Annotated in this window: 105 protein-coding genes, 2 tRNA genes and 2 other annotated features (1 of these 109 running past the window's edge); of the genes, 13 read left to right on the forward strand and 94 right to left on the reverse strand. The window is 51.1% G+C overall.

Annotation, left to right across the window (positions count from 1 at the left end):
• Positions 1-351: 351 nt before the first annotated feature.
• The 32 genes from G5B47_RS14040 to G5B47_RS26040 all read right to left on the reverse strand — a co-directional run bounded on the left by G5B47_RS14040 (position 352) and on the right by G5B47_RS26040 (position 34,406).
• Positions 352-1,869: a LysM peptidoglycan-binding domain-containing protein gene (locus tag G5B47_RS14040; RefSeq protein WP_165099144.1), complete on the reverse strand. Its 1,518-nt coding sequence runs from the start codon at positions 1,867-1,869 to the stop codon at positions 352-354.
• A 286-nt stretch (positions 1,870-2,155) separates the two neighbouring features.
• Positions 2,156-3,040 carry a branched-chain-amino-acid transaminase gene (gene ilvE, locus G5B47_RS14045; RefSeq protein ID WP_165099146.1) on the reverse strand — a complete coding sequence of 295 codons (885 nt, stop codon included), beginning with the start codon at positions 3,038-3,040 and terminating at the stop codon, positions 2,156-2,158.
• A gap of 4 nt (positions 3,041-3,044) precedes the next feature.
• A complete protein-coding gene (gene pheA / locus G5B47_RS14050) occupies positions 3,045-3,932 on the reverse strand; it encodes a prephenate dehydratase (protein WP_165099148.1) in 888 nt (295 codons plus the stop codon).
• A complete protein-coding gene (gene thrB, locus G5B47_RS14055) occupies positions 3,929-4,909 on the reverse strand; it encodes a homoserine kinase (protein WP_165099150.1) in 981 nt (326 codons plus the stop codon). Before thrB ends, pheA begins: the two co-directional genes overlap by 4 nt.
• Positions 4,910-5,046: 137 nt before the next feature.
• Positions 5,047-6,333, reverse strand: coding sequence for a homoserine dehydrogenase (locus tag G5B47_RS14060; RefSeq protein WP_165099152.1), 1,287 nt, complete (start codon positions 6,331-6,333; stop codon positions 5,047-5,049).
• A gap of 35 nt (positions 6,334-6,368) precedes the next feature.
• On the reverse strand, positions 6,369-6,806 hold the full coding sequence (locus G5B47_RS14065) for an ACT domain-containing protein (protein ID WP_025336025.1): 438 nt from the start codon (positions 6,804-6,806) through the stop codon (positions 6,369-6,371).
• Positions 6,807-7,046: 240 nt separating this feature from the next.
• On the reverse strand, positions 7,047-8,357 hold the full coding sequence (gene obgE, locus G5B47_RS14070) for a GTPase ObgE (protein ID WP_165099154.1): 1,311 nt from the start codon (positions 8,355-8,357) through the stop codon (positions 7,047-7,049).
• A gap of 17 nt (positions 8,358-8,374) precedes the next feature.
• Positions 8,375-9,115: a Spo0B domain-containing protein gene (locus tag G5B47_RS14075; RefSeq protein ID WP_165099156.1), complete on the reverse strand. Its 741-nt coding sequence runs from the start codon at positions 9,113-9,115 to the stop codon at positions 8,375-8,377.
• Positions 9,116-9,346: 231 nt separating this feature from the next.
• Positions 9,347-9,658, reverse strand: a complete 312-nt coding sequence (gene rpmA / locus G5B47_RS14080; RefSeq protein WP_025336028.1) for a 50S ribosomal protein L27 — start codon at positions 9,656-9,658, stop codon at positions 9,347-9,349.
• A 17-nt stretch (positions 9,659-9,675) separates the two neighbouring features.
• Complete coding sequence (locus G5B47_RS14085) at positions 9,676-10,011, reverse strand: ribosomal-processing cysteine protease Prp (protein WP_165099158.1); 336 nt, start codon at positions 10,009-10,011, stop codon at positions 9,676-9,678.
• A 12-nt stretch (positions 10,012-10,023) separates the two neighbouring features.
• Entirely contained in the window at positions 10,024-10,335 is a 312-nt protein-coding gene (gene rplU, locus G5B47_RS14090; protein WP_025336030.1) for a 50S ribosomal protein L21, read from the reverse strand.
• 176 nt (positions 10,336-10,511) lie between these two features.
• Positions 10,512-11,762: an Rne/Rng family ribonuclease gene (locus tag G5B47_RS14095; protein WP_165099160.1), complete on the reverse strand. Its 1,251-nt coding sequence runs from the start codon at positions 11,760-11,762 to the stop codon at positions 10,512-10,514.
• A 121-nt stretch (positions 11,763-11,883) separates the two neighbouring features.
• A complete protein-coding gene (locus tag G5B47_RS14100) occupies positions 11,884-12,726 on the reverse strand; it encodes a M50 family metallopeptidase (protein WP_165099162.1) in 843 nt (280 codons plus the stop codon).
• Entirely contained in the window at positions 12,719-13,561 is an 843-nt protein-coding gene (locus tag G5B47_RS14105; protein ID WP_165099164.1) for a peptidoglycan DD-metalloendopeptidase family protein, read from the reverse strand. The genes G5B47_RS14100 and G5B47_RS14105 overlap by 8 nt, the downstream gene beginning before the upstream one ends.
• A gap of 178 nt (positions 13,562-13,739) precedes the next feature.
• Complete coding sequence (gene minD, locus G5B47_RS14110) at positions 13,740-14,534, reverse strand: septum site-determining protein MinD (RefSeq protein ID WP_165099166.1); 795 nt, start codon at positions 14,532-14,534, stop codon at positions 13,740-13,742.
• 4 nt (positions 14,535-14,538) lie between these two features.
• Entirely contained in the window at positions 14,539-15,198 is a 660-nt protein-coding gene (locus G5B47_RS14115; protein ID WP_165099168.1) for a septum site-determining protein MinC, read from the reverse strand.
• 79 nt (positions 15,199-15,277) lie between these two features.
• The gene (gene mreD, locus G5B47_RS14120; RefSeq protein WP_165099170.1) at positions 15,278-15,808 is read right to left on the reverse strand and encodes a rod shape-determining protein MreD; all 531 of its coding nucleotides are present in this window, start codon (positions 15,806-15,808) and stop codon (positions 15,278-15,280) included.
• Positions 15,805-16,683, reverse strand: coding sequence for a rod shape-determining protein MreC (gene mreC / locus G5B47_RS14125; RefSeq protein ID WP_165099173.1), 879 nt, complete (start codon positions 16,681-16,683; stop codon positions 15,805-15,807). Before mreC ends, mreD begins: the two co-directional genes overlap by 4 nt.
• A gap of 64 nt (positions 16,684-16,747) precedes the next feature.
• Positions 16,748-17,782 (reverse strand): rod shape-determining protein, encoded by a 1,035-nt coding sequence (locus G5B47_RS14130; RefSeq protein ID WP_165099176.1) that lies wholly within the window; start codon positions 17,780-17,782, stop codon positions 16,748-16,750.
• A 41-nt stretch (positions 17,783-17,823) separates the two neighbouring features.
• On the reverse strand, positions 17,824-18,513 hold the full coding sequence (gene radC, locus G5B47_RS14135; RefSeq protein ID WP_025336039.1) for a RadC family protein: 690 nt from the start codon (positions 18,511-18,513) through the stop codon (positions 17,824-17,826).
• Positions 18,514-18,856: 343 nt separating this feature from the next.
• Positions 18,857-19,576, reverse strand: a complete 720-nt coding sequence (locus tag G5B47_RS14140) for a Maf family protein (RefSeq protein ID WP_165099179.1) — start codon at positions 19,574-19,576, stop codon at positions 18,857-18,859.
• Between the two features lie 31 nt (positions 19,577-19,607).
• Entirely contained in the window at positions 19,608-19,853 is a 246-nt protein-coding gene (locus G5B47_RS14145; RefSeq protein WP_025336041.1) for a DUF4321 domain-containing protein, read from the reverse strand.
• 131 nt (positions 19,854-19,984) lie between these two features.
• The gene (locus G5B47_RS14150) at positions 19,985-21,334 is read right to left on the reverse strand and encodes an SPOR domain-containing protein (protein WP_165099182.1); all 1,350 of its coding nucleotides are present in this window, start codon (positions 21,332-21,334) and stop codon (positions 19,985-19,987) included.
• A gap of 88 nt (positions 21,335-21,422) precedes the next feature.
• On the reverse strand, positions 21,423-22,205 hold the full coding sequence (locus G5B47_RS14155; protein ID WP_165099185.1) for a (S)-acetoin forming diacetyl reductase: 783 nt from the start codon (positions 22,203-22,205) through the stop codon (positions 21,423-21,425).
• Positions 22,206-22,623: 418 nt separating this feature from the next.
• Positions 22,624-23,805, reverse strand: coding sequence for a GGDEF domain-containing protein (locus tag G5B47_RS14160; RefSeq protein WP_165099188.1), 1,182 nt, complete (start codon positions 23,803-23,805; stop codon positions 22,624-22,626).
• 165 nt (positions 23,806-23,970) lie between these two features.
• The gene (murC, locus tag G5B47_RS14165; RefSeq protein ID WP_165099192.1) at positions 23,971-25,356 is read right to left on the reverse strand and encodes a UDP-N-acetylmuramate--L-alanine ligase; all 1,386 of its coding nucleotides are present in this window, start codon (positions 25,354-25,356) and stop codon (positions 23,971-23,973) included.
• 7 nt (positions 25,357-25,363) lie between these two features.
• Positions 25,364-26,740, reverse strand: coding sequence for a bifunctional folylpolyglutamate synthase/dihydrofolate synthase (locus G5B47_RS14170; RefSeq protein ID WP_165099195.1), 1,377 nt, complete (start codon positions 26,738-26,740; stop codon positions 25,364-25,366).
• A gap of 5 nt (positions 26,741-26,745) precedes the next feature.
• Positions 26,746-29,379 (reverse strand): valine--tRNA ligase, encoded by a 2,634-nt coding sequence (locus G5B47_RS14175; RefSeq protein ID WP_235957184.1) that lies wholly within the window; start codon positions 29,377-29,379, stop codon positions 26,746-26,748.
• A 189-nt stretch (positions 29,380-29,568) separates the two neighbouring features.
• Positions 29,569-29,861: a binding site (T-box leader), on the reverse strand.
• Positions 29,862-30,350: 489 nt separating this feature from the next.
• Positions 30,351-30,836: a DUF559 domain-containing protein gene (locus G5B47_RS14180; protein ID WP_328804538.1), complete on the reverse strand. Its 486-nt coding sequence runs from the start codon at positions 30,834-30,836 to the stop codon at positions 30,351-30,353.
• Between the two features lie 273 nt (positions 30,837-31,109).
• Entirely contained in the window at positions 31,110-32,303 is a 1,194-nt protein-coding gene (locus G5B47_RS14185) for a DUF5808 domain-containing protein (RefSeq protein ID WP_165099199.1), read from the reverse strand.
• A 219-nt stretch (positions 32,304-32,522) separates the two neighbouring features.
• Entirely contained in the window at positions 32,523-32,918 is a 396-nt protein-coding gene (locus G5B47_RS14190) for a GntR family transcriptional regulator (RefSeq protein ID WP_165099201.1), read from the reverse strand.
• Between the two features lie 150 nt (positions 32,919-33,068).
• On the reverse strand, positions 33,069-34,406 hold the full coding sequence (locus G5B47_RS26040) for a LysM peptidoglycan-binding domain-containing protein (RefSeq protein ID WP_165099204.1): 1,338 nt from the start codon (positions 34,404-34,406) through the stop codon (positions 33,069-33,071).
• Between the two features lie 240 nt (positions 34,407-34,646).
• Here G5B47_RS26040 and greA point away from each other — a divergent pair, with 240 nt between their 5' ends.
• Positions 34,647-35,132, forward strand: coding sequence for a transcription elongation factor GreA (greA, locus tag G5B47_RS14200; RefSeq protein ID WP_165099206.1), 486 nt, complete (start codon positions 34,647-34,649; stop codon positions 35,130-35,132).
• A gap of 454 nt (positions 35,133-35,586) precedes the next feature.
• Here greA and G5B47_RS14205 read toward each other — a convergent pair whose 3' ends face one another.
• The 10 genes from G5B47_RS14205 to hemA all read right to left on the reverse strand — a co-directional run bounded on the left by G5B47_RS14205 (position 35,587) and on the right by hemA (position 46,814).
• Positions 35,587-36,468, reverse strand: a complete 882-nt coding sequence (locus G5B47_RS14205) for an RluA family pseudouridine synthase (protein ID WP_165099666.1) — start codon at positions 36,466-36,468, stop codon at positions 35,587-35,589.
• A 59-nt stretch (positions 36,469-36,527) separates the two neighbouring features.
• Positions 36,528-37,829, reverse strand: coding sequence for a glutamate-1-semialdehyde 2,1-aminomutase (gene hemL, locus G5B47_RS14210; RefSeq protein ID WP_165099208.1), 1,302 nt, complete (start codon positions 37,827-37,829; stop codon positions 36,528-36,530).
• A 134-nt stretch (positions 37,830-37,963) separates the two neighbouring features.
• Positions 37,964-38,965: a porphobilinogen synthase gene (gene hemB / locus G5B47_RS14215; protein ID WP_165099210.1), complete on the reverse strand. Its 1,002-nt coding sequence runs from the start codon at positions 38,963-38,965 to the stop codon at positions 37,964-37,966.
• A gap of 75 nt (positions 38,966-39,040) precedes the next feature.
• Positions 39,041-40,027, reverse strand: coding sequence for an aldo/keto reductase (locus G5B47_RS14220; protein WP_165099212.1), 987 nt, complete (start codon positions 40,025-40,027; stop codon positions 39,041-39,043).
• A 237-nt stretch (positions 40,028-40,264) separates the two neighbouring features.
• The gene (locus G5B47_RS14225) at positions 40,265-41,254 is read right to left on the reverse strand and encodes an SPL family radical SAM protein (protein ID WP_165099214.1); all 990 of its coding nucleotides are present in this window, start codon (positions 41,252-41,254) and stop codon (positions 40,265-40,267) included.
• 166 nt (positions 41,255-41,420) lie between these two features.
• Positions 41,421-42,962: a uroporphyrinogen-III C-methyltransferase gene (gene cobA, locus G5B47_RS14230; protein WP_165099216.1), complete on the reverse strand. Its 1,542-nt coding sequence runs from the start codon at positions 42,960-42,962 to the stop codon at positions 41,421-41,423.
• A gap of 5 nt (positions 42,963-42,967) precedes the next feature.
• A complete protein-coding gene (gene hemC, locus G5B47_RS14235) occupies positions 42,968-43,924 on the reverse strand; it encodes a hydroxymethylbilane synthase (RefSeq protein WP_165099219.1) in 957 nt (318 codons plus the stop codon).
• A 5-nt stretch (positions 43,925-43,929) separates the two neighbouring features.
• The gene (locus tag G5B47_RS14240; RefSeq protein WP_165099222.1) at positions 43,930-44,577 is read right to left on the reverse strand and encodes a precorrin-2 dehydrogenase/sirohydrochlorin ferrochelatase family protein; all 648 of its coding nucleotides are present in this window, start codon (positions 44,575-44,577) and stop codon (positions 43,930-43,932) included.
• A gap of 6 nt (positions 44,578-44,583) precedes the next feature.
• The gene (gene ccsA / locus G5B47_RS14245; RefSeq protein WP_165099225.1) at positions 44,584-45,411 is read right to left on the reverse strand and encodes a cytochrome c biogenesis protein CcsA; all 828 of its coding nucleotides are present in this window, start codon (positions 45,409-45,411) and stop codon (positions 44,584-44,586) included.
• A 14-nt stretch (positions 45,412-45,425) separates the two neighbouring features.
• Entirely contained in the window at positions 45,426-46,814 is a 1,389-nt protein-coding gene (gene hemA, locus G5B47_RS14250) for a glutamyl-tRNA reductase (RefSeq protein ID WP_165099669.1), read from the reverse strand.
• Positions 46,815-47,363: 549 nt separating this feature from the next.
• Between hemA and G5B47_RS14255 the strand changes: the two genes are divergently transcribed.
• Entirely contained in the window at positions 47,364-47,525 is a 162-nt protein-coding gene (locus G5B47_RS14255; RefSeq protein ID WP_165099228.1) for a hypothetical protein, read from the forward strand.
• 63 nt (positions 47,526-47,588) lie between these two features.
• On the opposite strand, the gene G5B47_RS14260 is transcribed toward G5B47_RS14255, so the two are convergent.
• From G5B47_RS14260 to G5B47_RS14400, 29 genes are all read right to left on the reverse strand, one after another.
• Positions 47,589-48,224: a YdcF family protein gene (locus G5B47_RS14260; protein WP_165099231.1), complete on the reverse strand. Its 636-nt coding sequence runs from the start codon at positions 48,222-48,224 to the stop codon at positions 47,589-47,591.
• An 8-nt stretch (positions 48,225-48,232) separates the two neighbouring features.
• On the reverse strand, positions 48,233-49,399 hold the full coding sequence (locus G5B47_RS14265) for a nucleotide sugar dehydrogenase (RefSeq protein ID WP_165099234.1): 1,167 nt from the start codon (positions 49,397-49,399) through the stop codon (positions 48,233-48,235).
• A gap of 111 nt (positions 49,400-49,510) precedes the next feature.
• Positions 49,511-50,884: a mannose-1-phosphate guanylyltransferase/mannose-6-phosphate isomerase gene (locus G5B47_RS14270; RefSeq protein WP_165099237.1), complete on the reverse strand. Its 1,374-nt coding sequence runs from the start codon at positions 50,882-50,884 to the stop codon at positions 49,511-49,513.
• Positions 50,885-51,060: 176 nt separating this feature from the next.
• Positions 51,061-52,482: a lipopolysaccharide biosynthesis protein gene (locus G5B47_RS14275; protein WP_165099239.1), complete on the reverse strand. Its 1,422-nt coding sequence runs from the start codon at positions 52,480-52,482 to the stop codon at positions 51,061-51,063.
• 219 nt (positions 52,483-52,701) lie between these two features.
• Positions 52,702-53,595 carry a glycosyltransferase gene (locus tag G5B47_RS14280; RefSeq protein ID WP_165099241.1) on the reverse strand — a complete coding sequence of 298 codons (894 nt, stop codon included), beginning with the start codon at positions 53,593-53,595 and terminating at the stop codon, positions 52,702-52,704.
• A 66-nt stretch (positions 53,596-53,661) separates the two neighbouring features.
• Positions 53,662-54,876, reverse strand: a complete 1,215-nt coding sequence (locus tag G5B47_RS14285; protein WP_165099243.1) for a glycosyltransferase family 4 protein — start codon at positions 54,874-54,876, stop codon at positions 53,662-53,664.
• Positions 54,877-54,892: 16 nt separating this feature from the next.
• Positions 54,893-56,239, reverse strand: coding sequence for a hypothetical protein (locus tag G5B47_RS14290; RefSeq protein WP_165099245.1), 1,347 nt, complete (start codon positions 56,237-56,239; stop codon positions 54,893-54,895).
• 34 nt (positions 56,240-56,273) lie between these two features.
• Positions 56,274-57,299 (reverse strand): glycosyltransferase family 4 protein, encoded by a 1,026-nt coding sequence (locus G5B47_RS14295; protein ID WP_165099247.1) that lies wholly within the window; start codon positions 57,297-57,299, stop codon positions 56,274-56,276.
• Between the two features lie 152 nt (positions 57,300-57,451).
• A complete protein-coding gene (locus tag G5B47_RS14300) occupies positions 57,452-58,552 on the reverse strand; it encodes a glycosyltransferase (RefSeq protein ID WP_165099249.1) in 1,101 nt (366 codons plus the stop codon).
• A gap of 45 nt (positions 58,553-58,597) precedes the next feature.
• Positions 58,598-59,194, reverse strand: coding sequence for a DapH/DapD/GlmU-related protein (locus tag G5B47_RS14305; protein WP_165099252.1), 597 nt, complete (start codon positions 59,192-59,194; stop codon positions 58,598-58,600).
• A gap of 5 nt (positions 59,195-59,199) precedes the next feature.
• Positions 59,200-60,324 carry a glycosyltransferase gene (locus G5B47_RS14310; RefSeq protein ID WP_165099255.1) on the reverse strand — a complete coding sequence of 375 codons (1,125 nt, stop codon included), beginning with the start codon at positions 60,322-60,324 and terminating at the stop codon, positions 59,200-59,202.
• Positions 60,321-61,205 (reverse strand): NAD-dependent epimerase/dehydratase family protein, encoded by an 885-nt coding sequence (locus G5B47_RS14315; RefSeq protein WP_165099257.1) that lies wholly within the window; start codon positions 61,203-61,205, stop codon positions 60,321-60,323. Before G5B47_RS14315 ends, G5B47_RS14310 begins: the two co-directional genes overlap by 4 nt.
• Positions 61,206-61,207: 2 nt before the next feature.
• Positions 61,208-61,834, reverse strand: a complete 627-nt coding sequence (locus tag G5B47_RS14320) for a sugar transferase (protein WP_165099259.1) — start codon at positions 61,832-61,834, stop codon at positions 61,208-61,210.
• A gap of 29 nt (positions 61,835-61,863) precedes the next feature.
• Positions 61,864-62,088, reverse strand: coding sequence for a hypothetical protein (locus G5B47_RS14325; RefSeq protein WP_165099261.1), 225 nt, complete (start codon positions 62,086-62,088; stop codon positions 61,864-61,866).
• A gap of 26 nt (positions 62,089-62,114) precedes the next feature.
• A complete protein-coding gene (locus G5B47_RS14330; protein ID WP_235957186.1) occupies positions 62,115-63,107 on the reverse strand; it encodes a copper amine oxidase N-terminal domain-containing protein in 993 nt (330 codons plus the stop codon).
• 1 nt (position 63,108) lies between these two features.
• Entirely contained in the window at positions 63,109-63,768 is a 660-nt protein-coding gene (locus G5B47_RS14335) for a hypothetical protein (protein ID WP_165099264.1), read from the reverse strand.
• A gap of 25 nt (positions 63,769-63,793) precedes the next feature.
• Positions 63,794-65,632 (reverse strand): polysaccharide biosynthesis protein, encoded by a 1,839-nt coding sequence (locus tag G5B47_RS14340; protein ID WP_165099266.1) that lies wholly within the window; start codon positions 65,630-65,632, stop codon positions 63,794-63,796.
• Positions 65,633-65,690: 58 nt separating this feature from the next.
• Positions 65,691-66,377: a CpsD/CapB family tyrosine-protein kinase gene (locus G5B47_RS14345; protein ID WP_165099267.1), complete on the reverse strand. Its 687-nt coding sequence runs from the start codon at positions 66,375-66,377 to the stop codon at positions 65,691-65,693.
• A complete protein-coding gene (locus G5B47_RS14350; protein ID WP_165099269.1) occupies positions 66,358-67,134 on the reverse strand; it encodes a YveK family protein in 777 nt (258 codons plus the stop codon). Before G5B47_RS14350 ends, G5B47_RS14345 begins: the two co-directional genes overlap by 20 nt.
• A 176-nt stretch (positions 67,135-67,310) precedes the next feature.
• On the reverse strand, positions 67,311-69,302 hold the full coding sequence (locus G5B47_RS14355; RefSeq protein WP_165099271.1) for an S-layer homology domain-containing protein: 1,992 nt from the start codon (positions 69,300-69,302) through the stop codon (positions 67,311-67,313).
• A gap of 106 nt (positions 69,303-69,408) precedes the next feature.
• On the reverse strand, positions 69,409-70,191 hold the full coding sequence (locus G5B47_RS14360) for a tyrosine-protein phosphatase (RefSeq protein ID WP_165099273.1): 783 nt from the start codon (positions 70,189-70,191) through the stop codon (positions 69,409-69,411).
• Positions 70,192-70,295: 104 nt separating this feature from the next.
• The gene (yihA, locus tag G5B47_RS14365; RefSeq protein WP_165099275.1) at positions 70,296-70,922 is read right to left on the reverse strand and encodes a ribosome biogenesis GTP-binding protein YihA/YsxC; all 627 of its coding nucleotides are present in this window, start codon (positions 70,920-70,922) and stop codon (positions 70,296-70,298) included.
• 20 nt (positions 70,923-70,942) lie between these two features.
• Positions 70,943-73,306: an endopeptidase La gene (gene lon, locus G5B47_RS14370; protein ID WP_165099277.1), complete on the reverse strand. Its 2,364-nt coding sequence runs from the start codon at positions 73,304-73,306 to the stop codon at positions 70,943-70,945.
• 159 nt (positions 73,307-73,465) lie between these two features.
• Positions 73,466-75,175 carry an ATP-dependent protease LonB gene (gene lonB, locus G5B47_RS14375; protein WP_165099280.1) on the reverse strand — a complete coding sequence of 570 codons (1,710 nt, stop codon included), beginning with the start codon at positions 75,173-75,175 and terminating at the stop codon, positions 73,466-73,468.
• A 173-nt stretch (positions 75,176-75,348) separates the two neighbouring features.
• Entirely contained in the window at positions 75,349-76,476 is a 1,128-nt protein-coding gene (gene ispG / locus G5B47_RS14380) for a flavodoxin-dependent (E)-4-hydroxy-3-methylbut-2-enyl-diphosphate synthase (protein WP_025336090.1), read from the reverse strand.
• A 157-nt stretch (positions 76,477-76,633) separates the two neighbouring features.
• Complete coding sequence (clpX, locus tag G5B47_RS14385) at positions 76,634-77,890, reverse strand: ATP-dependent protease ATP-binding subunit ClpX (protein WP_165099283.1); 1,257 nt, start codon at positions 77,888-77,890, stop codon at positions 76,634-76,636.
• An 11-nt stretch (positions 77,891-77,901) separates the two neighbouring features.
• Entirely contained in the window at positions 77,902-78,492 is a 591-nt protein-coding gene (gene clpP / locus G5B47_RS14390; protein ID WP_165099285.1) for an ATP-dependent Clp endopeptidase proteolytic subunit ClpP, read from the reverse strand.
• Positions 78,493-78,697: 205 nt separating this feature from the next.
• A complete protein-coding gene (gene tig, locus G5B47_RS14395; RefSeq protein WP_165099288.1) occupies positions 78,698-80,017 on the reverse strand; it encodes a trigger factor in 1,320 nt (439 codons plus the stop codon).
• Between the two features lie 121 nt (positions 80,018-80,138).
• On the reverse strand, positions 80,139-81,077 hold the full coding sequence (locus G5B47_RS14400) for a hypothetical protein (RefSeq protein WP_407945224.1): 939 nt from the start codon (positions 81,075-81,077) through the stop codon (positions 80,139-80,141).
• A gap of 113 nt (positions 81,078-81,190) precedes the next feature.
• On the opposite strand from G5B47_RS14400, the gene G5B47_RS14405 reads away from it, so the two are divergent.
• Positions 81,191-81,264 (forward strand) — tRNA-Arg (locus tag G5B47_RS14405).
• 1,086 nt (positions 81,265-82,350) lie between these two features.
• Here G5B47_RS14405 and pstA read toward each other — a convergent pair.
• From pstA to G5B47_RS14425, 4 genes are all read right to left on the reverse strand, one after another.
• Positions 82,351-83,232 (reverse strand): phosphate ABC transporter permease PstA, encoded by an 882-nt coding sequence (gene pstA / locus G5B47_RS14410; RefSeq protein ID WP_165099291.1) that lies wholly within the window; start codon positions 83,230-83,232, stop codon positions 82,351-82,353.
• Complete coding sequence (gene pstC / locus G5B47_RS14415; RefSeq protein WP_025336096.1) at positions 83,233-84,174, reverse strand: phosphate ABC transporter permease subunit PstC; 942 nt, start codon at positions 84,172-84,174, stop codon at positions 83,233-83,235. It lies immediately after the preceding gene.
• A 175-nt stretch (positions 84,175-84,349) separates the two neighbouring features.
• On the reverse strand, positions 84,350-85,207 hold the full coding sequence (locus G5B47_RS14420; protein WP_165099293.1) for a phosphate ABC transporter substrate-binding protein: 858 nt from the start codon (positions 85,205-85,207) through the stop codon (positions 84,350-84,352).
• A gap of 59 nt (positions 85,208-85,266) precedes the next feature.
• Complete coding sequence (locus tag G5B47_RS14425) at positions 85,267-86,700, reverse strand: stalk domain-containing protein (RefSeq protein WP_165099296.1); 1,434 nt, start codon at positions 86,698-86,700, stop codon at positions 85,267-85,269.
• Positions 86,701-86,944: 244 nt separating this feature from the next.
• Here G5B47_RS14425 and G5B47_RS14430 point away from each other — a divergent pair, with 244 nt between their 5' ends.
• The 3 genes from G5B47_RS14430 to G5B47_RS14440 are packed head-to-tail and all read left to right on the forward strand — an operon-like array spanning position 86,945 to position 89,658.
• Positions 86,945-87,676: an ABC transporter ATP-binding protein gene (locus G5B47_RS14430; protein ID WP_165099298.1), complete on the forward strand. Its 732-nt coding sequence runs from the start codon at positions 86,945-86,947 to the stop codon at positions 87,674-87,676.
• A complete protein-coding gene (locus tag G5B47_RS14435) occupies positions 87,673-88,911 on the forward strand; it encodes an ABC transporter permease (protein ID WP_165099300.1) in 1,239 nt (412 codons plus the stop codon). The genes G5B47_RS14430 and G5B47_RS14435 overlap by 4 nt, the downstream gene beginning before the upstream one ends.
• A 51-nt stretch (positions 88,912-88,962) precedes the next feature.
• Entirely contained in the window at positions 88,963-89,658 is a 696-nt protein-coding gene (locus tag G5B47_RS14440; protein ID WP_235957179.1) for a TetR/AcrR family transcriptional regulator, read from the forward strand.
• A 91-nt stretch (positions 89,659-89,749) separates the two neighbouring features.
• Here the strand turns inward: G5B47_RS14440 and G5B47_RS14445 are convergent, their stop codons facing one another.
• The gene (locus G5B47_RS14445) at positions 89,750-89,848 is read right to left on the reverse strand and encodes a YjcZ family sporulation protein (RefSeq protein WP_226991724.1); all 99 of its coding nucleotides are present in this window, start codon (positions 89,846-89,848) and stop codon (positions 89,750-89,752) included.
• Between the two features lie 166 nt (positions 89,849-90,014).
• Positions 90,015-90,238, forward strand: a binding site (T-box leader).
• 43 nt (positions 90,239-90,281) lie between these two features.
• On the opposite strand from G5B47_RS14445, the gene G5B47_RS14450 reads away from it, so the two are divergent.
• Positions 90,282-92,150 carry an arginine--tRNA ligase gene (locus tag G5B47_RS14450; protein ID WP_165099303.1) on the forward strand — a complete coding sequence of 623 codons (1,869 nt, stop codon included), beginning with the start codon at positions 90,282-90,284 and terminating at the stop codon, positions 92,148-92,150.
• A 760-nt stretch (positions 92,151-92,910) separates the two neighbouring features.
• Here the strand turns inward: G5B47_RS14450 and G5B47_RS14455 are convergent.
• Positions 92,911-92,984: transfer RNA gene (locus G5B47_RS14455), tRNA-Arg, on the reverse strand.
• A 204-nt stretch (positions 92,985-93,188) separates the two neighbouring features.
• Between G5B47_RS14455 and G5B47_RS26045 the strand changes: the two genes are divergently transcribed.
• Entirely contained in the window at positions 93,189-93,854 is a 666-nt protein-coding gene (locus G5B47_RS26045; protein WP_328804540.1) for a LexA family protein, read from the forward strand.
• A gap of 24 nt (positions 93,855-93,878) precedes the next feature.
• Entirely contained in the window at positions 93,879-94,193 is a 315-nt protein-coding gene (locus tag G5B47_RS14465) for a hypothetical protein (RefSeq protein ID WP_165099305.1), read from the forward strand.
• 94 nt (positions 94,194-94,287) lie between these two features.
• On the opposite strand, the gene G5B47_RS14470 is transcribed toward G5B47_RS14465, so the two are convergent.
• Positions 94,288-94,644, reverse strand: a complete 357-nt coding sequence (locus G5B47_RS14470; protein ID WP_165099307.1) for a hypothetical protein — start codon at positions 94,642-94,644, stop codon at positions 94,288-94,290.
• Positions 94,645-94,795: 151 nt separating this feature from the next.
• Here G5B47_RS14470 and asnB point away from each other — a divergent pair, with 151 nt between their 5' ends.
• Both asnB and G5B47_RS14480 read left to right on the forward strand, forming a co-directional pair.
• On the forward strand, positions 94,796-96,640 hold the full coding sequence (gene asnB, locus G5B47_RS14475) for an asparagine synthase (glutamine-hydrolyzing) (protein ID WP_165099309.1): 1,845 nt from the start codon (positions 94,796-94,798) through the stop codon (positions 96,638-96,640).
• 90 nt (positions 96,641-96,730) lie between these two features.
• Complete coding sequence (locus tag G5B47_RS14480; RefSeq protein ID WP_165099311.1) at positions 96,731-97,561, forward strand: CPBP family intramembrane glutamic endopeptidase; 831 nt, start codon at positions 96,731-96,733, stop codon at positions 97,559-97,561.
• Positions 97,562-97,640: 79 nt separating this feature from the next.
• On the opposite strand, the gene G5B47_RS14485 is transcribed toward G5B47_RS14480, so the two are convergent.
• From G5B47_RS14485 to G5B47_RS14515, 7 genes are all read right to left on the reverse strand, one after another.
• Positions 97,641-98,477 carry an aldo/keto reductase gene (locus G5B47_RS14485; RefSeq protein ID WP_165099313.1) on the reverse strand — a complete coding sequence of 279 codons (837 nt, stop codon included), beginning with the start codon at positions 98,475-98,477 and terminating at the stop codon, positions 97,641-97,643.
• Between the two features lie 346 nt (positions 98,478-98,823).
• Positions 98,824-99,288 (reverse strand): cupin domain-containing protein, encoded by a 465-nt coding sequence (locus tag G5B47_RS14490; RefSeq protein ID WP_407945225.1) that lies wholly within the window; start codon positions 99,286-99,288, stop codon positions 98,824-98,826.
• A gap of 123 nt (positions 99,289-99,411) precedes the next feature.
• Positions 99,412-100,344, reverse strand: a complete 933-nt coding sequence (locus G5B47_RS14495) for an SPFH domain-containing protein (RefSeq protein ID WP_025336111.1) — start codon at positions 100,342-100,344, stop codon at positions 99,412-99,414.
• Between the two features lie 3 nt (positions 100,345-100,347).
• Positions 100,348-100,776: an NfeD family protein gene (locus G5B47_RS14500; RefSeq protein ID WP_165099317.1), complete on the reverse strand. Its 429-nt coding sequence runs from the start codon at positions 100,774-100,776 to the stop codon at positions 100,348-100,350.
• A gap of 247 nt (positions 100,777-101,023) precedes the next feature.
• Positions 101,024-101,671, reverse strand: a complete 648-nt coding sequence (locus G5B47_RS14505) for an XTP/dITP diphosphatase (RefSeq protein ID WP_165099319.1) — start codon at positions 101,669-101,671, stop codon at positions 101,024-101,026.
• A gap of 1 nt (position 101,672) precedes the next feature.
• Positions 101,673-102,431 (reverse strand): ribonuclease PH, encoded by a 759-nt coding sequence (gene rph, locus G5B47_RS14510; protein ID WP_165099321.1) that lies wholly within the window; start codon positions 102,429-102,431, stop codon positions 101,673-101,675.
• Between the two features lie 187 nt (positions 102,432-102,618).
• Complete coding sequence (locus tag G5B47_RS14515) at positions 102,619-103,812, reverse strand: GerMN domain-containing protein (RefSeq protein WP_165099323.1); 1,194 nt, start codon at positions 103,810-103,812, stop codon at positions 102,619-102,621.
• A gap of 278 nt (positions 103,813-104,090) precedes the next feature.
• Between G5B47_RS14515 and G5B47_RS14520 the strand changes: the two genes are divergently transcribed.
• A complete protein-coding gene (locus G5B47_RS14520) occupies positions 104,091-104,690 on the forward strand; it encodes a phosphatidylglycerophosphatase A family protein (protein ID WP_025336116.1) in 600 nt (199 codons plus the stop codon).
• Positions 104,691-104,768: 78 nt separating this feature from the next.
• Here G5B47_RS14520 and G5B47_RS14525 read toward each other — a convergent pair whose 3' ends face one another.
• From G5B47_RS14525 to G5B47_RS14535, 3 genes are all read right to left on the reverse strand, one after another.
• Positions 104,769-105,788 (reverse strand): MBL fold metallo-hydrolase, encoded by a 1,020-nt coding sequence (locus G5B47_RS14525; protein ID WP_165099325.1) that lies wholly within the window; start codon positions 105,786-105,788, stop codon positions 104,769-104,771.
• Positions 105,789-106,523 carry a class I SAM-dependent methyltransferase gene (locus tag G5B47_RS14530; RefSeq protein ID WP_165099327.1) on the reverse strand — a complete coding sequence of 245 codons (735 nt, stop codon included), beginning with the start codon at positions 106,521-106,523 and terminating at the stop codon, positions 105,789-105,791.
• Between the two features lie 232 nt (positions 106,524-106,755).
• Positions 106,756-108,471 (reverse strand): glycoside hydrolase family 13 protein, encoded by a 1,716-nt coding sequence (locus G5B47_RS14535; RefSeq protein WP_165099329.1) that lies wholly within the window; start codon positions 108,469-108,471, stop codon positions 106,756-106,758.
• A gap of 196 nt (positions 108,472-108,667) precedes the next feature.
• Between G5B47_RS14535 and G5B47_RS14540 the strand changes: the two genes are divergently transcribed.
• The gene (locus G5B47_RS14540; protein ID WP_165099331.1) at positions 108,668-109,504 is read left to right on the forward strand and encodes a class I SAM-dependent methyltransferase; all 837 of its coding nucleotides are present in this window, start codon (positions 108,668-108,670) and stop codon (positions 109,502-109,504) included.
• Positions 109,505-109,819: 315 nt separating this feature from the next.
• On the opposite strand, the gene G5B47_RS14545 is transcribed toward G5B47_RS14540, so the two are convergent.
• The 6 genes from G5B47_RS14545 to nifE all read right to left on the reverse strand — a co-directional run.
• Positions 109,820-110,965, reverse strand: coding sequence for a homocitrate synthase/isopropylmalate synthase family protein (locus tag G5B47_RS14545; RefSeq protein ID WP_165099334.1), 1,146 nt, complete (start codon positions 110,963-110,965; stop codon positions 109,820-109,822).
• Positions 110,962-111,717: a HesA/MoeB/ThiF family protein gene (locus tag G5B47_RS14550; protein WP_025336122.1), complete on the reverse strand. Its 756-nt coding sequence runs from the start codon at positions 111,715-111,717 to the stop codon at positions 110,962-110,964. Before G5B47_RS14550 ends, G5B47_RS14545 begins: the two co-directional genes overlap by 4 nt.
• An 80-nt stretch (positions 111,718-111,797) precedes the next feature.
• Positions 111,798-112,358 (reverse strand): DUF269 domain-containing protein, encoded by a 561-nt coding sequence (locus G5B47_RS14555; protein WP_165099337.1) that lies wholly within the window; start codon positions 112,356-112,358, stop codon positions 111,798-111,800.
• Positions 112,342-112,743 (reverse strand): nitrogen fixation protein NifX, encoded by a 402-nt coding sequence (nifX, locus tag G5B47_RS14560; RefSeq protein ID WP_165099340.1) that lies wholly within the window; start codon positions 112,741-112,743, stop codon positions 112,342-112,344. Before nifX ends, G5B47_RS14555 begins: the two co-directional genes overlap by 17 nt.
• Positions 112,718-114,046, reverse strand: coding sequence for a nitrogenase iron-molybdenum cofactor biosynthesis protein NifN (gene nifN, locus G5B47_RS14565; protein WP_165099342.1), 1,329 nt, complete (start codon positions 114,044-114,046; stop codon positions 112,718-112,720). Before nifN ends, nifX begins: the two co-directional genes overlap by 26 nt.
• Positions 114,036-115,343 carry the 3' portion of a nitrogenase iron-molybdenum cofactor biosynthesis protein NifE gene (gene nifE, locus G5B47_RS14570; protein ID WP_165099344.1) on the reverse strand. It continues 54 nt past the right edge of the window, so 1,308 of the gene's 1,362 nt are visible here — the last part of the coding sequence; its start codon lies off the right edge, out of view; it ends in the stop codon at positions 114,036-114,038. The genes nifN and nifE overlap by 11 nt, the downstream gene beginning before the upstream one ends.

Below are 115,343 nucleotides of genomic sequence, written 5' to 3' on the forward strand. Positions count from 1 at the left end.
CAATGTTTTAAATCTTCAGTGCGGATGAGCAATTCTCAACCGGATCTTTATCATATCACTTTATTCGACCGATTGCAACAAGTTTTTTAATAACATCATTGTCTCTATAAAAGACTCTCATTCGCTATTAAAAAATTTGTAGTTTAGCAGCTGCATCAGCGACTGGATTTATAATATAACATGTCACGGCATACGTAACAACCCATAAAATCTACCATTTTAAAGTGATCCCATTTTCTTATCCTTCTTCTCCAAAAGTCCCAAATACTTAATGAAAACGGCGCATGAAAAGCGTGCAGACCGCATCCAAGGATACGAAGCTGCACGCGAATATTCTATGATACTGTCGCCTTAATCGGAAATCCAGGGATTCCGGCGTTTTTTCGTTGTTCCTCTGCTTTTGCTCGAATTCTGCTTTGTGGAAGCGCCCGGTTTGGCATCCTTGCCGCGGCGGCTCGATGTTTTGACTTTGGCTGTTTGATTTGCGGAATCCGCTTTGGCCTCGATTTGAGCGGTATTCTGGACAGCCGCCATCACGTTAGCCGAAATCTGGGCTTCTTGCAACGGCACTTCTCCTGCTGCGCCATCCGTCTCCGCTCCTTCCGGGATTCGGCTCAAGTAAGCCCAGTCGTCTTTGCCAGGATATTCCGGAACCGGCGGGATGCCTGCCATAACGGGAGAGCCATAAGATACGGGCGGATAGGTAGGCGCCGAATAAGGTTGGGGAAGCCCCATTCCATAGGGGTAGCCTTGGGCTTCGCTTGAATAAACCGGCATAGCGCCATACATCGGAGCCTCATAGCCGCTCATATACGGCTGCATTCCGGATGGACCCTCGCAGCCGCAGGAAGGCCAGGGGAGAGTAGCCGGCTGAACCCCGAACTGCGGAGAAATATTGGCCGGTTGTTCGGCATAAGGTTTGAAACCCGCTGCGGGCATCTCAGCGGAGTACTCCGGCATAACTCCCGGATAGCATGGCGCCGCGATAGGGGCGACAGGATATGCCGGAGCCGGATAGCAATGAGGGGCCTGCATTTCAGGCATTGGCATATACACGGCCGGTTGAACCTCGTAAGGTGCATAGTTCATCGGCTGGGCCGCCTCATACATCGGGTATGCCGGCGGGCAGTCGTGATAGTATGGATTTTCCGTTATCCCCGGGTAACCATAAGATTTATCGCAGGGAGTAACGGGCTCGCAGGCGCAATAATCTTTGGGATGCTCGGGTATCGGCGGCATAGAGACGGCTTCTTTAGCAGGAACCGAAATTTGCACAAACAGGCTTTGCGATTCGGTCTTAATCATCTCGTTTACCGGTGCCACAGGCGCTGGGGGCATCTCTATAGGTACAGGGGCAACCGGGTTAACCGGAGCGACCGGGGCGACCGGGGCAACCGGGGCGACCGGGGCAACGGGAGCGATAGGAGCTGTCTCTTTCTCTTTTTCAATGGGACCGGTAAAGGCTTTTCCGCCGGGGGTGGTTTTGTCAGAAATGACCGTCGATTCATGCGATTGCTGTTGTACCACCGGAGCCGCCCCTTTTTTCGGAATGTTGACGATATCCCCTACTTTAAGCACATCGGGATTCTTAAGCTGGGGGTTGGCCTGGATGATATCCTTGAGCTGGATCCCCCAAGCCTTCGACAGCTTCCAGAGGGTATCGCCCTGCATGACCTTATGCTTGTGGAACAGCTCACCGCCGTCCGGCACGGGAACAGGAACCGAAGGGATTTTCACCTTGTCGCCGATAGCCAGAACATCGGGATTTGCGATTTGCGGATTGGCCTCAATGACTTTATCGAGCGGCACCCCATACTTTTTCGATAATTCATAGAGCGTATCGCCTTGCTTGACAATGTGTATTTTCACGCAAAAATAACCTCCTAACGTTTTGTGGAGCAATGCTTTTTAGAAATATAAGAATGCATAAGCTTCGCGCTTAACCAGGGTCTTATATTCCTCGAGAAACGATGCCGCCCTTAAGCGAACGGAAAAACGTTTCTGCTGGCGCAATGATTTTGCGGTAGAGCCGCCTCCTTCGTTACTACATCTTATGCAGCCCATGGGCGATTGACATCCCGGAAGCAAAAAAAATCCTTTGACGCGGCATGACTGCATGCGCATCAAAGGATTGGTCGTTGCTATTCAAAAAAACTTAGGACTGCCACACCTTGTAGCCGTCTTTGTCCACAATGTTCCGGAACTCCTCCAGAAGTTTGAGCGTGATCGGGCCGGCATGGCCTTCGCCGATAATCCGTCCGTCGATTTCGCGGGCCGCAATAACCTCCGCCGCCGTACCGGTAAAGAATACCTCATCCGCAATATAAATATCGTGCATCGTAAAAGGCTGCTCCTTAAGCACGATGCCGAGCTTCTCGCACAGTTCAATAATGGCAAGACGCGTAATGCCTTCGAGCGCGCCAAGGTAGCAAGGCGGCGTGTAGACAATGCCATTCTTAATGATGAAAATATTGTCGCCCGAGCCTTCGGTCACATATCCCTGGGCGTTCAGCATGATCGCTTCGTCGGCTTCCGCAAGGTTGGACTGAATTTTGACTAGAATGTTGTTCAGATAATTCAGCGATTTGATCTTCGGATTAAGCGCATCCGGAATATTTCGGCGCTGGGAAACGGAAACGGCGCGAAGACCGTTCAGATAAGCCTCTTCCGGGTAGATCGCGAGCTGCTCCACAATAATAATGACGCTGGCTTTGGGGCAGCGACGAGGATCCAGTCCGAGATTCCCCGCACCGCGGGAAACAATCAGACGAATGTAGCCGTTACGCATATCGTTGCGGCGGATCGTCTCCGCCATCGCTTCAAGCATTTCATCATATGTCAGCGGAATGTCGAGCATGATGGATTTGGCCGAATCGTACAGCCTGTCCAGGTGTTCCTTGCATTTAAAAATATTGCCGTTATAGATACGGATGCCTTCAAAAATACCATCACCGTACAGAAAGCCGTGGTCAAATACGGATACCAAGGCTTTATCCTTTGTTACATATTGTCCATCAAGATAAATCAACTGCTCAGACATGAACTTACTGCACCTCCGCTTTCTCTTCCTCATAGGTGTATGTGGGATACGAGCCTAAGATACGGACCTGGCAGCCCAAAGCTTTGATTTCCTCAATAGCGGCAGGCAGAAGGACCGATTCCAACGGTTCGAGCACATCAATATAAAAATAGTAGGTACCCAGCTTCTTCTTCGTCGGCCGCGATTCAATCCGCGACAAATTCAGCTTGCGCCAGGCAAAAGCCGAGAGCACCTGATGGAGCGCGCCCGGAAAATCCTCAGGCAGCGTAACCAGCACGCTCGTCTTGCTGCCAGTGCTTACGCGCGGAATATCCAGCTTGCCGGGTCCCGCCAGCACAAAACGTGTGAAATTATTCTGGTGATCCGTAATCTTGCTGGCAATAATCTCGAGTCCAAAAGTCTTCGCACCGAGCTCAATGCCAATTGCCGCCCAACCTTTGCCGGGATTGTTCTTGACAATTTCCACAGCTTCCGAAGTGCTTCCCACGGTCTCCAGCTCGGCAGACGGGGCATGACTGCGGATAAAATGATTGCATTGGGCCATGGCAACCGGATGGGAAAGGATTTTCACGATGCTCGAGTAATTGACACCGCCCTTGCCGTCTGCAAACTCGCCGGGATTCGCGATCAGGTTCTGCACGGAAGGATAAATCCATTCGGCCTGCATCGGCAAATCCACTTCATGAATAAGCCAATCCATATGCAGGCTGACCGAGCCTTCAATCGTGTTCTCGACCGGAATGACGCTGTAATCGGTCTCTCCTCTGGCCGTAGCCAGAAACACGTCGGAGATCAGCTTATAGAACACCGGCCGGCAGGGTTCCCCTTTCATCAGATACAGCAAAGCTTCATGAGATGTCGTCCCCTGCGGCAGCACCGCTATTGATTTCATGACCGTACTTCTCCTTTTATCATATCCAAAAATGATTGATTTTGCATCCCGTTTTCGTTCACGGACTCTGCAAGAGCCCCTGTCCGGCAGGGCTGCAGCCATTTGGTCTGCGCCTCAATGCCGTGATTCCGCATCGTCTCCGTCAGAAAGGCTTCCAACTCGCCCTTGCGTGACTCGCTCCGGTCCACAAACGCAATCAGCGTCGGACCGGCGCCGCTTAAAGCGATGCCGAGGGCGCCGTGCTGCGTCGCTTCGGCCAGAACGGCCTCCATCCCGGGAACAAGAGCGGACCGGTACGGCTGGTGCAGGCGGTCCCGCATCGCCGCGCCGATCAGATCAAGGCGTCCGCTGGCGAGCGCACCGGTCAGAAGCGAAGAGCGGCTGATGTTGTATACGGCATCGGCTACGGTCAGGCTGGAAGGAAGCACTTCCCGCGCCTTGGACGTCGCCAGCTCAAACTCGGGGATGACGACGAGGGCTTCCAGATCTTCAGGCGGTTCGATGCGGATGACATCGGCATGGCTGCCGTCCCAGGCGGCGCAAATAATCCCGCCGAACAAGGAAGCGCCGACGTTGTCGGGATGCTTCTCCAGCGCCGTGGCCATATCGAAGATCCGCTCATTGCTCAAAGGCGACCCGATCAGCGCATTGGCCGCGACCATACCGCCGATGATTGCGGAGGCGCTGCTGCCGAGACCGCGGGTCAGCGGGATCTCGGAGTACATCGATATTTCCAGTTCGGGAACGGATACGCCCGCTTCGTCGAATACCATTTGCGCGACTTTGTATATCAGGTTGCTTTTATCCCGGGGCACATCCTTCATCTCATCGCCGTAAAGGTGAAACCCGGTCTGCTCCGCTTCTCCCATCTCGATCCAGGCATACAGCGACAGCGCCATTCCGAGCGTATCGAATCCCGGCCCCAGATTGGCGGTGCTGGCAGGAACTTTTACCCTTACCTTCCGGCCGTTACTCATGCCCGCACCGCCCCTTCAGCTGCCGTAAGACCACATTTAAGAATCATGGAACACTTCTTTATATTATCCTTCAATATGAAATATCTCACAAGCCTTGTTCTCCTTTAAAAATAAATTCCCTTCCGGGCGGTGTGCTCTTAGCCCTCGACACGGTAATGGCTCTTAACGCGGCGAATGACCTCAAGTTCGTCGAAACGGCGGAGAACCTTGTTCATGCTTGCTTTGCTGGCATCATGCGTAACGATAATGATTTCGGCATTCGGATTATTCGGATTGGCCTGCTGTACTACGGAATCAAGGCTAACGTCGCATTCGGCGAACACCTGAGTGATTTTAGCCAGCACTCCCGCCTTGTCGTCCACATGGAGCAGCAGGAAGTTTTTGTAGTAAATATCTTCGTCGCTCTTCAGCTTCTTCTGCTTGTAGGGAACAATCTGCTTCAGGCCGTTGACGCCCAGCTTCAGATTCTTGATGACCGCCACAAGGTCGGCCACAACGGAGGTTGCCGTTGGCATTTCACCGGCTCCCGCTCCGTAGAACATCGTCTCACCAACCGCTTCGCCATAAACATAAACCGCGTTGAACACGCCATTGACGGAAGCGATCGGATGGCTCGCCCGGATCATGGTCGGCTGAACGCTGATGCTGAATTCATCATTCTGGCTCTCGGCAATGCCCAGGAGCTTCATTTCATAGCCGAGACGTTTGGCAAACTGGATATCCTCCTTACTAACGCCGGAAATCCCGCTTACGCTCACATCCTGCAGCTCAACGTTAGTGCGGAAGCCGAGCGTGCCGAGAATCGACATTTTGCGGGCGGCGTCCAGTCCCTCCACATCTGAGGTCGGATCGGATTCGGCATAGCCGAGCTGCTGCGCTTCTTTCAGGACATCATCATAAGAGGCGCCTTCCTGGCTCATTTTGGTGAGTATGTAATTGGTCGTTCCGTTGACGATGCCCATGATCTTGACAATCCGGTCGGATGAAAAACCTTCGATCAATGTCCGGATAATCGGAATGCCCCCCGCCACGCTGGCTTCGTAAAAGACATCGCACTGTTTCTCCTGCGCTTTGGCCAATATTTCGGTACCGTGGAGCGCCATAAGATCCTTGTTGGCCGTAACGATATGCTTGCCCCGCTCGAGCGCCTCGAGCAGATATTCCCGGGTCTTCTCGACTCCGCCCATAACCTCGACAATAACATCAATTTCCGGATCGCGGATGACCTCCCACGGATCGGTTGTCAGCTTCGCCGGATCGATCTCGATCGAGCGCGGTTTATCTGCGGATTTAACGGCAATGCGTTCAATATAAATCGGCGAACCGACCTGGCTGCTCAAATCCTCCTGGTTCCCCTGCACGATGCGCACTACGCCCGTACCGACTGTTCCCAGCCCGAGCAACCCTACTTTCACCGGTTTCATTTGAATCAGAATCCCCCTTAACGTATAGTTCCCTTCTAACCTTGCCCTACAATTAAAGCGCGTTTAACGCCGGGCATTCCCTTCAGACTGTCCAGCATGTCTCCAAGCTCATCGTTCAAATGGGTAATCTCAATGGAAAGGACAACGTTGGCCCACCCTTGCAGCGGAATGCTCTGATGAATGGTCAGCACATTGGCTCCATGCCCTGCCACGGCTCCGAGTACCTTGGACAGCATACCGGACTCGTGTTCGAGATCCATCGAAATCGTTACGATGCGCTCCCTTTCCAGCTGATGGATCAGATGGATGCCGTCCTTGTATTTGTAAAAAGCGCTTCGGCTAAGACCCACCTGCTCCACACCCTCATGAACCGTCTTGGCATCCCCGGCTTCAAGCAGCTGCTTGACCTGCATCGTCTTCAGCACCGCTTCGGGCAAAATATCTTCACGAACCAAATAATAACGTTCTTTCACAAACGTCCTCTCCTCAAAGACTTCTGTTTTTACATAGTGGACATTATAAGGTTATTCTGAAAGAATTGCAATACTTTTCACAAAACCGTTGTTACTCCAAAATCGGATTCCGATTCCGGGCGCGCCTTCGGGACACTCCAACTTCTACACTACACACTTTAAATAGCAAAAAAGCGCCCGCACGGTCTTCCCTTTCGGAAAAACAATGCTGGCGCCTGATTCCAAGCCATCATTATTGAATTAATAGTAGCTGCTGCTTTCGACGAACTCGAATTCAAAATCGGCGATCCGGACGATGGTACCTTCCACCGCACCGCGTCTGCGCAGCTCCTCGTCGACGCCCATATGCCGGAGCGTCCGCGCCAGCTTCAGGATCGCGTCATGCGAATTCATCTGCATCCGCTTGAGCATCCGCTCGATCTTCGGACTGCTGACGACAAAGGTTTCGTTATCGCGGGTGATGGTAAACGAATCGTCCTCCGCTGCATTCAGCTTGTACACCTTGCGCTCGGCACTCTCCACGACTTCCTCTACGGCCGGAGCCTGCGGGATGGAGTCAAGCAGATCTGCGGCACGGTAGAGCAGCTCCTGCACTCCTTGGCGAGTCAGCGAGGAGATCGGCAGAATTTCCAGATCCGGCCGGACACTGCCGGCGCGCTCGCGGAAAGAAGCCAAGTTCTCCTTCGCCTCTTCCATATCCATTTTATTGGCCGCCACGATCTGCGGACGCTCGGATAGGCCCACATTGTACTGCTTCAGCTCATCGTTGATCTTCACCCAATCCTCAAACGGGTCGCGGCCTTCGGAACCGGCCATGTCGACGACGTGGATGATGATTCGCGTGCGTTCGATATGGCGCAAAAATTCATGCCCGAGACCGACGCCCTGATGAGCGCCTTCAATCAGCCCGGGAAGATCCGCCATGACAAAGCTGCGGCCGTCTCCAACGTCGACCACGCCCAAATTGGGTGTTATGGTCGTAAAATGATAGGCGCCGATCTTGGGCTTGGCCGCCGAAACCACGGACAGCAAAGTCGATTTGCCCACACTAGGGAAGCCGACAAGACCTACGTCAGCCATAACCTTTAGCTCAAGCACAACGTAGCGCTCCTGACCTTCCTCCCCGTTCTCCGCAAGCTCTGGAGCGGGATTATTCGGCGTCGCGAACCGGATATTGCCCCGGCCGCCCCGACCGCCCTTAGCTACGATGACTTCCTGCCCGTGACGCGTCATATCGGCAATCACTTCGCCCGTATCGTCGTCGATCAGCACCGTTCCCGGCGGAATACGGACAATCATATCGTCGGCTCCCGCGCCGTGCTGGCTCTTGTTGCGCCCTTTTTCACCGCGCTGGGCCTTGAAATGCCGCTGATAACGGAAATCCATCAACGTCCGCAGGCCTTCGTCCACACGGAAAATAACGTCGCCGCCTTTGCCGCCATCACCGCCCGCCGGACCGCCCTCCGGCACATATTTCTCGCGGCGGAATGCCACCAGACCGTCGCCGCCGTCGCCGGCTTTTACAAATATTTTCGCTTTATCTACAAACATGGATGTCTCACCTTCCTTCACATTCCCATCGGCAGGCGCAGCTGAAAGTCCGCCTTATGGGACGCCAGCCGCTCCGCTTTTACAATTTTGCCCTGGACGATATTCAAGATCTGCTGCTGGAACGCCTCCGCTCTTCCGCGCAGACCGTCGCTGCCGAATACGATGACAATATCTCCTTCATCCTGCTTGAACGAAAGCCGCAGCATACGGGTATCGCCTTGCGCGACCATTCCGCCGAACTGGCAGGCTCTAACCATCTGCATAATGACCGAGGTCAGCTCATCTCCGGCTTCGGGGGTCAGCAGGTCCTCCAGATGCAGCCCTTCTTCCACCTCGATATCCAGCTGCAGGCTGCCGCCCACGGTCCGGAAGGATTGAAGATAGAAGACCAGCGAAGGAATACCGAGCTTGGCGATCCTGCTGTCCAGCGCGATGCGTTCCTTTATTCTTTCCACACACTGCACCGATTTATCAGGCTTGCCAAGCTGGATATAACCGTACAGCACCTGAAGATCATTCATCCAGTCATGACGGTGGTGGGTAAGCATGCGGATTGCTGTCTGCTGCAGAATCCGTTCCTGCTTCCAAATCTCCCGTTCGTAATGACGGCGGACCGTCGCCACACTGATTAAAGCGGCCGCAACGGCCCACAAGCCAAGCACAAGACTTGACCAAAGCGCCGGCCAAATGCTGGCGAGCCCCAAAGGAAACGCTACCGACAACACCGCCGCTCCTATTACGCTTTTCCAGGATTTCATACTGTCTTCCCCGTCCCTTGCGTTTGCGAATTGTTAGCGTTCTACCGCAACCAGATCCTTTCATGTTTCCCCAGTATACCATAGGAATTCCAGCAAATTAACCAAGAGGCTGCAAGAACTTCCCTGCTTTAAGACCAATCGTTAGGTGCGATGCTTATAAAGCCTTATATTTTGAAAAAAAGCCCCCGGCGATCATGCCGGAGGCTTTACTAGCAGTTATAGTCCGTAAGCTTACGCTTCCAGAGCCGCCGCTACCGGAGCGACGTCTACCGGGTAGACGCTCACTTTCTTGCGATCGCGGCCCAGGCGCTCGAACTTCACAACGCCGTCCACTTTGGCAAACAAAGTATCGTCTTTGCCGATGCCAACGTTTGTTCCCGGATGGATTTTCGTTCCGCGCTGACGCACCAGGATGCTTCCGCCAGTTACGGCTTGGCCATCGGCGCGTTTCACGCCAAGACGTTTCGCGCGGCTATCGCGTCCGTTCTTTGTGGAACCTACACCTTTTTTCGATGCGAACAATTGAAGATCCAATTTCAACATGCTGTCTACCTCCTTCTTCAAATAATGACTTCCTGTATCTGAATATACTTACCGTACGACTCTGCAATCGTATTGAGCATAACGACCATGGATTCCAGAAGCAGCTGCACCTTGGCAGCCGTTTCGGGGTCTTCGATCGGCAGCAGGGTCCCGCTGAGAAACCCGTCCTTCATGGACGAATCCAGCACGACTCCCGTTAAGGCTTCAATCGCATTGACGGTACCGACCGTTACAGTCGAAACACCTGCACACACGATATCTCTGCCTTTTCTGTCAAACCCGGCATGGCCATTTACGGCAAAACCGAGGATCGGGCCTTGAGAGGAAGACCTCGTAATCCGCACGTTAATCATTAACGCACCTTCTTACGCTTGAATCTTCTCGATCGTTACTTTCGTGTAAGGCTGACGATGGCCTTGCTTCTTATGGTAGTTCTTCTTCGGTTTGTATTTGTAAACGACAACCTTCTGACCTTTACCATGCTTCTCGACCTTCGCCGTTACGGAAGCGCCGCTTACGAGCGGAGTTCCCGCTGTCAGACCGCTTTCGTTCGATACAGCCAGGACACGGTCAAACGTTACGCTTGCCCCGTCTTCCGCGTTCAGCTTCTCGATGAACAATACGTCGCCCTCTTGGACTTTGTATTGCTTGCCGCCAGTTTCGATAATTGCATACATTGGTTTTGCACCTCCTCATGTCTCAGACTCGCCTGGTCCAGGTGGTCCTTCCTTTCGGAATCGCGCTTAAGTACCCGATCGGAGCGGTTACAGCATGTGCAGGCAAAGAATAGACCGGACACATACTTATAGATAATAGCATGAAGACATGAAATAGTCAACTATCTATCCAAATGCTATTCCTGTCCCGCTTGCTGCACCGGAGCTTTTCCGGTGCCCCCGCAGCATTCGCAAGGGCGGGGGGAGAGCTCCAGCGCGTCATGCCGCACTTTCTTTCGCGTCATCTCCAGAAGCCCAAGCCGGGTCCAGCCCAAAATGCAGGTCTTCGTCCGGTCCCGGCTCACGACGCTCTGCAGCCGGGCGACGACCATTTTGCGATGCTCCTCCAGCTCCATGTCGATGAAGTCGATGACGATAATCCCGCCGGTATCCCGAAGCCGGATCAACCTCCCGATTTCCTCCGCGGCAAGAAGATTAGTTCGCGTAACCGTCTCTTCCAGCGACGCCCCGCCCGTATATTGGGCGGTATTGACATCGATTACGGTCAGCGCCTCCGCCTCGTCCCAGATCAGCGTCGCTCCTCCGTCCAGCGTGATTTTGCGGCTGAAGCCGCGCTCCAACTGCTCTTCCACTCCGTAAGCGGCAAAGATCGACCCGGTTCCGGTGTACGGTTCCACCGGCTTGTGCCCCTCTGGCGCCATTTCGCTCAAGTAGGCTTCCGCTTCCCTAGCCGCCTGCTGCGAGTCAATCAGCAGCTCGTCCCGCTGAGGATCGAACGCATCGCGGATGAACCGCTGAACGATGCTGAGATCACGGTGCAGAAGGGCCGGGGCCTCGGCTTCCAGCGCACGCTTCATAATTCCCTTCCACTGCGCCCGCAGAACGGCAAGGTCACCTTCCACCGCTTCGGGAGGCTCGTCCTCCGATACGGTGCGCATAATCAGGCCCTCTTCATCCATCCGCAAACGTTCGCCCAGCGCCTTGAGCCGGTTGCGCTCGGATTCGCGCGCGATTTTTTTGGAAACGCCGACGTATTCCGCAAAGGGCATGTACACCATCCATCTTCCGGGAAGCGTGTAGTGCGTTGTGACGCGGGGTCCCTTGTTGCCCCTGGGCCCTTTTCTGACCTGGACGACGATTTCCTGCCCGGGCTGAAGAAGCGTATCAATGGAAGGCTTTACTCTGGGCTGTTTCTCCAGATGCGGATGCAGCACATCATCCACGTATAGAAAGGCGTTTTTTTTCTGTCCGATATCGACAAAAGCAGCCTGCATCCCCGGGAGGACATTCATTACCCGGCCTTTGTAGTAGCTGCCGACAAGTCCCTGCTGTTCCGCGCGCTCCGCCGCATACTCCACCAGTCGTCCCTCCTCCAGAAGGGCCATCCGGGTCATATGCTGTGAGCAGTGAACAATCATCTGTTTCATGGCTTCACCTCTGGCTTACCTAAGAAGAACGGCTTCCTTGACCTTTATAGGGCGGCATCCGAACTCTCGTAAAAATAAAAAACTATGGATAAGCACGGAGCCTATCCATTCTAAAATTGCATTACATTCCAAAATAGGTAGAGAGCAGACGCTGTTCCGGTACGACGGCCATTACGCCTCCCTTGTCGTCAAGCACATAGATCAGATGATACTGGTGCCTTTTAAATAGACGCAAAATATCATCCAAAGGTTTCGCTAGAGGCGCAACTATCGGGCGGGCCAGAGTGCCCTTGTCCATATGTTGTTCATATAAGGCTTCCCGGTTCATGAGAAAAGCGACGAAACGGTAAGGGAGGTTCCGGTGGTCCGTTATATTGGAATACAGCAAAAAAGCGGCGATCATCAGCAGGTTAAGCCTAACTCCGCCCCCGTACTGAAGCGGCAGCAGGGCGTACACGGCGGTCAAGGCGCTGGCGAATATGCTGATTCTTCCGCACCACAGCAGGGTCGAGTAATATGGCACCTGCAGGCTGATCGCAGCCTGTATGATTTTCCCCCCGTCCAGCGGCAGTATCGGCAGTAAATTGAACAGGGCGATGATGAGATTGGCATGAATGAGATAGGTCATAAACGCGTCGCCGCCCCAGCCCATTTCTCTCAAAGCCGCCGCAAACAGCATCATGAGGACGTTCTGCAGCGGACCCGCAAGCGCAATTCCGATTTCACGGTAGGCGGTCAGCCTCCCATTGTCCTCGATAACCGCCACCCCTCCGAACGGGAGCAGCTGCACCGATTTAACCGAGGCCCCGGCAAGAAGCGCCGCCCAGACATGGCCCAATTCATGAATGAGCACGATGGCAAAAAGCGTAAGCAGTTCGAGAAACTGCCCGGTGAGCACGGAAATCAGCATGATGATCACGAGCAGCGGATGGAGGGAAAAGGAAATGCCCCGAATTCTAATCAAAGGCGATCTCTTCCGCCGGATCGATATACGTTTTGTCCTGCATGAGCGAAAAATAAAGCAGGTGGGTCGATGAGGCGCCGGATTCCTCCATCCAGCCCACGGTATCGCCGCTTTGCAGCCAGTCGTCGGCTTTCCTCTTCGTTCCGCTTAAATGTCCGTATTCGGCGACAATTCCTCCGCTGTGCTGGACCGTTACCCGAATGCCTCCAGCCGTCTCTCGCGAAACGGACAGCACCCTGCCCATGTCCACGCTCTTTACGGTCACGCTTCCGGATGAATCGGGCGACGGGATGATTTCAATGCCTTTAAGGCTCGAAGCAAACGGCTTGACAATGCTCCCCGCCACCGGCGGAGCAAGCTTGTGTCGGGCGGAAGCTTTCCGCGCCGCCTCCTCCCCCTCGCCAAATATCGGGATAAACGCCGGCGCTCCGTCAAAATAGCGGTCGTACCACACCCGGACCGAAGCAAAGTCCATGTCCTTGCTCAGGGCGTCCGTTATGAAATTTTGCGCCCGGTAGGCCCAGGGCTGCTGCACCCCGAATATCCCCCACACCGCCCCGAATAACAGGCAGCTGATCACCAATCGGCGGACCAATCCGGACAAAAAGCGCGGTTTCTCCCGCCTTCCTTCATCGTTCCATTCCTTACGCCGCTCTTTCCAAAGCTTTTCGGGATCGGGCTCGCCAGTATTCCCGTCCCTGAAGCCGCGCCAGTCGTCCGCGCCGGTGTCCTCGGACAATCCAAACAGCGTCTGTTTGGGGGAGTCCTGCTTGCTGCTGGACCAATTGCGGATATGCTCTTTGCGGTGGTTCCCTGCGTTTGGTTTATAACCCATATCCATCCCTCCGGAGGGCTTGTTTTATACCATCCTATGAGAGAGTGGAGGGTTTTTAGAACAAGCTGTTTAGGGGATTGGAGGAGCAGGCGAAGAATAAGGAAAAGTCCCGTATAACCACTGAAGAAGCGGTATACGAGACTTATTTGTTACGGGAAACCTTTCGGCCCGGGCCTCTTTAGCCCAGACCGAAGAATTTCTTGAGTTTCTTGAATGTACCCGGCTTGCGGTCCAGCTGCATGAGCGGTACCGCGTCGCCCAGGATGCGGCGGGCAATGTTGCGGTAGGCAATGGCAGCCCCGGAATCCGGATTCATTACCGTCGGCTCGCCCAGGTTAGCCGCCTTGATCACGAGTTCGTCGTCCGGCACGATCCCAAGCAGGTCGATGTTGAGCACCTGCAAAATATCCTCGACGTCCAGCATGTCGCCGGATTTAATAAGTCCAGGCCGGATGCGGTTGACAACCAGCTTTGGCGACTGCACTTCGGACTGCTCCAGCAGCCCGATCACACGGTCGGCGTCGCGGACGGCCGCATGCTCCGGCGTCGTTACAACAATCGCCTTGTCGGCGCCGGCGATCGCGTTGCGGAAGCCGTGCTCGATTCCGGCGGGACAATCGATCAGAATATACTCATACTCTTTCTTCAGTTCCAGGACGATGTCTCTGACCTGCTCCGGGGTGACTGAGGTTTTGTCCTTAGTCTGCGCCGCGGGCAGCATATACAGCTCGTCAAACCGCTTGTCCTTGACGAGGGCCTGTCCAAGCCGGCAGCGGCCTTCGGCGACATCCACCAAATCATAAATGATCCGATTTTCAAGTCCCATGACGACATCGAGATTCCGCAGCCCGATGTCGGTGTCGATGAGACATACTTTTTTCCCCTGCAGCGCCAGCGCGGTTCCAATGTTAGCCGTGGTGGTCGTCTTGCCCACGCCGCCCTTGCCGGAGGTAACAACGATCGCTTCTCCCATGAGGCTACACCCCTTTAAACACATTTAAATCCCGACGCAGTTTGACGATGTTGTGTATTTTGTCAATCTGCATTACGCCTTCCGATAAAAAAGCGAACTCCATGCTGCTCTCGCGGGTCTCCCATTCATCCGGGGGACGGCTGATGATCTCGGCTATCCGCAGCTGGGTCGGAGCCATTACAGAGGCCGCGATAACGGCCCCTTCGTTGCCCTCCACTCCCGCGTGAGCCATGCCTCTCAGCGCCCCGAGAATAAAAATATCGCCGGTGCAGGTAATCGCGCCGCCAGGATTCACATCCCCGAGAAAGAGCAGATCCCCCTTATGGTTCAGCACCTGCCCGGAACGAAGAATTCCGCTCATCACATGCAGCGAGCTTCCGTTTCCGGATTTCACGGCTTCCAGCACCTCGACCGACCGGATCAGCAAGTTGCCCTGCCCCCGCAAAATCTCGAGCACCGATTCCTTTTCTTCATCCGTCACCGAGCGTTTGCCCATCTTGACATCTACATGAACAATGGGTCCGGTCAAAATATTTTGATGGCTGTGCTCCAGCTTATACCGAAGCTCGCCCAGCAGCTCTTCAAAGGGACATTTGTCGTCTAACAGGAAGACCAGGCCGTCCTTGATGCCTTTGATCCGCACATGCTTGGATTTTACTGTCATTTGACCCTCCCCCCATTCTCATTCATTCGTGCCGCGCCCTTCAAGTTCCTGCTTTTATCCAAGAGAAATTACGCCGGTCTTACGCATTCTCTTCTTTGCGCGTCTCATTCTTCAGCTTCTCGAGCTGACGGCGGACGGGAATGTACAGCAAAAGTCCGAGGGCAAAATGAACAAGCATGGTGGGCAGCATATAGTTCATCAGCGCCCAGTTGTACGGCTCGCGATTCAGCTTGAAGATGCTGTAAATACCAAACAGAATGCTGTCTTCAAGCCAGCTCCCCAGCAGCAGAATCGTCATCATCAGCGGCAGCGGCGCCCGGGGCGCCTGGAAGATCAGGCCGATCAAATAAGCCGACACCCCCATAGCGAAGGAATGGGCTCCGATGATCCTGCCGTAAAAAACGATATCATGCAGCATGCCGAAGATTAAGCCCAGCAAAAGCGCCGCATGCCTGTGATGATACACCGTAGCAAATAAAATAACGATAAGGACAAGATCCGGGACAATCCGCATTTCCCACGAGTCAGGTATAATCCAGGGCAGTACGGTGCCCTGAAGAATGAACAACAGAAACAACAGCAAAATGAGAACCGACCTGCGCGCTCTCACTGCGGCCCCTCCGGAGTAAAGACGACAAGCAGCTGCTTCCAGTCCTCATATTCGGCCGCCGGCTTGATGACCGCGGTTTTGGTCAGTCCGAACTCCCCGTCATCGACGCTCTCGACGGTACCGATCGTTAGCCCCCGCGGGTAGAGACCGCCCAGTCCAGACGAAATAACGGTGTCCCCCTCGGCGATCGGGTCCTTCTCGTCAATCCGAGTCATAATGAGCCTGCCGGTCTGCTGGTTGTAACGCTCAATCATGCCGAACGTCTGGTCGATCTTGCCGATGGCCGTGGCGGCGATCGGCGGCTGTGAATTCGGATCGCTGCTGTCCATCATCGTCAGCAACTTCACCGTGGACGTAAAGTTGCTCACCTGGCTGATGATGCCGACCATGCCCTTTTCGGAAATAACGGCCATATTCGGTTTGACGCCGTCCCGCGCCCCCAAATCAATCACGAGCGAATTGTTGCTCGGCTCCGTTGTCAGGCTGATCACCTGGGCGTAATGATACTCGTAATTATATTTCGTTCTCTGCGCCTGCGTTAAATTCCACAGCCGTTTATAGTGTTCGTTGTCGGCCTTTATCTGGTTGTATTCGGCCTTCTCCCGGGTATACTGCGCGGCGATGATCTTCAGCCGCTCGTTCTCCTCGGCCAGATCTTTCAAGTTGCCGATATCTTCAAACAAGCCCGCTACGAATCCAGCGGGCTTATAAAACAGATTCTGCACAAAACCGGTAGTATCCCTGACGAAGTTCTCGGGCCACGATAGCGACTTTCTTGTTCCGAGAGAGAAGCCCATGACCACAATAAAAAGCACCAGCGTAATCAATAGAATAAATAGTCGCTTATTGCCAAACAGCTTAAACAGTTTCAACACCCTCTAACAACCGTTTTCTCTCCGCTAAAGAGGTTTCCTTCGTCCTTCCCTCTCCCTACACTTCCTACCGTTTTGAGCGAAAAGCTCCGTTGCCGCGGGTCTTGAACAGATGAATATTGTCCAGCGCTTTGCCGGTGCCGATCGCCACGCAATCGAGCGGATTCTCGGCCACGATAACGGGCATGCCGGTCTCACGAGCCAGCAGCTTGTCAAGATTGCGCAGCAGGGCGCCCCCGCCGGTCAGAACAATTCCGCGGTCCATAATGTCGGCGGCAAGCTCCGGCGGACATTTCTCCAGCGTTACTTTCACCGCTTCGGTAATCGCATTGACCGTATCGGCCAGCGCTTCGGAAATCTCATCCGATGTGATCGTTAGCGTCTTGGGCAGTCCGGTTACGAGATCCCGTCCGCGGATTTCCATCGTCTCCGCCTTCTCAAGCGGCAGTGCGGAGCCAACATCCATTTTCAGCTGTTCAGCGGTGCGTTCCCCGATCATGAGGTTGTACTGGCGCTTGATGTACTGGATAATCGACTCGTCCATTTCGTCTCCGGCCACGCGCACGGACCGGCTGGTCACAATGCCGCCGAGCGAGATGACGGCGACCTCCGTCGTGCCTCCGCCGATATCGACGACCATGCTGCCTGTCGGTTCCCATACCGGCAGGTCGGCTCCGATCGCAGCCGCGAACGGCTCCTCGATAATATACGCTTCGCGCGCTCCCGCCTGCTTGGTCGCATCTTCCACGGCGCGCTGCTCCACGGCAGTAATCCCCGAAGGGACGCATACCATAACGTTCGGATGGCGCTGGAACATGGACCTCTGCTTCTGGGCCTGGCGGATAAAGTATTTAATCATCGTAGCGGTTGTATCGAAATCGGCGATAACCCCGTCCTTCATAGGCCGGATCGCGCGGATATTTCCCGGTGTGCGGCCGATCATTTTTTTGGCGGATTCCCCTACGGCTTCAATCGTTTTCGTATCGGTACGGATTGCGACAACGGATGGCTCTCTGACCACAATGCCTTTTCCGCGGACGTAAACCAGTGTATTTGCCGTTCCCAAGTCAATTCCCAAATCTTTAGTAAAGCCACCTATCATGCTGTAAACTCCCTTTCCTGTCAATGTGCATCGTTTAATTTTTACATTAGGCCTCGTTCTTTCATACTGACAAAACCGTCATCGCCGATAATGAGATGGTCCAGCACGTCAATCCCGACAATTTCCCCCGCCTCAAGCAGTCTCCGGGTCAAGGCAATATCCTCCGGACTCGGTGTCGGGTCGCCGCTGGGGTGGTTATGCGCACATATAATGGAAGCGCTGCTGCATTTGATGGCTGCCCGAAATACCTCTCTGGGATGAACAATGGAGGCGTTAAGACTGCCCATCGACAGCGTTTCCTGCGCAATCACGTGATTTTTTGTATTCAAAAACAGGCAGACAAAATGCTCCTTCTGCAGATAACGCAGCTGCTCGGTCAATATGTCCGCCGCATCATGCGGGCTGCGAATCGTAACCGGCTGATCCAGCCGCGTGTTCGCCATCCGGCGTCCCAGCTCCATGCCGGCCTTCAGCTGTACAGCTTTGGCGGGACCGATTCCCTTGATTTGCGTCAATTCTTCAATGCTAAGGTCGGCCAGACGGCGAAGACCGCCCACCTGTCCCAATATACGCTGCGCCACATGGATCGCCGATTCCCGGCGGGTTCCCGTCCGCAGCAGAATAGCCAGCAGCTCGGCCTGGCTGAGTGATTCCGCCCCATATTGCATCATGCGCTCTCTAGGTCGTTCTTCATGGGGAAGGTCTCGCAGCATAAATGTCGACGATTCCATCCCTGTTCTCTTCCTTTCAGCCTTCTAGCACAGGTGGCTGTATAAAGTATGATAGATATTGCTTACCTATACCGGACAAGACCGGGCAAGCCTGAAATGATTCCAGGCATCGCCAATATCTTACACCCTAAATCATTATACGGGTAAAGCCTGCTCAATACAAATATAATTCGGGAGGGGTAAGGATTACCAAATGGCGAAACCTTGCGATGCAAAAAGACTCTTCCAAGCCGTTGTTCCGGCATGAAAGAGTCCATGGCACAAGCCTTCTTCGAAGACCGCTTTGCAAAACTCCGATGCTTCAGTGCGTTCCTGTCGTCTGTAAGTTGTTTCGCCTTCCGCCTCAGCCGATGTTGAAAGGACTGATGCTGTATCGCAGCAGCATTTGGTACAGCAGATTCAGCGGAAGCCCCATTACACTGTAAAAGTCGCCTTCAATCTTCTCGATAAAAACAGAACCAATCCCCTGTATCCCGTACGAGCCCGCCTTATCCAGAGGCTCGCCTGTCCGGATATAGCCGCCGATTTCCTCCCCCGACATCGGCCGAAATGTAACCTGGCTTTCCGTGTAGCCGGCCATCACCGCAGGCGTCCCTGCCGGCGATTCGGAGAGAATGCTGAATTGTCCAAGATCGCCCAGCCTTATCGTCTCGCCGCCGCGTGTCCCAAGCTCCTCTAAACGGAGATTAGCCTTGACTCCCCGGTCCCCAAGCCTGATGCAGGCCAGGCCTGTATACACCTTATGGCTTCGCCCCTGCAGGGCGGTTAGCATCTCCCTGCTCTCTTCCTCATCCGCCGGCTTGCCGAGGACCAGGCCGTCCAGGACGACAATCGTGTCGCTCCCTACGATGACGGCGTCCCGCTTTCCCGCAAGCGGAAGGACCGCTTCCGCCTTGCGGAGGGCAAGCTCGCTGACGATGCGTTCAGGCGCCCATTCCGGCGGGAAGCTTTCGTCCGCTTCACTCGGTATGACTTCAAGGGGAAGCCCCAGTAACGATAAAAGCTCCCGGCGGCGAGGCGAACCGGAAGCAAGAATGATCGAAGGTATGCTGTTGTCGTTCACGTCGCATTATCCCTTTCCATACGTTAAATAGCTATTTTCTGCGGTACAGCCAGACGGCGATGATAATCCCGGCCAGACTAAGCAGACATAGCTTCAGCCGAATCGTAATGTCATAGCTGATGATATCCAGGTCGGCTTGCGGCGACCATTTGATCAAAGTGGACTTGGTCAGGAACGACAGCGCCTTAACCGGCTGCAGCAGCCTGGCGATCCAAGAGCCGGCCAGCCAGCCAAGAATAAGAAACAACAGTAGCGTACCCACATTTTTCTTCTTCATTCGACGGTCTTCCCTCACCTTTGTGACATCTTCAATATTATACGTTGAAAAGACGTTGAAATACAACGCAAAATCCGCCGCGCAAAGGTTGCCCCTTCCGCGGCGGATTCTTAGTTCCAGTCTGCCACAGCCTATCCTTGTTCCATTGCGGCCATCAGCCTTTTCTGGCCGCTCAGCATTTCGAGCATAGAGGATTGCACTTCCCAGAGCAGGCCGTCCGCCTTGCTCTTGCCATATTCACTCAATGCCGATACACCCCGGCTGACGGATTTCTCCAGCTCTTTCGCGACGACCCGTTCATTGGGTGTTAGACCCGCTTCAAGCGCCTTCGCCGCTTCAGACCACTGCAGATGGAGATCGCTCACCTTTGTCATGTCCGCAGCGGGATCGCCGCCAAGCAGCGCCGCGGACAGCGAGCTCAGCTCGCCGAGCAGCGCTCTGCTGGCTTGGAAATACTGGGCGACCGTTTCCCCGTCTCCGTTAAATACCAGCCTGCTTTCGCCCGGAAGCGTGACTTCCTTAACGTACAGGTCGATGCCCTGCGCCTCCAGTTTGCCCCCGAGCAGCTTCGCCTGTTCCCGGTCGGATGACAATCCGGCGTATACCCGGTTGCCATCCTCCGGGTCGATGTCTGCGGCCAGCCCGGCGTTCATCAGCTCCTGCTTCGCCTGCGCCGCTCCTTCCGGCGTGCTGAATACGCCGTACTGGAGCAGATAATAGCTCTGCGCCTCTACCTGTACGGGAATCGCCGGGGCGTTAGCCGCATTGCCCGAGGTATGTTGACCCGCGGCTGAATTTGACGACGCCGTATTCGCGGAATCGCCGTTATTGACCCCGCCGATAAAAGTCAGCGCAGCATATCCAAGCATCAGGCCGATGCCGATGGCGCCCGCAACCGAAGCCGGGAACTTCCACCAAGAGGAGGGACGGCGGGTTGTGTAGTATCCCCCGCCGTCGTTGAGCGGCTCCTCCTCCAATTCCGGGAAAGGGCCTCTGGCCGCTGGACCGTCCTCTTCCGAATACGCCGGAGAGCCGTAATCAAAATCGGCATAGCTTCCATCGGTTCCGGTCTGTCCTTCCCGCCAATCTCCGATCCTGCGGGAGCGGAGAAACGATTCGCGCAGCAGTTCACTGTCCACAGAGCCGTCACTGCCCCGTCCATCAAGATTGCCGTCGTCCCGATCATCCCGAACGTTCCGATCATTCCGATTGGGGCTGCCGCCAAAAGTTTTCTTGTTATCGTAGTAAGCCTGTTCCAGTTCCTCCAGCCGATATTCCCGGTCCTGGAAATGGCCCCGCAGATGCACGGGTTCCTGGGCTATTCCCTGCCGGCTGCTCCCAGCCGTACGCCGGGCTTCGTCCAGACTGTATATTTCGGCCTGCTGCTCGGTCTTCGCCTGTTCCGGTACGGATTCCGGCTGAAGCTCCTTCAGCTTGTCCTTTCCGGCATCGAACCGGAATGTCATTCTTCCGTTACTCAATCCGTCCACCTCACCTTGTCCAGTCTATATCAAAAGATATGATAGACAGTAGAGAAGTATGCTTACGGATTGAAAGTTCTCTCTTAAATTACTTGAAGACCATCCCGCCGTCAATCAGCGGCGATTGGCCGGTCATATAATCGGAATCTGGACCTGCAAGGAAGGAAACAAAAGCGGCGACATCCTCCGGCGTCGACAGACGTCCGAGCGTGATTTTGCTGCCGAATTCCTTGGTTGCTTCGCCTTGCTCTTCCCCTTTAGCGTTGGTGATTTGTTTATCGATGGAACCCCACATTGGCGTCTGCACAATACCGGGGCAATAAGCGTTTACGGTGATGCCGTATTTAGCCAGCTCCTGGGCGGCGGTCTGTGTCAGGGAACGGACCGCGAATTTCGAAGCGGAGTATACGCTGAGACTTGCATTGCCGACATGGCCGGCCTGCGAAGAGGCGTTGACGATCTTACCCCCGTGTCCCAGTTCCTTAAGCTTGGCCGTAGCGGCTTGGATTCCCCAGACAACGCTGGCGACATTGATATGAAATACTTTGTCCAAGTCATCGAGAGTTACTTCTTCAATCATTTTTACAGGCGCAATACCGGCATTATTGACAATCACATCGAAGCCTCCCAGCTTCGAGGCCGTTTCTTCTACCGCGGCAAACACCTCATCACGGTTAGAAACATCAGCTTTGAGGGCGATGGAGCGGCCGCCAGCCGCTTCGATTTCCCCGGCGACTTTGTTCGCATTGTCCTCATTCAGGTCCACTACAGCAACAGCAAATCCGTCTTGACTAAGTCGAAGTGCAATCGCCCGGCCGATCCCTTGTCCTCCTCCGGTTACAAGCGCCACTTTACCGTCAACTCTACTCATTTTCGTGCATCTCCTTTTGTACGTATAATTTGAAAGAATTAGGCAGCACGGCAAACGATTAGTACTATTTGCCCTAAACCACTATAGCATTCTGGATTGAAAAGGAAATAAAACCATGGATATTTTCAGAAAACCATCAAACAATTTTCAACAAGTCTTAACAAAACGGATGCATTTTTGTCTAATTTCACTTTTTTTGACATTATAAAAGGACCCCCGAGTTCCTTAAACAGGAAAATGAGGGTCCTTCGTTTTGGCAACCTTAAAAGGCCATCTAATATCCGCCGATTCGCGAGACCAAAAACTGCCGCAGCACGGCAAATTCCCGACTGGCCCGGATTTCGCCGAATGGACGCCGCGCATCTCCAGTTGCCTGCCTGTCGGCAAAACGGGGGCAAAATGATAGTGTACAGCAAAGTCACCTCCGCACCAGCCCTTCCGGCGGGCGGCTGCGTACCACACGGTTTCTTCCTTCATCCTTCGCTTTGTAGAGCGCGGCATCGCTAAGCTTGTAGAGCAGGTCCAGCTGCGGCTTGTTGTCCGGGATCACGGTAATCACGCCTATACTGATCGTATATTGGAGATTATGGCCTTCAATCCGCGAATTCATGACGGCTTGTCTAAGCTGCTCCGCTTTCCTGTCGCTCTCCTCCTCGCCCGCGCCCGGCAGCAGAATAGCGAACTCTTCGCCCCCGTACCTGCCGAACAAATCTCTGGGGCCCAATAGAAACTCCACAGTCGCGGCAAAATTCCGGAGGGCGCTGTCCCCAGCGACATGTCCGTAGTTGTCATTGACCCGTTTGAAATGATCGATGTCGATCAGCAGAAAAGATATCGGCTCTCTCCGCTCCGCCGCGGCAGCAGCGGCAAGCTGCGCCTGAACAATAAATGCTCTGCGGTTCAAAATTCCGGTCAGCTCATCGACATTCGCCATCCTTTTAAGCTCGTCGTAAGACCGCTCCCTTGACAATAGAACAAAGCCGACAGTTCCCAGAATCATGATCAAAAACATGCCGATATAGTAGAGATGCTGAGCCAGCCCCGGCGAGAAAATATTCATATCCCGTTCCGAGAAAAGCGCGGAAAACGCCCTGGCCAGCAGGATGGAGGCTAGCACCGAGTACACCAGTCCCATAACGGTCTGAAGCGGCGATCCTTCTTTGGACGTTGTAAAGCGGTAAGCGGGGAATCCGACGAACAGCACTGCCGCCAGGGAAGCGGATGCAATCCGAAGGTTGTCCGAATTATGGAAAAAATAAATCAGTCCGAAGCTCAGCACGCTTAGTGTCGTGATAATCACATAGTATCGCCGGGCTCCCGCCCTGAACTCTCCCGCCATCATCAGCAGGGCGATGATTTCCAGCCCTACGCCTCCAAGGATCAGCGCATTGCTCAGCAGAATCAGATGCGGACCCGGAAGATTGTCCCGAATCAGCACCAGCAGCCAGCCTGCCGCCTGCAGCCATTTGGAAACCGCAAAAGATGAATTCGCCTGATCATAGGGAGAGCGGAAACGGTATGCGAATATAAGCAGCACCATGAACATATTTCCGAGGATAAGCGTGATCAGCATTGTTCTTATGTCCAGCTGGAAATCCATGCGTTCACCACCAACATATACACGTAAAATGACGGGCAGCAAATCTGATGTGAGACAAGCATTAGCAAAACATTACCATACCAAGATGCTGAATTCTGTCGATTTATGGTGAATCCCTAAGAAAAAACGCATCCCCTTCATCAAGAGAATGCGTTAAGCTCCGTTTTATTTTGAGGCTCCGCGCTTCCGAAGATTATCCGCGAGCACATATCCGACTTTATAAATATCGCCCGCTCCCATCGTGATTACCAGATCGCCGGGAGCCAGACGGTCCTTAAGATCCGCAAGAACATCTTCTTTGGTCGGCAGGTGGCGTGCTCCGGGGTTGCTGTTCTGAATAATCAGCTCTACCAGCTTGGCCGAAGATACGCCTTCGATCTGTTTCTCGCCTGCCGGAGAGTAGATGTCGGTGATGATAACCTCATCCGCTTCTCCAAAAGCCCGGCTGAACGCGTCCAGCAGAAAAAAGGTGCGCGTGTAGCGCTGCGGCTGAAAGACCGCAATGATCCGCTTGCCCGTTGCTTTGGCCGCGCTGATTGTCGCCTGGATCTCCGTCGGATGATGGGCGTAATCGTCGATCACGAGAATATCGTCCGCTTCGCCGAGCACTTGAAAACGCCGTTTGGCCCCGTTGAATTTCACGATGGCCGAGGCGATGGCCGCGAACGGAATGCCCGCTTTCAGACAAGCGATAATCGTGGCCATCGCGTTGTACACATTATGCTGGCCGGGCACCGACAGCTCGACCCGTCCGAGCGCCGTAGCGCCATGATTCATCGTAAACGTTACCTGGCGGTCGCCGAGCGCAATATCGGTCGCGGTATAATCCGCCGCCGAGCGGATGCCGTAAGTCGTGACATTCGCCTTGATCTTGGGCAGAAGCGAGGTGACCGTCTCGTCGTCCGCGCAGACTATCGCCGTGCCGTCTTCGCGGAGCTGGCTCATGAACTGCACATACGCGCTCTTCAGGCGTTCGAAATCGCCGCCGTAATTCTCCAGATGATCGGCCTCGATGTTCGTGACAATCGCAAGCCAAGGATGGTACTGAAGGAAGGAACCGTCGCTCTCGTCCGCTTCGGCCACGACGAATTCTCCCTGACCCGCTTTGGCGTTCGTGCCGACGTTCATAATCTCCCCGCCGATGATATACGTAGGATCAACCCCGCATTCCTCCATGACAAGGGCGATCATCGACGAGGTCGTCGTTTTGCCGTGTGCTCCTGCAACGGCGACGCCCTTGCGCTCATTAAGCAGCCGGCCCAGCATCTGCGACCGGTGAAGAATCGGAATGTTCAGGCGCTCCGCCTCCACCCGCTCCACATTATCCTTCGACAAGGCAGTAGAATAGACGACGAGATCGGCGCCCTTGACCTGCTCCGCCGTATGGCCGATATATACCTTCGCGCCTTTGGCTATCAATTTCTCCGTCAGTTCCTGGGCGGCTACATCGGAGCCCGTTACCGTATATCCCATCTCCAGCATCACACGGGCAATAGCGCTCATCCCGTAACCGCCGATTCCTATAAAATGAACTCGTTCCGTAGTATCCAACAGTTAGTCACCAGCCTTTTTCAGAATCGGGTTGCCGCAAAAGCGCGCTCCGTACATCAGCGATCAAATAAAGCGTACCGGACACGACCGCCAAATCGTCTTCTTCCGTCATCGACTTCAGAAGCTGGAGCGCCTTGCCCCAATCATGCTCCACAATGATTTGCAAATGATCCTTGGCGTAGTTCTCACGCAGACTTTCCGCGATGAGCTGAAGGTGTTCCGCGTCCATTTTCTTCCGGAAATCCGGTTCGGTCAGGATAAGCGTATCCACTATAGGAAGTATATGCTTGAAGTACGATTCATGATGCTTGTTTGACAGCATACCCATCATTAAATTTAATTTTCGGTATTGATAGAACTTCGGAAGGCTCGATGCCAGGCTTTGCGCCCCCTCGGGGTTATGCGCGCCGTCCAGAACAATCCGCGGGCTGCCCGGAATTTCTTCCAGTCTTCCAGCCCAGAACGTGTGGCGAAAGCCGGCGAGCACATCTTTATCCTCGAGAATGAACGCCATGTACTGGCGCAGCACCTCCAGCGCCATCATGGCGCCGGCGGCGTTGGCCAGCTGATGCTCACCCTTCATGGCAATGCCGATATCGAGCGAGCGGAAAGGGCCCTTAAAGGTAAAGGTCTGCACCCCTTCCCCGGTCCCTTTGCTCTCATAGGTAAATTGCTCACCTGAGAGGTACAGGGTCGACTTGCAGGACGCTGCCTTATCCTTAAGCACGGAGACCGCTTCGGGCTGGGAAACGCTGCTGACGACCGGAACGCCGGGCTTGACAATGCCCGCTTTCTCGTAAGTGATTTTCTCAAGCGTATCTCCAAGAACATCCGTATGATCGTAGCCTACGTTCGTTATGACCGACACGATCGGGGTGACGATGTTCGTTACATCCATCCTTCCCCCGAGGCCTGTTTCCCATACGACAACGTCTGGATAGCACTCTTCGGCGTAATACAGAATGGCAAGCGCCGTCGTCACTTCGAACATCGTGGGGGAACCTAGCGGCGTTTCCGCAATCTCCTCCACCAGCGGATGCAGGCGGTTCGCAATCGCCGTCAGCGTCTCTTCGGGAATATCCTCGCCGTTATACTGAAACCGGTTCGTGAACTTCGTAATATACGGGGAAGTAAACGTCCCGACGGAATACCCGCATTGTCTAAGCACCGACGTCAGAAAAGCACAGGTCGAACCTTTGCCGTTCGTTCCCGCAACATGAATGAACTTCAGGCGGCGATGGGGATGCCCCAGTCTTTCCATCATCCGTTCGATCCGTTCAAGGCCCGGACGGATGCCGAAAGGAATGAGGCTGTTGATCCAATCCACCGCAGCTGTATAGGACTGTAAAGGGGCGGCTGAGCCGGCCCCGTTCATCTCTTCCATATCTGTTATCCTCTCAGCTCCGCGATACGGGCGAGCACTTTCTCGCGTTTGGCCGAGTAATCGGCCTGCTTGGCCCGTTCCTCTTCGATGACTTTAGCCGGCGCCTTGGCTACAAAGCCAGGGTTGCCGAGCTTCTTCTCCACGCGTTCCACTTCGCTGTTCAGCGTCTGCACTTCTTTTTCAAGCCGGGCAATTTCCTGCTCGATGTCGATCAGGCCCGACAGCGGCAGCAGCAGCTCGGCCCCCGTTACGACGGCAGACATCACCTTCTCCGGAGCCTCCGGATTCAGGCCCGCCTCAAAAGAGGATGTATTGGCGAAGCGGCTGATGTAGGCGTTGTTCCGCTCGATAATAGCGAGCGTCTCTTCGCTTCCGGCCTTGACGATCAGCTCGACTTTTTTGCTCATCGGCACATTCACTTCGGCCCGGATATTACGCACGGCGCGGATCATATCCATAAGCAGGTTCATCTCCGCCACCGCATCCGGATTCTCAAGCGCGGCATCGTACTGCGGCCAGGCTGCCAGCGTAATCGTCTCGCCTTCATGCGGCAGATGCTGCCAGATTTCCTCCGAAATGTACGGCATGAACGGATGAATCAGGCGCAGCGTGCGGTCGAGCACATAGGCCAGTACCGATTGCGTGCTGCGTTTGGCTTCCGTGTCCGAGCCGTACAGCGACAGCTTCGCGAACTCGATATACCAGTCGCAGAGATCGTCCCAGATGAAATTGTAAAGAAGTCGTCCGGTCTCGCCAAAATCGTATGCATTAATGAGACGCGAAATATCGCGGGAAGTTTCGTTCAGGCGGTGCAAAATCCAGCGGTCGGCGGTGCCGAGCTTACCGGAAATGTCGACATCTTCAAAGGATACGCCCTCCAGATTCATCAGCGCAAAGCGCGAGGCGTTCCAGATCTTGTTCGCAAAATTGCGGGCCTGCTCCACCTTCTCCCAGCGGAAGCGTAAGTCCTGTCCAGGCGTGCTGCCTGTTGAGATCATGAAGCGCATGGCGTCGGCGCCGTATTTCTCGATAACTTCGAGCGGATCAACGCCGTTGCCAAGCGACTTGGACATCTTCCGTCCTTCCGAGTCGCGGACAAGACCGTGAATCAGCACGTCGGAGAAAGGCTTCTCGCCGGTAAATTCCAGTGCCGTGAAGATCATCCGCGCCACCCAGAAATAGATGATATCGTAGCCCGTTACAAGCACGTCGGTCGGATAATAGCGCTGCATATCGGCGCTGTCATCCGGCCAGCCGAGCGTCGAGAACGGCCACAGACCCGAGCTGAACCACGTATCCAATACATCCTCGTCCTGCTTCAGATCGCTCAGGCCGCTGATCCGGCGCGCTTCCTCTTCGTCGCGGGCGACAACCATCTCGCCTGTCGATTCGGAATACCAGGCCGGAATGCGGTGGCCCCACCAGAGCTGGCGGGAAATACACCAATCGCGTACATTTTCGATCCAGTGCAGGTAAATCTTCTCGAACCGGTCCGGCACAAAATTCACGCCGCTGCCGTCTTTTTGCGCCTTAATCGCCGCTTCGGCGAGCGGCTGCATCGCCACGAACCACTGCGTCGACAAATAAGGCTCGACCACGGCTCCGGAGCGCTCGCTGTGTCCTACCTGATGGACATGATCCTCGATGGAAATGAGCACGCCTTGTTCTTTCAGGTCGGCGACAATGTTCTTGCGGCATTCGCTGCGGTCCTGACCCTGGTAAGGCCCCGCTTCGGCGTTCATCGTGCCGCTTTCGTCCATAACGACGATTTGCGGCAGATTGTGGCGCTGGCCAACCTCGAAGTCGTTCGGGTCGTGGGCAGGCGTAATCTTCACCGCGCCGCTGCCGAACTCTTTTTCCACGTATTCATCCGCAATAACCGGAATCTCGCGGCCGATGATTGGAAGAATCAGCGTCTTGCCGATCATGTCCTTGTAGCGCTCATCTTCCGGATGCACCGCTACCGCCGTATCGCCGAGCATCGTCTCCGGACGGGTGGTTGCCACGGTAATGAAGCCGCTGCCGTCCTTAAGCGGGTAACGCAGATGATAGAGATGTCCGTTAACTTCCTTGTACTCTACCTCGATGTCCGACAGGGCCGTGCGGGCGGCAGGGTCCCAGTTGATGATGCGTTTGCCGCGGTAGATCAGGCCCTTCTCGTACAGCTTGACGAAGACCTCGCGAACCGCCTTGGACAGCCCTTCATCCAGCGTGAACCGTTCGCGGCTGTAATCGAGCGACAGGCCCATTTTGGCCCACTGCTCATGAATCGTTGCGGCGTACTGGTCCTTCCACGCCCATACCTGCTCCAGGAACTTCTCGCGGCCGAGATCGTAGCGGGAGATATTTTGCGCGCGCAGCTTCTGCTCTACCTTGGTCTGCGTGGCGATGCCCGCATGGTCCGTTCCCGGCAGCCACAGCGTATCATAGCCCTGCATCCGCTTCGTGCGGATAAGAATATCCTGCAGCGTAAAATCGAGCGCATGCCCGATATGCAGCATCCCCGTTACGTTCGGCGGCGGAATGACAATCGTATACGGCTTCGCATCCGGGCGCTGTCCGGCCTTGAAGTAGCCGCCTTCCGCCCAGTAAGGATACCATTTCTGCTCCGCGGCTTTAGGGTCATAAGTGGTCGGCATCTCGGTCTTGGCGCCGTTTCCTGCCGGGCTGCCTCCGTTCTCTTCAAGCTCCGGCTGCTGCGCCGGCGTTAATTGATCTTGTTCTGCCATAGCTTTTTACCTCCGTATTTGTCTAACTGTCAAACGTAGAAACGGCTGTCACCGTCCGTTCCGGAAACGGAACTAAAATACAAAAAAGACCCTTCGCCCTCAAAGGACGAAAGGTCATTCTTTCGCGGTACCACCTTTGTTTCGCGTCATCCACCAAGATAACGGCGGAGCCGGCACCCTTACGAACACCCGGCCGACATAACGCGACACTCTATGCAGAAATAACGGCCTGCGGCCGGCTCGCTCTAACCTCATGGCCGTAACGGCCTTCTGAAGCTCAAGCGGGCGACTCCGGGGCGACTTCGGCTGGCTGCATCCTACGGAAGCTCACAGCTGCTGCATTCCGCTCTCTGAAGGGCTGACCGCCTACTCTTCCCGTTCCCAGTCTTTAAAGAAAATATGGCTTAATACCTTACATAATACAGTTTGAGTCCGGCATAGTCAACCGGGAGACGGTCTTAGCAGGACAATCGCTGACGAATTTTGACGAAAAGTTCATGGAGAGCGAGTCGGGAATCGGCAATCCGCAATTCGTAATCGGCAATCCGCAATTCGTAATCGGCAATCCGCAATCGGTAATCGGCAATCCGCATTAGGCAATCAGCAATCCTTACCTTGCAAAACAGCTAATGTGCAGGTTTTTTCGAGCAAAAGTCCGGTGTAACTGGGAGAACCTGCTATTGTGCAGGAATTTTCGGCTCCCCCGCCTACATTGGAGGTTGAACGGGCAAATAAATGTATTTTTGCAGGTACCCTATCCAGCGAAAGCTCCAACGCCGACAAAAGATGTACATTTTCAGGTTTTTTGCATCAATTGGTTCACCGCGCCTCGCTGCAGCTCGTACCGAACCACATGTTTGCCCGTTGCTCCGGTCACGGCGTTAAACAACCCTTTCCCGCAGAGTGCCTGCAGCATTCGAACCGCTGTGCGATGGTTGATGCTCAAATGAGTCTCCACATCGATCGGGCGGAGGGGGCGGGCGAGCATACAGGCAAGGGCGGATGATTTCCCGTTCCGCCACACTGTGCAGTTTAACCGGTGAAGACTGCGGCTGAAAGCGGCTGAGCACCATACGCAGAAGCGTGATGGTCCGCTCAGGATGATGAGCAACATCGTCATAGGCAAAAGAAATGACCTGAAAACCCATAGCTGTCAAAAAAGCTTCCCGGTTCAGCTCGTTGCAATATTTTTTTCTATCCATATCCGTGACGTGCGGGCCGAAACCTTTGATTTCGATAATGAGTCTCGCAAAGGGCGTAATCCAGGCAAAATCGCAGAAATAGGACAGCCCCCGCCAATCCAGAACTTCGTATTCCGGGTGCAAATGGTTGAACTCCCTAGAAGCGGCCACCATACATTGCAGCAAAATAGCTTCTCCGCCTCCCGATGCCCTCGCTCCAGGCGACCCTTTCGTTCTCCCGTTCTGCTCCGCAAGTGGTGCTGGATAAATGCCGCATGCGCTTCCTCAACATTCACTTCTGATCATCTCCTCTAAAATGAAAAAAACGCCCCGGCCCATTCGGTGGAATGGATCGGGACGTTCTTCGTCTCCTATACTTTAGTCTATCGTAAAATCGATCATTTCGCTATTACAGTCTGATTTGCAGCCACGGATATCTCACGGATATCTCATGGATATTTAATGTGTAATCGGAAGTTTGCCTCTAAGCTTCTCGAACGTCTGCCGGGTATCGTAAGCATTTCTATCGTTATACACAATATATTCTTCTGCAAGTCTGATGATAATATAAGGGGGCGAGTGCTTGAAAATATAGGCCCGGGTATTTCCCCAGCCTTTCAATCTAAAATGCCCTCTGGCATAGGTGTCGGTGGCGACGCCATTGGTCCGCATGCCTTCCGGCAGTTCGTTCTCCAGCCTAAGTTCACGGATTTGATCCAGCGAAAAAGAATAACCGTAACTTGGACTTTGCACATGCACGATTCCATCCGTACCAACCGTCAGTCTCGGCGCCATCCAATCTTCCCTGACCAAGAAAATCCCAAGGCCAGCAATAAACATGAAAACTAATGTAAAAATCACGCCTATTAAGACTTTGCTACTGCGCATCGCCATATTGAGTGTCAAGCCGAGTCCGGCCCGTTTGGGCACCAGCATGCTCCGGTCGTTTGGGTTATGGTAAGTAATCCCGTTAATCCAGTATTCATCATCATCGGTGTAAAATGGCTGGCCGTCTGCTTCAACAAGCCGTCTGCTCCACTCATTCATTTTTCGATCCGTGTACCAGGCAATGGCCAATGGCGCAACCGCTTGGATCGCGATCAAAGTATGCCAAACGACGCCAAAGTGAGCCAAGGTATTCAGTCCGGACAGCGTGGCAGCTGCAGCAAATACGGCATCCAGCATGGCGATCGCCAGGAACAGCATTGACCAGTATCTTCTTTGAGCCCGGTTAAGCCCCTCATTTATCGTGCTGTCGTCGCTATACACCTTGGTCCTCATACGCCGGAAAGCAAGAGACAGGAGAAAGAACAGCAGCGTCATTCCGGTTGCCTGAGCGCCCATCACCATCCCAAATTCGCTGGAAGAACGCCACGCATAGAACATAACGGCCAAAGTGATCAGAAACGGCGCGATAAACCATATGGGAGAAATGGACATTTTTTTCTTCAAAAAAATAAGCGTAGTATCAGCCCGGACGACGTGCCGTTCTCCGATACTCCATTCATGCGCACGCTTGATCCGGGCCGCGGCACGGTGATACTTCAAGAACAATCGGTATCCTGCCCACAGCACGATGCCCATCCAGACCCACCAGTACATATAGACCAGCGAAAAATAACGGCTGAGCGCAAACAGCGGCAGAATCGCCAATGCGCCAATGATGATAAAGAAGGTATTACTTCGGCGGAAGAAGCCCGGAGACTCTTCAATTCCTCGGCCTGGGAGGCATACTCCGGGATTCCGACACCGAAAATGATAACCCCACCTGTTATATGCGGACGTGTGCCGTAGGACAACTGTACAACCAGAAGGAAAATGAGGCATACAGGGAGCAAAATCAATACGAGTGTCATGTCGTTATCTCCATTTCTATTCCGCAATTGGACGCTGGCCGGCGGCGAGCGCGACAAAAATGTCCGCACAGGTGTCCAGGAACTCCTTGCGGCCAACCCCCTTCAGGCTCGCTTCGCTGATGACAAGGGTCAGCTCCTGTTCCAGCTTCTCCTTGTACTCCGCGTTTCCGCCCTCAGGCTTTGTTACCGTGGCGCCATGCCTGCGATCAATCGAAATAAACCCTTCGTTTTTCAGAGTGGCGAAGGCTTTATTTACCGTCATCGCATTTATGCCGAGCTCCTCCGCCAGCTGCCGGATCGTCGGCAGTTTCTCACCGTCCTGCAAATCGCCCCTGCCAATCGCCACGACCACCGCATTGCGAAGCTGCACATAAATAGGCGTTTCACTCTTGAAATCCAGCGTAATAATCATGCGATTCCTCCAGTTAATAAGTATTATTTATATTATATAATATAATACAAATAATACAGTAATAAAACACTCAACGCTCAGAAGCCACGACAAAAAAATCCCGGCTGCCCATCAGCCGGGATCGTCGTCAAGCTTATCACTCGAACTTCCTTAGGGAATATAAATGACCTGCCCCTCTTCCACCGTCTGGCCGGAGAGCCGGTTGTACAGAACGAGCTCCCGGGCGCTTAGCTGATATTTCTCCGCAATGGAATCCAGCGTCTCCTCGCGCTGCACAATGCAGAGCCGGACCTTGCGGAAAGCCTGCTCTCCGTCCTTGGTCCTCATAAATCTGCTCTTCCATTCGGAATCGTCGGACGATTCGGACGGAGTGACGGCCGCGGTTGAGGAGACATTTTTCTCCGCTGCAGCTTCCTCATTCTCGCTTCGGTTCTTGCCCGAGGACAACAGGGATGAGAAGCTTAAGTGCTCCTTGGCCTGCTGGCCGGTGTCTTTTTTGCTGCCGAGTCCAATCTTCAGATCAGGCTTCTCCTCCGGGGATTGGGCCGTCTCCGGGAAGCTGTCGGCTTCCGTCGCAAGCTGTTCCTCCGACGGACCGCTGCCTGTGGCAGCGAGGGAATCAAAGGAGACCGGGGCAGAAGCGTCTGCGAGATCCGGACTCTCGTCGTCGTCCGTGTCTGTGATCTCCTCCGTTTTCGAGGCGGATTTCCGGTCGCCGGCCAACGAGCTGCCGCCTGCGTTCGCACCACCCTGCGCAAAATGGCTCCAGCTGTCCGGACTCTTCCATTGGCCGCTGAGCTCCGTCTCTTGTTTCGCAATGAACGACTGGCCGTTCTCCGAATGAATCTCGGCATACCGGTCCTCCTCCAGATTCAAGTTGGGAAGCTCGTCGCTGTCTTCCTCCTGCGTGATTCCCGGAAATGCCTGATCGGCACCAAACGCTTCGATCTGCTCCCGCTCCTGGACGGCATCCTCTTCCGAACCTTCACCGTAAGTCCAGAGGGAATTTTCATACAATCCCTCCGCTCCATCCGCCGGGGCGTCGGACTTACCGGCTATCGCCCGGCCTCCCTCCTCCGGCGAATAAGCGACGGTAAATTCCTCGCTCTGCCAGGCGGGAACCGGCTCGGCCCCTCCTATGCCGCGCAGCGACAGTACACCGGTAATGTTCACGCTGCGCATCGTCAACAGATCAATATCGAAATTCTCAATTTCCACACCGATCTCTTCGAGCGAGCTGACCCGGGCCAGCGGCACCGTAATTTCAACCGGAATGGCGTGGTCCAGACGGTGGGTCCGGTCATCCTCGCTCCGGTACAGACCCGTCAACAGAAGCTGGCCGCGCAGCTCCGCCCGGTCTTCTCGCTGAATGACCTGAATATCCGGCAGCAGCTCAACCTCTTCCAGTTCGGATATCCCCGGAAGGTCTTGAGACAGGTGAATGCGTTCATAAATATCAAACCGCAGGCCGTGGGATTGGTCAAACACGGGAAATGTCCTCCTTCTTGGCATAATCTAACCCCGGGACAGGCCCGGAGCGTAAGCCCAAAATGTTACTCTCCCCATGTATATGCTTTGAACAAGAGCACATGACCAATCCGTTTGAAAACCAGGGCTGAAGTCACCTGAATACCAGGGTTATCCGCAGGTAAAGGGCGATTATCACATTCACTCCGATTTGGGGTACAATAGAGACAGAGTCAAAAGCGAATTGGGAGTTGTGATCAAATGGCGAATAAAGAAGATGAAATCATCCTGACTCCGGAGGGCTATGCCCAATTGGACGAAGAGCTGAAAGAGCTTAAAACGGTCAAGCGCAAGGAGCTGGCCGAGCGTCTGAAAGTGGCGATCAGCTACGGCGACCTTAAGGAAAACAGCGAGTACCACTCTGCCAAGGACGACCAGGCGTTCATGGAGACTCGGATCAAGCAGTTGGAGAACATGATGAAGTATGCCCGAGTGGTCAGTGCGGATAGTCTGGATGTTACCTCTGTCTCCGTTGGATCACTCGTCGTGCTGAATGATATCGAGTTCTCGGAAAAAGTCGAATACCGGATTGTGAGCCCAGCCGAAGCCGATGTCGACCAGAATAAAATTTCGTACGAAAGTCCCCTGGGCAAAGAGCTTCTCGGCAAAAAAGCCGGCAGCGTCATCAAGGTCGATGCGCCAGCCGGCGTCATTGAGTACGAACTGCTGGAAATCCGGTTGGCTTAATAGCCGGTGACATTGAGCGCGAGCACTAGAAACTCGGCTGGTCTGACAGTAGCTCGTAGGTTATGATACGGCGGGAGGGCCGGGCGGTTAGTCTCTGGTGACTCCGGCGCGAACGGGAAAAACTCCCTCTTATTAGGGGCATCGGGCCATTAAGCCGGAAAAACTCCTTCTCATTTCCTGCAAAAAGGGCATCCGGGCGTTTAAACAGGAAAAACTCCGGCTTATCGATGTAATCTGGGCCGTTTTAAGTGAAAACGCCGAATTAAGATGGAGGAATTCCCGTTCAGGCGCAGCCTAAGGCCATTTTTGGAGCAATAAAAGGGAGAAATTCCGTTTCAGTCCATTCAGCCTCCCGGCGGGCTTTCTTTCTTCCGCATAATCTCAAACGAAAAAAAGGATCAAAAGCGCTCGTCGGCCGTTCTGACGCGCTTTTGATCCTTTTTTGCTTGGCTAGCTAGCCGCTGCTTCCGCCAAGAACATGCCGCAGTCCCAGCATATCGTCCGGCCAGGGATCGGCAATGTCCAGCTCTTCCCCGGTCCAGGGATGCGCAAAGCGCAGGGCCTCTCCGTGGAGCGCCTGCCGGAGCAGCGGGCGGGCCCCCTCGACTTCGGGTGCCTTCGGCCCGCCATACAGCTCATCCCCGTACAGGGGATGGCCGATATGGCTTAAATGCACCCGGATCTGGTGCGTCCGGCCCGTCTCCAGCTCGATGTGCAGAAGCGATGCGCCCTGCCACACCTCGCGGCCGACAATCCGGGTCACGGCCGGCTGCCCGCCCGGGGATACCCTCCGTCGTCCGGCATGATGGCGGTCGCGGCCGATTGGCTGATCGATCACGGTCAGCGACTTCGGCACCTCTCCCCGGACAATGGCGGCATATCTGCGGGAAATCGTCTTCTCCCGCATCGCCTCGTCCAGAACCGCCTGCGCGAATTCATTCTTTGCGTAGAGCACCGGCCCGGTCGTGTCCTTGTCCAGCCGGTGAATATGCCGCACGGCGCAACTCTCGCCGGAAGCGGCGTAATGGGCGGCGACCGCATGATCCAGCGTCACGCCGCTCCCGCTGCCGTCGGGATGAATCGCCATGCCCGCAGGCTTGTGAACGACGAGGCAGAAATCGTCCTCGTGCAGCACCTCAAGCTCCTGCCAGACCGGTTCAATCCCCGGTTCCCTCGGCGGAAAAAGGGCCAACCGCAGCCGGTCCCCTCTCCACTGGATGCCTTCCTCGCGGCGAAGCCTCGCCAGCAGCTTGTCCGGCATCCTCACCGTCTCCTTCAGCCACCGGTCGATGGCTTCGCCCTTATCCTCGGCTGAGGTTACGCTGCGCCCGGGCATGGTCTCCAGCCATTCTCCGCGCCGTACCCAGCCGGGCTTCCTGACAGGTTCGCCCGGCCTCACAGCGACTTCAGGGCCGCGCGGTGAGCCTCAATCGTGTCGTCGATGTCCTGCTCGCTGTGCGCCGCCGAAATAAACATGCCCTCAAATTGCGATGGAGGCACGCTGATTCCCTGCTCCAGCATCTGGCCGAAATAAGCGCGGAAACGGTTCACGTCGCTGGCCTTGGCTGTGTCGTAATTGGTAACCGGCCCCTCCGTAAAGAACGGGCACACCATCGAACCGACGCGATTAACGGTCAGCGGCACTCCGGCCTCCTCCGCATTCACCTTGAGCCCTGCTTCCAGACGCTCGCCCAGCGTTTCCAGCCGGTCGTAGACCTCCGGCGTCAGCAGCTTCAGCGTCGTAAGTCCCGCCGCCATCGCCAGCGGATTGCCACTGAGCGTGCCCGCCTGGTAGATCGGACCGGATGGAGCGATCTGCTCCATAATCTCCCGGCTTCCGCCATAGGCGCCGACGGGCAGTCCGCCGCCGATGACCTTGCCAAAGCAGGTCAGGTCCGGCTTGATGCCGAACAGGCCCTGCGCGCAGCCCCGGTTCACGCGGAAGCCCGTCATCACCTCGTCAAAAATAAGCAGGGCTCCATAGCCCGTTGTGACCTTGCGGAGGCCTTCCAGAAATCCGGGGGCCGGCGGAACCACGCCCATATTCCCGGCAATCGGCTCCACGATAATCGCGGCGATATCATTGCCAAACCGCTCGAAAGCCAGCTTGACCGATTCCAGATCGTTGTATGGTACCGCAATCGTGTTCGCGGCAATCCCTTCCGGCACCCCCGGGCTGTCCGGCAGTCCGAGCGTCGCAACGCCGGAGCCCGCCTTGATCAGCAGGCTGTCGCCATGGCCGTGGTAGGAGCCTTCGAATTTCACAATTTTGCTTCTTCCTGTATAGCCACGGGCCAGTCGGATTGCGCTCATCGTCGCTTCCGTGCCGGAGTTGACCATACGCACGATGTCCACCGATTCGACGCGTTCCACGACCGTCTTGGCCATTTCCGTCTCGATCAGCGTAGGCGCCCCGAAGCTCGTTCCTCTGACCGCCGTTTCCTGCAGCACCTTGACCACTTCCGGATGGGCATGGCCCATGATGAGCGGTCCCCAGGAGCAGACATAATCAATAAAGCTGTTCCCGTCGATATCGTAAATCCGGGAGCCTTCCCCGCGTTCCACATAGATCGGTGTCAACCCGACCGATTTGAACGCCCGGACCGGGCTGTTCACCCCGCCGGGAATGTAGTTCTTCGCCTCTTCAAAGGCTGCCCGGGAAGCTTCCTCCCTCCGGGCCAAGCTTTCCTTGCCCATTCCAGAAACCCTCCTGTCTCAAGAAGAAACGCCTGACGGCGTCCTGAAGGACGCCCGTACGTTTCTCGTAGAAATATTAGGCTAGTAATACCCGCGATACTAATAAATACTTACATTTTGAAAAAGCCTTTCAATTACTCCCCGCGCAGCCAGCGGACCGCGTCCTTGGCATGATACGTGATAATTGTATCGGCTCCTGCGCGCTTAAGGCCCGTCAGAAGCTCCAGCACAATCGCCTTCTCGTTGATCCAGCCCTGCCGCGCGGCCGCCTTGACCATCGAGTATTCGCCGCTGACGTTATAGGCGACAAGCGGAAGATCGAACTGCTCGCGGATCACGCGAATAACGTCCATATAAGCGAGCGCCGGCTTCACCATCAGCATGTCGGCGCCTTCCAGCACATCGCTCTCCGCTTCGCGGATCGCTTCGCGCACGTTCGCCGGGTCCATCTGATACGTCTTCCGGTCGCCGAACTGCGGCGCCGAGTCCGCCGCCTCGCGGAACGGGCCGTAGAAAGCCGAAGCGTACTTAACCGAATAGGACATGATCGGCACATGCTGGAACCCGGCCTCGTCCAGCCCGGCTCGGATTGCCTGCACGAATCCGTCCATCATGTTCGACGGCGCGATGATGTCCGCTCCGGCCTTCGCCTGCGAGACCGCCGTGCGGGTGAGCAGCTCAAGCGAAGCGTCGTTCAGCACATCGCCGTGTACGACGCCGTCTACGGTGTGGGTATGGACCATGCCGCAGTGGCCGTGGTCCGTGAACTCGCACAGGCATGTATCGGCGATAACCAGCAGATCGGGATACCACTGCTTGATCAGGCGCGTCGCCTCCTGCACGATACCGTACTCGTCGAAGCCCGAGGAGCCGACGGCGTCCTTCGTCTCGGGAATGCCGAACAGCAGAACCGCCGGTATCCCTAAGGAGACGATTTCATCGACTTCCTCTTTCAGCGTGTCGAGCGAGAAATGAAAGACGCCCGGCATGGACCCGATTTCATTCTTGATTCCGGTTCCGTACGTAACAAAGATCGGTTGTATCAAATCAAGCGGATTCAGCACCGTCTCGCGCACCATTCCGCGAATTCCGGCGGAAGACCGCAAGCGGCGGTGCCGCGTAATCGGAAAGCTCATTCTACTTCCTCCTGTATTTCCGTTAGTGTTAACAAATATCCGGCTCCCATCCGCCGCAATTCAACGAACGCGGGATTACCGGTCAATGGCTTTCATCGAAGCCTCGGGATACCGGAAACCCGCGGCCGCTCCCTGCGGAGCCGCATCTTCGATCCGGCGCAGATCATCCTCGTCCAGCGTTACATCCAGAGCGCCGATGTTCTCTTCCAGATAGGATCTGCGTTTCGTTCCCGGAATCGGCACGATGTCATCTCCCCGGCTGAGCAGCCAGGCCAGCGCCAGCTGCGAGGATGAGCAGCCTTTTTCCTTGGCAATCTCATGAATGCGATCGACCAAATCGAGATTCTTGCGGAAGTTATCCCCCTGAAACCGCGGAGCGAATCTCCGGTAATCATTCTCTTCCAAATCGTCGAAGGATTTAATCTGACCGGTCAGAAATCCTCTGCCCAGCGGGCTGTACGCCACAAAGCCGATGCCCTGTTCCCGGCAGAACGGCAGGATCTCATCCTCAACCTCCCGGCTCCACAGCGAATATTCCGTCTGCAGCGCGGCAATGGGATGAACGGCATGCGCTTTGGCTATCGTCCGGGGCGACGCCTCGGATAATCCGAGGTATCGTACCTTGCCAGCTTGTACAAGATCGGCCATGGCGCCGACCGTCTCTTCAATCGGTGTATTCGGATCGACGCGGTGCTGATAATAGAGGTCGATATGATCCACGCCGAGCCGCCGCAGGCTGGCATCGCATGCTTGCTTCACATACTCGGGCCTGCCGTTAATGCCAAGCATCGTTCCGTCGGCCGCGCGGACGTTGCCGAATTTCGTTGCCAGGATAACGTTGTTCCGCTGTCCCTTGATCGCCCGTCCGACCAGTTCCTCGTTTCTGCCGACGCCGTACATATCAGCCGTATCGAGGAAAGTAATGCCCAGCTCAATCGCCCGGTGGATCGTACGGATGGATTCCTTTTCGTCGAGGCCGCCGTAGAATTCGGACATGCCCATACAGCCGAGACCAAGAGCGGAAACCTCCAGACCGGATTTGCCCAATTCGCGTTTCTTCATATCCATCCCTCATTTCTCAATGAATATTAAAGCCGATGACTAACCCTTTAATTTTAACGCAGCCTGCCGGGAAAAGCATCTTTATCCATTCTGAAAAAGAGGCAAAGAAGTCTGTCTACGCTCAAGTCCGCCTCTAGCGGCTCTTCCCTATAACACCTGGAGACAACAGAATTCCCAGCCGAAGACCGATCTGTCCTCTCCGATCCGCGCCGGGGGATATTGCCCATTAGCCCATTGTCAAAACGGAAAAGACAGCTGCTCGACCGGCGGCTCTCCAGCGATTTCGACTAACCCTGGACGCCCCGGCTCATCTCCTGCGCGGTTCGCGCCTCTTGGGAGAGACCACTCCAGCGCGGCGCGGAACCTTGAAGCGTACTTGCGGTGCAGTTCATCCAGAAGCCGGGACATGTTCTCGCGATAGCCCGCTTCGGCATAACTTCCGTCCGCATACATTCTTCGGTACCGTTCCAGAACATCCGGGAACTGTTCTTTCAGCGTGCGGAAATACCAGTCTTTCACATCCGGGGAAAGGCGCAGCAGCGAGGTCATGACCGATTCAGCTCCCCGCTGCGCCGAGGCGGCGAACAGCGCTTCAAGCCCCTCAAGATCATCGGTCAGCAGAGGAAGGATTGGGGCGATGAACACGCTCGTCGCAATTCCCCGTTCCGCCAGCTTTTGGAGCGTATCCAGTCTCTTGGAAGGGAGCGGCGATCTCGGTTCCAGCCTGCGCGCCAGTCTGTCATTCAGCGTATTGATGCTGATATTGACCGTAAGTGAACGCATTTGCTCCAGGAGATCCAGGTCCCGCAGGATTAATGGAGAGCGGGTAGTCACCGAGGTGCGGATACCGTACTTGGCCAGCACCATCAGACATTTTCGGGTCAGTTCCGTTCTGCCCTCAACCGGCTGATAAGGATCGGTTGCCGTCCCGATCACCACTTCGCCCAACTCCTTGCGCATGGCTTCCAGATCATGCCGGTGTCTGCGGGCCAGTCTCGACAGCTGTTCCTCCAGCGCCTCCGCCGCGTTCATCTTGAGTATAATATGGTTCTGGAATTCGTCGTCCGCCTTCTTGTCGATGAAGCCCTGAAATCCTCTGGCATAACAGAAGCTGCAGCCATGCGCGCATCCCCGGTACGGATTGACCGACCAGCCGAAGGGCATTCGTTCCTCTTTTACCCGTGTCATTCCCGTCTTCGTTGTTACCGGTTCGTATGTCTTCGGCATTGTCTCACCCTCCAGATAAGAACATTTGTTCCTATATCATATCACATCCGGAGGATTTAATACAGAGACGCGAAGCGAAACCGGACAACCCGGGATGAAAAGGAACGCCAAACAGCCCGGCGAGCAATGCCTTAGCCGGGCTGTGACGGGCAGCCGTGTTTATGAATCAGCGTGTCTGTTCATTCCAGCGGCACAACTCGCGAACCAGCGAGTCGATTGTCGCTTCCTCCGCCAGCAGTCCGGGCTCAAGTCCCGCTTCCACGGCCGTCTGTTCGGTGAGCGGACCGATGCTCGCAATCTTCACCTTCTGAAGCAGCGGCAGCGGATCTTCCAGCCCCATCCGCTTCAATACTTCGAGAAGGTACTTCACCGTCGACGAGCTGGTGAAGGTGACGGCATGAATTCGCCCTTCCTCCAGCAGCTTCAATAATTCGATGTCATCCTCGCCGGTAACGACCGTCTCATACGTGTCGATCTCCGTCACCGAGAGGCCGAGCTCCTCCAGCTTCTGCGGCAGCCAGTTCCGGGCGAGATCGCCGCGCGGCAGCAGCACCTTTTGCCCGGGAAGCAGTTCACTGCCGTATGCCTCAATCAGCCCCTCCGCCTGGAAGCGGGCCGGCAGCTCCTCTGCAATTATGCCACGCTCGGCAAGCGCCGCTGCGGTTGCGGGTCCGATAGCGGCAATGCGGGCGCCGGACAAGCCGCGAATGTCCGCTTTCAGCTCCGCCAGATGGCGGAAGAAGAACTCCACGCCATTGACGCTCGTAAAGAACACCCAATCATATTCCGGGAGCTTCGACAGCGCCGAAGCGATAGCCTCCCGCTTCTCTTCGCTCTGCGGCATGACCGTTTCGATCACCGGGAATTCATAAGGTTCTCCGCCTAAGTCCTCAATCCGCTCCACCAGCTCGCTCGCCTGGCTGCGCGCCCGGGTGACAAGTATCCGCTTGCCGAACAGCGGAAGCGCCTCGGCCCATTTCAGCTCCTCCCGCTGCTTCACCACATCGCCGACGACGATAACGGCCGGCGACCCGAAATTCGCCGCTTTCACCTTCTCTTCAATGTCGGCGAGCGTACCGGTCAGCGTCTCCTGCTCCGCGCGCGTTCCCCAGCGGACCAGCGCCACCGGCGTTTCCGGCGGACGCCCGTGCTTGATCAGGTTATCGCTGATATAGCCGATTTTGGCAACCCCCATCAGAAAGACGAGTGTTCCCGTGGCATTTGTCACTTTATCCCAATGAATCGAGCGGTCCAGCTTGTCTGGGCTTTCATGCCCGGTAATAATTGACAAAGAAGATGCATAGTCGCGGTGAGTGACCGGAATGCCGGCATAAGCCGGCACACTGATCGCCGAGGTAATTCCCGGAACAATTTCGTAAGAAATGCCGTTTTTGCGCAGAAGCTCCGCTTCCTCGCCCACCCGGCCAAAAATCGTCGGATCGCCGCCCTTTAATCTCACCACCGTCTTGCCCTGAAGCGCCAGATCGACGAGCAGCTGATTGATTTCCTCCTGCTTCATCGTATGCCGGTCCGGGAGCTTGCCCACATAGATTTTCTCTCCGCCGGGAGGCATCCATTTCAGCAGCCGGGGACTGGCCAGCCGGTCATAGACCAGCACATCCGCCTTCTTGATACACTCCATGCCCTTAATCGTGATGAGCTTGGCATCCCCTGGACCCGCGCCCACCAAATACACTTTGCCCGTCAATCTCCTCAACCCCTTAGCTGTGACAAAATCTTCTCCGCACCCCTCACGGTCAACGCTTTCGCCACTTCTTCGCCCAGCAGCACCGGATCGGTCCCGGTACATGTCTCCTTCAATATAACGGCTCCGTCCGGCGTGCCGACCATTCCGGAAAGCGTAAGGCGCCGGCCTTCAGCCGCAGCGCCGGTCTCTGCACTCTTCTCAAGTGTAGCAAAAGCGCCGATCGGCACCTGACAGCCGCCGTTCAGCACGCCGAGAAAGCGACGCTCCGCGGCAACCGTGAGTGCAGTCTCTTCATCATTATACAATGAAAGCAGCTTCCGCAGCTCGGCATCGTCTTCGCGGCATTCAATCCCAAGCGCCCCCTGCCCCACAGCGGGGAGACACTCCTCCGGCGGCAGATAGGCCGTCACGCGGTCCTGCCAGCCCATCCGGGTCAAGCCCGCCGCCGCCAGCAGGATCGCGTCATACTCGCCGCTCTCCAGCTTCCGCAGCCTAGAGTCGATGTTGCCGCGCACCGGCTCGATGACCAGATCCGGCCGCAGCGCCGCAAGCTGGCTGGAACGCCGCAGACTGCTTGTGCCGACCCGCGCTCCCTCCGGAAGTTCCGCGAGCCCGGCTCCTTCGCGCGAAATCAGGCAATCTCTTGGATCGACGCGCCGGGGAACCGCGGCGTTCATAAGTCCGGCCGGCAGCTCGGAGGGCATATCCTTCATGCTGTGCACAGCCATGTCGATCTCCCGGTCCAGCATCGCCTGTTCAATCTCCTTGACGAACAGCCCCTTGCCGCCCACCTTGGAGAGGGTCACGTCAAGAATACGGTCGCCTTTGGTGACGATTTTTTTCACCTCGAAATCAAAAGAGAAGCCGTGCTCCCCGCACAGCCGCTTCAAATCTTCAATCACCTGGCCGGTCTGCGTCAATGCCAGCGCGCTTTGTCTGCTGCCCACGATAATCGTTCGCATCTTTGTTATTCCTCCCGATGTTGTGCGATCCAGGCCTCGATTTGCTCCGAATCCCACTCAGTAAAGGTACCCCTTCTGATTTCATCCAGCACACTCAGCGTGCCCAGCCTTCTCAGGAGAGTCTGCCGAGCCTCAGGCGACGGTTCCCGCCGCTTGATCTCCTGCCGCATGCGATATAAAAAATCCAGATAAGCTTCGTACTCCTCGCCAAACGTTTCCTCCAGCAGCTTCGTGAGCTTCGCGGCGGTGCCGGGTCCCGCACCCGAAGTCGATACCGCCACGGTCAGACGGCCCCTGCGCAGCACGCCCGGCGTGATGAAGCTCCCGGCTTCCGCATCGCTGCCCACATTCACCGGCACGCCCAGGCTGTCCGCTTCGCGCGCTACTTCCCCGTTCACCCTGGAATCGTCGGTCGCCGCATAGACAAGAAAAGCTCCGCGGGCATCCCCGGGAGCATAGCTGCGGTTCAGCCAGACAACGGCTCCTTGTTCCGCCAGCCCGGAAAGCCGCGGCGTCAGCGCAGGGCTGATTACCGTTACCGCCGCTCCGGCCTCCAGCAGCCCCATCGTCTTTCGCTCCGCCACCTTACCGCCTCCAACAACAATGCAGCGCCTTCCCTGAACGTCCAGCATAACCGGCAAATATACAGTCACCTATGATCACACTCCGCCCCAACGATGAAAATCGGACCATGAATTCAGCAAAAAATTCAGAATGATGAACCCGTAGCCCGAAACCGCCCAGTACGCCATGGTAATCCCGCTGCGCCGGCCCAACCGTTTAAGAACAAGATAGGTTATGTAAATCCCGAGCCCGATCAGCGTGGACAGCACTTTCAAATCCTGAAACAGCGGCAGCCGCCCTTCGGAGACAATCGAGATCCCGGCCACCACAAGCGACACCCCGAGCAGAGGCGTTCCCACAAGCACGGAGGTGTAAGCATATTTGTCAAGAACCTCCAGACTCGGCAGGCGCCGGACCCGGTCATTCCATTTCTTGTGCTTCAGCCTGGTATGCAGGAACAGGTACATGAGCCCGAACACGGCACCCAGCGTCAGCGCGGCAAAGCTCAAATTAGCGAGAATAATATGCATAGCCAGCCAACCGTGCACCGCTTTCCAGCTCTGGAGCGTATGGTCCTCAGCCGTCAGCCACACCCGGTTAAGCAAAAAGGCGCTAAACCCCGCCACACTCAGCAGCAGCACCGTGAACTCGGACCTTCGCATAAACGATTGAACCAGCGAAATCAGCACAATGGTGAAGGAGAACCAGAACAGAAAATCATACGGCGTAAATATCGGCAAACCCTTCTCCTCATAAAAGCGTATGCCAAGCCCTGCAGATTGAAGCAGACCGACAAAGACAAGAAGCCCTGTGCCTAACCGCTTCCGATCCGGACTCCTTTTCAGGCAATCCAGGAAATAAAACAGCAGGCTCAGGGCGTACAGCAGCAAGGCTGCGTCATATATTCCATTAAGGTATTGCATGCCGCGATCCTCCTTTAGAGGCCTGCCGGAGCAAAAGCACCCTTGGGCAGAGCGGCATTTCCGCTGCCGGGCGAAGGTTCGGGCGATTGGCGGCTTCGCTCGGAAGCGACTTTCCCGCCTTCCGTTCCTGTCTCCAGCCGGTCCTCCAGCGCGAAGATCTTGGTGAAGTAATCCAGCGCTTCGCTGCCGTTCTTATCACAGGACATCTCTTTGATGACATTGATCGGGTCATGCATCATCTGGTTCACAATGCTCTTGGTCAGCCGGCGGATAATCTTGCGCTGATGCTCGTCCAGCTCTGGCAGCTTGTTGAACAGGCTCTCCAGCGTTTCCTCATGAATGGCATTCGATTTCTCCTGAAGTGCACGGATGACCGGCTGCACCCCCAGCGTCTTGAGCCAATGCTGAAAGCTTTCGGTCTCCTCCGCGATCATGCCTTCGATCTTCACGGCTTCACCCCGTCGCATTTCCATATTGCTCTCCACAATGCCCTCCAAATCATCGATATCGTACAAAAATACACCCGGAATCTCGGATGCGGCTGGGTCAATGTCGCGCGGAACCGCAATGTCGATCATGAACAGCGGCCGGGACGCACGATTCTTCATGCTGTGCGCGATTCGGTCAGCTGTCAGTACATAACCTCCCGCTCCGGTCGAGCTGATCACAATGTCGAACTCATGGAGCCGCAAGGCCGCTTCTTCCAGCGTGCACGGACGGCCCGCGAACTTCTCCGCCAGCTCCTCCGCGCGCGCCAGGGTGCGGTTCGCCACAACCACTTCCGCCGCGCCGCTTGCGTACAAGTGCTTGACCGTCAGCTCGCTCATTTTGCCCGCGCCGAGAATCAGCACTTTTTTGCCGGTGAACATGCCGAAGATCCGCTTACCCAGCTCAACGGCCGCGTAGCTGACCGATACCGCACTCTCCCCGATCGACGTCTCGCTGTGCGCCCGCTTGCCCACGGTTACCGCCTGCTTGAACAGCCGGTTGAACCATGTTCCCGTCGCGCCTTCGCCCTGAGCGGTCAAAAATGCGCTGCGAACCTGCCCCAAAATCTGCGTCTCGCCGATCACCATGGAATCCAGCCCGCAGGTAACCCGGAATAAATGCCGGATCGCTTGTTCATCCTCATATATATACATATGCTGTGTAAATTGCTCGCCTTTTACGCCGAACCACTGCTCCATGAAGCTGCGGAGAAAATACCCGCACATATGAAGACGGTCCACAACCACATAGATTTCCGTACGGTTGCAGGTAGCGACGATGACCCCCTCCAGCACGCTCTTCGTCCGCATTAGCTGATGAAGCGCTGCCGGGAGATCCTTCTCAGCAAAAGCAAACTGTTCCCTCACCTCGACAGGCGCTGTTCTGTAATTCAGGCCAACGGCGACGATGTGCATCTGCAAGTTCACCATCCTAATCTTAATTCGTTGCTGTATATTAGCATTTGCATGTTCAGCCCAAGTCAATCGCAGCTGCCCATTTCACATATTCGCTACACAACTATATAAAGTATATCACACAGACATCAGACTTCTTACGTATTTTTTGAATACTTTTTGAAATTAGAATGATTATAATGTAGAAAAAAGAATGGGGCAAGACGACCATGAAGATTCCTGTATTTTCGCAATCACGCAAAAAAGTCCTATCCCGTGCCAAATTTCCTGCAACTCAGCAAAAAAAGTCTAAGAAACAAATCTATATATGAGATTAATGCTATAAGGCGATTTTTCAGATGTGAATTATTAGTTAAGTTGTCAACAAGAAAATAACAGTTTGAGGTATAATATTCCATTTTAAAACTAAATCTCTAACCTTTTATGTGATGAACTATTCGAGAAAGAATATATGTAACAATTTTGTTTCGGGTCATAAAACGACAAACATTACTTTAGAACCAGCTTATAATTGGAGTAATATAGCAAATCGGTAAGGAGAACTCTATCATGCCCAACTACTATTTCAAAGAAATCTGGACTCCCTTAAAGCTGTTTCGGATCAGCTTCTTCCGTGATGACGAGGACCGCGTTTGGATTAAGTTTGGAACGAAGCCGCGAAGGCTGCTGCGCAGACAGGCTGCGGACAAGTCGGGTGGGGAGATCGTTTAGAAGCTTGGAATGGAAAAAAGGTGAATTATGTCGTCCAGTTCAAATCGCCGGCTCTAATCAGAGTTAGCGGAACCAGCCCTTGATCTGATCAAGGGTCTTTTTGGCTTCCGGCCCACGGTATCTGAACAAATTGCCGACCATTTTGGCATACTCGCTGAAAGTGATACCTCGACTGTACGGGCGACTCCACCACCGCTTGGCATCGTATCCGGAAACAGAGCTAACATAGGTCAATTCAATACCTGACTTCTTGTACACATGGTCAAAAATAAACTTCACCCGCCGCATATGAAAATCGGATGAAACCACAATGGCCGAGGTGAAGCCGTGCTCCTTCATAATAGGTAAAGTCAGTGCAGCATTGTCATATGTGCTTAAGGCTTTGTTTTCGGTAAAGATAGCTTCGGCAGGAACACCTAAGGTAAGGGTGGTTTGGAGCATGTTGCCTGAGGAGCTTGCTCCTTCCCGGTAGTTTGATAAGACCAGATATGGAGCGTACCCCGCTTTATACAGGTCAACCGCCTTCTCCACCCGGCCTGCACCTCCGCTTAATACGATGATCGCGTTCACGTTCTTAGGGGATTCTGCGACAACGAGAAAGCGACCTGCACAAAGAATGGTGAGGAAAATGAAAACGAGCAAGCATATGGGATACTTTAGCTTGCTTCGTTTATTTTTTTTGTTATTGGTGTTTTTCATATCACACCTTAATCCCTACTAAACAAATCTCTCGTATAAACCTTATCTATAACGTCTTTAATATCATCCGACAATCTATTTGTCACGATTACGTCTGAAGTCTTCTTAAATTCCTCAAAATCATTAATAACTCTTGAATTATAAAATTGATCTTCAGTAAGAGCAGGCTCATAAACTACAACCTCAACACCCTTTGCCTTAATTCGTTTCATAACCCCTTGAATTGAAGACTGTCTGAAGTTATCCGAATCCATTTTCATGGTTAATCTATATATCCCAACAACTTTCGGCTTCTTAGCCAGAATACTATCAGCAATATGATCTTTCCTTGTTCTATTCGAATCAACAATTGCGGCCATAATATTATTAGGAACATCGTTATAATTAGCCAGGAGTTGCTTTGTATCTTTAGGCAAGCAATAACCCCCGTAACCAAAAGAGGGATTATTGTAGTGACCGCCGATCCTTGGATCTAGACATACACCTTCAATTATTTGTTTTGCATCTAACCCTCTGACTTCTGAATACGTATCAAGTTCATTAAAGAAGGCAACTCTCATAGCCAGGTATGTATTTGCAAAAAGTTTTATCGCTTCAGCTTCCGTTGAGTTGGTAAATAAGACATCAATATTTTCTTTCAAAGAACCTTCTAATAAAAGATCAGCAAATTTCCTGGCTCTTTCAGATTGTTCTCCTACAACAATTCGAGAAGGATACAAGTTATCATATAAAGCTTTTCCTTCTCTTAAGAATTCTGGCGAGAAAAAAATGTTTTCCGTTTCAAATTTCTCTCTTACTTTTTTAGTGTATCCCACCGGTACTGTTGATTTAATAACCATTACTGCATCCGGGTTAATTGATAATACACTAGCAATAACTGCTTCAACAGTCCTGGTATTAAAATAATTCTTTTCTGGATCATAATTGGTAGGGGTAGAGATGATAACATACTCCGCGTCTTTAAAAGCCTTATAATTATCTGTTGTCGCGGTTAAGTTTAGTTCTTTTGTAGCCAAATATTCCTCAATTTCATTATCAAAGATAGGAGATCTTCTATTATTGATCATGTCTACTTTTTCTTGAATAATATCTAAAGCAATGACTTCATTGTGCTGAGCCAATAATACCGCATTGGATAATCCGACATAGCCTGTACCTGCTATTGTAATTTTCATTTCGAGAACACCCCTCTCTACATAATTGTAGCAAAGTAGCTTTTTAATGAAGATGCTTTTTTATGAAGCTATTTAATAATGTAAAGAACTACTTATCTCTTTTATTCTATTTTAGTACGCAGCATCATCGAATCTTACAATATCATCATCTTTCAAGTAATCTCCCATCTGTACTTCAATAATTTCTAGGCATTGTTTCCCTGGATTCTCAAGACTATGCTTCTGCCCTGCCTTAATAAAGATACTTTCCCCTGGTCGTACAAATCTAATTTCATCATCAATTGTTACCTTTGCCATTCCTTTAACAACAATCCAGTGTTCACTTCTATGATGATGTAATTGATAGCTTACTTTTTTACCTTGGTTAACTGAGATTCTTTTAATTCTAAATAAATTAGTCTCCTCTTCCAGTAACTTGTAATGCCCCCATGGACGGTAGTCTTGTACATGATATTCTGTTCTTATATCTTTTCGTGAATTTAATGTCTCTACAACCTCTTTAACCTTTTGAGACTGATCTTTTTTGCAAATAAGTAGAGCATCTCGGTTATCAATAATTATTAAGTCATCAACTCCAACTGTTGCAACCAGTTTGCTGGATTCTGTATGAATAATATTATTCGTTGAATCTATCAAAACATTGTGTTTGTTCAATATGTTGTTAGATTCATCTTTTTCGAACACATCATAAAATGAATCGAAACTACCAAGATCATTCCAACCTATGTCAACTGGGATAACAGCAACTCTTGAACTCTTTTCCATAATACCGTAATCAATAGAAATGCTGTTTTCAATTTTTGTGAAAGCTTCCTGTGCATTCGATGAAAACTTAAAAGCTTCAAATATCATAGGTGCATGTATTACTACTTCATCAATAAACAATTTAGAATTAAACATAAAAATACCGCTATTCCAGTAATATCCTAATTCCATGTATTCCACAGCCGTCTTATAATCAGGTTTTTCTTTAAACTCTTTGACTGTAAAACCATGTTCTTTTTTATCTCCAGGTGAAATATATCCAAAACCAGTATTAGGGTAGTCAGGTTTAATCCCAAAGGTTATCAAAAATTCCTTTGTCAATTTTTCTGAGGCTTTTATAATTTCTGCAAAATCTTTACTATTTACTATCATATGATCTGAAGGAACGACCACTACTGAATCATGTCCTTGTTTTTCAATTTCATGAACACCGACATAAATAGCTGGTAAGGTATTTTTCCCCTCTGGCTCAACTAGAATATTAACTTCATTGAAGTTATAACCTAATTCTTCAATTTCTCCCATAACTAAAAATTTGTAGTTTATATTGGTAACTACATAGATATTGGTTATATCTGTTATCATTAAACTTCTGATAAAAGTTTCTTGAAACAACGAGAGTTTATCTTCCTGTAGTTTAATAAATTGTTTGGGATACCCGTTTCGGCTCAAAGGCCATAACCTCGTTCCATTTCCTCCTGCTAAAATTATTACTTTCACTAGAGGTAATCCCTCCTTTTCATCAGTTATTATTCAGATATAAAACAAATAATGAAGTAATTTATTTGGTATCTTAAGTTACCATCGGATTGAGAAGAATTAAAAATGACTATTAAGATCTGTAATGACACAACCGTTATTAGAATTAAATAAATATAAAAAACATAAAATGAATATCATCTCACAAACAATTTTTTAATAACTTTGAATTGTTTGGTAACTAATAAACCTAGTATGAAACTTGCTCCAGCAACAAATAATTGTACAATTGTATTTTGCAAAATTGAATCTAATTTTATTGGTATAAAAAACAAAAAAATTATCATAATCAAGCAAATAATGATAGTATATTTCATTGGACTTAGCAGAGAGTGTAATGGTTTATTAAAAACAAATCTCGCTAGAATATAAAATGTCTGGAAGAAATTAATAGAAAAGGCTATAACTATACCAATTGCAACATCTTCTATTCTACCAAATATCCCCCCTACAACCATTGCAATTATATTAAGAGCTGAAGAAATTAATCCGGAAATAAATAAATACTTAAAATTGTTGGTTGCTTGGAATATTGCTCCTGTGCTAGATGATACCATTTGAAAAACTAAAGATATTGAAAGAATTTGAAATGTCGGCACACTCCCAATCCATTTATCTCCAAATAATAGAACAATTATATTTTCAGCTCCGTAAAAACAGAAGACAGTGAAAAAGCCTCCAATTATCGATAATAAATTAATTAATTTTTTAAATGCATCTAGAATATAATCTGTGTTATCTTGATATTTTGATAGTGCAGGGTGTAGTACTGGAGTAATTACAAAAGTGATACTCTGCAATGGATATAACATCAATTTATAGGCTTTATCATAATAACCCAAAGCAGAAGACCCCATTGTTTTACTTATTAAAATACTATCAAAGTTCCTAGAGAAATAATTAACAAAATTAAAGGCAAACTGAAATCCCGAATAGCTTTTTATAGATTTAATCGAATCCATGCCCCACTGAAGTTTTAATTTAACACCGGATTTTTTCATCATTAATATTAGCTTTATAAAACTCATTAGTATTATTTGGATAATCAAAGAATAATAACTAAATCCTATTCTAGCTAGGACTATTGCAATTATTCCAGTTATCAAATTCGTTACTATAGTAATAACTCCTAAAGACTTAAATTCATTGAATTTATACAAAAGATTCTGGGGAACTATAGCAGCTATTGAAAAAAATACTGCTAAACTTAGTAATCTAGTAACATTCAAATAGGCTGGATTATTAAAAAATGCAACAAATAAATTGCCACTAAGTGCGAAAATCACAGCTAAAAAAAATCCACAGACTAAAGTAAAATTAAAAATATTTATATGATCTCTTTCTTCTAGTTCTTTTTTTTGAATAATTGCCGGGCCTATTCCCATATCTCCTATCAAGTTAAAAAAAGTAATAAATACGGAAACTAATGCAACGACCCCAAACTCATTTGGCTGTAGAATCCTAGCCAATATACTAGTTAAGACAAGCTGAACAAGAGTATTACTATATTTTGCAGCAAAATTAATAAATATATTCTTTTTAAGTTCTTGCTCACTCATCTATTTATCTCTCCATAAAGTTAGTTCATATATTAATAAATATTTTATCAGCCAATTTCTTCAATACTGTGCTTTTTTCAAAATTTATGAAATGAAAATGAAATCAAACTTAATCCATCTTTTTTCATGATTAAATTACGTACTTTATTTTTAATACATTAATTTGTTATTTTTTTATAACTAAATTAAAGAAAGACAAAAAATATAATATTTGATTCTCTATTTCTTCATAAGACTTAATAAAACTTTCGAAGATTCTAAAGTATATTTATATATGAATCGTCTTTTCAAATAATTTTTATTACTTATCGCATCTGTAGATGAATCTTCTTTATGATATATATAAATTTCAGGAGTATACAATGTAATTAATTTATACTTTTTCGCCATAAAAAATAGTATATCTTCCTCAAGAAACATAAAAGTTTCTTCATACAATCCATCGTATCTATTAACATACTGTGGTGAAAAAATTAAGCAACTTCCATGTAATTGTATATTTTTTTGTTCATATTCATATATTTTTTTTTCAAAATGTTTTTCTTCAGTATTTCTTATTTTGTATATTTTTGATTTTAATTTACTTCTAATTCCAAGCAGTTTTGTTGTTAATGTTTCAATGCTCAAATAGTTTGATATTAAAAATATCCTTAAATAATAAATATTTTTCTTTAATTCTTTTAAACTCATACCTTGCGTTCTTTGAGGATTTTGATGTCCATTATCTGATAAAGAAATTATGTCAGGTCCTAAAATGTCAAATCTTTCATTGTTATATTTATTAATTATTTTTTCAACAAAATCTTTCTGTTTTATTATTGTATCGTTATTCAATAACATGATAAAATCTGATTTTAATTGATATTTAGCTAATCTATATCCAATATTATTTCCCTTTGAAAAACCAATATTTTCATTGTTTAGTGTTACAATCACCTTATTATTGTTTCTATATCTTTCGAATAATATTTTTCCTGTTCCATTGGGCGATCCATTATCAACGACTACTATTTTATATTTTTCATAGTTAGTATTTTCCAAAATTGAATCAATACATTCAACTGTATCATCTATAACGATATAATGTAGAATAACAAAAGTAAAAAAATACATGACACACCTTCTAATTTCAAAATTTTATAATCAAGACTTTATTAAAGAAACAAAAGAATCCCAATATTATCTATGATCGCCACTATCAACTAAGCTAGAATAAAGATCAACAAATTGTTCTATTTGGATATCTAAATCAAATTCATGTAATTTCTTGATACAATTATTCACTATTTCATTAATTAATTTTTTGTTATCAATAAAATAATTAAATGCATTTATTAAAGAATCTTCAGATTCAGGATTAAATATTACTCCTGTAGAATAATTATCGATTATTTCTGGTATGCCTCCTAGATTTGATCCAATAACAGGTAACCCATATTTATAAGCTTCTATCACAACTCTCCCAAAAGGTTCATACCACATTGATGGAATCACTAAAATGTCTGAATCTAGAAGTAAGTTTTTTTTCTCTTTCTCATTCAGAAATCGATGTAGTTTAATTCTATTATCTTTTTTCGCTTCTCCTTGTATGAATCCCCTTAAATTTCCCTCCCCGGCAATTTCTAATGATACGGAATCATTTTCTATTTTCGAAAAAGAATTAATAAGTTCAATAATCCCTTTATGTTTACTTAATGCTCCAAGGTAAACAAATCTTAACGAATCTCTTTTTTTGTTTATTCTATATAATCTAGTCTCCTCTAATTCCTTATAGTCTATTTCTATTGCATTATGTATAGTGTACGAGTTTATATGCTTAAAAAAGTCGTTATCATTAAAAATTCTATTTGTAAATTGTGAAGGTGCTGTTAATGCATCAATATTCTTGAATAAGTACCTATTAACCCCTCTGTATAATTGACAACTAATACAAGGATTATTACAAATCTCATTTTTTTTATTTAATAAATTTACTCTTGGGCATAGTATATAATAATCCCTTAAAGTATGAACTATCTTTATACTATTTATTTTAGCTGCATTATAAACAATGGGCGAAATACCATACAAATTATTTGTATGAACTATGTTGGGCTTTTCCTTCCTTAAAATAATGTTTATTTTTTTAAAGTTAAAAGGATTATAAATATCTAATAATCTATCAGTTACTTTTTTTATAGGATTTTTATATTTCCCCACTCTAAAAAAATTATTTGTTTTTAAGCGATATACTTTAACTCCCTCAATGTAATCAACAACATTGTTTTCTCCAGTTGTTATAACAAAAACTTCGAGTCCTTTATTGACTAGACCTTCAGCAAGTTTCTTTACACTTAATTCTGCTCCACCAATAATCTCTGGATAATAGTAAGCATTTATAATACCAACCTTCAATTCAATTACCTCCTAATCATCCTAAATTAGTGGGATATTTCTTCCTACTTTTGGTGCTAATAAAAATATACTTAATTGCAAATGACAGAATAAATAAAACAATTAGGTTTCTAATGTTAGAGAAAAATTTATTCCATTCATTTTCAATAATAACAATTATCGAAAGAAGGAAGAATTTATTAATTAAGCCTACATGTTTTTTTTCATTGAACCAAACTTCCAATATACAAAATAGATAGGTTAATATCGGTATTATAAAAATAATTCCTAACCAGCCTAATACCATTGCACCCATACTAAAATAGGTGTCTTGATAGTCTAGCCCACTAATTAAGTTATAATTAACTAGTAAATTATTATAATTAATGCCGTATGATATTACTTCGAGTTTATTACTATATATAAAACTAGGTATATTTAATATGAGTGCATCTATAACGGGTTTGAAATTTATTATTTTAGAATTATTATTTAATAGTATAGTCATTGCAAAATCTGATAAATCAAATCTATAAGCAAGTAAAAATTTTAATCTATCTGTTCCATCATTTGTAGTAATTCTATTTGTTATTAATAAAAAGATTGATGAAAAAATAATAATAAATGAACTACCATATTTTATTATTTTTTCAGGGAATGTAGAATTAATTTTATTCATTATATATAAGCCTCCAATTAATATTAATATTGGAGACAATAATGTAGTTCTACTATCATAAAAAAACCCTCTTAAAATAACTAAAGTTAAAAAAAGAAAAATATAAAACACTGATTTTTTTTTACCAAAATAAACAATTAATAAAAATGTCAAAATGGAATCTAGCAAGAACTGAGTTTGTATAATACCTACATCAATTGAATTACTTTCTATCTGTATAGTATTTTTATAAATATAAATTGATAAAATAATATCTATAATAAAAATAAACATAATTGCTAATGATAAATTTTTTACCTTACTAATAGAAATAATTTGAAAAGAGAAATTGCTTTTTCTGATTTTTCTATACCATATTTCAATTGATAAATAGATAGAAACAAAAATAATAACATCGCCGAAAAATCTATTTTGAATATTTTGAACTAATCCAGGTAATAATTGAGGTTCTAAGTATTTTAAGGAACTGACTCCATAATAAATAACGTGCATAAGTAAAAAAAATAAAACAACTGAATATTTTTTATTATTATTTAAAATAATCAGTGTATTCAAAAGTTTAGTAGCTAATATACCCGCTAATATTGAGTGCAATATTCCGAATATTATAAGATTATTAGTATATTCCTTTAGCAAAATATATCCAAAAAAAGAAATAGCACAAAAGAGAGGAGGAATTTTAAAGTAATTGGAAACATATTTCATGAGAATGTACTACACCTCTATTCTATTTGTCTTACTAATCATTAAAATTATTAAAAATTTCATTATATAAGTTCATATATTTAGAACCAATAGCATTTAAGGAAAATGTATTAAAATAATATCTAGAAAATTGATTTGAATCATCTTTGGATGCTTCATAAATCTTATTTTCTAAAGAGTGGATATTATTCTCAAAAAGATACTTTTTATTTATAATAACTTCAGGAATAGCGCAAATATTAGAAGCAATTACTTTCTTGTTGTACAAATAACCTTCAATAATTGGTAAACCGAAACCTTCTCCAAATTCAGCCAAAAGTATTACCATATCACATTTTTTGTAATAATTCATTAATAATTTATCATCTATATAGCCTAGCATTGAAATGTTTTCTAAGCCTAGTAATTCGATTTTGCTTTCGTAATATTCTAATAAAGGTCCTTTACCTGCTACATAAATATTTATTGTATTTTTATTCCTTTGAGCTAATTCTATAAGCAAATCGATCCTTGCACGTTCTTCTATACTTCTTACTGTAAACAAGTTAATTTTATCTTTTGAGAACACCAAATTTTTTTCAACGTAATCCTTACTCTCTAAAGGTGTGGTATTATAAATAATTATTTCTTTTTGTAATTTTTGATTATAAAGTGCTTTACTTTTTGCATATTTAGATATAAAGTGAACTTTTTTTGATCTTGTATACACATACATTTCTATTAATTTAAATAGATTTTTATATTTATGATTTCTTTCACTGCTTAAATAATATAAACCATCATGAACAGTGAATATATCTGTTTTGAAAAACAAAAAAAATGACATTAAGTAATTGTGTGAATGAACTATCACTTTATTATGTCTAGTATTTATTTCCTTAACAACTTTGTTCAACTGAAAGAACCGAGCAAAATTTTTCTGGATACCTATGCAATTTAAACCCTCATAAAAATAATTGCTTGTTTCATCGTCAAAAAAAATGAAATATTTATTGTCTGCTTCAATGAATTTAGATTGAAAAAGTATAACATTTTCAACCCCTCTTTTATGCTTTAACATACTATTAAAACCTAAATATATAACTGCAGTATTATTGATAAAATTCACCTTCTAAACAAATATTTACATTAAATCATGAAAAATGATAGTTAACAACTATAGTTTATATTTAAATTGTTGTGGAGTTTTTAAATTCAAATAAAATTATAAGATTAATCGAATACAAATCTTAGTAACGAGTTCCAATTTTTTGCATATGGTTGCTTGATTTCGATTCTATTTGATCTAGTGTATACATTATTATGTGATATCTCATTTTTCATTAATTCGGCTAAGACTATAGCATTATATGGATCAAAAAAGTTTACTTTATCATATGTTCCAACTGTTTCCTTGGCATATGGTAAATTGGCCACTATAATTGCTTTGTTTGTGCCTTTAAATTCAGATATTGGTAATCCCCAAGTTTCTAACGTGGAAGAGAATATAAGGCAATCGACAGTTTCATATAGGCTAAATAATTTCTCTCTTTTAAGAAGACCTATAAATTTTATATTAGACAATTTACCATATTTTTTTTTAATTTCATGAGAGTATAAATTTTCATTTCCATTTATTGTTAATATCACTTCAAAATCACCTATACCTTGCTTCTCTAATACTTTACATGCCTCGCATATAACTTCAAAATTTTTGAAAAAACGTGGATATGCAGGGTAGATAAATTGAAATTTGTCTTTATTTATATTAATCCTATTATTTATAGAAACTTTTTCATTATTAGAAATTGGTTCTGCCACAATAACATTATTTACTTTATACATTTTCATAAATTCTTCTCTTATCCAATCCTGTTGTACAATAACAGCTGTATTCTTCTTGATATTAATTTTATATATATATTTGTAGAAAAGAGAGAACAAGAAGTTTTTATAACTATACTTAATATTTTTTAATTCTGTCTTCAGAAAAGGCGAAGGATTATGACAATAAACATACCTTTTCTTCGCTTTAACATTTGGTGTTATATCATGTAATGAAAACCAGACATCAATTGTCTTATCTTTTGAATAGAAGTAAAAATAAATATATTCGTACCAAAGTCTAAACAGATAACTACCCCTGGATTTTGGTAATTCTATAACTGTTATCTTATCAGCATAATCGATTAAAAGTTCTTTTTTATAAACAAAAGCGACTACATTATTAGTTTCATTAAACTTACTTTTAATGATACTATCCAAACAATCTTTAAATACCGATAATGGTCCACCTTCATATAAATTGATCCCCGAAATAACAATTGTCTTCATAAAATGAATGTCTCCTATCAAAAAAACTTAAGGATTGTTATTATATTACTTTATTTTTAACCATTGTTTAGTCTGATCATCATATATCTTCACAACATATGCTGGGGCTCCAACAACAACACAATTTCGGGGTATATCCTTATTAACAACTGAATTGGCTCCAATAATGCAACCATCCTCTATAGTAACACCAGGTAAAATACAGGCATTCTCTCCAATCCATACATTATTGCCTATTGATACAGGCCTAGTGAACAATTTCCGCTCATCCGGTGGTGTCTCTGGGGAAGAAGCATCTGCTGTATTGGAATATTTTCCATGGCTAATATCACTAATGTATATTTTTGATGCAAATAAACAATTATTACCTATAGTTACCTTTTCACCTACGGCTATATGTACATAGTCTCCAATTTTACAGTTTTTCCCTAAAAGGAGTTTCTTACTCTCTCCAACCCCAGTATCAAACATCTCAATACGACAGTTATACCCAGTAGTGAATCCTTCAGCAAATTGTAGAAACTTTTTTCCTCGAATATAAATAGGTCTTCTTATTAAGCGTGCACCTTTAAAAAAAAGTTTGGTATATACAAGAGACATTGCGTTAGTAAAGATTTCTCCTAACCCATAACTATTTACCATAAGCTTTAAAGCTCCTTCATGATAGCATTAAGCTTTTCCTCAAATACATGATACGAAAACATTTCATTAAATACTTGTTTCGTATTTTGTCTCATTTCCAGGAGCATATTTTTATTAATGTTTGCAATCATATGAGCTACTTCTTCAATATGCATATCAGATATATTTATTCCTGTGTTGTAGTATTCTACGATTTCAGTAGTATCAGCCTGAATATTATTGATAATTGGTAATCCATGTTGAAAGTAATCGATTGATTTCATAGTTAGTCCCACACAAACAGTATCTTTCATAATATTCATACCAAAATGGCACCTGTCAAAAATATCCTGTTTTTTCTGCGGATCATAAATTTTCCCGTGGTACTCAACCTTGGCTCCCGTAAGATTTGTCTCTTTAATTAGAGTATCTCTACTTTCGCCATCCCCAATAATATGAAGAGTTACAGGCTTAATTCTATGAATTGACTCAACTAGACTTGTGATTTTAGGAATATCAATAATATTATTAATTGATCCTAAATAGCATAAGTGGATCTGATCTTCATTTAATATAGGAAAACTTTGATTGTTTATTTCTTTCCTTGATAGATAAATCGTAGTGGATTTATTGGAATCTAAAAGTTCTTTTAAAACTGTCTGATAAAGATCACATTCTGTTATTATAAAGTCTGCGAACTTCAAACTTTTATCTCGCATCTGTTTCCAAAATGTAAATGGAGGGTACTTTACGATTTTCCCTACAGGCATAGTTTCCGGCCAAAGGTCTATTAAGTCAAAAATTAGTTTCACTTTAACATGTTTTTTCTTATGTGCTCCAGCAAATTTCGCCAGTGAATTCGGGGGGACAATTGTATATAATAAATCAGGTTGTAAGGTTTCTACTATTTTAAATGCTTTTTTTGCAAAATTATAATGAGAAGCCAATCTTGCCAATGACATATTTTTATAGTAGGGTTTAGATTCAATGAACATAAAGTCAGTTTTTTCTTCAACACGCCTGACCTTTTTAAAATGTCTAAAATCCGACTGTATAATAGTTACATCATGTCCCTTTTTAATAAAAAAATCATGCAGCAGATCGATTCTTTCTTCATACGTATCAAAGCAATTGACAATAACTACTTTCATATTTCTCCATCCACCAATTCAGTAGCAATAATCGATTCTCTCAAATCCCTAACCCTATACTTTTTTTTAAATTCACTCATACTTTTCTCATATACCAAATTGCCAAATAATTTATTAACAATACCTACTCTCACTGATATTAGACGTAAAACCGGATTAAATATCTTGGTTAATCTAATCTTGTTCCCATGTGCTTCTGCAATTAATCTAACCATCTCTGAAGTATTAATATTTTCAGCGTTCTGTGGGAAGTATAGTCCTCTTACCTCATTATCAATCAATACTTTAAGAAACTCGCAAAGATTATCTATAAAAAGCATGCTGCGCTGATTATCGATATCTGGAAAAACGGGAAGTATCCTCGCGGCCTTTGATAATTTTGCATAATTACCTTTTGATCCTTTTCCATAAATCATGGGAGGTCTTATAATAACAATTTTAAAATTAGAACTTTCTAAATCTTTAATACCTTCTTCTGCCTGCAGCTTGCTGTTTCCATAGAAATTGGTGGGTTGTGGTATGGTGTTTCTCGTAATAATCTTTTTCTCAGAGATACCACCACTATCGCCATAGACGATAATACTGCTCATAAAGATAAACTGCTTAACTCCATCATTTTTCGCTTTCTTCGCTACCTCTATAGTCAGATCCCGATTAACCTTGTAATACAAATCTTCCAATTTAGGATCAGCCGAGACATGAGCGATACCGGCTACATGCAAAACCGTGTCATATCCGGAGAAATCGTGGTTTCTCCACTCTTCCCCTCTAACCGATATCTCCTCGACCTCGTACCGATCCGGCCATTGGCTTACCCATTTGATAAAACTTGTTCCTATGTAGCTCCCCTTGCCGGTTATCAGAATTTTCTTTCTGCTCATTCTTAAGAGGCAACTCCTTTAGCTTTGGATGCTGATTTGAGGTTATCTCCTTCAACGACACCGTCGGATTTGAGAACTCGGACAATAGTCATAACAAAGATTTTGACATCAAACAAGAAAGAGACATTCTTGGTATAAGTCCCGTCATATTTTGCCTTTTCCTCATTCGGCAGCTCATCTCGTCCGTTAATCTGCGCCCAACCAGTCAGGCCCGGCTTAATCTCATTGGCTCCGTACTTGTCTCTTTCTTCAAGCAGATCATACTGATTCCAAAGGGCCGGGCGTGGGCCGATAATGCTCATTTCTCCCTTTAATATATTGATAATCTGTGGCAGCTCGTCCAGGCTTGTCTTTCGGAGGAACTTGCCGACTCTGGTGATGCAGGCTTCCGGATTCTTCAACAAGTGGGTGGGCATATCTTTGGGTGTATCGGTTCTCATCGTTCTGAACTTCAGAATATAAAACTCTCTCTTATGCTTGCCGATCCGCTTCTGCTTAAAGAGGATCGGTCCTCTCGACTCAAGCTTGATGGCCACAGCGATGATGATAAAGAAAGGCCATAAGCAAAGCAGAGCGACGAGAGCAAGCAAAGTATCGATGACCGGTTTAACCTTTGTATAAGACCTCATTGAATTCACCCTTATTTAGAGTTTTCGTATTACATCCCAACTTCAAACGAATAGCCCAATTCCTCTAGCGTTGGCACTTTTCTCGGCTCACCCAGTTGAATGATCAAGCCGCAATCCATTGTCGCAAGCCCTTTAACTTCTGAGTTCATATGGGTATGTGGTATGCTGGCTTTGGTCGCGTACGTCTCTTGCTGACCTGATATTTCAAGCGTTACGGTATTCTCGACAACGGTTAACAGATCTCTTAATCTCATAGCTATACCTCCATTGGTATGTTCGATTAACCTGCCATGCCTTTAACCAACTCAAGCCCGCTATTGACTTGTGACTCAAAGGCGCTGCGATACTGATCAATAATGGCCGTATCATAGCCATTCGCTTTCAGCTTGGATTCGGCATCGGAAATGATGCTGTTAAATGATGAAGTGAATGAACTCAGCTGCTGCTCACCTTTGGAGAGGATGGCCGCCTTGGCCTTGTCATCTTTGGCGTTCAGATATTCCATAGCCAGTCCCATTAAGACGGATTTTGCCTGAGACTCTAGCGAGGTTAGCTTCGCTTCCGTTTCGCTGGTAATTTGTTCATAGGTAGGCTTGTTTACGGCGCCGCCTCCGGAAGCACCCGCTCCAGCCTGTGCGCTTGGCGCTGGAGATGGCGTGGAAGGTTGCGTTTGGCTTACGCTTGTGGAATTATCGTTGTTACTTTTCGTATCATCCGGATTTTGAGCTTTATAGGCGCTGGTAAAGGCTGTAATACTCTTGGTCTTCTGATCCCATTTCAGGGAAGTTCCTGCTGCTTCCGAAAGAAAGCGCAGCGGCACATACAGGGTGCCGTTCAGTATGTAGCTGGATAAACCTTGGGGGATATTCTTGGCGGAGCCGTTAAAGATATAGCTTGCGTTTACTCTTTGTAGAGCAACGGTTTTGGTTACACCTGTGGAAGTTTTCGAGTTACCCGCGTTCATTAAATATTCTTTGATTGCGGTCAGCTCGCGGCTGTTGGGCTCGGAGATCGTTACTTTCACATTCTTGGCGTCCCAGCTTACGCTCTTCTGAAGTGCGTAGGAGATGAAGCGCAGCGGCACATAAGTGGAATTGTTATAGATAAAAACATATTGGCCCGCAGGAGGCTGCAAGTTGATCCCGTCAAATGTAATTGCCGCATTTACAGTCTGGGCTTTAATGACCGCTGGAGCAGCGGATGCAGAGACTGGGGCAATGCTAATTAGCAGTGTAAGCCATAGTAATGCGGCGGAATATCTGAATTTGCCCATATTACTCACTCCCCTTTTCTGCTGCTGCTTTTTCCTCGGCCAGCACCTGACTTCGGGATTTCCCCTCGCTGACACCGTACTTCTTGGCAATCTGCACAAGCTCGTTATACTGCTGCTCCGACACTTTTCCCATGACAAGGCTTCGGGCTTCCTTCTTCTCGTCAAGCGTTAGTCCACCTTGCGCCATTGCCTGTAGCCGTTTAATGTCAGAAAGGCTCAGTTGGCCCAGGACAATGGAGACCACATCTGCTTTATCTTTTACACTAACATTCTCTTGGATCTTCTTGGCTTTCTCCGTGGAAATTTGCGGCGTATATTCGGTGAGAGAATCCGACTTGGGAGCGGGTGAGGAAGAGGGCTGGTTCTGCTCCTTGACGGCTTGGGTATCCGTATTATCGTTGGCGTTGGAATTGACTGCTGTGTTTACCGGTTTGGTATTGGCCGAATCCGATTCCTCAGGAACTGATGTTGCAGTTGGCGAAGCCGGTGCCGTGGATACTTGAGGTTCGGCTGTGCCGCCAGTCTCCGTCTCCAATCCTGCTGCCATCGAATTCATTAATTTGTTCACCGCATAATTGGCTGCAAGTGCTCCGCCTATGCCCAGAATAATGATGACCGACAACGTCCAGGCCAGTATTTTCGTCCATTTCTTCTTGAACATTGTAATCCTCCGTTAGCTTGTTGAATTAACTGATGGCCGCCTTGGCAACAGGCATCATGGGCACGATCTGATTGATAATCTCCCGGACTGTAGCCGTATTGCTCTCCGTAAGGGCACGCTCCAGACGTTTAAATTCAAGATCCAACTGACTAGCCGTTAAGACAGCCGGTCTGCCGATAAATATCCGGTCATGCTGCGTTGATCCCAAATTCTCTTCTGCCGTAAGCAGTTCTTCGTACAGCTTCTCGCCTTCGCGAATGCCGCTAAAGGTGATCGGGATATCCTTGTAAGGCTCGTAACCGGATAAGGTAATCAAATCTTCGGCCAGCGTCAAAATCTTCACCGGTTTACCCATATCCAGCACAAAAACTTCGCCGCCTTCGGCAATGGCTCCCGCCTGAATCACAAGCTGCACCGCCTCAGGAATGGTCATGAAGTACCGGACCATCTCGGGATGGGTAACGGTAACCGGTCCGCCCTCTGCAATCTGCTGTTTGAACACAGGCACGACGCTTCCCCGGCTGCCCAGGACATTGCCGAAACGCACGGCTGAGAATTTAGTCCTGCTCATCGTATTCAGACTCTGAACATACATTTCAGCAATCCGCTTCGTAGCACCCATCACGCTCGTCGGGTTAACGGCCTTGTCCGAGGAGATCATGACGAAGCGATCCGTTCCGAATTCATTCGCGCAGTCCGCTACATTGCGGGTGCCAAAAACATTATTCTTGATCGCTTCGGAAGGATTCCCCTCCATAAGCGGTACATGCTTGTGAGCTGCCGCGTGAAAAACGACCTGCGGATGATGAGCACGAAATACATCCATCATCCGGGAGCGGTCCTGAATATCGGCGATGATCGGAACGAGATTCAGGTTCGGAAAGCTTTTTCGAAGCTCCATTTGAATGTTGTAAATGCTGTTCTCCCCGTGCCCGAGCAGCAGCAGCTTGTCCGGCATAAATCTGGCGACCTGGCGGCATAGCTCCGAACCGATGGAACCTCCGGCACCGGTGACCAGAACTACTTTGTTATGCACGTAACCCAAAATACTGTTCAGATCCTCGACAATGGGTTCACGTCCCAGCAAATCTTCTACACTAACATCGCGCGCCCGTTTAACCGAAACCTTGCCGGTAATTAAGTCATTAATAGCCGGAATAATCTTCAGCTTGATGCCGGTCTGCTTGGCAAGGCCGATAATCTCCGATATTTCCGTACGGGATACTGAGGGCATCGCTATAATAATTTCATTGATTTCCTGTTCAGTCACAATACGCGGTATGGAATGCCGGTTCCCCAGCACCGGAACGCCCAATATGGACATCCGTAATTTGTATGGATTGTCATCAATGAATCCAACCAGTTGGGTATGAGCAAAAGAGGCACTCTTCATCTCCTTCGCTATCAGCGTTCCGCAGTCTCCAGCCCCTACAATCAGCGCGCGATTTCGATCTGCTTGGCGTCCGTTTCGTTCCTTATGAACGACTACTCTCCAGAGAAAGCGGGTCCCCCCAACCAGCAGCAGAATCGTTTCGATTACCCGGGCCTCTACTCCAAGCGGAAGACGTTCATCGAACAGCAGCAAAGAAAAGACATATGACAATATTGCTCCGACAAGAATAGCTTTAAGAATGGCGACAATCTCGCCAATACTCGCGTATTTCCATATTCTTCGGTACAAGCCGAAGTAATACAGACTGCCTCCAAAGGTAAACGAAGAAATCAAGCAGTATTGCAGCATTTGGCGGGAATAATTATCAGGAATATCTCCGTAGAACCGCAGAAGATAGGAGGTTTCAATACTAAACCACACGATGATCAGATCGATCATGAATAATAGGATAAACCTTTTGTTCACAGTCATTTTCAGTGCCTCCGAAAAATAACATATGATGAATATTAAAGCCTGTTTCAACCTGCGGTTAATTGCCGTAATAATAGTAATAGTAGCCTTCACTGGCTTTACGCTTTACATTGTTCATAACCACGCCAAGCATACGAGCTCCCACCCGGTCCAATCCTGCTTTGGCTTTTATGGCAATATCTCGTTTGACTTTGCCGTAACTGACAACCATTATCACTCCGTCACTCTTGGAAGCCATAATTTGAGCGTCCGTAACGGCGAGCAAAGGCGGAGTATCGATAAGAACGATATCAAAACGTTGTCTTAGCTCCTGCAGAGTTGCAGTCATCCGATTGGATGCAAGCATTTCGGCGGGATTAGGCGGAACCGGCCCCGAGGTAATGATCGACAAATTAGGAACTTCCGATTCCTGAATAACCTCATCCAAATTCGCCTGCTGCGATAGCAGAGAGGACAGTCCATACCGGTTGCTGAGCGAAAAGGTTCGATGTCCGGTCGGCTTGCGCATATCCGCGTCAATGAGCACGACCTTCTTGTCCGCTTGTGCGTAGGCGGCAGCAAGGTTAGCGGTAACAGTCGATTTCCCTTCCTCCGGCCCTGACGAGGTAACCATAATGACCTGAATTTTCTCATCGACCGAAGAAAAATCAATATTGGTCCGAAGCCCCCGGAACGCTTCCGAGACGGTGGAACGAGGATTGGTGACCGTAATCAAATGACGTTGTTTACTTTGCTGCTGTGACATGTTCAAGCTCCCCCGTCTTTCTGATTTGAGCTGCCGAGACCGGCTCTCCCGCTCTTGCTTCCTCCGCTCCCACTCGCGTAATCATCGCCAAGGTTGGCAGTCCGAGCACTTGCTCAATATCCGCTTCAGTCTTGAGCGTGTCATCCATATATTCCAGCAGGAAGGCAATCCCCAAACCGATCATCAAGGATACGACAAAAGCGATAGCCAAATTCAGCAGGACATTCGGTTCCACTGGACCCGGAGCTTGCTCGGGATTCACTTTGGCTTCGTTAAGGATAGATACATTCTGCACGTTGAATAAACTTGGAATTTCTTGCTTAAAAATAAGCGAAATAGCGTTAACGACTTCAGCGGCTTTTGAATAGGAAGTATCCCGGACTACCAGGGTCATTACCTGTGTGTTGTTGACCGAGCTAACATTGACCTTCTTCATAAGCTCATCCGTCGTCAGATTGAACTGCGGATACTTGCTTGCGACAATATCCAAAATGGCCGGAGTCTTAATGATTTCCTTATACGTGTTGATCAATTGGATATTCGTGTTGATTTGATTGAGATCCAGTTGGGCAACCGCCGTTTGGTTAGGTGTCTGATTGACAATAATCTTGGTTGAAGCCTCATATACCGGTTGCTTGATATATACGCTGTATATTCCGGCGATTCCGCACACTATAATTACAATTCCGACGATCAGCCACAACCGCTTCCGAATGATCCGGAAATAGTCGCGAAGATCCAATTCTTGTGATAACACGTATAGCTCCCTCCAAGCTCTTCTTGAAATTTCAAGCCTTATTTCTACGAGAAACGCCTGTCCCTTCCTTTGGTAGCGGCAACCATTTCTCGTAGAAACAGATAGCTTGTTCTAAGTGTTTTGTTCTTCTTTAAAAGTGCCTCCTCTCACCTTCATGAGAGGAGGCACGATAAGCTTTATTTGAAATTGATTGTACGGTAAATGATGACTGCCGCTTCCGCCCGCGTAGCTGTGCTATTCGGGTTGAATTTACCGGCGTTGCCGATAATCAGACCTTTGCTAGCTGCAAACGCAACTCCATCCTTAAGCGAAGGACTAATCTTCGCGGAGTCCGAGAAGACGCTGAGCGCCGTAGCAGTAGTTCCGCTGTCCTTCAGATTATTAACAGATTTGAGCGCCCGGGAAATCATCGTTGCCATTTCGGCCCGTGTAATCGTGGCGTTCGGATCGAACTTCGAAGCGCCGCGTCCGTTAATGATGCCCTTCTCTGCTGCAACAGCAACATATGGTGCGAACCAGTCGGTCTTCTTCACATCGCCAAAGGTGCTAACAGCCAAGCTGTTCTCCAGGTTCAGCGCACGGATGAGCATTTTCGCGAACTCGGCCCGGGTAACGCCCTTCTTCGGAGCGAATTTGCCGCCGCCTACGCCTTCAATCGCGCCTTTTGCAGCAATAACCTGAATTTGTCTTCCAGCCCAGCTTTGTACATTAGCAATGTCGCTGAAGGATACTTTATTTTCTACAACAACGTAAGAAGAGAAAGTGTCCCGGGGCTCGACGATGAATTCACCGTCAAGTACGCCGCCTTGGAACTGGAGTTTTCCGTATACAATTTTCGTTACGGACAATAGCTCTTTATCCAGTCCATCCGTATTCTTAAGCGGGAGCTTGATCGTGATCGGTTGTTTAAATGTCGTTGTCGGAACACCGCCAACCGTCAGACCGAATTCATATACATCGGAAGCCAGCTTCAAGGAAGTAACGGAAGTCGCAACAGAAGGATCGGCTTTGGTAACGGTCAATGTCACGGCTGCGTCAAACTGGGACACTGGAATGGTAATAGTCACACCGTTAAAGGTAATCGCGATATTGGCAATACCGTTAGCTTTGGCCGCATCGATAATTGCTTTGGAGATAGGAACCTCGACCGTTGTTGCATTCACCGTACCAAGGTTAATAGTCAGTGTGGTTCCTTTTTTGGAAGCGGCAAGTGCCTGAATCGCTTTGATCACATCGGCGTCAACCAGGGCCACAGTCGCTTTGCCGTTAGTTATGGTAACGAGCTTGGAAGCGTCGAATACGGATACATCGGTGGATGGTGGAGTTACACCAGGAGATGGTACGTATGAAGTACCAGGATCAGCAATGCCGAGACCGAATGCCCGGATATAAGCCTGTGCCAGCGCTTGTGCAGCCGGTTTTGCGGAAGGGACTTCAACGGCCAGATTGTAGAGCGCAGTCTTCACATTCGTCGGAGTAATATCAAGGTTATAAACCGCTTGGCTTACCGTTGTTGCCTTCTGGGAGCCGGTCGCATGGTTCAGAACCTTGTTATAGGCTTGTTCAAACAGAGTTTCGGAAGCGGAAGGATCATTAATAATGGCTTGCAGTTCGCTTTGCGTTTTGCCCTTTAGAAGATCACGAAGTTCGGCTTCAACACCGGATGTTCCAAAGAAGAATTCCAAGAAATCATCAAAGCTCAGGTCATCCACTTTAGCCTTGGCAGCAATTGTATTCAGCAGGTTCGTATAATCGGCATTTGTCTGAATTCTGTTAATCGCAGCAAAGTCACCTTGATAGACATCATAAACCACGCTGGTAGCGCTTTGGAACAATTTGTACGAAGTTGTAGTTTGCGTATCGCTAAGCTGAAGTTTACCCAGGATTGGAGCAAAGATTCCCTCGTATTTCGACTGAGAAAGAGCATTAACATCATTGTAAAAGGCTCCAATTTTGACCCAGTCGGCGGGTTGCAAGTTAGCAAAAAGCGTAGCAAGCTTGGTTTTCAGTTGTGCGTTGGTTACTGTCGTTGCAGCGGAAGCCACGTTAACAAATCCCAGTTGTTGAGCCAATCCTTTACCATTAAGCGGAAGTCCCGCCACTGTTGCTGCCGCCATGCTTACCGCAAGGGTCGATACGGCCAATTTCTTCTTCAATGTCACTTTCATCCACCTCTTATGTATATAAATTTGATAAATCCCAGTGCCTTGTACCTATTTGTGCAAAAATTAACAAAGCCGTGACTCTTATTCTATCATTATATGAAAAATTTGGTTAGCCTTTTCGGAAAAATAATCCGAAGAATTTATGACGTTTTTTTCCTGTGTTCTCAACAATTCTCTGATCTATCGGTAAATTACCGACAATTTTCTGCACATTCATGCGAAAATACTCTGATGTCTCCTCTCCCAATAGTCTGTCAGTCACCTGATAGGCCTCACTCAGTCCAAAAGACCTAGATCCTCCGTTGTGGGCATCCGAAGCCACTACATGAATGGTGTTTCGGCGGCATAAGTCCAGCGACAGCTTCTGCACCTTCCCTCCAAATACGCCGGTCAGACTCTGCGCCGTCAGCTGTCCAAGGGCCCCCAATTCTACCAGTCTTTGCAGACGTTCCGGATGGGCGGCAATCTCGGCATTGCGTTCCGGGTGAGCAATAACAGGCACGTAGCCTTGAATGACCAGCTCATGGCATAGCTCTTCCATTCGGCTTGGCACCCTTGATGAAGGCATCTCCAGTAAAATATAACGCGAGGAAGCCAGCGGCAAGACTATTCCACTCTCCAGATCATCAAGCAGATTACCGTAAACCCGAATCTCCTGGCCTGGAAGAACGTTCAGCGGGATGCCCTCCTGACGGAGTTTCTCGTTGATTTTCTCCACCCCAGCCATAACGCTATCTGCCGGATTCAAATATTGGCCATTAGCATGATGAGGGGTGGCGACAACGGTATGAATACCGTCCTTATGGGCATCCCGGGCCATGGCAAGTGCTTCTCCCCAATCGGATGCGCCATCATCTGCGAAAGGCAGGATGTGACTATGAATATCGATCATATTCTATCTATCGGTCCTTTCTCTTAAAATTTTTAGTGTATAGAATAAAAAAAACAACCATTTCACTTGGAAATGATTGCTTGTTATCATCTGCCTTTGGCTGTTTAATTAGCGGTGTCCGGATCCGTCTCTATTTCCCCTTCTTCCGGGGCAATCTGGCTCTCGATCAACGCCCACAGCTCATCTTTTCCAAGACCAAGTTCCGAAGAAAATGGAATAAAGCTTTCGCCTGGAAGCACCCCGAGCGCTTCTTTCATAATCTTGATATGCCTCGGCAGCCGGGTCTTCGGAATTTTGTCCGCTTTGGTCGCGACGACGCACATGGGGATATCATAGTGCTTCAACCATTCGTACATCATCCGGTCATCGGCTGTCGGCGGGTGGCGCAGGTCGAGCACGAGCAGCACGAGCTTGAGGGTCTCGCGTTCGGCCAAATATTTCTCCACCATCTTGCCCCAGGCCGCACGTTGGACCTTGGACACTTTGGCATAACCGTAACCGGGAAAATCGACATAATACAAGGAATCATTAATGCGGTAATAGTTCATGTGCTGCGTCTTGCCCGGCGTGGAGCTGGTGCGAGCCAGATTCTTGCGGCTGATCATTCGGTTGATCAGGGACGACTTCCCGACATTGGAGCGCCCTGCCAGAGCAATCTCCGGCAAGGCGTCTTCAGGGTACTGGCTCGGGCCGACGGCGCTGATGACAAACTCGGCTTTGGTTACTTTCATTGGACTTCCTTTCTAAAAACCTATTGCAAACTTTGGACGGCTTGATCCGCGGCCTTCGCCGCTTGCTCAACAAGCGCGTGGCGCAGCACCTGATCCATATGGGAGACCGGAACGAATTCCACGTCGTTCTTCACGCTCTCCGGAATTTCTTTCAGATCCCGCTCGTTGTCTTTGGGGAGCAGGATTTTTTTGTAGCCGGCGCGGTGGGCGGCCAGCGATTTCTCCTTCAGCCCGCCGATCGGCAGCACCCGGCCGCGAAGCGTAATTTCGCCTGTCATCGCTACATCCTTCGAGACTTGACGTTTGGTGAGGGCGGATACGAGCGCCGTAGCTATGGTAATGCCTGCCGACGGTCCATCCTTTGGAATCGCGCCTTCGGGAATGTGAATATGAATATCGTTCTTCTCGTAAAAATCGAACGGGATGCCAAGCTCTTCCGCCTTCGAGCGCGTATAGCTGAATGCGGCCTGCGCCGACTCCTTCATCACATCACCCAGCTGGCCGGTCAGGATGAGCTTGCCGCTTCCCGGCACGACCGTTACTTCAATCAGCAGCGTGTCTCCGCCCACCTCGGTCCAGGCCAGGCCGGTAACCGTACCGATCTGGTCTTCGAGTTCCGCCATACCGTAACGGTATTTGGCTGTTCCCAGGTAATCCTTGATGTCGTCGGGGAAAATGCTGACCTTCTCCTTCTCGCCGGATACAATCTGCTTTGCAGCCTTCCGGCACAGCGCGGCAACCTGCTGCTCCAGGTTCCGGACGCCGGATTCCCGCGTATATTCGCGGATGACGCGGAGCAGCGTGCCTTCCTCAATCGTCAGCTGGCCGTCCTCCAGGCCGTGATTCTTCGTCTGCTTTGGCAGAAGATAGCGCCCCGCGATTTGCAGCTTCTCCAGCTCCGTATAGCCGGGAATGTACAGCATCTCCATCCGGTCAAGCAGCGGGCGCGGGATGTTGTGCACGGCATTGGCCGTGGTCACGAACATGACGTTCGACAAGTCAAACGGAATCTCCACAAAATGATCGCTGAACGTATTATTCTGTTCCGGGTCGAGAACCTCCAGCAATGCCGCGGAAGGATCGCCGCGGAAATCGGAGGCCATCTTGTCGATCTCGTCAAGCAGGAAGACAGGATTGAGCGAACCTGCCGTCTTCATGCCCTGAATGATCCGTCCGGGCATTGCCCCGACATATGTGCGGCGGTGGCCGCGGATTTCCGCTTCATCGCGCACGCCGCCAAGGGAGATGCGGACGAACTTGCGGTTCAGGGAACGGGCGATCGACCTTGCCAGCGACGTTTTGCCGACCCCGGGCGGTCCGACGAGACAGAGGATTGGACCTTTCAGCTTTTTGACAAGCTTCTGAACGGCCAGATATTCCAGCACCCGCTCTTTCGGCTTATCCAGCCCGTAGTGGTCTTCGTCCAGCACCTGCTCGGCCTTGGCGATATCCAGATCGTCCTCGGTCCATTCGTTCCAGGGTAGGCTGAGCAGCATTTCCACATAGTTGCGGATGACGCCGCCTTCCGCGGAGCTTGCGGGCATTTTCTCGAGCCGATCGATTTCCTTGTCGATCTTCTCCCGGACCCGGTCAGGCAAATTCTTCTCCTCAACCTGGGCACGGAGCTCCTCGGCTTCGCCGGCCCGGCCTTCCTTGTCGCCAAGCTCCTTCTGGATCGCCTTCATTTGCTCACGCAAATAGTATTCTTTCTGCGTCTTTTCCATCTGCTTCTTGACGCGCTGGTTGATCTTACGTTCAAGCTCCAGCACTTCGCGTTCATTGCCCAAAATATCCAGCAGTTTCTCCAGACGCTTGCGGACGTCGATCGTTTCCAGGATCTCCTGCTTCTCCTTGATCTTCAGCGCAAGATGGCTCGTGATCACATCGGCAAGACGTCCTGGCTCTTCGATATCCGACACGGCAGCGAGCGTTTCCGGCGTTACTTTTTTGGATAAGGTAATATAATGTTCGAACTGGTTCAGCACCGTACGCATCAGAGCGTCGCTCTCCGGATCCGTATCCGGCTGCTCGGGCAGCTCACGCGCGAACACCTCGTAATACTCTTCATTATCGGTATAGTTGATGATCTCGGCGCGTTCGACGCCCTCCACAAGGACCCTTATGGTGCCATTGGGCAGCTTCAGCATTTGCCGTACATTCGCAACCGTACCGACCCGAAAAATATCTTCCTGACCCGGCTCTTCAATATTGACCTCGGATTGTGAACAGAGGAGGATCAAATTATCTTCTACCATCGCTTTTTCCAGCGCTTTAACTGACTTCTCGCGACCCACATCCAGATGGAGGACCATGCTGGGATACACTAGAAGACCTCTGAGCGGCAATAAAGGAAAACGACGACCTTTTGTCTGTTTGGATACCATCGCTTTCGGACCTCCAATCGCTCTCGTGTGTGTCATATCGTTGTTTTTATATTTTAACAAAAGCGGCATCAAAAAACCAACGGGCCGCATTGGAGCGGCCGGTTGGCGCAGAAAAGGCGGGTCCGCGGCACTTTGACCGGGTAACCCGCCCGGACGGCATTACAGATTGGCGCTTTCTCCTGACGCATCCGCCTTCAGCAGCGACGGAGATGCGGCAAAGGTCTCGCCGGCAACGGCGGGCAGACGAATCTCTTCCAAATGAGCGCCGAACACCAGGTGGAAGGCTTCTTCCACCGTCTCGATCGGAATGACGCGGAGAGGAGACAGATCGGCGAACAGCGACTGCCAGTTGTCCTTGGGCACGAGCACCGTAGTGGCCCCGGCCTGCAGGGCGGCTTCGACCTTGGCAATAACGCCGCCGACCGGCTTGACTCTGCCGTGAAGGCCGATTTCTCCCGTCATGGCCACCGTATTGTCCACCGGAAGGCCGCGGATTGCCGACACAATCGCGACCGCCATCGCCACGCCGGCGGAAGGTCCGTCAATCGGCGTACCGCCGGGAAAGTTCACGTGGATATCGTATTGATCCGGCGATAGCTCCATTTTCCGCAGGACGGTCAGCACATTCTCAACCGAGCCCTTCGCCATGCTCTTGCGGCGGATCGTGCGCGAGCCGCCGCCGATTTCCTCTTCGTCGACAACGCCGGTAACATTCAGTCTGCCGGTACCGTTAAAGGCGGGGGCCGCCGAGACTTCGATTTCCAGCAGCGTTCCCATGCCCGGTCCGTAGACCGCCAGCCCGTTCACCACGCCTACCTGCGGCTTCGAAGGAATCTTGCGTTCGGTACGAAGCGGCAGCTGGCTGCTGCTTGCCACCCATTCCACATCGGCGGCGCTCAAGCTGTCGCGATTCTCCGTAAGCGCAAGCCCGGCCGCGAGCTGAATCATATTGACCGCCTCCCGTCCGTTCGTGGCGTACTGCTGGATGACGGACACGGCTTCCGGGCTAGGCTTCAGCCCGATTTTCTGAATCGCGTCGCTGGCGATGACCGAGATTTCATCCGGCAGCAGGGGCCGGAAATAAATCTCCATGCAGCGCGACCGGATCGCTGGAGGGATCTCCTGGGGCGAGCGCGTTGTGGCCCCAACCAGCCGGAAATCGGCGGGAAGGCCATTTTGAAAAATATCGTGGATATACGCCGGCGTATTCCCGTCCTCGGAGTTGTAATAGGCGCTCTCCAGCAGTACCTTGCGGTCCTCCAGGACTTTAAGCAGCTTATTCATCTGAATCGGATGCAGTTCCCCGATTTCATCCAGGAACAGAATACCGCCATGAGCCTTCGTTACCGCCCCCGGCTTGGGTTGAGGCACACCCGCCACGCCCATCGCTCCGGCTCCCTGGTAGATCGGATCATGCACCGAGCCGATCAGCGGATCGGCGATGCCCCGCTCGTCAAAACGCGCCGTCGTCGCATCGATTTCCGTAAATTTGGAATCCGTTTTAAAGGGAGAGAGCGGATTCTTCTTCGCTTCCTCCAATACCACCCGGGCTGCCGCCGTCTTGCCCACCCCTGGCGGGCCGTAAATGATGACGTGCTGGGGGTTGGCGCTGCACAGCGCCGCCTTCAGCGCCCGAAGGCCGTCCTTCTGTCCGACGATATCCTTGATCGAAGCCGGGCGCGTCTTCTCGGACAGCGGCTTGGTCAGCGAGATGGCCCGCATCTTCCGCAGCTTCTCCAGCTCCTTGCGCGATTCCCGCTCGACCGCCGTCTTGTTCGTCTTTTGTCCCCGCAGCAAATTCCAAAAGTAAACGCCGATGACCAGCGCGAAAAATAGCTGCACGACCATCAGCAATAGACTCAGTTCCATAAGTCATCCTCCCTTTCATTCACTCTGCTACTAGGTAGTATAGCCTTTTCCGTAAGGGCTAAACGCCATTAGAAGGATTTAAGGTAAGACAACGTGAAGGAACCGGGTCCATGCAGCGGATAAAAAAGCAGCCCCTCCCGTACCGGGAGAAGCCGCAGCCGTATGATGTAAAATTATTTCCCCGTCCCTGTGACGGACTCGTGGTGTGCCTTGCGGCCGGGAATTTCCCCGGTGGCTTCGTAATGGACGACAATCGCGTCGATTTCTTTCTTCAGCTCGGAGAGCAAATCCTCCTCCGGAACTTTACGGATCATCTCTCCGTATCGGAACAGCAGACCTTCGCCCCGCGCTCCGGCAATGCCGATGTCGGCCTCCCTCGCTTCACCGGGACCGTTCACCGCACAGCCCAGCACCGATACCTTGATCGGCACTTTGAGCTTGGAAATATACTCCTCGACTTCATTGGCAATGGAGAACAGATCAATATCCAGCCGTCCGCAGGTCGGACAGGAAATGAGCGTCGCCGCATTCGCAATCAGTCCAAAGGTCTTCAGCAGCTCGCGCGCCACTTTGACCTCCTCGACCGGATCGGCGCTGAGCGAAATCCGCACGGTGCTGCCGATGCCCATGGAGAGCAGGGCGCCGATCCCCGCCGAGCTCTTAACTGTACCGGCGAACAGCGTGCCCGATTCGGTAATGCCCAGATGCAGCGGGTAAGGAATGACTTCAGCCGCCTTGCGGTAGGCTTCAATGGCCATCGGTACGTCCGACGCTTTCAAGGACACGATAATGTCGTGAAAGTCCAGCTCTTCCAAAATGCCGATATGGTACAAAGCGCTTTCCACCATCGCGTCCGGAGTCGGATAGCCGTACTTCTCCAGAAGGTGATTCTCCAGCGAACCGGCATTGACGCCGATGCGAATCGGAATCCCCTTATCCTTACAGGCTTGGACAACCGCCTCCACTTTCTCGCGCCGACCGATATTGCCAGGGTTAATCCGCACCTTGTCGATTCCGTTTTCAATCGCTTGCAGAGCCAGCTTGTAATTGAAATGAATATCCGCCACGAGCGGAATATGAATCCGCTGCTTGATTTCCTTGATGGCCGCAGCCGCTTCCTCGTTATTGACCGTGACGCGCACCACCTGACAGCCCGCTTCCTCCAGCCGAAGAATCTCGGCTACCGTGGCTTCCACATCTGCCGTCTTGGTCGTACACATGCTCTGGATGACAACCTCATTGTTTCCGCCAATTGTGATCCCGCCTACATTAACGGGACGCGTCTGATGTCTGAGAAACATGGTTTCTTCCCCCATAACGCCAAAGCTCCACCCCCTCGGCTCCCGCTAAAACAGACGGGGGCGGAAGAAGGTGGAGACGTCAGGCTAATATTGTGAGTCCGCAATACCAGAAACGTTAGGCTCTCCTTAAGTGGAGGGTCCTATCGCCTCTTCATATTTACGCACTTTCTTCTTGTTTCTTGTCTTTCTTGAGATTCAGATCAGGCAGCGCCTTCTCCTGAACAACCTTCTCAGTAATGACACAATCCTTGATGTCGTCGCGGGAAGGCACTTCGTACATGACATCCAGCATAATGCTCTCGATAATGGCGCGAAGTCCGCGAGCCCCGGTATTCCGCTTGATCGCTTCCTTGGCGATGGCCTCAAGCGCCTGCGGCTCGAATTTCAGCGACACATTGTCCATTTCCAGCAGTTTGGCGTACTGTTTCGTGAGTGCATTCTTCGGTTCGGAAAGGATGCGTACCAGCGTCTTCTCGTCAAGCGGCTCCAGAGTTGAGATGACCGGCAAACGGCCGACGAACTCGGGAATCAGACCAAATTTCAGCAGATCCTCCGGCAGAACCATTGACAGGTATTCGCCCGCCTTGAGATCCTTCTGGCCGCCTTCGGATGCGTTGAAGCCGATAACCTTCTTGCCCACACGGCGCTTGATAAGCTGTTCGAGTCCGTCAAAAGCACCACCGACAATGAACAGAATGTTGGTTGTATCAATTTGAATAAATTCCTGATGCGGATGCTTCCGTCCGCCCTGCGGCGGCACCGAAGCGACCGTTCCTTCGAGAATCTTCAGCAGGGCCTGCTGAACACCTTCGCCGGAAACGTCGCGGGTAATCGACGGGTTCTCGGATTTGCGGGCCACTTTATCGATCTCGTCGATGTAAATGATGCCGCGTTCCGCTTTTTCCACGTCATAATCCGCAGCCTGGATCAGCTTCAGCAAAATATTCTCGACGTCTTCACCGACATAACCGGCTTCGGTCAAAGAAGTGGCATCGGCAATCGCAAACGGCACATTGATGATCTTGGCCAAGGTCTGGGCCAGCAGCGTCTTACCCGAACCGGTCGGACCGAGCAGCAAAATATTGCTCTTCGTCAGTTCAACGTCTTCAATCTTGCTTTGGCTGTTGATCCGTTTGTAGTGATTGTACACCGCCACGGACAGCGATTTCTTGGCTTGTTCCTGGCCAATAACATACTGGTCGAGAATGTCCCGGATATCCTTCGGCTTTGGAATATCCTTCAGATCCAGCTCCTCCTCATGACCGAGCTCTTCTTCCACGATTTCCGTGCACAATTCGATGCATTCGTCACATATATAAACGCCTGGTCCGGCGACAAGCTTACGCACCTGTTCCTGCGATTTGCCGCAGAAGGAGCACTTCAGCTGTCCTTTTTCATCATTAAACTTAAACATTTAACCACCCCTTAGGATTTGATCGGTGAAGCCAGAACCTCGTCAATCAGGCCATAAGCCTTTGCTTCCTCCGCGCTCATGAAATTGTCGCGATCCGTATCGCGCTCGATTTTTTCAAGGGGCTGTCCGGTGCGATCTACATAAATTTGATTCAGCTTCTGTCTCGTCTTGAGAATCCAGTCTGCGTGAATCCAAATATCCGACGCCTGACCTTGAACGCCGCCAAGCGGTTGATGAATCATGACCTCGCTGTTTTCAAGCGCATATCTTTTGCCCGGTGCCCCGGCCGTTAACAGCAGCGATCCCATACTGGCTGCCATCCCTACGCAAATTGTAGAAACATCTGGCTTGATATATTGCATCGTATCATATATACCCATGCCGGCTGTCACAGAACCACCGGGTGAATTGATGTACAAGTGGATGTCCTTTTCAGGGTCCTCGGCTGCCAGAAAAAGCAATTGGGCAATAACCAGATTGGCAACATCATCATCAATCGCGTTGCTCAGGAAAATGATGCGGTCCTTGAGCAATCGGGAGTAGATGTCGTATGAGCGCTCTCCTCGATTCGTCGATTCCACAACCATTGGTACCAGACTCATGCCACCAACCTCATTTCTCTATATATAATTAGTCTTGCCTTTTCAGAAGTATTTTAACACGTTCAAGACGCAATGTCATTTTTTCACTACCCGTCAGGCTTTTCAATCATAAAAATAAGGCACGTACCATAAATATACGTGCCTTATCAGTCGAGTATGAAGCCCGAAATAGGGCCGCTTTGGTTATATCGCCTTACCGGCGGTTTTATTCGGCGCTTGCTTCTTCAGCCGGAGCTTCAACTTCCGTGCTGTTCTCAACAAGGAAATCGATCGTCTTGCGGAGGGAGATCTCGTCTCTCAGGCTGTCCAGCGATCCGTTTGCCGCAAGAATGCCGCGAATTTCTTCAGCGGAGCGTTTGTAAGTCTCAGCCATTTTGGAGAGCTCTTCTTCAAACTCCTCATCGGAAACTTTAATGTTCTCTTCCTTGGCAATCACTTCGAGAATCAGGTTGTTCAGAACGCGTTTCTCGGCATCATTCTTCATTTGCGCACGCAGATCATCCTGCGTTTGGCCGGAGAAGCTGAGGAACATGTCCATGTTCATGCCTTGTTGACGAAGACGCAGGTCGAAATCGCGAACCATGGTCTGAATTTCGCTCTCGATCATGGCTTCCGGAATTTCCACTTCCGCATTGGCAGCGGCTTTCTCGACAACGGCGTTTTCTTTCGCACCTTTCAGCTCTTCCGCCTTGCGGGATTCCAGTTGCTTCTTCAGATCTTCCTTGTACTCGGCCAGCGTTTCGAATTCGCTAACGTCCTTCGCGAACTCGTCGTCCAGCTCCGGAAGCTGTTTGCGCTTGATTTCATGCAGTTTCACTTTGAATACGGCCGGTTTGCCAGCGAGATGCTCGGCTTGATATTCTTCCGGGAAAGTAACTTCCACGTCTTTGGAATCGCCGGTAGACATACCGACAACTTGATCTTCAAAGCCCGGGATGAAGGAATTGCTTCCCAGCTCCAGGGAGTGGCGCTCCGCTTTGCCGCCTTCGAATGCTTCGCCGTCGACATATCCGTCGAAATCGATCACAGCGATATCGCCTTTAGCTGCCGCTTCGTCTTCAATAACTACCAGCTCGGCATGACGCTCTTGCAGGCGAGTCAGTTCTGCGTTCAGCTCTTCTTCCGTTACTTCAGCTTTTTGAGCAGGAACTTCGATTCCTTTGTATTGGCCAAGCGTTACTTCAGGCTTCACAGTAACTTTCGCCTTAAACTTGAAGGATTGTCCTTTGCCGAATTGCTCGATGTCCACTTCAGGACGGTCTACAGGGAAAATGTCGGTTTGCTCAACCGCTTCGCCATAAGCTTCCGGCAGCAGGATGTCGATAGCGTCTTGATAAAGGCTCTCCACGCCAAAACGGGATTCAAAAATCGGCCGCGGTACTTTTCCTTTGCGGAAACCCGGTACGTTGGCTTTCTTAACGACTTTATTAAAGGCTTTGTCGAGAGCTTGCGCTACACGCTCCGCGTCTACTTCAACTTCAAGAACGCCAAGGTTCTTCTCTATTTTTTCCCAAGTTGCTTTCATTATTTGCTTTCCCCTCCAAAATTGGTTCGCATATCACGCACAGAATAACCATTATATTATATAAAGGATTATTATTTTTTTCAAGTGTCGTTATGCGTTTTCCCCTCGAAATACGGGGTTATTAAGGCTTTCCGGCAAAACTGTTAAGCATCCGGTACGCCTGTTCAAATGGAAACCTCATGCTCTCCGTAATGCCGTACATCGCCCGGGTCTCCTCTTCATTCCTTGTTCCGGTCAGCGTTTCGGATACCGTCTGGTGCAGCGCTCCCGCCCATAAATCCAGCACCCCGTCTTCACCGGTCAGTATGGAATTATAGGCGTCCGAACCATAGATCGACATGATAAACTGCCCCCACAGCTCCTGGGCAAAATAATACAAAGTTGGCTCATGCGTCTCCGTCTGCTCCGCGACACGTTCCAGCACCTGGGCAATCTGAGGAGGAAAATCATCATCTTGCAAAGGAACCTGCTCAATATCTACCTCAACGCTTTCCATTCCTCTTCTCAGATGGGCTGCCCCCTGCACGCCCCGCCGCCGAAGCGTCTGGAGTGTACGGAATTGCAAGATGGGATGAATGCCCGGTTTCTGGACCCATTCGGTCAGAGCGTCATCCACTTCTTCTCCTTCAAAAAAAGAAAGCTGCTCCAGCGCAAGCAGCGTCGCTTCCGACAATGGCTCGTTCATGACCCGGCGCAGAAGCTTGTTCGCGTAATCCGCGTCCTCCTGAAGCTTGGCTTTGGCCATTTGCCGTGCCATCTCTTGTGCGCCCATTTCTTCTTCGTTAGCCGGCGGCTCGCCGGTATACTCATCCTGCACTGCATAGGGAAACGCCGCCTCCAGCCATTCCAGCAACGATCGCCATTCCTCGTAGTGCCGCTCGTCCTGCCCCTGGCACTGAAGCAAAAATCTCAGCAGCCCGATGGCTTCCCCGTAACGCTCGCTTTCCAGCATGACCGTCAGTTGGATCTGATAGTAGTCCAGCGTCTTCGGAAAAAGCACGATATTTTCTTTGGCGGGGGAATTTGAATTTCGAATGAGGGCACCTCCTTCCTGATTCACAAAAACGTCTCAGTTGATGATTATAGCATACCCTGTACTTGCTTTGTAAAAACAGGTTGAACTAACGCCGTTATTATGGTATTATAATTTTTGCTTGCTTTTCAGTATTATATGTCCCAATAGCTCAGCTGGATAGAGCATGCGCCTTCTAAGCGCACGGTCGGGGGTTCGAATCCCTCTTGGGACGTAATTAAAACCTTCCTTCGGGAAGGTTTTTTGTTTAGAGGGATGAGAACCCCCTGGGGGGTCGTCGGAGCATAAGCTTCGTTAGCATCCGCTTCGCAGTCAGCCCGCAGGGCCGTATCCCTCTTGGGACGTAATTAAAACCTTCCTTCGGGAAGGTTTTTTGTTTAGAGGGATGAGAACCCCCCCTGGGGGGTTCGTCGGAGCATAGGCTTCGTTAGCATCCGCTTCGCAGTCAGCCCGTAGGGCTGTATCCCTCTTGGGACGTCCAAATGCCTTCCCGTTTGGGGAGGCATCTTTTGCGTAGAGGGATGAGAACCCCCTGGGGGGCGTCGGAGCGGCCGAATCGCAGCTATCCCGCGAGTCCCTTTCATCTGGACGAAGGAGGAACGCTTGATCTAACAAATGGCATATGCATAAACGGGAAAAACTCCCTTTCATTTTCGAAAAATAGGGCCGACCTGCCTCCTGAACGGGAAAAGCTCCAGCTTATTTGCCGCCTCTCCCTGATTTTTGGCCAAAATTCCTGATTAAAGTGGAGGAATTCCCTCTCAAGCTCCTAAATAGGTCTCTTTTTAATAAATAAGACGGAGAAATTCCAGTTCACTCGCCCTCTCTCCCAACTATTAAACAGGCAGCGACGGGGATTAACTCCAATCGATCATAAGCCCTCCAAAGGATAGCAATTCCAATCATAGCAATCACCAATCATAGCAGTCCCAATCATAGCAGTCCCAATCAGAGTCCCAATCATTATTTCGGTATAGCCACACCCACATATCCCACTTGTCGCATACTCGAACTTAAATGGATGCAGGCTCCCCACTGCACATCGACTCACTAAAATAATTAACACCTGAATAATGAATCCCCAAACAACGGAACATGTCTTAATCTCTACACAATAATTCGAAAAAACACGTTAGCACGCCCAAACGCTGCCACTTCAGAGGCAACTAGCTTCCCCACAGCACCTTAAAAAAGGCGGTTCCCCCCGTTATAAACGGAAAAGCTCCCCATTAGCTAAACAGGTTATTATGATTTCGCCTGTCTATCTAAAGGGGAGCATATCAGTAAGTGTACCGGGGAATTACTGCCCTTTCCCGCGCTTGACCCACCACAGCGGGGCGCGGAACGCCAGATTGATCAGCAGCACGACGATAACGAGCACCGCCGCCGATTTATCGGCAATCTGCTTGGCATCCTCGACAATCGCTTCGGATTGCACATACCATAAATGCACGGCCAGCGTCTCTCCCGGAGAGAGGAGATTGAAGTCCCACATTTCCCCCGAGGTGCTGAGGCCTGCCGTCAGGATAATTACCGCCGATTCCCCGAATGCGCGGCCGGCGACCAGGCAGATGCCCGTAATGATGGACGGGAGCGCGACGGGCAGCACGATTTTACGGATGCAGTAAAATTTCGTCAGACCCAGCGCATAGCCCGCCTCGCGCAGCTCGTCTGGAACAGCCCGCACCGCTTCCTCCGTTACCCGCGCCAGCATTGGCAGATTCAGCAGCGCCAGACTGACGCCGCCGCCGAGAATGGTCAGGCCAATTCCGAAGTACTCCGCAAATATCGCCAGACCGAGAAGACCGAAGACAATGGAAGGCACGGACGACAGAGATTCGACGCAAATCCGCAGCGCTCCGGTAAAAGCGTTGTCCGGTGCATACTCCGCCATATAAATCCCCGCGCCCAGACCGATCGGAATCGAAATGACCAAGGAGATCAGCAGGATATAAAAAGAGTTGAACAGCACGGGGCCAATGCCGCCCCCGATATCAATCTCCTCGGGCTGGCGGATCAGAAAGGAGAAATCGAGGCCAGGCAGCCCTTTGCTCAAGATGGTGAACAGCAGCCAAAAAATAAGGAGCATCACCAAAGCCCCGAGGCCGTAAAAGCCCCATGTCGCCAGCTTGTCAAACCGGATGGACCGTGCCGTGTGCCGCGAACGGGAGAAGCTGCTCATTTACCCTTCCCTCCTTTTGCGTCCCAAAAAACGGACAATCAGTATTAGTAAGAACGAAATCAACAATAGCAGGAAAGCCATCATGTGCAGGGCATAGTTCCAGGTGGAATCGAATTCCACGTTGGAAATCTGCATCACGATGTTGCTCGTTAACACCGACGCCGGTGTAAAGAGAGTCTTCGCGAGCTGAGGCGTGTTGCCGATTACCATCACGACAGCCATCGTCTCGCCGATCGCCCGCGTCATCCCGAGAATCACCGCCGTCAGAATTCCTCTGCCGGCAGCCGGCAGCACCACGCGCATAATGACCTGCAACCGGGTGGAGCCGAGCGCATAGGCGGCATCGCGGTACTTGCGCGGCACAGCGGTGATCGCATCGTCGCTGATCCGGGCAATGGTCGGCAGCACCATCAGCGCCAGCACGAGCGCCGCCGCCAGCAGGCCGTCCCCGAGGCCTTCCCCGCTGGCTCGCCGAAGCAGCGGCAGGAGAACGGTCAAGCCAAGATAACCGTATACAATAGAAGGAATGCCGACCAGAAGATCAAGAATCGGACGGATCAGGCGCTTGAGCCAGGCCGGCGCGATTTCGGCGGTCAGCACCGCCATACCCACCGAGACGGGAACCGAAATCAGCAGCGTGAGCGCGGTAAGCGACAAGGTGTTCAAAATAAAGGCCGCTGCCCCGAACCGGTCTTCCTCCGGCGTCCAGTCGAACGAGAGGAAGAATTTGACCGGCGAGACCTGACCGAAGAGCAGCAGCGCCGTTTTGCCGATAAAGAGAATAACCAGCGCCAGTACGAAACAGAGCGCCAAAATACTGAACAAGAAATAATAGCGGGCAGCGGTATTTGCAAGCAAATGCCGGAGATGGCGTCTGCCCGAAACCGCCTTGGTACGGATGCTTTGTACCGCAGGGTTCGGTTCATAGGACTGTTGTGCCATGCTGTTTCCTCCCAAGAAGAAACGCCTGACGGCGTCTTTCTAAGACGCAGATGCGTTTCTCGCAGAAATAAATGATAAGCGTTTAGCTTAAAAATTTTATATTTTAAAAAAACCAGCCCCCCATGTGCCGGAGGCTGGCCGTATAATGACGCTCTTCCGAAAAAATTGTGCTAAATTACTTCATTGCCGAGATCGGAATGAACTTGAGTTTTTTCAGCGAACCCTGTTGGAACTTCTTGCTTTGTACATAGTCGATGAACGCTTTAACGGCGCCAGTCGGCTGTCCTTTGGTCATGTAGTAGCCATATGCCCAAATTTTGTAAGAACCGTTAATGACGTTGTCCGTAGTAGCCGCTACGCCGTTAAACTTCACAGCCTTCACGTCGCCGCTAACGTAGACCAAATCAATATAACCGATAGCGTTTGGAGTCGTTCCCACAGCTGTTTTCATATCGCCGCTGGAGCCAACTTCTTTATAGTTCTTCTCTTTCTTCACGATATCGCCGCCCGCCAGAGCCTTGGCCTGGTAGTTAACGCGTGTGCCGGAGCCGAAAGCGCGGGTAATGACGACGATATCCGCGTCAGCGCCGCCGACTTGCTTCCAGTTCGTAATTTTGCCGGAGAAAATGCCCTTCAGCTGCTCGGTAGTCAGGTTGTCTACACCGACATTCTTGTTCACGATAGTAGCAAAAGGAATAACCGCAACCTTGTTCGCTACTTGTCCGCTGAATGCTTTAAATCCGGGAACATCGATACTGGCATCCCAGTCGCACGCGCCGATGTCGGCGATGCCTTTCTTCACGGCTTGCGGTCCGGTAACGGAGCCTTTGCCTGAAGCGGCGATTCTCACCTTCGGATTCATTCTTTGGAATTCCTTAGCAGCCTGCAGCGTCAGCGGCAGCAGAGCTGTCGAACCGTTAACCGTAATTTTACCCGACAGCTTTCCCGCTGCGGATGCTCCTCCTGCGAAAGATGCCGAAACGGCAAACACGGCAGCCAAAGCTGTAAATGTGACCTTTTTGAAAAATTTCATGACTGATTCTCCTCTCGGCTTCTAGCCGTCCAAATTAGTTGTCGTTCTGAAAAAACGCCTTATCTCGTCAACTGCACGGATTTGCCGTTCTCGATTGTAATCAGCTTTCCGCCTGTGATTACTGCCAGTTTGCTTCCGTCGGCGGAAACCGCAACTTCGGAAATGTCGGCTTTCGTGCGGAACAGTTCTTGTGCCGATCCGGATGCCGAAACGGAATAAAAGCGGGAAGTGCCGTCAGCAGCCGTTCCGGATGCGATTATTCCGCCGGCAGCGGCCTCGGCCCAGTTCACTTCGATATCCAGCGCAATATTGGCGGTCGTACCGTCCGGCTTCACTGTCTTCAGCGTGTTGACCGTTTTGCCTTCAGGGTCCGCGCTCAAGTAGACTACCGTTCCGTCAGCCAGAATTTCCGGATACAGCTTGTTGTCGTCCGAAGTGGTCAGAGCGGCCGGCTTCGCGCCCTTTGTTGAAAGGTCAAGCTGATACAGCTGCTCTCCCGCCTTGCTATAGTCGACCGTCAGGGAATCTTCCGTGCTGTCGGCGTCATTTTTGGCGGTTCCGGTAATGTTGACGATGTAGACCGCTCTCTTGCCGTCCGCGGAAATATGCAGTTCGGATTTGTTCTCCACCTTATCGGCCAGCAGCTCCGTTACAGTGCCGATATCAACCGAAATCTGAGAAATCTTCTCCTGCTTGTCCCCTTGGATAAAATAGATGATCTTGCCGTCTGCCGACCAGGTAAGATCTGTCTTGGTGGAGGTATCCGTTCCGACAGGTTTCACCGCACCCGAAGTCAAATCAATGACGTACAGCAGTCCGTTCTCATCGGTGAAAGCACCGTAACGACGGTCGCCAGAAACTGCGAAATCCGAGGCTTTGTCATCGCTCGAGAACAATCCAAAGCTGCCCGGATTTGCCCCAAACTTGTAAATTTGCGTCGTTTCGCCTTCCAGGTTCGCCAGAACCGTTCCGTCAGCGGCCCAATGGATCGTATCAAATTCGCCTTGCGGACGCGCCGTGCCAAGAATTTGCAGCGGGCTGCCGAACAGCTCTCCGCCCAGACCGTTAACGATTGCGCTAAGTTCAACGTACAGCTTGCCGCCGTAAACGGTCGGTGCTGTCGTAAAATTGTATTTTACGCTGTCGAGCGTGTAGCTCTTGGAGCCGGCTTTCAATTTAATCGTATGTACTCCTGCCTTGTCCTTCAGCACCAGGCTTCCCGACTCATTAGCGATGCTTGCGCCGAGGGAAGCGGCCAGTTGGCTGATGGAATACAGCTTATATCCGCCGGCGTCTACCGTTTTGAAACTGGTTTGGGCGCCGTTTACCGTCCAAGCCTTAACTCCTTCTTTAACTTTTACCGTTGCCTTAACGGATGCTTTAACGGCGGATGGTTTGCTAACCGGTCCTGCCGCCGCGTACACGCTTGCTTCGCCTGCCGAGACCAGAAGTGCCGAAGCCATCAGTACGCCTAACAACTGATTTCTTTTCAAATGAATTCACCCTTTTTCATATAGGTAACTGCTAAAGTTATTTTCCGCCCTGGTTGTAAAATCTGTTGCCGAGAAATATTTTCCAAAGATGAAGTTGTCCAAATTTTTCATGTGGCTTCGGCCGGATTTCAGCCGTTTTGTTAACTCAAAATTAACGCGGGAAAAAGGATTTACAATTGGCGCTGCCTGATTTAATATATTGAGTGAGTACTCACTCATTTTGATGAAGAACGGAGAGATTCGCATGAACCGTGAAGCCCCGGTGATTAAAGTGGAGCATATTCGCAAAGCCTTCGGAAGCAAAGTTGTCCTGGAAGACATCAGCCTTGAGGTGCATAAAACCGAGACCTTCGGCCTACTGGGTCCTTCGGGCTCCGGTAAGACGACGCTGGTCCGGCTGCTGACCGGAATCGATGAAGCCGACTCGGGGGAAGTCCATGTGCTGGGAGTGAAGGTTCCCAAGCTTTCGCTGCTTTCACAAATCGGCTATATGGCCCAGTCCGACGCCTTGTACAGTGAGCTGAGCGCCAAGGAGAATCTGGAATTTTTCGCTTCGCTGTATGGATTGAAGAAAGAACAGAGAAACCGCCGTATTAAAGAAGTTATTGAGATTGTAGGTCTGGAAGAGCATCTCCGCAAAAGAGTCGATCAATACTCCGGGGGGATGAAACGCCGGCTGTCGCTGGCCATCGCGCTGCTGCACGAACCTCCACTGCTTATTCTGGATGAGCCGACGGTCGGGATCGATCCGGTGCTGCGAATGTCCATCTGGAAGGAGCTTAGAGCTCTGAATGAACGGGGAACGACCATAGTGCTGACGACCCACGTGATGGATGAAGCCGAAAAATGCGACCGGCTCGGAATGATCCGGGAAGGCCGCCTGCTTGCTGAGGACACTCCCGCCAATCTGCTTCAGGCTACGGGTTCATCTTCTATTGAAGAAGCATTTTTATATTACGGAGGTGTGCGTCCATGAGAATCCGCGCTCTTACGCTGCGTATCTTGCGGCAGTTCATTCACGACAAAAGAACGATGGCTCTGATGTTCGCCGCCCCCCTGCTCGTTCTCAGCCTGATGAGCCTCGTGTTTGGCGGCAATGCCTATAAACCGAATATCGGCTTGTCGGGTCAAGCGGCCGTCCTGTCGGAAGCGCTGGCCAAACATGACGCCAAGGTTGTGAAGTATGACTCGGAGGAAGACGGGGTTCAGGCGCTGAAAAACGGAACAATCGACGCAATGATCACCGCGGGTAGCGGCGCTCCGAAGGTCATACTGGAAGGAAGCAATCCGACTGCCAATCGGGCCGTTATGCAGGCGCTGGAGCAGGCGACAAGGGACCTGGGGGCAACCGGGCCAGCTCAGGCGCAGGGACAAAAGCCACAAGGACAACAGGCGCAGGGACAGCAAGCTCTTGGACAACAGGTGCAGGGACAGCAGGCACAGGGACAACTGGCGCAGGGACAACAGGCACAGGGACAGCAAGCACAGGGGCAACAGGTGCAGGGACAGCAAACGCAGGGACAGCAAACGCAGGGACAGCAAGCTCTGGGACAACAGGTACAGCCTGCCGTCCAGCCGCAAGTCAGCTACCTGTACGGCTCCGCGGACATGAAGACCATCGACCGGTTCGGACCGATTATGATCGGCGTATTCGTGTTCTTTTTCGTCTTCCTGATTGCCGGGGTCTCCTTTCTTCGGGAACGGACGACAGGGACGCTGGAGCGTCTCCTCGCCACTCCGCTTAAACGGTGGGAAATCGTCATCGGCTATGTTATCGGCTTCGGTATTTTTACCGTGTTCCAGGCCCTGCTCATTTCCTGGTTCTCCATTCAGGTGCTGGGCATTATGATGGCCGGGAGCTTCGGCTATGTCCTGCTGATCACGCTGCTGCTGTCGATGACGGCTCTGACGCTCGGCACGCTGCTGTCGGCTTTCGCCGGGAACGAGCTTCAGATGATTCAGTTCATCCCGCTTGTCATTGTGCCGCAGATTTTCCTGAGCGGACTGTTTCCGCTCGACACGCTTCCCCTGTGGCTTCAGCGGATCGGGTATGCCACTCCGTTATACTACGGGGCGCAAGGAATGATGGATGTGATGATCCGGGGCAAAGGCTGGACTGCGATTGAAACCGATGTGGTTGTGCTGATCGCTTTTTCACTTCTGTTCATGATTCTGAACGTGCTGGCCCTCCGTAAACACCGCAAAATGTAACTTAGTTCCGCAAATATGGTAAGATAAGCTGATAAAGTCTGGAGGGTGGCCATGATGACCGAACATTTTTCTGCCAACAACAATACGGAAGACTGGGCTCAAGAACTGCTTGCCCTTGGCGGTGAAGAGAAAATGACGCCGAAGCAGGTTGCGATTTTGCAGGCAGCCGTGGATGTGTTTGCGGAAAAAGGGTATGCGGGCACGGCGACCAGTGAAATCGCACAGAAGGCCGGGGTGGCGGAGGGAACGATTTTTCGCTACTACAAGACCAAGAAGGACCTGCTGCTGTCCATTGTAGGGCCGACGATGAGCCGTCTGCTCGCCCCTTTTGTCATAAGGAATTTTGGTAATTTGCTGGATAAATCTTTTGACAGCTACGAGGACTTCCTTCGCTCCCTGATCCGGAACCGGCTTGAATTTGCCCGCAAGAACTTCAAGATCCTGCAAATCCTCATTCAGGAAATCCCCTTTCATCCGAACCTGCGCGAGCAGTTCATGGAGGATATTATGAGCAAGGTTTTTGAAAGGATTTCCGCCCAAGTCGAGCACTTTAAGCAAAAAGGGGAAATCATCGATATCCCGGCACCGACCTTAATTCGCTTTACCGCATCCGCAATTATCGGCTACATCATGACCCGCCTTCTGCTGCAGCCGAATAAAGAATGGAACGACGAGGAGGAAATCGAGCTCCTGATCCGGTTAATTGGACACGGCATCGCGGCTGACCCCGGAGACCGGAGCGTCTAAGGAGCATACCTGCAAAGGCGGCTTCGACCCCCCAAAAAAAACCCGTCAGGCCTTCAGGCCCGGCGGGATTTCACGTTAAGCGGACAATTAATTATACACACCAAGCTTTGGTAATGATCACGAGCAGAATGAACAGTACCAGAATCGCGCTTGTCGAAGTCATGCAGCCCAGGTCTCTAGCTTCACCCACGATAATTCCTCCTCTGCATTGGGATATGTCACCAGATTATGCAGCAGCTGTCATGCCCGTCCGGGAATTTCGGCAAACAAATGAAACGAAGAATCCATTGCTTTTTCCCAAGAAATCGATTATAACAAGAAGAAACATTGCACGTACGATTGAACAACATATTCACAGACAGTCGATGATCGGGAGATTAGTGAAGGGCCCCTGATGCCCAGCGAGCCGGGATGGTGGAAGCCGGCGGCAGACCTTCATGAAGCGCACCCGGGAGACGGACTTCCGAAACGAAACCTCAGTAGGAAGCCCCGGTACAGGTCCGTTATCCTATAAGCGGCCAGGCCATCCGGTCTTGGCAAGTAGAGTGGTACCGCGAGAACACAAGTCCTCGTCTCTTTTTGGAGACGCGGGCTTTTTTTATTATCAGAAGGAGGTTGTGAGGATGTTATTAAGCCGGATCATTCAACAAGCGATGGAGCAAAGTGTTACGCGTGTCATGGAGCGTCTTGGGGCGAAGATTCCAGAAGGGTTGACCGTGGCCGTGGAGCAGCCGGCGAACCCGGAGCACGGTGATTATTCAAGCAATATTGCCATGCAGCTTGCCAGAACTCTGCGGAAACCGCCGCTTGTCATTGCTCAGCTGATCCGGGAGGAACTGGAGGCATCGGGTCTGGCGGAGGGCTTGCTAGAAAAAGCGGACACGGCCGCTCCAGGCTTTCTCAACGTTCATATCCGCTGGAGCGCGTGGGCCGGACGCCAATTCGAGCTTCCTCCGGCGCCGGGGGAAAAAGTGATCATCGAGCATACCTCCGTCAATCCTAACAAATCGATGCACATCGGCCATCTTCGGAATTCCTGCATCGGCGACACGCTCGTGCGCATGTTAAGAAAAATTGGTTATACGGTCGAGGTCCACAACTATATCGACGATCTGGGCAACCAGCTGGCGGATACCGTCGTCGGTCTGCTGAACGTGCCTTTAAGCGGTAAGCATGTCCGGTTCGGCGATTACTGCTGGGACATCTACTCGGCAGTGAACCGGGAATATGCCGTGAATCCGGAGCTGGCGGCCAAACGCGCCGAAACGCTGCATGAGCTTGAGGAAGGGACGGGAAATGTCGCCTGGCTCGGCAGCCTGACCGCCGAACGGATCGTTCGGGAGCATGTGGAGGAGATGAGGCCGTTCGGCATCGAATACGATCTGCTCGTCTGGGAAAGCAGCATTGTTCGGGAAGGATTCTGGGCAGCGGCGTTTGAGCGGCTGCGGGAGACGCCTTATTTTTACCGGGAATCGGAAGGCAAGCTTGCGGGCTGTTGGGTGCTGAAGCAGGGAACGGAACCGGGAGCGCAGGATGCCGAGCACACCACGGATAAGGTGCTAGTGCGTTCGAACGGGATTTTGACCTATACGGCCAAGGATATTGCCTACCATCTCTGGAAATTCGGGCTGCTGGACAAGGATTTCACCTATAAAAAATTTACAGAAGGGCTGTATACGACGGTACAAGGGGGAGATCATCTCCCGCTCGGTAGAGCAGATATCGTCATTAATGTCATTGATTCCAGGCAGGAATATCCGCAGACAATGGTTAAAGAGGCGCTCCGTGCGCTCGGATATTCGGCTCAATCGGATAAGCTCCATCATGCGGGATACGGCGTCGTTTCCCTTAGTCCCGCTTCGGCCGCCGATCTCGGCATCGATATTTCGGACGGCAAAGCCTCATACGCCATGTCGGGGCGTCAGGGCATTGGCATCAAGGTGAGTGATCTGATTCGTCTTATGGAGGACAGCATTAAGCGGGCCCGCACCGATCAAAGCGGACTCCCCAGCCGGGACATCGCTATTGCCGCGATCCGTTACTACCTGCTGCGCTTCAACCTCGGTACCGAGGTCGTGTTCGATCTGCGTCAGGCGACGGAAATATCCGGCAACACTGGCGTGTATTTGATGTACTCCTACGCTCGCGCGGTCAGCGTCCTGGCAAAAGCCGCGGATATCACCCCGGAAATAGTGGCAGAAGCTTGTGCTTGTATACCGGACCCAATGGAAAAAGCCGAAGCCGCGCTGCTGCGGCATATCGCTTTTTGGCCCGACACGCTCGATGCGGCCGGACGGGAGCTCGCGCCGAATGTGGTCTGCGGTTACACGCACACGCTCGCCACGCTGTTCAACAATTTCTACTCCGCCTGCCCGATCCTGAAGGCCGAGCCCAAGCGGCTGCGCTTCAGACTCTGGCTGGCCCGGAAATTCGCCGACACGCTGAAGGATGCACTGGATGTGCTGGGACTGCCCGCACCGGATCGGCTGTAGGATGTGCTGATTGGGAGGGGAGCTGTTACGGTGAGGTAGAAGATCCGACTTTAGGAAAGGATTCGTTTCTGTGATGGCGGCTGATTTGGAGGGAGTTTGTTACGGTGTGGCAGAAGATCCGACTTTAGGAAAGGATTCGGTTCCTGTGAAAGCGACTGACTGGGGTTGACTCCGTCATGCTACGCCAAGCACCGCGCGCTGGGACCTTCGCGTGTTGGCAGGAACCAATTTTGCGAATGGATTCGGTTCAGTGATTGAGCTACTTGGGTTACTTTTTCCAATTCACTCCGGTTCTATTGTGCACTTCACCAGGCTTTATTGCTGCTCTCAATTGTTTAATGTTAGAAATTGGTTTTTTGGGTAGTCGTAGAGGTTAATGACATGACTGGGAGCGAACGAAGCGGAATTTCTCCCGTTTATTTACATAAAAACGGCCCTCCGCCAGAGATAAACTGGAATTCCTCCCGCTTAATCTGCCGGTTTTGCCTGAAATGGAGCAAAATCGCCTAATAAGCAGGAGTTTTTCCCTTCCATAGGTAGAAAATCCATTTTTGAGAGGATTAAACGGGAGGTTTTCCCGTTCATCCAAAGGTAAAAAGTACAAACCTTCCCGAAGGAAGGTTTTGTTGCGTCCCAAGAGGGATACAGGCCATTCGGCCTGACTGCGATGCGGATGCTAACGAAACCCATGCTCCAACGAACCCTTGGGAGTTCTCTTCCCCGGACGCAAAAATGCCTCCCCAAAAGGGAAGGCATTTAACGTCCCAAGAGGGATTCGAACCCCCGACCGTGCGCTTAGAAGGCGCATGCTCTATCCAGCTGAGCTATTGGGACACAAAGTATGTATTTCAGCAACGTTATTTATTATATAACGGGTGTGCTAAAGAGATCAAGGTTTGGCTGGTTACAATTCTCCGAAAAATGGGGATGCAGATAGATGAAAATCAACGACACAACAATAAATTTATATTGATCGTGTGTCTTTTTATGTTATAATTAAATCAACAGCTTGCTCATACTTTTCAAAAAATCAAAGGCGTGAGAACAATAAAACATACACAAGAGAATTCCGGCTTCTATGAAATTATCGGCGGGAATATCCGCAAATACCGAACTATTGGACAGCTCAGCCTGCAGGCCCTTGGTGATGCACTCAGTCTGACGAAAAAGACGGTTCAGCGGTATGAAACGGGAGAAATCAAAGTAGATATGGACCGGCTGACCGAGATCGCTTCGGCGCTGAACGTTGAACTGGCCGCGCTGCTGGAAGGAACGGAATCCATGCTGGGCACAGAGCCGCGGGAATCCGAACTGGTTAGCCTGCCTGTTGCGGGAAAAATTTCTTTTAACAACGACGATATCCAGTACCGCGAAATAAAAGGCTATGAAGCCACACCCAAGGCTTGGGTGAAGGAAGGCGAATATTTTTATGTTCAGGCTAAAGACGATAGCATGGCCGCAGCCGGCATTACCCCAGGCGATTTGCTGCTGATTCACAGACAGAACAAGGTGGCAGACGGCGAAATTGCCCTTGTGCTGGTGAACGGCGAACCGGCGCTTCGGCGGGTGTACAATCAGGGCGATCACTTTATTCTTTTATCCGATAACATCAAGCTTTCCCCCATTATACGTGAAGCCGGCGCGAGTTACGGAACCGAAATCAAAATTATCGGAAAAATCCTAAAGTCCATAACGGCTTATTAACGTTTTCGAGGAGGCGAACAAGCCATGAGCGATGCCATGTTCGAACTGATTCTAAATGAACTGAAGGAGATTAAAGCCGAACAGCAAGAAATAAAAACACAACAGCAAGAAATGAAAGCACAGCAGCAGGAAATGCGCGTAGAGCACCAGACCAATTATGGCGAGCTCAAACAGGCCCTCTTCGAGACACTTGAAACGGTAAAACGTATTGAAACGGCGCAACACTCCTTCGATCAGACGACGAACAAGCGCATCGATACACTGGAATCCGGTTTGGAGCTGCTTAACCGCCGCCAGTTCAAGCTGGAGATTGAAATGGAAATGCTGAAGAGCCGCTGATCCAAGCCTATACTTCGGCAGCAAATAAAAAGGGAGCGCTCATTAGCCCTGCCGGACAAGTAACACTCCCTTATTCACGTTACTTAAGGTTAGTCTATGAATACTCGCGAAATCGCTCCTCCAGCTGTTTTTTCAGATCCCTGAAAATCAGCAGCTCCCTTTGAAACTTGTCCCGTTCTTCCTCGGGGCTCATGACCGGACTACCTGTAAATGCACTGGAGGTCACATCGACAAAGGCGTCATGCATATTATTGTCATACCAATCGGTAGCCGTGTCGGCGTCATTGGTCAAAATGCGGACAATTTCGTACCCCTCTTCCCGATTGTCTTCCACAATGTACACCAAGAGCGCAGAGTCACCCACGGCTCCCGGCAGGACCCCCACTTCGGCGCAGGGCGCCCCGTCATATTCAAGCATTCTGCGTATTTTGGCATCCTTAATGTAATACATCCGTCATCCTTCCTCTCAAGCCAATTTTCTCCCTTCCTAGTGTTCGGATAAGGACATACATTTTATGCCTTCCTTCGGCATATATCTGTGTTAATTGGCAAAAAGATAGGGACACCACACTTAGGCGGCCCACAAGAGAGGATGAACCGTGATGTGCGGAATAACCGGATTTATCCAGTGGCGCGGAGATCTGACCCAACATTCCCAGCTGCTGGTCAAAATGACTGAAACAATGGCGAACCGCGGTCCCGACGCATCGGGTACATGGATTTCGGGCCCTATCGCATTCGGTCACCGTAGACTCAGCGTTATCGATCCCGAGAACGGCGCACAGCCAATGATCGCCCGCTATGAAGACCAGGTTTATGCTATTGTCTACAACGGAGAGTTATATAACGCCGCCGAACTAAAAAATGAGCTAAAGCTCCGGGGGCATGAGTTCCGCACCCAATGCGACACTGAGGTGCTGCTGCATGCTTACATCGAGTGGGGTCCGGAATGCGCCGGGAAGCTGAACGGCATTTTCGCCTTTGCCGTCTGGGACGGTCTGCGTGAGCAGGTATTTTTCGCACGCGACCGGCTGGGCGTGAAACCGCTGTTCTTCAGCAAAGCCGACGATACCCTTATCTTCGGGTCGGAGCCGAAGGCGCTGCTTCAGCACCCCAAGGTTCGCCCGGTCGTCGGGCCGGAAGGGCTTGCGGAAATTTTCATTGTCGGTCCGGCCCGGACGCCGGGGCATGGCGTGTACAAGGATATATCGGAGCTGCGTCCCGGTCATGCCATGATTTACAGCCGCGAGGGCCTGCGAAGCTATGCCTACTGGACGCTGGAAAGCTCTCCCCATACGGACAGCCCGGAAGAGACAGCCGCTAAGGTGCGGGAACTGCTGAAAGATACGCTGGAGCGCCAGCTTGTATCCGATGTGCCTGTCTGCTCCCTGTTATCCGGCGGTCTGGATTCGAGCGCGTTGTCCGCGCTTGCCGTCGACTATTACAAACGAACCGGCCAAGGACAGATGGACACCTATTCCGTCGACTATGTCGACAACGACAAATATTTCAAGAGCCACTCCTTCCAGCCGGGTGCCGACGGTCCCTGGATTAAACGGATGGTCGATGAGCTGGGAACAAGGCATCATTATATCCAGTTCGACACGGAAGAGCTGGTGGAGGCGCTCGATCAAGCGCTGTTCACCCGCGACCTGCCGGGCATGACAGATGTCGACTCGTCGCTGTATTTGTTCTGCCGGGAAATTAAAAAAGGCGCCACGGTGGCGATTTCCGGCGAAGCGGCTGACGAAATATTCGGCGGATACCCCTGGTTTCACCGCGAAGAAATGCTATCCTCGGGAACCTTTCCATGGGCCGTCGCTCCCAAAATGCGGTCCGCCCTGCTCTCGCCCGAGATTCGGGAATGGATTCGTCCGCTCGAATATTTGGGTGACCGATACAGCGACGCGATAGCCGAGACGCCAAAGCTTGAGGGCGAGACCGGCAAGCAGGCACAGATGCGGGTCATGTCCTATCTCAATATCACCCGGTTTATGCCGACTTTGCTGGACCGCAAGGACCGGATGAGCATGGGGGTCGGTCTTGAAGTCCGCGTCCCTTATTGCGACCACCGGCTCGTTCAATACGTCTGGAATATTCCCTGGGAAATTAAAACTGTAGGGGGAAGAGAAAAAGGAATCCTGCGCAAAGCGCTTGAAGGCATTCTGCCGGATGATGTGCTGTACCGCAAAAAAAGCCCGTACCCCAAGACGCATAATCCCGGCTATCTGAACGCCGTACGTCAAAAGGCGCTCAGTATTCTGGATGACCCTTCTTCACCGATTCTGCCGCTGATCAATTCCGCCAAAATCCGCGAAATTGCGGCATCGCCGGAGTCGTCAAGCAATCTGCCCTGGTTCGGCCAGTTGATGTCCGGCCCTCAGCTGTTCGCTTATCTGGCCCAGGTCGATCTCTGGCTGCGCACTTACAATATTTCCATTGAGTAGTAAAAAGGTGATATTTGCCGTATACCTGCTTACGGCTTTGCTCCCATATTGGAGATATAAAATATCTCCGTTATGAAGGAGTAGGTATTCATGAATTCCCGCTTGTCCACCGGCCGGAAGACGGACAGAAACAGAAACAGAATCAGCCTGTTTCTGTTCGTCACTTTCGGCTTTACCTGGGCCTGCTGGCTCCCGCTGCTTGCAAACCGGCAGTTCGCGGCCCATCTCCCCGTCCTGCCCGGTCAGTTCTACTTGGGATCGTTCGGCCCGCTCGCCGGAGCAGCCGCCGCTCAGCTGCTGCCCGGCGGCAATGGACTATCCGCCTGGATCAAGACACTGTTTTCCTTCTCCTTCCCCCGAAAATGGCTGCTGATCGCAGCCGGGCTTCCGCTCGCTTACGGGGGGATCGCCGTTTTGGCCCACCGCCTCATTACCGGAAGCTTTCCGGATATGTCCCGGTTCGGACTTACATCCGATCTCCCCGCAGGCCTCAACGTCTGGGAAACGGCGCTCATCTGGGTGCTGACCTTCGGCATTGGCGAGGAGAGCGGCTGGCGCGGCTTTCTTTTACCTGAGCTGCACCGCCGCCGCTCCTTATTCACTTCCGCTCTGATCGTGGCGGTCATCTGGATGATGTGGCATCTGCCCGCATTCTGGTTTAATGAAAGCTACCTCGGCATGGGCTTTGGCATCATCGGCTGGGCAATCAGCCTGACCTACGGTTCCGCCGTCCTCGCCTGGATTTGCGCGGGTAGCCGGTGGAGCATTATTCCGGTCATTCTCTGGCACGCCATCTTCGATACGATTACAGCGAGCGATCAGGCCGGCCAGGTTATGGCCATGGTCTGCAGCATGCTGGTCATCGTCCAAGGGATACTCCTGATGAGAAAGCTGGGGCGAACTCCCAGACTCCGTGCATGATTCCATTAATAAAACAAAGGATGCCTCCGACTGCCGTGGATGAGCGGCTGGAGACATCCTTTTTCAACCCAATTGTATGTTAGAAATTGAAGTTATCCGGGTCAGGGCCGTAGCGGTGGTTCTTGTTCAATCCCTCGATGGCCAGGACATCTTCATCGCTGAGCGTAAAGTCAAAAATACCGGCATTCTCACGGATACGATCGGCATTAATGGATTTAGGAATCGTAATGACGCCCTGCTGGATATCCCAGCGGAGAACAATTTGGGCAGGCGTCTTTCCGTATTTTTGCGCGAGATCCTGCAGCAGCGGAATATCCAGGTTGCCCTGCAGCAGCGGGCTCCACGCTTCGAGCTGAATATTCTGATCCTGGCAGTATTTGAGCAGCTCGCGCTGGCTCAGCAGCGGATGGAATTCCACCTGATTCACCACGGGGACGACACCGGTGTCTTCGATAATGCTGTTCAGATGATGAGGTTGAAAATTGCTGACGCCGATCGACTTGACATAGCCCTCTTTTTGCAAATGAATGAGCGCTTTCCAGGTTTCGCGGAACTTATCCTTAACCGGCCAGTGGATCAGATACAAGTCAATGACATCCAGACCGAGCTTCTTACGGCTGGACTCGTAGGCCTGCAAGGTCTGCTCATAACCCTGTTCACTATTGAACACCTTCGTAGTGATGAACAGTTCCTCGCGGGGCACTCCCGATTCTTGGATAGCTTGCCCTACGCCCTCTTCATTCTTGTAAGCCGAGGCCGTATCGATGCTGCGGTAACCGATTTCGATCGCCGATTTGACCGCATGAATGACCTCATCGCCGTCTTTAGTCTTCCATACTCCAAGTCCCAGCCACGGCATCGTTACGCCGTCTCTCAGTGTAGGTCCTCCCGTAAACGGTCCATTCAACTGACTCATCGCTTCTCCCTCCAGATTCGTGTTTAGTTTGCGTTCTACAAAAATGTTTAACCGTGTATGCTGTCATTCTAAGCAGGATTTCCAAAATCAAGTATATCAGATCGAGTGCCGAAAGTTCAAAATTCCGCTTGGCTTACCCCGAATTTCATTGAACCGCGCCATGTATCGACTAAGCAAGAAGAAACGCTTCGCCGTCCTTTCAGGGGCGGTACCGTTTCTCGTAGAAATATCAGGTTAGGGATAAACGCGAAGCTTATACTTTCTGAATTTAAAAAAGCGGAGCCTGCGCTCCGCCTCTAACTAAAAGTATTCAACTCTTCCTGCTGCTTCAGTAGGGAGAAATGCGTTATTCCTCCGACTTGCCGATCAGCCGGAAATCGTCATAATGGAAGCCCGGAGCCACTACACAGGAGACAAGCACCGGCTCGTCGCCGAGTGGTCTTGCGGCCTGCCACGCGCCTGCCGGTACGAGCGCCTGCGGCTGCTGGCCTGCGGCAATATCTAGGCCCAGTATAATTTCCTCGACCTCGCCAGGCTGCTCTCCGCTGCCGCCGAGGCTTAACACAAGCGGACTGCCCGCATGCCACAGCCAATGCTCATCCGATAGGACGGCGTGCCACTGGGATTCCTCGCCCGGGTGCAGCAGGAAATAAATAGTGGAGGCCGCAGGGCGTGGGCCGGAGTAGTCTTTACCTAGAAGATCCCGGGGAATTTGTACGGAAGATTTCCAAATTTCCTTAAACCAGCCGCCTTCGACATGGCGCTCCAGGCCAAGCAGCTCCACAAATGGCGAAAGTTCTTTTTGCGTCACGATGTCTTCTCTCCTTATCATTTCTTCTTGGGGTGTGTCCCTACTTTAGCCGAAATGACCACGATTGTAAAATCAATCCTGAAGACCATGCCAGGAGAGTGCCGGAAAAGTCCGATACCGCGCTTATTTGTCCTTGCCCGCCTTAAACACTTCGGCAATGGCGCCCACACTTCCAAGCGTCCCGACGACGTCGCTCGGCAGGAATACCTTGTTGGCCGGCCCCTTGGCGATTTCGCCCAATGCTTCGAAAGAGCGATAAGCCAGCACCTGCTCATCCAGCCCGGCGGTTCGGATCAGCTCAATCCGCAGCTTCTCTGCCTCTGCGATCGCCTGAATGGCCTTGGCCTGGCCGAGCGCCTCCAGCTCCTGCGCCTGGCGCAGACCCTCCGCTTGATGAATCCGCGCTTCCCGGTCTCCTTCCGCCTTCAGGATTTTGCTCTGCTTGTCGCCCTCCGCACGCAGAATCATATCCTGTTTGGCCGCTTCCGCCTCCAGCACGATGGCCCGCTTGTTCCGTTCCGCCTTCATTTGTTTATCCATCGCTTCCTGGATGTCGGCCGGCGGCTTGATATCGATCACCTCGACCCGCTCAATCCGCACGCCCCATTTCTCCGTTGCTTCATCAAGAGCGAGGCGGATTTCGGTCGAGATTTTTTCCCGTCCGGACAGCGTCTCATCAAGCTCCAGCTTGCCGATAATTTGCCGCATCGTAGCCGTGCTGATGTTCCGTACACCATAGACATAATCGGAGATGCCGTAAGTCGCTTCTTCCGGGCCCACGACCTGGTAGAAAATAATTGTGTCGATCTGCACCTGCACGTTGTCCTTGGTAATTACCGTCTGCGGAGGCACATTCGCCTGCTGAATCCGCAGATCATGATAGACCCGCACCTGATCGATGATCGGAATCAGAATATTGAGACCGGGCGTCAGCAGCCGGTGGAACTTCCCCAGCCGTTCAACGACGCCGACCCGCTGCTGCGGGACGATTTTGACCGTCAGCGCGATAAATGCAATTACAACAATCAATACAACTCCAGTAACCGCCAATTCCATCTCTCATTCCTCCCAGCGTTCTACTTCAATAATAGCGTTTCCTCTGCCGATTACTCTGACCTTCTCATCCGCAGCCAAATTCTGCGCCGACTTCGCGCTCCAAGTGTCGCCCCCGACTTTGACCTGTCCGTATCGACCCTGCTCAATAGGCTGAACGACGATCCCCTGCCTGCCGACAATATCGGTACCGATGTCCTTAAATCCCCGTGAGGCTCGGAACCGCGAAACCACGGGTTTCGAGAACAGAGTTAGTCCCAGCGCGACCAAAGAGCCGGCCAGCACCTGTACCAGCACAGCGTCCGGCGCGGCAAGCGACACCAGGCCCGCAGCGGCGGCCCCGATGCAGAGCCACAATAGGTAAAAAGTGAGCGTCAGCATTTCAGCGACCAGCAGTATGCCGGCGGCAATGAACCAGATCATCCAAATAACCAAAGCTGTCACCTTCTTTATTCGCTTTATACTAACAATAACGAAAAAAACTGTACTGCGTTGCATCATTTGGCATAGCCATGAACTGCCGCTACTTCATTGTACTTCTCCGGGAGCCGCGTTATGATGACGACAGAATTTCTTCACCAATATGGCTTGAATGACCGCCATTTTCGAAAGCAAAAAAAGCCTCTAGCCTGAATTTCGCATACGCGATCATTCAGACTAGAGGCTTTGCAATGCTATATGCTTATTGTCCTTCGCTGCCAAGTGGCCGCCCGGCCAATCTCTCTGTGAGAAGCCGCAGCGCCTTGCCCCTATGGCTAATCGACTGTTTCTCGTCCAGCGTAAGCTCGGCCATGGTCTTCTCAAAATCCGGAAGATAGAACAAGGGATCGTAACCGAAGCCTCCCCCTCCGGCTGGCTCGGAAGTAATCCAGCCCTCCACCGCGCCTTCGGCTGTAAGCTCGGAAGCTGCAGAGGGATCGTACAAGGACAGGGCACAGACGAACCTAGCCGTGCTAAGCAGCGGCTGTCCGGTATCCTCACCCTGCTTCAGTCTCTCCAGCTCGTCAAGTAGCTTGAGATTATTGTCCTTGTCCGTGGCTCCTTCGCCCGCATAGCGGGCGGAGTATACGCCGGGACGACCGTCAAGCGCATCCACGCAGAGGCCGGAATCGTCGGCCAGTACGGGTAGACCGAGCGCTTCGGCGATTTGCCTGGATTTCCTCAGCGCATTCTCCGCAAAGGTCGTTCCATCCTCCACCACGTCCGGCAGCTCCGGATAATCGAACATGCTCTTGACCGTCAAGCCGAACGGCGCAAAAGCATGCTGAAATTCACGCACCTTTCCGGCATTTTTCGTTGCGACAACGAGAATACCGTCTCCGGAGATCATGCTAAACCTCCTTGCCGGGCTGGCCGGCGGGAATTTTGAGTGCAATCGGTCCGAGCGCTTCCTTCTGGGCGGCGATCAGTTCGAGAATCCCTTTTTCGCCCAGACCCAGCAGATGATCCAGCTCCTTCCGCGAGAAGGGGCGTTCTTCCCCGGTTCCCTGCAGTTCAACGAATTCGCCGCTTCCGGTCATGACAACGTTCATATCGACCTTCGCCTTGGAATCCTCTTCATAATTCAGATCGAGCAGCGGGCGGTCCCCCACAATGCCGACGCTGATCGCCGCCAGATAGTCGGTGATGGGAAACACGCTGAGACGGTGCTGTAGCGCAATTTTGTTCACGGCAAACGCCAGTGCGACAAAAGAGCCTGTAATCGACGCAGTCCGCGTTCCGCCGTCCGCCTGGATAACGTCGCAGTCGAGCGTGATGCTCCTTTCGCCCAGAGCCTGCAAATTCACCACCGAGCGAAGTGCCCGTCCGATCAGACGCTGGATCTCCATCGTGCGTCCGCTCAGCTTTCCTCGGGCGGCCTCACGCTGGTTGCGCGACTGGGTCGCCCGGGGAAGCATGGAATATTCGGCTGTCACCCAGCCTTTCCCCTGGCCTTTCAGAAAGGGAGGGACTTTTTCCTCCACGGTCGCCGTGCAAATCACCTTGGTGTCTCCCATTTCAATGAGTACGGAGCCTTCGGCATATTTATTGGTTTGGGTCGTAATCTTGAGCGGCCGGAGCCCATCGTCGTTTCGCCCGTTTGATCTCATTTGGTCTGCCTCCTACATTTGTATAGCATAAGCTTCGTTTAAGCATCCTTTATTCTACCAAAGTGCAGGCGCAAAAGCATCTTTTCGCCTTGGCGGCCAGAAAGCGGCCCGGCAGCGCATGTGCCGGCAACCGCCCGCCGCTCACGGAGCCGGATGCTTCCGAACAAACCGGGTCCGGCTTTTCTTGTTACAGCGGAAGCTCATTCACATACTGCGGAGCTGATACCGGCTTGCCGTAATCGACATTGTCAGTGCCGGTTACCGTCTGTTTGCCGTTCATGCGGACCTGTACCATGGAGTCCTCCGAATTCTGGGCAACCGTAAGCACCACAGACTCCAGCAGCTCGGCGGGCACCTGACTGCCGTCATCGAACATATCGTCATTCAGCGACACGGTCACTACGCCGTTCTGCCCTTTCTCCACGGAGTCCAGCAGCGTATCGGGGGTCATTACGGTCTCAAGACCGGCAGCGGAATCCGGACCTTTGATCAGTTCGTTCACTGCCGCATGAAGCGGGTCCTGTCCCGGCGTCACGAACCGGGTAACGGGTACGTAATACTGCACTCCGCTTGGCGAAGAAGCCGAGAAGTAGACCGTGACGGCGCTGGAATTCATCAGAGCAGGTCCATGCGACGACAGATTGATGCCCAGGCTGCGGGTCAGCGGACGATCGAGCGGCGTTCCCTTGAGCGGCATCTCGTTCAGCTTCTTGCCGTCAACCCACAGCTGCACTCCCTTGATTCCATCCTGCCCGGTCAGCGTCCAGGTAAGGGCCTCCAGAAGCTTCCGCTCGTCTTCGGGAGCGTATGTGCCGAAATTGCCGCCGAATTCGGCGACGGCCAAATGCTTGGAGTCCACGGTTACGCTTTTAACCTCTGTGCCTTGAGGAAGGACGCCATGAAAACCGTCAGGCAGGTTCGCGGCGTAGGCTCCCTTGTCAACCAGCGCTTCGAGCGATTGCTTCAACGCTCCGCCCTTATCTGCCGCCGGAAGGTTCAGAGCGACGGGAGCAAGCAGCCCGTTATCATTCTGCAAAAATACGGTCGTGCGCGGCGCATGAGAATCGCTGTCCCCTTTGGCCGATGCCGCTGCGCCGTTGTTTACGGCGTTATTCGCCGCAGCCCCTGCTGAATCAGCGGTTCCCGCGCTCGAATCGCTGCCGGCAGCGCCGCTATCCGCGCCGTCATCCGCCACAGGCGCGAAGACCCCGCTATCCAGCGTGTTTTCGCTCGTCTGCAGCATTTGCGCCTCCACATCGCTTGGCGGAGGGTCAATCGCAGCCGATTTTTCCGAGCCGAACAAGCCGCAGCCGGACAGCACCAGCGGGAACGCCAGCAGGCAGGCGGCGGAAAGGCCGGCAATTTTTTTCTTGTTTATCATTTTGTTTTCCCCTTTCATCGGTAATCGATACGGTTTGTACTGCTATGTATACGAGCCCCCCGGACAAAAAATAACAACGGCTTATCCAAAAATAGCGCACGCCGTATTTTCCGGTACCTGTTCTGCTCTTTTCCCCCTGGGGCAACCTCTTTGTCGCATAAGCGCCCTCTTCTGGACAAATACTTCCTGTACAAGTACAATTTTGACTACGGCGCAGCATGGCAAGCCATGCCGCCAAGACAACGTCCAATGACGACGACATAACGGGGTGACTGAACATGGCCGACGAAAAAATTCCATACAGTCTGAACAGTAAAGCCGTCTCGCAGGCAACGAGAGCCTGGCTTCACACACGCGGGGTAAAGATCGAGGAAATTGCCGAGCTTGTCTTGCTGCTTCAGCAAAAATATTATCCCTCTCTGACCTTGGAAGAGTGCATTCACAACGTCGAGATGGTGCTCACCAAGCGGGAAGTGCAGAACGCTGTTCTGACCGGCATCCAGATGGATCTGCTGGCAGAAGAGGGCAAGCTGTTACCGCCGCTGCAGGATATGATTGAGCATGACGAAAGTCTTTACGGCGTAGATGAAATATTGGCCTTTTCCATTGTGAATGTATACGGGAGCATTGGCTTTACCAACTACGGTTATATCGACAAGCTGAAGCCGGGTGTCCTGGAGCGGCTAAACGATAAGGGAACAGGGAAAGTGAATACCTTTCTTGACGATATTGTGGGAGCCATTGCAGCCGCGGCAAGCAGCCGGATCGCCCACCGGAAGCAGGCCGAACGGGAGAGGGACCTGGGGCTTCCGCATGAGCCGGAGGACAGCGAGGAGACGTCAAGACGCTTGCACGCGGAGAAGCTGAAGACGAAATAAGGCACGAATCCGAATGAAAAAGCGGGACCGGCAAGAGTCATTCTTGCCAGGTCCCGCTTGTTTGTCTCACGCATGCGATCAACAGCCATCTATTCTAAAAAAACGAATCTCCCCGTTCTTCTCCTCTGAGAAGGCGCGCCCTCTGCGTTCGAGTTCAACGAGGTGAGCCAGCGCCTCGCTCATGGCAAAACGCAGCTGATGAATCCCTGTTATCCGTCCGCGAAACAGCTCTCCGCATACCTCGTACCCGCACCGCGGACCATCCGCAAGCAGCGACTCCGCCGCATCCAGCCGCTCCTCGTGATGAAGCAGCAGCCGGTCAATCCGGTCCGCAAAATACCCGAACGGCTCCCGGTGCCCCGGAAACGCCGTCCTTACGGGCAGCTCCCTAAGCCTGGACAGCCCGTCCATGAACGTCCGCAGCGGCTCGGGGTCGCTGCCCGGAAGCAGGCTGACGTTCGGGGAAATTTGCGGCAGCACGGCATCACCGCACAGGATCTGCCCGCTGCCCGGGTGGAAGAAGGACAAATGCCCGGCCGCATGACCGCCAGTCTCCACCGGCAGCCACTCCCGGCCGCCCATGGCAAAAGACCGCTCCGCCTCCACATGGGACACCTCCGGCTGCGGCGAAATCGCAGGCCATATTCCGGCCTGGTGCTCCTTCAGCTCCGCCGTCTGCTGCGGTGGCATGCCGTGCCGGGCAAAAAACGCCGGCAGCGCCGACTCCATCTTGGACGCCGGCCCCCACATCAGCTCCGTCTCGGCGTGCGCCCGCTTCGACATCCAGACCCGGCAGCCGCTGCGCTCCTGCAGCCACCCCGCGAGTCCGTAATGGTCCGGATGGTGATGGGTGACAACGATTTGCTTCACAGCCTTCCATGACGCTCCAAGCTGCCGAAGAACCTCTTCCCAGACCTTCTCCGATTCCCGGCTTCGGGGTCCCGGATCGACAACGGTCAGGCCGCCGTCTTCGTCCCTGAGCACATAGCCGTTCATCTGAAGCAGCGGCGGCGCCATCGGCACATGCACCTGGATCACTCCGTTCTCCCAAAGCCTGTGCCGTGCGCCATCCTCCCGCCTGCTATTTCCGCTGCCCATTTACGGACGCGTCCCTACGAAGATCATACGCGGCGACGTTTCCGCCTCATACTGATCCTCCTCGTAGCTGCCGTGCACCGCTTCAATCGTTAGATCGGCAGCCGCGAGCAATTCGCGGAACTTCTCCAGCTTATACAGCTTCACCCGCTCATGGTATTGGCGCGGCGTTCCATCGATTTTGGACGTCAGGATGATGTCCTTCTTCACATAGCCGTCCTCGATCCTCCGCTTCTCGTCAATCAGATTGTCGCCGTCTTCCCGGGTGGAATGCGGCACGAGATGCGTGGTAACATAAGCCGGATTCAGGAAATCGATGATGAACTTGCCGCCCGGCTTCAGCATGCGCCGGATTTCTCGCAGCACCTTCAGATGCTCTTCATCCTCCTCAAAATATCCAAAAGAGGTGAACAGGTTGACCACCGCGTCGAAGTCTCCTTCAAGCGGCAGCTCCCGCATATCGGAACGGATCCAGGTTACCTGCTCCGCGCCTTCCTGGGCGCGCGCTTCGCGCAGCAGCGCTTCCGACAGGTCGATGCCGGTGACCTTATAGCCCGCTTCCGCAAGCGCCAGCGAATGCCGGCCCATGCCGCAGCATAAATCGAGCACTTTGGCGCCCGCCGGCAGGCCGAGCCAGCCGATCATCCGCTCGACCTCCCGCCGCGCGCCTCCGAAATCCCGGTGTTTATATACGATCAGATAGTCCTCGCCAAAGCTTTGTTCATACCATTCACTCATGCCCGGTCTCCTCCCGAAAGTTCCCTTTTCATCTCGCCAATCTATGTATCTAACAAATGTACCGCTTATTTTACCCCCTTTTGCTTACAAACTCAAAGCAGCAGGTCACTCACACTCCATGAAAAATGCTGATCCGCCCCTGCATAGATCTATTTGCAGCCAACCGGCCGCCCCCAAAAAAAGCAGGTCCGCCGCGCTGCCGCCGCTTGAACCTGCCCCGCTAATCGATCGTTTAATTCTGCACTCTTTCGGCCGCTAACGGAATGGTCTTGATGTAGACCCGGGCCTCGTAAGGGCGAAGCGGAAGCTTGCGGAGATCCTCGCCCTTGGCAGAAGGATAATTTGAGATTAGCAGCTCCATTCCGTCCGGCGACAGATCCTGAGGCATGTCAAAGACCGGACTCCGGTCAAAAAAATTCAGAACAATCAGCAGCTGCCGATCCTCAAACGTCCGCGTAAACGCATAAATTTCGGGATGCAGCGGCAGCAGCAGCCGGTATTCGCCATAGACGATCACCTTGTGCTTTTTTCTGAGCGCAATCAGCTTTTTGTAATAATGGTATATCGAATCCTGGTCCTTGACCGCTTTGGCGGTATTGATCTCCACAAAATTCGAGTTCAACTTGATCCAGGGCACCCCGGTTGTAAACCCGGCTCCTTCGCTGCCGTCCCACTGCATTGGCGTTCGGGCGTTATCCCGGCTCTTTTTGTGGATGGCCTTCATGATTTCCTCGTCGGATACCCCGCTGTTGCGGCGCTCCTCATAGTAGTTGAGCGTTTCGACGTCCCGGTAATCGTCAATCGACTGAAACGTAACATTGGTCATGCCGATCTCCTCGCCCTGGTACATGTATGGCGTCCCTTCCAGCATATGCAGAAACGTAGCCAGCATTTTGGCCGAGCAGTCCCGGTAGCGGACATCATCGCCAAACCGCGATACCGCCCGAGGCTGATCGTGATTGCATAAGTAATTGGCATTCCAGCCCCGGTTGTGGAGAGTCGTCTGCCAGCCGCTCATGATTTTTTTCAGCGCCAGCAGATTCCATGGAACGACATCCCATTTTCCGCTGCCCGCCGAGGCGGCATCCAGAAACATATGCTCAAACTGGAACGTCATGTTCAGCTCCCGGCGCCCGTCGCCCACATACTCCAGCGCCTGCTCCGGCCCGAGACCGGAAGTCTCTCCGACCGTCATAATATCGTAATAATAGAGGACCTTGTCATACAGGTTCTGCAGCAGAGTGTGAACATGCTCCAGGTTGGAGAACATTTCATAGGCTCGCACCGTCGTGGTGCCTTGCGGATTCAGGGCGTCGGGCAGCCCTTCGGTCTTGACAATATGCGCGATAGCATCGAAACGGAAACCGTCCACCCCTTTTTTCAGCCACCAGGCTACCATTTCGTGAAGCTTATCAATGACTGCCGGATTTTCCCAGTTGAGATCAGGCTGGAATCTGGAATACAAATGCAGATAATACTCGTCCGTCCGCTCGTCGTATTCCCACACCGAACCGCTGAAATACGACTCCCAGTTGTTCGGAGGTCCGCCGTTTTTCCCTTTTCTCCATATATAAAAATCGCGTTTCGGATTATCCTTCGACTGCCGGGATTCAACGAACCAGGGATGCTGATGGGAAGTGTGATTGAGCACAAGGTCCATCATCAGCTTCATGCCCCGCGCGTGAATTTCCCGAAGCATCAGGTCGAAATCCGCCATCGTTCCGAACTCTGGGCTGATGTCGCAGTAATCGCTGATGTCATAGCCGTTGTCATGGCCGGGAGACTTGTAGATGGGGCACACCCAGATCACATCCACTCCGAGATCCTTCAGGTAATCCAGCTTTGAAATGATTCCCCGCAGGTCTCCCCTCCCGTCGCCGTTCGAATCCATGAAGCTAACAGGATAAATCTGGTACACGACACTTTCCTTCCACCATTTCGGGTTCATGCCCCCTGCCTCCTTGTGCGAACTGTACCCCATTGCGAAGCACATTTAATATATCTTAACCCTTCGAACGAAAGACTAATAACCGTTCTTCAAAAGAGGATATCTTCAGCGGCAGCTCGGCCAAAAATGAAGGAAAATAGTGGGATCCATCAAATATATAATAACGATAGCGTTATTGATCTCAGGAGGGTTGTTTATGGACAATGAAGTCAGAGATTTCTACGACAGCTATGGTGCAAGAGAATGGAATAGATTGGAGGAAAGCGCATACAGCAGAATTAACTATTTTCTTCATATGCACTTTGTGGAAAAGTATCTGCAACAAGGACTGAAGGTGCTCGATGCCGGCTGCGGCGCGGGCCGCTACAGCATTGAATTTGCAAAAAGGGGCTGCCATGTTACTTTATTTGATGTTTCCAACGTGCAGCTTGCACTGGCAGAGGAAAAAACAAATGAAGCGAATGTAAAGGATAACATAGACGGTTTTATTCAAGGCGATATTCGAGATCTGTCCCCATTTATAGATGGGCAATTTGATATGGTAGTGTGCTATGGCGCTCCTCTATCCTACGTGCTTGACAATCGAGCCAAGGCGATACTTGAGTTTAACAGGGTACTGAACAAGAATGGTCTGCTGTTTGTCAGCGTCAATAACAAATGGGGAATTCTAAAAATGCTTCTAGGCCATAAATATCCCGATTTCTTTAACAATCCCGAATACTGGTTCATCGATCAAGTAATGAAGACAGGTGACTTGCCCAGACATGAGAAGGTCAGCCAGCCTCCAAGGCATTTCTTTGAAGCGGCAGAACTTAATCATTTGCTTGAGGAGAATGGATTTGGTGACATTGTTTTAGGAGGAAGTCCCTGCTTTAGCTCGGGGAATGCCGGGTCCGTTCAGGAATTAAGCCTGGATGAGAAAGCACTGGATACGATTCTTCAAATCGAGATGGAAATGTACACAAAGCCTACTATGGTTGACTGCGGAGAATTTTTGCTTGCCAGAGCTATAAAAAAACAGGCGGAAGAATGAACGAATAGGGATAACCATCCGCCAGAAGCCCGCCCATAAGAAAAACTCCTATCGGAGTATCTCGAAGATGTTGCCGAATCCCTCTTTAGCGGTTGTTTTTCTTACAGTATCAGGAAGTCTGGTCTTTGAAGATTTTCATTCATCAGTGGTGCCGCAAAGCGGCATGGAAATCTGATATTATCAAAAAGGAGCTGATTCACTGGAACAAACCAATGTCCCGTGAATCAGCTCCTATTATCATCCGCTACTATGCTTCGCATTTCGCTTCCGTCCACTCCTATTCGGCAGATAACAATCTTGTCATCACCGGGGTTCTTACACCGCGTTTGGAGCCTGCTTCCGCTCTTCCATCAGCCACTTCACTAACAGGGCTTCCGGCACATTGCCCTTGCTCGCCTCGGCATAATCCCGGACACGCACCAGCAATCTGGCCGCCGTCTCGGGGTCGGCTTCAAGTCCCTGTTTGCCCAGCACATGGGCTACGCCGCCCGTCCCGGAATGCTTGCCGAGCACAAAGTTATGCTCACGGCCGACTTCCGACGGATTGAAGGTCTGATAAGTTTCCCTGTCCTTCATCAGTCCGTCCACATGAATGCCCGATTCATGCGTGAAAGCCAGCTTACCGACGATCGGCTTGGAATCACCGACGACGCGTCCCGAAGCCGCGATAACCATATCCGCCGCAAGCTTAAGCAGCTCGGCCCGAATGGCGGTGTGGCCTCCGTACAGGTAACGCCAGGCCAGCGCCACTTCCTCCATCGGCGCATTCCCGGTGCGCTCCCCGATTCCCGCGATCGTCGTGCTCGCCCACGTCGCGCCGGCGGAAATGCCGCTCAACGTGTTCGCGACAGCCAGTCCGAAATCGTTATGGCAGTGCACCTCCAGCTCCACATCCGGCGGTACGGCTGCAAGCAATGTGCTTACCCGCTCAGCCATCTGTCCGGGATGATGCGCGGAGACGGTATCCGCATAACGGAACCACCTAACGCCGCACTCCTTGTATACACAGTTGACCAATTCCACCAGAAAATCCATATTCGCACGGGAAGAGTCTTCCATACCAACCGATACGGTCATCCCCCGTCCTATCGCATATTCCGCCGCGTGCAGCAGCTTGGTTAAGCCTTCGGCGGGCGTTAGTCCAAGCTTGCCGTGAAGCTGTATTTCAGAAGCGGGAATGGAAATATGGCACCAGTTCACTCCCGTCTCCCAAGCCTTGTCAATGTCGCTTTTGAGCGCACGATTCCAGGTCATCAGCTTCATGGGAAGTCCAAGCGCGGCAATAGCCGCGATGTCCTCCTGTTCCCGAACGCCCATAGCCGGAATACCGATCTCCGCCTGCTCTACACCGCACTCCGACAGCAATCTTGCGATTTCCAGCTTTTCCGCCCTCGTGAATGAAACCCCAGCCGCCTGTTCACCGTCCCTTAGCGTCGTGTCACATAGCTTGAGACTTTTCACGGTTTACCTCCTTCTCCGCAGCAAGCGCAATTCGGATTACGGGTAAGTCGGACACTGTATGTGGTAAAATCAAGTGAGTTGAAGCGATGCATAATTCCGGTATAGGCCGTTCCTACCCTTGTAATCCATTTTACGGCTTCCAGCGCAGCCAGGCAACCCGCAATACCCGAGGTTGCACCCAAAACTGGAAATCCCAAAGGTTCCCACTGAGGCTGTCTGTCGGGGTACAAGCACTCCATACATGGTGTTTCTCCGGGAATCATCGTTGTGAGCGATATTTCAAAGCCGTACATCGCCGCCTCGATCATCGGCTTGCCGGCGTCCACACAGAGCCGGTTCAATTCATATCGCTCGGGAAAATCATAGCGGGCGTCAATGACAATATCGGCGCTCTCGATCCATGGTTTGGCTTTGTCGTATTCAATCCTGGAATTGTAGCCTTCAATTTCCACCTCGGGATTAAGCCGCCGCAGATGCTCCACGGCGGTGCTCATCCGCTCCATTCCCAGGTGATCATTGTCCATCAGAATCTGTCGGTTCAAGTCCGGCAGGACAATCTTGCCTTCATGAGCGAGTATCAGTTTGCCGACTCCGGCGGCTGCCAAATAAATCGCAGCCGTTCCGCCAAGGCCGCCGATACCCGCGATCATTACCGTAGCTTCTTTTAGCGCCTTCTGTCCGCTCTCTCCAAGCAGTTTCAACTGCCGTGCATACCGCTGCTGCTCCGTCAATCCGGCCAATGCTTGCTCCATTGTCTTCTCCCCCTGTTATCGCTCATGGCTTAATTATTTCAATATAGTATAGAATCGGAGGAGTTTTCTGACAGTGAAGTTTATCCCTCCAGACTGAGCAGTCCGTGCACAGAGGTCAATTCTTTATATTTCTCCAAAAAGGCGAGCCCCTCTTCTACGCAAGCTACCCCGTAGGCCACCGTCTTGTCCAGGGAAGTGAACGGGAACGGAAAGCCTGCGCGGAGACTCTTCATTACAAGGATAACGCGACCGCTATAGAGCAGCCCGCGGCCGAAGCCCTCGATGTTGATTTCCGCAGAGCTTTGAATCATCAAGCCGCAGTTCTCTTCCATCACGCCGGCAATGGCCTGGAACAATAGCGGCACTTGGCGGCGAACATCATCGGATGCCGTGCAGTTGAAATCCGATTTCGCTTTATCCTCCGCCGATGCCAGGAACAACTTCGCAATCTTCTCCTCGGGAGTCAGGGCTGCATGCCGGCCGAAATGATCGCTCGCGCTGAGCAGGTCGTTCAAGCGGCGGACAAGATGCGCAGCCTTTTCAGGATCGGGGGCCGGCTTGGGGCGGCGTTTCGGCAATGCCGGCTGTCTGTTAGCCGGCTGTTCATTCGCGGATGCGATTTCGTTAGCCGTTGGATCCATGAATCCCAGCTCCTTCCTCTTCTTCCGCGCGAAGCACCTTGGCCAGCCACATCGGCGGCTTGCCTTGCAGCATGTCCACAAGCCGTTTGACCTGATCATCAATCGGGCTGCCGAATTGCACTTTGACCGGCATGATTTTGCGGCGGGTCACCTTGGCCGCCGCCGACGCACCAATCTGCATCAGAAAGATCAGCGTGCAATCGGCAATTGCCTCGATCCGGCTGTCGATCTTGCCGAACTCATCCTGGGTTGAAATATCGGGTATTCTGCGGAGCTCCACTAGCTCACTGCTGCTCTTCGTAATGTTATAAATGGCAAACATCGAACATTGCCCGAAGTGGGCATTTACACGAACTCCGTCATCTGTGGCGAACGCGACTTTCACGATGCTCCGCCTCCCTTCTCATTAATAGATTGCCTGCTCTATTGGTCCATTCCATTGCCCCCCGATAGCCAACGGAGACATTCATATACGATCCAAGTTCATCCCAAATCGGGAAGCCCGCAGGTAGGAACGCGGCTCCGATACGTTCTGCTCCAGCAATTCCGTGTGAACTGCTGATCCACAGATCGGCTCCGCTTCCCAGGACCTCGGCGTCATCCAGATCTCCGACCCACACTTCACGTTCCATTTCGGCCACCGCCGTAGTTTCGTAGGAAGTAATGAGCGCTTTTTGTTCAACTCCCAGTTCTTCAAGCCACTCCGATACGGAGCGCAGATGATCCGGCTCAAGCGCAGCCAGCGCGGATACACCCGCGAATTGAAAATGCGCGTCAAGCATGCAGTCGAGCAGATTCTCCCGCTGCCAGCAGTACCGGATGGGAACAGGAACTCCACTGATTTGATGGAGAAAATTGAGCAGCTCGTCGGATGCCTTCAGTCCCATCGTTCCCTGGAACACTTTGTAAGGCGTTCCCAGAGCATTATGCAATCTTCTGGCCGGACGCTCCATACTGGCGCCAAAGGCGATGGTAAGCCCGGACTGCAGGCTCTGAAGCATGGAGTCCAGCGGGACTCCGCCTCTGGTCAAGGGCGAGAATCCGGTAAGCAGATGCCCGGACAGCGAAGTCGAAATATCCGGAAGCGCGATAACCTCGAAGCCGAAGGAAGATACGATTTCCTTAAGCTCCATTACATCACCAGGCGTAAGATACGAACCGGGAAGCAGCGTAATCTGGCGGGAATTCACGTTCCGTTGTCCCCGGAGACCCGCCTGCTGAATCAGTTCATCAACCATAGCCTCTACAGTTACACTGAATCCGGATTCCAGCGATCCGCGAAAGTCAGGCAGCGTTACGGAGAAGGCAAGACCGCCGCGCATATTTCGCTCTCTCTTATAAGACTTCAGCATGCTCTGGTAATCCACTCCGGCCACATCGGTCAGTTCCGTTCCGATAATTCCGATGATGTCCGGGCGATGCTTGGATAGCACCGCATTCAGAGCCTCTTCCAAATTCCGGTTTGCGTCAAAAATAACGTCCATTTCCTGAAGCGCTGAGGTTTGCACCGCAATCGGTTCGCGAAAATGACGGGTCAAAAGCGCTTTGGGAAAGGCGCTGCAGCCCTGTGAACCGTGGACAATGGGCATCGCTCGGTAGCAGCCCTGCATAGCCAGAACACCGCCCAAAGACTGGCCGATTTTGAGGGGATTGACCGATACGGGTTTACTTCTTCTCTTAACGGTCATAGTTGCCCTCCTTATCCCAAGGAGCCGGCGAAGAAGCAAGCTTCCAGATCGGATTAACCATGGAATCTACCAGTTCCTTGGCAAGACGAAGCAGACCCTCGTAACCCGCATAAGCTTTATGCCGCTCTTGATTGATGTCCACAAACGGAATTTGCTCTTTCATTGCAACATACATATTCCGGCCGCCGGCAATCATAATATCCGCCTTGCGCTCTCTTACCGTCTTAATAATACGGCTTGCTCCGCCTTCCGGAATGTACTCTGTATCATCGCCGACCCGGTCGGCAATCCGTTGTACATCCTCATCCGAGCTCTTGTTTGTTCCGACGCCTACGACCTGAATGCCCAGTTCCTTCAGCGCTGAAATGACCGACCAGCTTTTTACTCCCCCTGTATACAACACCGCTTTTTTGCCTTTGAGAATTTTGCGGTACGGACGCAGATCATGAGCCAGCCGGTTCTCTTCACGTTCAGTCAACCGGTCCACACGGCGCTCCATTTCTCTGTCGTTCAACAGGAAAGCCATTTGACGCAAGGAATAGGTGGTTTCTTTCGCGCCATAGAACGATCCTTCAAAATAAGGTATGCCGTACTTGGATTCCATCTGTTTCGCCAGTCCGAGCAATGCGCGGCTGCAGACGACCATATTGGCTTTCGCCCGGTGCGCCCAAGTAATCTCTTTATATCTGGCATCGCCCGTAATGCGAGATAAAAGCGTAATTCCCGCCTGGTTCATCAGCTTCTCAATGTCCCACATCTCGCCGGCGATGTTATACTCACCAATCAGGTTCACACCAAGCGGAGTCTCCTGCTCCGGTTCTCCGGTACCGATAACGTATTGGAGCAGCGCATCGCCCGCGAGCCGGTTGCCGAGGTTCTTGCTTCCGACAAAGCCGGGGCTGTTAACAGGCACTACCGGGATGCCCAGACGATCCGACGCCTCTTTACAGACGGCGTCCATATCTTCGCCGATTAGTGCCGTAACACAAGTTGAATATACAAAGATAGCCGGAGGCGTAAAACGCCCGGCAATATAGTCGATGCTGTCTCTCAGCTTTTTTTCGCCGCCAAAGATGATGTCATTATTACCTAAATCCGTCGCAAAACCGTACTGGGAGAGGGAAGGGCCACTCGAAAGGCTTCCCCGGCTTTCCCAACTATTGCCGGCACAAGCGACCGGTCCATGCACCAGATGCGCTGCATCCATAATAGGAAGCAATGTAATTTGCGCTCCGTCGAAGGAGCATCCTCCGGCTGCCTCGCCCGGTTTTGGCCGTGGACAAGGTTTGGATTTGGG

The sequence above is a fragment of the Paenibacillus apii genome, from assembly GCF_011043685.1.
GTDB classification, from domain to species: domain Bacteria; phylum Bacillota; class Bacilli; order Paenibacillales; family Paenibacillaceae; genus Paenibacillus_AQ; species Paenibacillus_AQ sabinae.

Bases quoted from the DNA above. Each gene is read 5' to 3' on its own strand.
- pstA (WP_165099291.1), bottom strand. From the start codon at position 83,232: ATGAGCAGCTTCTCCCGTTCGCGGCACACGGCACGGTCCATCCGGTTT.
- G5B47_RS14280 (WP_165099241.1), bottom strand. From the start codon at position 53,595: ATGTATTTTTTTACTTTTGTTATTCTACATTATATCGTTATAGATGAT.
- thrB (WP_165099150.1), bottom strand. From the start codon at position 4,909: ATGAGTAACGGCCGGAAGGTAAGGGTAAAAGTTCCTGCCAGCACCGCC.
- G5B47_RS14190 (WP_165099201.1), bottom strand. From the start codon at position 32,918: ATGATTATTACGCTGGATTTCAAGAGTGAAACGCCTATTTATGTGCAG.
- G5B47_RS14225 (WP_165099214.1), bottom strand. From the start codon at position 41,254: ATGCCGAAGACATACGAACCGGTAACAACGAAGACGGGAATGACACGG.
- G5B47_RS14355 (WP_165099271.1), bottom strand. From the start codon at position 69,302: ATGAAAGTGACATTGAAGAAGAAATTGGCCGTATCGACCCTTGCGGTA.
- G5B47_RS14435 (WP_165099300.1), top strand. From the start codon at position 87,673: ATGAGAATCCGCGCTCTTACGCTGCGTATCTTGCGGCAGTTCATTCAC.
- G5B47_RS14060 (WP_165099152.1), bottom strand. From the start codon at position 6,333: ATGAAACCGGTGAAAGTAGGGTTGCTCGGGCTGGGAACAGTCGGTACG.
- hemB (WP_165099210.1), bottom strand. From the start codon at position 38,965: ATGAGCTTTCCGATTACGCGGCACCGCCGCTTGCGGTCTTCCGCCGGA.
- ccsA (WP_165099225.1), bottom strand. From the start codon at position 45,411: ATGCAATACCTTAATGGAATATATGACGCAGCCTTGCTGCTGTACGCC.
- G5B47_RS14115 (WP_165099168.1), bottom strand. From the start codon at position 15,198: ATGACAGTAAAATCCAAGCATGTGCGGATCAAAGGCATCAAGGACGGC.
- G5B47_RS14305 (WP_165099252.1), bottom strand. From the start codon at position 59,194: ATGGTAAATAGTTATGGGTTAGGAGAAATCTTTACTAACGCAATGTCT.
- minD (WP_165099166.1), bottom strand. From the start codon at position 14,534: ATGGGAGAAGCGATCGTTGTTACCTCCGGCAAGGGCGGCGTGGGCAAG.
- G5B47_RS14440 (WP_235957179.1), top strand. From the start codon at position 88,963: ATGATGACCGAACATTTTTCTGCCAACAACAATACGGAAGACTGGGCT.
- G5B47_RS14175 (WP_235957184.1), bottom strand. From the start codon at position 29,379: ATGCCGACCACTTATGACCCTAAAGCCGCGGAGCAGAAATGGTATCCT.
- G5B47_RS14290 (WP_165099245.1), bottom strand. From the start codon at position 56,239: ATGAAATATGTTTCCAATTACTTTAAAATTCCTCCTCTCTTTTGTGCT.
- pheA (WP_165099148.1), bottom strand. From the start codon at position 3,932: ATGAAATCAATAGCGGTGCTGCCGCAGGGGACGACATCTCATGAAGCT.
- G5B47_RS14525 (WP_165099325.1), bottom strand. From the start codon at position 105,788: ATGGGCAGCGGAAATAGCAGGCGGGAGGATGGCGCACGGCACAGGCTT.
- rpmA (WP_025336028.1), bottom strand. From the start codon at position 9,658: ATGTTGAAATTGGATCTTCAATTGTTCGCATCGAAAAAAGGTGTAGGT.
- G5B47_RS14485 (WP_165099313.1), bottom strand. From the start codon at position 98,477: ATGAGTCAGTTGAATGGACCGTTTACGGGAGGACCTACACTGAGAGAC.
- G5B47_RS14550 (WP_025336122.1), bottom strand. From the start codon at position 111,717: ATGGAGCAAGCATTGGCCGGATTGACGGAGCAGCAGCGGTATGCACGG.
- G5B47_RS14420 (WP_165099293.1), bottom strand. From the start codon at position 85,207: ATGAAATTTTTCAAAAAGGTCACATTTACAGCTTTGGCTGCCGTGTTT.
- G5B47_RS14295 (WP_165099247.1), bottom strand. From the start codon at position 57,299: ATGTTAAAGCATAAAAGAGGGGTTGAAAATGTTATACTTTTTCAATCT.
- hemL (WP_165099208.1), bottom strand. From the start codon at position 37,829: ATGGGCAAGGAAAGCTTGGCCCGGAGGGAGGAAGCTTCCCGGGCAGCC.
- G5B47_RS14145 (WP_025336041.1), bottom strand. From the start codon at position 19,853: ATGAAGAAGAAAAATGTGGGTACGCTACTGTTGTTTCTTATTCTTGGC.
- G5B47_RS14340 (WP_165099266.1), bottom strand. From the start codon at position 65,632: ATGACTGTGAACAAAAGGTTTATCCTATTATTCATGATCGATCTGATC.
- G5B47_RS14505 (WP_165099319.1), bottom strand. From the start codon at position 101,671: ATGATCTCCGGAGACGGTATTCTCGTTGTCGCAACGAAAAATGCCGGA.
- G5B47_RS14220 (WP_165099212.1), bottom strand. From the start codon at position 40,027: ATGAAGAAACGCGAATTGGGCAAATCCGGTCTGGAGGTTTCCGCTCTT.
- G5B47_RS14105 (WP_165099164.1), bottom strand. From the start codon at position 13,561: ATGGGTTATAAACCAAACGCAGGGAACCACCGCAAAGAGCATATCCGC.
- asnB (WP_165099309.1), top strand. From the start codon at position 94,796: ATGTGCGGAATAACCGGATTTATCCAGTGGCGCGGAGATCTGACCCAA.
- G5B47_RS14465 (WP_165099305.1), top strand. From the start codon at position 93,879: ATGAGCGATGCCATGTTCGAACTGATTCTAAATGAACTGAAGGAGATT.
- rph (WP_165099321.1), bottom strand. From the start codon at position 102,431: ATGAGATCAAACGGGCGAAACGACGATGGGCTCCGGCCGCTCAAGATT.
- G5B47_RS14255 (WP_165099228.1), top strand. From the start codon at position 47,364: ATGCCCAACTACTATTTCAAAGAAATCTGGACTCCCTTAAAGCTGTTT.
- tig (WP_165099288.1), bottom strand. From the start codon at position 80,017: ATGAAAGCAACTTGGGAAAAAATAGAGAAGAACCTTGGCGTTCTTGAA.
- G5B47_RS14520 (WP_025336116.1), top strand. From the start codon at position 104,091: ATGGCCGACGAAAAAATTCCATACAGTCTGAACAGTAAAGCCGTCTCG.
- G5B47_RS14530 (WP_165099327.1), bottom strand. From the start codon at position 106,523: ATGAGTGAATGGTATGAACAAAGCTTTGGCGAGGACTATCTGATCGTA.
- G5B47_RS14300 (WP_165099249.1), bottom strand. From the start codon at position 58,552: ATGAAGACAATTGTTATTTCGGGGATCAATTTATATGAAGGTGGACCA.
- ilvE (WP_165099146.1), bottom strand. From the start codon at position 3,040: ATGTCTGAGCAGTTGATTTATCTTGATGGACAATATGTAACAAAGGAT.
- radC (WP_025336039.1), bottom strand. From the start codon at position 18,513: ATGGAATCGTCGACATTTATGCTGCGAGACCTTCCCCATGAAGAACGA.
- lonB (WP_165099280.1), bottom strand. From the start codon at position 75,175: ATGGAACTGAGTCTATTGCTGATGGTCGTGCAGCTATTTTTCGCGCTG.
- rplU (WP_025336030.1), bottom strand. From the start codon at position 10,335: ATGTATGCAATTATCGAAACTGGCGGCAAGCAATACAAAGTCCAAGAG.
- G5B47_RS14310 (WP_165099255.1), bottom strand. From the start codon at position 60,324: ATGAAAGTAGTTATTGTCAATTGCTTTGATACGTATGAAGAAAGAATC.
- lon (WP_165099277.1), bottom strand. From the start codon at position 73,306: ATGGTATCCAAACAGACAAAAGGTCGTCGTTTTCCTTTATTGCCGCTC.
- G5B47_RS14480 (WP_165099311.1), top strand. From the start codon at position 96,731: ATGAATTCCCGCTTGTCCACCGGCCGGAAGACGGACAGAAACAGAAAC.
- G5B47_RS14555 (WP_165099337.1), bottom strand. From the start codon at position 112,358: ATGGATCCAACGGCTAACGAAATCGCATCCGCGAATGAACAGCCGGCT.
- G5B47_RS14330 (WP_235957186.1), bottom strand. From the start codon at position 63,107: ATGGGCAAATTCAGATATTCCGCCGCATTACTATGGCTTACACTGCTA.
- G5B47_RS14265 (WP_165099234.1), bottom strand. From the start codon at position 49,399: ATGAAAATTACAATAGCAGGTACAGGCTATGTCGGATTATCCAATGCG.
- G5B47_RS14540 (WP_165099331.1), top strand. From the start codon at position 108,668: ATGGACAATGAAGTCAGAGATTTCTACGACAGCTATGGTGCAAGAGAA.
- yihA (WP_165099275.1), bottom strand. From the start codon at position 70,922: ATGAAAGTAACCAAAGCCGAGTTTGTCATCAGCGCCGTCGGCCCGAGC.
- G5B47_RS14335 (WP_165099264.1), bottom strand. From the start codon at position 63,768: ATGTTCAAGAAGAAATGGACGAAAATACTGGCCTGGACGTTGTCGGTC.
- G5B47_RS14260 (WP_165099231.1), bottom strand. From the start codon at position 48,224: ATGAAAAACACCAATAACAAAAAAAATAAACGAAGCAAGCTAAAGTAT.
- pstC (WP_025336096.1), bottom strand. From the start codon at position 84,174: ATGGCACAACAGTCCTATGAACCGAACCCTGCGGTACAAAGCATCCGT.
- clpX (WP_165099283.1), bottom strand. From the start codon at position 77,890: ATGTTTAAGTTTAATGATGAAAAAGGACAGCTGAAGTGCTCCTTCTGC.
- G5B47_RS14095 (WP_165099160.1), bottom strand. From the start codon at position 11,762: ATGAAACAGATGATTGTTCACTGCTCACAGCATATGACCCGGATGGCC.
- G5B47_RS14495 (WP_025336111.1), bottom strand. From the start codon at position 100,344: ATGGAATTGGCGGTTACTGGAGTTGTATTGATTGTTGTAATTGCATTT.
- G5B47_RS14130 (WP_165099176.1), bottom strand. From the start codon at position 17,782: ATGATAGGTGGCTTTACTAAAGATTTGGGAATTGACTTGGGAACGGCA.
- obgE (WP_165099154.1), bottom strand. From the start codon at position 8,357: ATGTTTGTAGATAAAGCGAAAATATTTGTAAAAGCCGGCGACGGCGGC.
- G5B47_RS14160 (WP_165099188.1), bottom strand. From the start codon at position 23,805: ATGGATTTCCAGCTGGACATAAGAACAATGCTGATCACGCTTATCCTC.
- ispG (WP_025336090.1), bottom strand. From the start codon at position 76,476: ATGTTTCTCAGACATCAGACGCGTCCCGTTAATGTAGGCGGGATCACA.
- G5B47_RS14515 (WP_165099323.1), bottom strand. From the start codon at position 103,812: ATGATAAACAAGAAAAAAATTGCCGGCCTTTCCGCCGCCTGCCTGCTG.
- G5B47_RS14470 (WP_165099307.1), bottom strand. From the start codon at position 94,644: ATGTATTACATTAAGGATGCCAAAATACGCAGAATGCTTGAATATGAC.
- G5B47_RS14430 (WP_165099298.1), top strand. From the start codon at position 86,945: ATGAACCGTGAAGCCCCGGTGATTAAAGTGGAGCATATTCGCAAAGCC.
- G5B47_RS14450 (WP_165099303.1), top strand. From the start codon at position 90,282: ATGTTATTAAGCCGGATCATTCAACAAGCGATGGAGCAAAGTGTTACG.
- greA (WP_165099206.1), top strand. From the start codon at position 34,647: ATGGCGAATAAAGAAGATGAAATCATCCTGACTCCGGAGGGCTATGCC.
- G5B47_RS14345 (WP_165099267.1), bottom strand. From the start codon at position 66,377: ATGTCACAGCAGCAAAGTAAACAACGTCATTTGATTACGGTCACCAAT.
- G5B47_RS14170 (WP_165099195.1), bottom strand. From the start codon at position 26,740: ATGGAAGAGATGAACGGGGCCGGCTCAGCCGCCCCTTTACAGTCCTAT.
- G5B47_RS14325 (WP_165099261.1), bottom strand. From the start codon at position 62,088: ATGAGATTAAGAGATCTGTTAACCGTTGTCGAGAATACCGTAACGCTT.
- G5B47_RS14535 (WP_165099329.1), bottom strand. From the start codon at position 108,471: ATGAACCCGAAATGGTGGAAGGAAAGTGTCGTGTACCAGATTTATCCT.
- G5B47_RS14275 (WP_165099239.1), bottom strand. From the start codon at position 52,482: ATGAGTGAGCAAGAACTTAAAAAGAATATATTTATTAATTTTGCTGCA.
- nifN (WP_165099342.1), bottom strand. From the start codon at position 114,046: ATGACCGTTAAGAGAAGAAGTAAACCCGTATCGGTCAATCCCCTCAAA.
- G5B47_RS14315 (WP_165099257.1), bottom strand. From the start codon at position 61,205: ATGAGCAGAAAGAAAATTCTGATAACCGGCAAGGGGAGCTACATAGGA.
- G5B47_RS14075 (WP_165099156.1), bottom strand. From the start codon at position 9,115: ATGAAATCCTGGAAAAGCGTAATAGGAGCGGCGGTGTTGTCGGTAGCG.
- G5B47_RS14320 (WP_165099259.1), bottom strand. From the start codon at position 61,834: ATGAGGTCTTATACAAAGGTTAAACCGGTCATCGATACTTTGCTTGCT.
- G5B47_RS14205 (WP_165099666.1), bottom strand. From the start codon at position 36,468: ATGCCCGGGCGCAGCGTAACCTCAGCCGAGGATAAGGGCGAAGCCATC.
- G5B47_RS14155 (WP_165099185.1), bottom strand. From the start codon at position 22,205: ATGAGTAGAGTTGACGGTAAAGTGGCGCTTGTAACCGGAGGAGGACAA.
- G5B47_RS14360 (WP_165099273.1), bottom strand. From the start codon at position 70,191: ATGATCGATATTCATAGTCACATCCTGCCTTTCGCAGATGATGGCGCA.
- clpP (WP_165099285.1), bottom strand. From the start codon at position 78,492: ATGAGTCTGGTACCAATGGTTGTGGAATCGACGAATCGAGGAGAGCGC.
- hemA (WP_165099669.1), bottom strand. From the start codon at position 46,814: ATGCACATCGTCGCCGTTGGCCTGAATTACAGAACAGCGCCTGTCGAG.
- hemC (WP_165099219.1), bottom strand. From the start codon at position 43,924: ATGCGAACGATTATCGTGGGCAGCAGACAAAGCGCGCTGGCATTGACG.
- G5B47_RS14085 (WP_165099158.1), bottom strand. From the start codon at position 10,011: ATGATTAACGTGCGGATTACGAGGTCTTCCTCTCAAGGCCCGATCCTC.